This window comes from Mycobacterium sp. NGS49 (assembly GCF_059812565.1).
Genome location: NZ_JCALCX010000003.1, coordinates 115344 through 230686 on the forward strand (window position 1 = coordinate 115344; position 115343 = coordinate 230686).

The 115343-nt window shown below is 65.9% G+C and carries 95 protein-coding genes, 1 tRNA gene and 2 pseudogenes (2 of these 98 cut by a window edge); 33 read left to right on the forward strand and 65 right to left on the reverse strand.

The genetic code is table 11. The features are described 5' to 3' along the window. Positions 1-440 carry the 3' portion of a GAF and ANTAR domain-containing protein gene (locus tag AC5Y7D_RS04065; RefSeq protein WP_499921907.1) on the forward strand. Its footprint begins 364 nt before the window's first position, so the window shows 440 of its 804 coding nt (coding positions 365-804); the start codon falls outside the window, past its left edge; the stop codon is at positions 438-440. A 7-nt stretch (positions 441-447) separates the two neighbouring features. Here AC5Y7D_RS04065 and AC5Y7D_RS04070 read toward each other — a convergent pair whose 3' ends face one another. From AC5Y7D_RS04070 to AC5Y7D_RS04080, 3 genes and pseudogenes are all read right to left on the reverse strand, one after another. Further along, a complete protein-coding gene (locus AC5Y7D_RS04070) occupies positions 448-1203 on the reverse strand; it encodes a GAF and ANTAR domain-containing protein (RefSeq protein ID WP_499921909.1) in 756 nt (251 codons plus the stop codon). A gap of 42 nt (positions 1204-1245) precedes the next feature. Beyond that, the gene (locus tag AC5Y7D_RS04075; protein ID WP_499921912.1) at positions 1246-1953 is read right to left on the reverse strand and encodes a GAF and ANTAR domain-containing protein; all 708 of its coding nucleotides are present in this window, start codon (positions 1951-1953) and stop codon (positions 1246-1248) included. Positions 1954-2227: 274 nt separating this feature from the next. Beyond that, a pseudogene (locus AC5Y7D_RS04080) lies at positions 2228-2866 on the reverse strand (SDR family NAD(P)-dependent oxidoreductase); the annotation flags it as partial. A gap of 190 nt (positions 2867-3056) precedes the next feature. Here AC5Y7D_RS04080 and AC5Y7D_RS04085 point away from each other — a divergent pair. After that, positions 3057-4154 carry a ferredoxin reductase gene (locus tag AC5Y7D_RS04085; protein ID WP_499922171.1) on the forward strand — a complete coding sequence of 366 codons (1098 nt, stop codon included), beginning with the start codon at positions 3057-3059 and terminating at the stop codon, positions 4152-4154. A 15-nt stretch (positions 4155-4169) separates the two neighbouring features. Beyond that, positions 4170-5573, forward strand: coding sequence for a fatty acid desaturase family protein (locus AC5Y7D_RS04090; protein WP_499921914.1), 1404 nt, complete (start codon positions 4170-4172; stop codon positions 5571-5573). A 15-nt stretch (positions 5574-5588) separates the two neighbouring features. On the opposite strand, the gene AC5Y7D_RS04095 is transcribed toward AC5Y7D_RS04090, so the two are convergent. Continuing rightward, a complete protein-coding gene (locus AC5Y7D_RS04095) occupies positions 5589-7202 on the reverse strand; it encodes an arylsulfatase (RefSeq protein WP_499921916.1) in 1614 nt (537 codons plus the stop codon). Positions 7203-7239: 37 nt separating this feature from the next. On the opposite strand from AC5Y7D_RS04095, the gene AC5Y7D_RS04100 reads away from it, so the two are divergent. Continuing rightward, a complete protein-coding gene (locus AC5Y7D_RS04100; RefSeq protein WP_499921920.1) occupies positions 7240-8076 on the forward strand; it encodes an SDR family NAD(P)-dependent oxidoreductase in 837 nt (278 codons plus the stop codon). 1 nt (position 8077) lies between these two features. Here AC5Y7D_RS04100 and AC5Y7D_RS04105 read toward each other — a convergent pair whose 3' ends face one another. After that, on the reverse strand, positions 8078-9589 hold the full coding sequence (locus AC5Y7D_RS04105; RefSeq protein WP_499921922.1) for a glycoside hydrolase family 183 protein: 1512 nt from the start codon (positions 9587-9589) through the stop codon (positions 8078-8080). A 392-nt stretch (positions 9590-9981) separates the two neighbouring features. Between AC5Y7D_RS04105 and glgX the strand changes: the two genes are divergently transcribed. Then, complete coding sequence (gene glgX / locus AC5Y7D_RS04110) at positions 9982-12099, forward strand: glycogen debranching protein GlgX (protein ID WP_499922172.1); 2118 nt, start codon at positions 9982-9984, stop codon at positions 12097-12099. Between the two features lie 15 nt (positions 12100-12114). On the opposite strand, the gene AC5Y7D_RS04115 is transcribed toward glgX, so the two are convergent. After that, complete coding sequence (locus tag AC5Y7D_RS04115; RefSeq protein WP_499921924.1) at positions 12115-16110, reverse strand: PPE family protein; 3996 nt, start codon at positions 16108-16110, stop codon at positions 12115-12117. A 384-nt stretch (positions 16111-16494) separates the two neighbouring features. On the opposite strand from AC5Y7D_RS04115, the gene AC5Y7D_RS04120 reads away from it, so the two are divergent. From AC5Y7D_RS04120 to AC5Y7D_RS04135, 4 genes are all read left to right on the forward strand, one after another. Continuing rightward, on the forward strand, positions 16495-16770 hold the full coding sequence (locus AC5Y7D_RS04120; protein WP_499921926.1) for a DUF4235 domain-containing protein: 276 nt from the start codon (positions 16495-16497) through the stop codon (positions 16768-16770). 139 nt (positions 16771-16909) lie between these two features. After that, the gene (locus tag AC5Y7D_RS04125) at positions 16910-17803 is read left to right on the forward strand and encodes a DUF1295 domain-containing protein (RefSeq protein ID WP_499921927.1); all 894 of its coding nucleotides are present in this window, start codon (positions 16910-16912) and stop codon (positions 17801-17803) included. Continuing rightward, positions 17800-18924: an FAD-dependent oxidoreductase gene (locus AC5Y7D_RS04130; protein ID WP_499921929.1), complete on the forward strand. Its 1125-nt coding sequence runs from the start codon at positions 17800-17802 to the stop codon at positions 18922-18924. Before AC5Y7D_RS04125 ends, AC5Y7D_RS04130 begins: the two co-directional genes overlap by 4 nt. Before the next feature lie 11 nt (positions 18925-18935). Further along, positions 18936-19379, forward strand: coding sequence for a nuclear transport factor 2 family protein (locus tag AC5Y7D_RS04135; protein ID WP_499922173.1), 444 nt, complete (start codon positions 18936-18938; stop codon positions 19377-19379). Here the strand turns inward: AC5Y7D_RS04135 and AC5Y7D_RS04140 are convergent. The 4 genes from AC5Y7D_RS04140 to AC5Y7D_RS04155 form a co-directional block, all read right to left on the reverse strand. Then, positions 19318-20649: an acyltransferase family protein gene (locus tag AC5Y7D_RS04140; protein WP_499921931.1), complete on the reverse strand. Its 1332-nt coding sequence runs from the start codon at positions 20647-20649 to the stop codon at positions 19318-19320. The two genes, AC5Y7D_RS04135 and AC5Y7D_RS04140, sit on opposite strands and share 62 nt — an antisense overlap. A 57-nt stretch (positions 20650-20706) precedes the next feature. Further along, a complete protein-coding gene (locus tag AC5Y7D_RS04145; RefSeq protein WP_499921933.1) occupies positions 20707-23067 on the reverse strand; it encodes a Tex family protein in 2361 nt (786 codons plus the stop codon). A gap of 67 nt (positions 23068-23134) precedes the next feature. Then, positions 23135-23620, reverse strand: coding sequence for an SRPBCC family protein (locus AC5Y7D_RS04150; RefSeq protein WP_499921935.1), 486 nt, complete (start codon positions 23618-23620; stop codon positions 23135-23137). Between the two features lie 24 nt (positions 23621-23644). Further along, a complete protein-coding gene (locus AC5Y7D_RS04155; protein ID WP_499921937.1) occupies positions 23645-25456 on the reverse strand; it encodes a serine/threonine protein kinase PknE in 1812 nt (603 codons plus the stop codon). Positions 25457-25736: 280 nt separating this feature from the next. Between AC5Y7D_RS04155 and AC5Y7D_RS04160 the strand changes: the two genes are divergently transcribed. After that, a complete protein-coding gene (locus AC5Y7D_RS04160) occupies positions 25737-27149 on the forward strand; it encodes a PPE family protein (protein ID WP_499921940.1) in 1413 nt (470 codons plus the stop codon). Between the two features lie 70 nt (positions 27150-27219). Here the strand turns inward: AC5Y7D_RS04160 and AC5Y7D_RS04165 are convergent, their stop codons facing one another. Next, complete coding sequence (locus AC5Y7D_RS04165) at positions 27220-29397, reverse strand: glutamine synthetase III family protein (protein ID WP_499921942.1); 2178 nt, start codon at positions 29395-29397, stop codon at positions 27220-27222. 166 nt (positions 29398-29563) lie between these two features. Between AC5Y7D_RS04165 and AC5Y7D_RS04170 the strand changes: the two genes are divergently transcribed. From AC5Y7D_RS04170 to AC5Y7D_RS04185, 4 genes are all read left to right on the forward strand, one after another. Then, positions 29564-31000: a WS/DGAT/MGAT family O-acyltransferase gene (locus AC5Y7D_RS04170; protein ID WP_499921944.1), complete on the forward strand. Its 1437-nt coding sequence runs from the start codon at positions 29564-29566 to the stop codon at positions 30998-31000. Between the two features lie 90 nt (positions 31001-31090). Further along, positions 31091-32275, forward strand: coding sequence for an APC family permease (locus AC5Y7D_RS04175; protein ID WP_499922174.1), 1185 nt, complete (start codon positions 31091-31093; stop codon positions 32273-32275). A 114-nt stretch (positions 32276-32389) separates the two neighbouring features. Next, positions 32390-33049 carry a VIT1/CCC1 transporter family protein gene (locus AC5Y7D_RS04180; RefSeq protein WP_499921946.1) on the forward strand — a complete coding sequence of 220 codons (660 nt, stop codon included), beginning with the start codon at positions 32390-32392 and terminating at the stop codon, positions 33047-33049. A 76-nt stretch (positions 33050-33125) separates the two neighbouring features. Further along, positions 33126-33581 carry a pyridoxamine 5'-phosphate oxidase family protein gene (locus AC5Y7D_RS04185; protein WP_499921948.1) on the forward strand — a complete coding sequence of 152 codons (456 nt, stop codon included), beginning with the start codon at positions 33126-33128 and terminating at the stop codon, positions 33579-33581. Positions 33582-33584: 3 nt separating this feature from the next. Here the strand turns inward: AC5Y7D_RS04185 and AC5Y7D_RS04190 are convergent, their stop codons facing one another. From AC5Y7D_RS04190 to AC5Y7D_RS04210, 5 genes and pseudogenes are all read right to left on the reverse strand, one after another. After that, positions 33585-35498, reverse strand: coding sequence for a serine/threonine-protein kinase (locus AC5Y7D_RS04190; protein ID WP_499921950.1), 1914 nt, complete (start codon positions 35496-35498; stop codon positions 33585-33587). Between the two features lie 131 nt (positions 35499-35629). Then, complete coding sequence (locus tag AC5Y7D_RS04195) at positions 35630-37846, reverse strand: MMPL family transporter (protein WP_499921952.1); 2217 nt, start codon at positions 37844-37846, stop codon at positions 35630-35632. 13 nt (positions 37847-37859) lie between these two features. Next, complete coding sequence (locus tag AC5Y7D_RS04200; protein ID WP_499921954.1) at positions 37860-39578, reverse strand: ABC transporter ATP-binding protein; 1719 nt, start codon at positions 39576-39578, stop codon at positions 37860-37862. Next, a pseudogene (locus AC5Y7D_RS04205) lies at positions 39572-57592 on the reverse strand (amino acid adenylation domain-containing protein); the annotation flags it as partial. The gene AC5Y7D_RS04200 and the pseudogene AC5Y7D_RS04205, both read right to left, overlap by 7 nt. Before the next feature lie 114 nt (positions 57593-57706). Continuing rightward, positions 57707-57931, reverse strand: a complete 225-nt coding sequence (locus AC5Y7D_RS04210; RefSeq protein WP_499921956.1) for an MbtH family protein — start codon at positions 57929-57931, stop codon at positions 57707-57709. Between the two features lie 450 nt (positions 57932-58381). Here AC5Y7D_RS04210 and AC5Y7D_RS04215 point away from each other — a divergent pair, with 450 nt between their 5' ends. The 5 genes from AC5Y7D_RS04215 to AC5Y7D_RS04235 all read left to right on the forward strand — a co-directional run bounded on the left by AC5Y7D_RS04215 (position 58382) and on the right by AC5Y7D_RS04235 (position 63273). Next, a complete protein-coding gene (locus AC5Y7D_RS04215) occupies positions 58382-58783 on the forward strand; it encodes a DUF6632 domain-containing protein (RefSeq protein ID WP_499921958.1) in 402 nt (133 codons plus the stop codon). A gap of 45 nt (positions 58784-58828) precedes the next feature. After that, entirely contained in the window at positions 58829-59851 is a 1023-nt protein-coding gene (locus AC5Y7D_RS04220; protein WP_499921960.1) for a TIGR03617 family F420-dependent LLM class oxidoreductase, read from the forward strand. 95 nt (positions 59852-59946) lie between these two features. Continuing rightward, positions 59947-61503, forward strand: a complete 1557-nt coding sequence (locus AC5Y7D_RS04225; RefSeq protein ID WP_499921962.1) for a succinic semialdehyde dehydrogenase — start codon at positions 59947-59949, stop codon at positions 61501-61503. A 69-nt stretch (positions 61504-61572) separates the two neighbouring features. After that, entirely contained in the window at positions 61573-62256 is a 684-nt protein-coding gene (locus tag AC5Y7D_RS04230) for a VldE C-terminal domain-containing protein (RefSeq protein WP_499921964.1), read from the forward strand. Positions 62257-62346: 90 nt separating this feature from the next. Continuing rightward, on the forward strand, positions 62347-63273 hold the full coding sequence (locus AC5Y7D_RS04235) for an SGNH/GDSL hydrolase family protein (RefSeq protein ID WP_499921966.1): 927 nt from the start codon (positions 62347-62349) through the stop codon (positions 63271-63273). Here the strand turns inward: AC5Y7D_RS04235 and AC5Y7D_RS04240 are convergent. From AC5Y7D_RS04240 to AC5Y7D_RS04250, 3 genes are all read right to left on the reverse strand, one after another. Then, positions 63236-63832 (reverse strand): dihydrofolate reductase family protein, encoded by a 597-nt coding sequence (locus AC5Y7D_RS04240; protein ID WP_499922175.1) that lies wholly within the window; start codon positions 63830-63832, stop codon positions 63236-63238. The two genes, AC5Y7D_RS04235 and AC5Y7D_RS04240, sit on opposite strands and share 38 nt — an antisense overlap. Positions 63833-63849: 17 nt before the next feature. Then, a complete protein-coding gene (locus AC5Y7D_RS04245) occupies positions 63850-64659 on the reverse strand; it encodes a ParA family protein (protein ID WP_499922176.1) in 810 nt (269 codons plus the stop codon). A gap of 177 nt (positions 64660-64836) precedes the next feature. Further along, the gene (locus AC5Y7D_RS04250; protein WP_499921968.1) at positions 64837-66342 is read right to left on the reverse strand and encodes a wax ester/triacylglycerol synthase domain-containing protein; all 1506 of its coding nucleotides are present in this window, start codon (positions 66340-66342) and stop codon (positions 64837-64839) included. 449 nt (positions 66343-66791) lie between these two features. Here AC5Y7D_RS04250 and AC5Y7D_RS04255 point away from each other — a divergent pair, with 449 nt between their 5' ends. Next, positions 66792-67244, forward strand: a complete 453-nt coding sequence (locus tag AC5Y7D_RS04255) for a DUF5994 family protein (protein ID WP_499921970.1) — start codon at positions 66792-66794, stop codon at positions 67242-67244. 6 nt (positions 67245-67250) lie between these two features. Here AC5Y7D_RS04255 and AC5Y7D_RS04260 read toward each other — a convergent pair whose 3' ends face one another. Further along, positions 67251-67751, reverse strand: coding sequence for a DUF5994 family protein (locus AC5Y7D_RS04260; RefSeq protein WP_499921972.1), 501 nt, complete (start codon positions 67749-67751; stop codon positions 67251-67253). A gap of 351 nt (positions 67752-68102) precedes the next feature. On the opposite strand from AC5Y7D_RS04260, the gene AC5Y7D_RS04265 reads away from it, so the two are divergent. From AC5Y7D_RS04265 to AC5Y7D_RS04275, 3 genes are read left to right on the forward strand one after another with little or no spacing between them, the layout of a single operon-like run. Continuing rightward, positions 68103-68237 (forward strand): hypothetical protein, encoded by a 135-nt coding sequence (locus tag AC5Y7D_RS04265; protein ID WP_499921976.1) that lies wholly within the window; start codon positions 68103-68105, stop codon positions 68235-68237. Positions 68238-68284: 47 nt separating this feature from the next. Then, positions 68285-68626 (forward strand): DUF3253 domain-containing protein, encoded by a 342-nt coding sequence (locus tag AC5Y7D_RS04270; protein ID WP_499921978.1) that lies wholly within the window; start codon positions 68285-68287, stop codon positions 68624-68626. Positions 68627-68667: 41 nt separating this feature from the next. Beyond that, positions 68668-69216, forward strand: coding sequence for a thioredoxin family protein (locus AC5Y7D_RS04275; RefSeq protein WP_499921980.1), 549 nt, complete (start codon positions 68668-68670; stop codon positions 69214-69216). Position 69217: 1 nt separating this feature from the next. On the opposite strand, the gene AC5Y7D_RS04280 is transcribed toward AC5Y7D_RS04275, so the two are convergent. Then, the gene (locus tag AC5Y7D_RS04280) at positions 69218-70096 is read right to left on the reverse strand and encodes a universal stress protein (protein WP_499921983.1); all 879 of its coding nucleotides are present in this window, start codon (positions 70094-70096) and stop codon (positions 69218-69220) included. 189 nt (positions 70097-70285) lie between these two features. On the opposite strand from AC5Y7D_RS04280, the gene AC5Y7D_RS04285 reads away from it, so the two are divergent. Next, positions 70286-71098 (forward strand): universal stress protein, encoded by an 813-nt coding sequence (locus AC5Y7D_RS04285; protein WP_499921985.1) that lies wholly within the window; start codon positions 70286-70288, stop codon positions 71096-71098. 6 nt (positions 71099-71104) lie between these two features. Here AC5Y7D_RS04285 and AC5Y7D_RS04290 read toward each other — a convergent pair whose 3' ends face one another. From AC5Y7D_RS04290 to AC5Y7D_RS04320, 7 genes are all read right to left on the reverse strand, one after another. Continuing rightward, positions 71105-72754, reverse strand: a complete 1650-nt coding sequence (locus AC5Y7D_RS04290; protein WP_499922177.1) for a sensor histidine kinase — start codon at positions 72752-72754, stop codon at positions 71105-71107. Positions 72755-72958: 204 nt separating this feature from the next. Then, positions 72959-73612 (reverse strand): hypoxia response regulator transcription factor DosR/DevR, encoded by a 654-nt coding sequence (gene dosR, locus AC5Y7D_RS04295; protein ID WP_499921987.1) that lies wholly within the window; start codon positions 73610-73612, stop codon positions 72959-72961. Between the two features lie 125 nt (positions 73613-73737). Beyond that, positions 73738-73974, reverse strand: a complete 237-nt coding sequence (locus AC5Y7D_RS04300; protein WP_499921989.1) for a hypothetical protein — start codon at positions 73972-73974, stop codon at positions 73738-73740. Positions 73975-74119: 145 nt separating this feature from the next. Continuing rightward, entirely contained in the window at positions 74120-74950 is an 831-nt protein-coding gene (locus AC5Y7D_RS04305) for a universal stress protein (RefSeq protein ID WP_499921991.1), read from the reverse strand. 4 nt (positions 74951-74954) lie between these two features. Further along, positions 74955-75737, reverse strand: a complete 783-nt coding sequence (locus AC5Y7D_RS04310; RefSeq protein ID WP_499921993.1) for a universal stress protein — start codon at positions 75735-75737, stop codon at positions 74955-74957. Next, entirely contained in the window at positions 75734-76903 is a 1170-nt protein-coding gene (locus AC5Y7D_RS04315; protein ID WP_499921995.1) for a site-2 protease family protein, read from the reverse strand. The genes AC5Y7D_RS04310 and AC5Y7D_RS04315 overlap by 4 nt, the downstream gene beginning before the upstream one ends. A gap of 22 nt (positions 76904-76925) precedes the next feature. Then, positions 76926-77552, reverse strand: coding sequence for an SRPBCC family protein (locus AC5Y7D_RS04320; protein WP_499921997.1), 627 nt, complete (start codon positions 77550-77552; stop codon positions 76926-76928). Between the two features lie 237 nt (positions 77553-77789). Here AC5Y7D_RS04320 and AC5Y7D_RS04325 point away from each other — a divergent pair, with 237 nt between their 5' ends. Next, positions 77790-79448 (forward strand): HAD hydrolase family protein, encoded by a 1659-nt coding sequence (locus tag AC5Y7D_RS04325; RefSeq protein WP_499921999.1) that lies wholly within the window; start codon positions 77790-77792, stop codon positions 79446-79448. A gap of 16 nt (positions 79449-79464) precedes the next feature. Here the strand turns inward: AC5Y7D_RS04325 and AC5Y7D_RS04330 are convergent, their stop codons facing one another. Then, positions 79465-80868: a wax ester/triacylglycerol synthase family O-acyltransferase gene (locus AC5Y7D_RS04330; protein WP_499922178.1), complete on the reverse strand. Its 1404-nt coding sequence runs from the start codon at positions 80866-80868 to the stop codon at positions 79465-79467. Positions 80869-80878: 10 nt separating this feature from the next. Then, positions 80879-82033, reverse strand: a complete 1155-nt coding sequence (locus AC5Y7D_RS04335; protein ID WP_499922179.1) for an alpha/beta hydrolase family protein — start codon at positions 82031-82033, stop codon at positions 80879-80881. Positions 82034-82344: 311 nt separating this feature from the next. Here AC5Y7D_RS04335 and AC5Y7D_RS04340 point away from each other — a divergent pair, with 311 nt between their 5' ends. Both AC5Y7D_RS04340 and AC5Y7D_RS04345 read left to right on the forward strand, forming a co-directional pair. Next, positions 82345-84210 carry an AMP-dependent synthetase/ligase gene (locus tag AC5Y7D_RS04340; RefSeq protein ID WP_499922001.1) on the forward strand — a complete coding sequence of 622 codons (1866 nt, stop codon included), beginning with the start codon at positions 82345-82347 and terminating at the stop codon, positions 84208-84210. A gap of 119 nt (positions 84211-84329) precedes the next feature. Beyond that, entirely contained in the window at positions 84330-85448 is a 1119-nt protein-coding gene (locus AC5Y7D_RS04345) for an Rv2629 family ribosome hibernation factor (RefSeq protein WP_499922006.1), read from the forward strand. Positions 85449-85517: 69 nt separating this feature from the next. On the opposite strand, the gene AC5Y7D_RS04350 is transcribed toward AC5Y7D_RS04345, so the two are convergent. The 8 genes from AC5Y7D_RS04350 to AC5Y7D_RS04385 all read right to left on the reverse strand — a co-directional run bounded on the left by AC5Y7D_RS04350 (position 85518) and on the right by AC5Y7D_RS04385 (position 92772). Continuing rightward, positions 85518-85994, reverse strand: a complete 477-nt coding sequence (locus AC5Y7D_RS04350) for a hydrogenase maturation protease (RefSeq protein ID WP_499922008.1) — start codon at positions 85992-85994, stop codon at positions 85518-85520. Further along, positions 85991-87283, reverse strand: coding sequence for a Ni/Fe hydrogenase subunit alpha (locus AC5Y7D_RS04355; protein ID WP_499922010.1), 1293 nt, complete (start codon positions 87281-87283; stop codon positions 85991-85993). Before AC5Y7D_RS04355 ends, AC5Y7D_RS04350 begins: the two co-directional genes overlap by 4 nt. Continuing rightward, on the reverse strand, positions 87280-88038 hold the full coding sequence (locus AC5Y7D_RS04360) for an NADH-quinone oxidoreductase subunit B family protein (RefSeq protein ID WP_499922012.1): 759 nt from the start codon (positions 88036-88038) through the stop codon (positions 87280-87282). The genes AC5Y7D_RS04355 and AC5Y7D_RS04360 overlap by 4 nt, the downstream gene beginning before the upstream one ends. Next, on the reverse strand, positions 88039-88890 hold the full coding sequence (locus AC5Y7D_RS04365) for an FAD/NAD(P)-binding protein (RefSeq protein WP_499922014.1): 852 nt from the start codon (positions 88888-88890) through the stop codon (positions 88039-88041). After that, on the reverse strand, positions 88883-90007 hold the full coding sequence (locus tag AC5Y7D_RS04370; RefSeq protein ID WP_499922016.1) for a 4Fe-4S dicluster domain-containing protein: 1125 nt from the start codon (positions 90005-90007) through the stop codon (positions 88883-88885). The genes AC5Y7D_RS04365 and AC5Y7D_RS04370 overlap by 8 nt, the downstream gene beginning before the upstream one ends. A 64-nt stretch (positions 90008-90071) precedes the next feature. Then, complete coding sequence (locus AC5Y7D_RS04375) at positions 90072-91073, reverse strand: Acg family FMN-binding oxidoreductase (protein ID WP_499922018.1); 1002 nt, start codon at positions 91071-91073, stop codon at positions 90072-90074. A 76-nt stretch (positions 91074-91149) separates the two neighbouring features. After that, complete coding sequence (locus AC5Y7D_RS04380; protein ID WP_499922020.1) at positions 91150-91473, reverse strand: Rv2628 protein family; 324 nt, start codon at positions 91471-91473, stop codon at positions 91150-91152. A 120-nt stretch (positions 91474-91593) separates the two neighbouring features. After that, entirely contained in the window at positions 91594-92772 is a 1179-nt protein-coding gene (locus AC5Y7D_RS04385; protein ID WP_499922022.1) for a cation:proton antiporter, read from the reverse strand. A 249-nt stretch (positions 92773-93021) separates the two neighbouring features. Here AC5Y7D_RS04385 and AC5Y7D_RS04390 point away from each other — a divergent pair, with 249 nt between their 5' ends. Then, positions 93022-94173, forward strand: coding sequence for a GGDEF domain-containing protein (locus AC5Y7D_RS04390; protein WP_499922025.1), 1152 nt, complete (start codon positions 93022-93024; stop codon positions 94171-94173). Between the two features lie 342 nt (positions 94174-94515). Next, the gene (locus AC5Y7D_RS04395; protein WP_499922027.1) at positions 94516-94794 is read left to right on the forward strand and encodes an MlaD family protein; all 279 of its coding nucleotides are present in this window, start codon (positions 94516-94518) and stop codon (positions 94792-94794) included. Positions 94795-94861: 67 nt separating this feature from the next. On the opposite strand, the gene AC5Y7D_RS04400 is transcribed toward AC5Y7D_RS04395, so the two are convergent. Both AC5Y7D_RS04400 and AC5Y7D_RS04405 read right to left on the reverse strand, forming a co-directional pair. Further along, a complete protein-coding gene (locus tag AC5Y7D_RS04400; protein ID WP_499922029.1) occupies positions 94862-95551 on the reverse strand; it encodes a type 1 glutamine amidotransferase domain-containing protein in 690 nt (229 codons plus the stop codon). 291 nt (positions 95552-95842) lie between these two features. Continuing rightward, entirely contained in the window at positions 95843-96535 is a 693-nt protein-coding gene (locus AC5Y7D_RS04405; protein ID WP_499922031.1) for an LmeA family phospholipid-binding protein, read from the reverse strand. Positions 96536-96594: 59 nt separating this feature from the next. Here AC5Y7D_RS04405 and AC5Y7D_RS04410 point away from each other — a divergent pair, with 59 nt between their 5' ends. Both AC5Y7D_RS04410 and AC5Y7D_RS04415 read left to right on the forward strand, forming a co-directional pair. After that, positions 96595-96942, forward strand: coding sequence for a hypothetical protein (locus tag AC5Y7D_RS04410; RefSeq protein ID WP_499922033.1), 348 nt, complete (start codon positions 96595-96597; stop codon positions 96940-96942). 535 nt (positions 96943-97477) lie between these two features. Beyond that, entirely contained in the window at positions 97478-97732 is a 255-nt protein-coding gene (locus AC5Y7D_RS04415; protein WP_499922035.1) for a hypothetical protein, read from the forward strand. Positions 97733-97754: 22 nt separating this feature from the next. Here AC5Y7D_RS04415 and AC5Y7D_RS04420 read toward each other — a convergent pair whose 3' ends face one another. Beyond that, positions 97755-98045, reverse strand: coding sequence for a GIY-YIG nuclease family protein (locus tag AC5Y7D_RS04420; RefSeq protein WP_499922036.1), 291 nt, complete (start codon positions 98043-98045; stop codon positions 97755-97757). Between the two features lie 94 nt (positions 98046-98139). On the opposite strand from AC5Y7D_RS04420, the gene AC5Y7D_RS04425 reads away from it, so the two are divergent. Then, positions 98140-99048 carry a restriction endonuclease gene (locus AC5Y7D_RS04425; protein WP_499922038.1) on the forward strand — a complete coding sequence of 303 codons (909 nt, stop codon included), beginning with the start codon at positions 98140-98142 and terminating at the stop codon, positions 99046-99048. A gap of 112 nt (positions 99049-99160) precedes the next feature. Here the strand turns inward: AC5Y7D_RS04425 and AC5Y7D_RS04430 are convergent, their stop codons facing one another. From AC5Y7D_RS04430 to AC5Y7D_RS04495, 14 genes are all read right to left on the reverse strand, one after another. Beyond that, positions 99161-99949, reverse strand: coding sequence for a hypothetical protein (locus tag AC5Y7D_RS04430; RefSeq protein ID WP_499922040.1), 789 nt, complete (start codon positions 99947-99949; stop codon positions 99161-99163). Beyond that, a complete protein-coding gene (locus tag AC5Y7D_RS04435) occupies positions 99946-100167 on the reverse strand; it encodes a ribosome modulation factor (RefSeq protein ID WP_499922042.1) in 222 nt (73 codons plus the stop codon). The genes AC5Y7D_RS04430 and AC5Y7D_RS04435 overlap by 4 nt, the downstream gene beginning before the upstream one ends. A gap of 59 nt (positions 100168-100226) precedes the next feature. Then, positions 100227-101648 (reverse strand): terminase large subunit domain-containing protein, encoded by a 1422-nt coding sequence (locus tag AC5Y7D_RS04440; protein WP_499922044.1) that lies wholly within the window; start codon positions 101646-101648, stop codon positions 100227-100229. Continuing rightward, complete coding sequence (locus tag AC5Y7D_RS04445; RefSeq protein ID WP_499922046.1) at positions 101645-101797, reverse strand: hypothetical protein; 153 nt, start codon at positions 101795-101797, stop codon at positions 101645-101647. Before AC5Y7D_RS04445 ends, AC5Y7D_RS04440 begins: the two co-directional genes overlap by 4 nt. 175 nt (positions 101798-101972) lie before the next feature. Further along, the gene (locus AC5Y7D_RS04450; protein ID WP_499922048.1) at positions 101973-102248 is read right to left on the reverse strand and encodes an HNH endonuclease; all 276 of its coding nucleotides are present in this window, start codon (positions 102246-102248) and stop codon (positions 101973-101975) included. Positions 102249-102251: 3 nt separating this feature from the next. Beyond that, positions 102252-102401, reverse strand: coding sequence for a hypothetical protein (locus AC5Y7D_RS04455; RefSeq protein ID WP_499922050.1), 150 nt, complete (start codon positions 102399-102401; stop codon positions 102252-102254). Positions 102402-102506: 105 nt separating this feature from the next. Beyond that, complete coding sequence (locus tag AC5Y7D_RS04460) at positions 102507-103289, reverse strand: aldehyde dehydrogenase (RefSeq protein WP_499922052.1); 783 nt, start codon at positions 103287-103289, stop codon at positions 102507-102509. Between the two features lie 33 nt (positions 103290-103322). Continuing rightward, complete coding sequence (locus AC5Y7D_RS04465) at positions 103323-103679, reverse strand: RNA polymerase subunit sigma (protein WP_499922054.1); 357 nt, start codon at positions 103677-103679, stop codon at positions 103323-103325. Beyond that, on the reverse strand, positions 103640-104053 hold the full coding sequence (locus tag AC5Y7D_RS04470; protein WP_499922055.1) for a helix-turn-helix domain-containing protein: 414 nt from the start codon (positions 104051-104053) through the stop codon (positions 103640-103642). The genes AC5Y7D_RS04465 and AC5Y7D_RS04470 overlap by 40 nt, the downstream gene beginning before the upstream one ends. Continuing rightward, a complete protein-coding gene (locus AC5Y7D_RS04475) occupies positions 104050-104304 on the reverse strand; it encodes a hypothetical protein (protein ID WP_499922057.1) in 255 nt (84 codons plus the stop codon). Before AC5Y7D_RS04475 ends, AC5Y7D_RS04470 begins: the two co-directional genes overlap by 4 nt. Then, complete coding sequence (locus AC5Y7D_RS04480) at positions 104301-104528, reverse strand: hypothetical protein (RefSeq protein WP_499922059.1); 228 nt, start codon at positions 104526-104528, stop codon at positions 104301-104303. The genes AC5Y7D_RS04475 and AC5Y7D_RS04480 overlap by 4 nt, the downstream gene beginning before the upstream one ends. Before the next feature lie 292 nt (positions 104529-104820). Next, positions 104821-105216 (reverse strand): hypothetical protein, encoded by a 396-nt coding sequence (locus AC5Y7D_RS04485; RefSeq protein WP_499922061.1) that lies wholly within the window; start codon positions 105214-105216, stop codon positions 104821-104823. An 87-nt stretch (positions 105217-105303) separates the two neighbouring features. Further along, positions 105304-105429, reverse strand: a complete 126-nt coding sequence (locus tag AC5Y7D_RS04490; protein WP_499922064.1) for a hypothetical protein — start codon at positions 105427-105429, stop codon at positions 105304-105306. Positions 105430-105488: 59 nt separating this feature from the next. Then, a complete protein-coding gene (locus tag AC5Y7D_RS04495; protein ID WP_499922066.1) occupies positions 105489-105698 on the reverse strand; it encodes a helix-turn-helix domain-containing protein in 210 nt (69 codons plus the stop codon). 492 nt (positions 105699-106190) lie between these two features. Between AC5Y7D_RS04495 and AC5Y7D_RS04500 the strand changes: the two genes are divergently transcribed. Further along, positions 106191-107225 carry a tyrosine-type recombinase/integrase gene (locus tag AC5Y7D_RS04500; RefSeq protein WP_499922068.1) on the forward strand — a complete coding sequence of 345 codons (1035 nt, stop codon included), beginning with the start codon at positions 106191-106193 and terminating at the stop codon, positions 107223-107225. A 74-nt stretch (positions 107226-107299) separates the two neighbouring features. Here AC5Y7D_RS04500 and AC5Y7D_RS04505 read toward each other — a convergent pair. The 10 genes from AC5Y7D_RS04505 to der all read right to left on the reverse strand — a co-directional run. Further along, positions 107300-107373, reverse strand: a tRNA-Pro gene (locus tag AC5Y7D_RS04505). Between the two features lie 62 nt (positions 107374-107435). Next, the gene (locus tag AC5Y7D_RS04510) at positions 107436-107903 is read right to left on the reverse strand and encodes a lipocalin-like domain-containing protein (protein ID WP_499922069.1); all 468 of its coding nucleotides are present in this window, start codon (positions 107901-107903) and stop codon (positions 107436-107438) included. Between the two features lie 16 nt (positions 107904-107919). Then, a complete protein-coding gene (locus AC5Y7D_RS04515) occupies positions 107920-108687 on the reverse strand; it encodes an IclR family transcriptional regulator (protein WP_499922180.1) in 768 nt (255 codons plus the stop codon). A 5-nt stretch (positions 108688-108692) separates the two neighbouring features. Beyond that, a complete protein-coding gene (locus AC5Y7D_RS04520) occupies positions 108693-109523 on the reverse strand; it encodes a beta-keto acid cleavage family enzyme (protein ID WP_499922070.1) in 831 nt (276 codons plus the stop codon). Then, positions 109520-109867 (reverse strand): beta-D-galactosidase, encoded by a 348-nt coding sequence (locus AC5Y7D_RS04525; RefSeq protein ID WP_499922072.1) that lies wholly within the window; start codon positions 109865-109867, stop codon positions 109520-109522. Before AC5Y7D_RS04525 ends, AC5Y7D_RS04520 begins: the two co-directional genes overlap by 4 nt. A 2-nt stretch (positions 109868-109869) precedes the next feature. Continuing rightward, positions 109870-110700 carry a cyclase family protein gene (locus AC5Y7D_RS04530; protein WP_499922073.1) on the reverse strand — a complete coding sequence of 277 codons (831 nt, stop codon included), beginning with the start codon at positions 110698-110700 and terminating at the stop codon, positions 109870-109872. A 2-nt stretch (positions 110701-110702) separates the two neighbouring features. Further along, positions 110703-111608 carry a 3-hydroxyacyl-CoA dehydrogenase family protein gene (locus AC5Y7D_RS04535; protein WP_499922076.1) on the reverse strand — a complete coding sequence of 302 codons (906 nt, stop codon included), beginning with the start codon at positions 111606-111608 and terminating at the stop codon, positions 110703-110705. After that, positions 111602-112402 carry an SDR family NAD(P)-dependent oxidoreductase gene (locus tag AC5Y7D_RS04540; RefSeq protein ID WP_499922078.1) on the reverse strand — a complete coding sequence of 267 codons (801 nt, stop codon included), beginning with the start codon at positions 112400-112402 and terminating at the stop codon, positions 111602-111604. The genes AC5Y7D_RS04535 and AC5Y7D_RS04540 overlap by 7 nt, the downstream gene beginning before the upstream one ends. 157 nt (positions 112403-112559) lie before the next feature. Next, a complete protein-coding gene (locus AC5Y7D_RS04545; RefSeq protein ID WP_499922181.1) occupies positions 112560-114167 on the reverse strand; it encodes a PE family protein in 1608 nt (535 codons plus the stop codon). 64 nt (positions 114168-114231) lie between these two features. After that, positions 114232-115343, reverse strand: the 3' portion of a protein-coding gene (gene der / locus AC5Y7D_RS04550; RefSeq protein WP_499922081.1) for a ribosome biogenesis GTPase Der. It continues 289 nt past the right edge of the window; 1112 of the gene's 1401 nt are visible here — the last part of the coding sequence; the start codon falls outside the window, past its right edge — the gene reads right to left on this strand; it ends in the stop codon at positions 114232-114234.

Sequence of the window (115343 nt, forward strand, 5' to 3'; positions counted from 1 at the left end):
CACTGGGTAGCGATGATCGTTGGCCGCGTTTCGGTGGCCGGGTAGCCCGGCTGGGAGTGCATTCCGCGCTGGCGCTGCCGTTGATCGTCGGCGACGAGGTGATCGGCTCGATCAATGCCTACGCCAAGCGCCGCGATGCCTTCGGCGAGCACGCGGTGCGGTTGGGGGCGCAGTTCGCCATACCCGCCGCCGTGTCGGTGCACAACGCCCAATTGTTGGCCAGAGCGCACGAACGGACGATGCGACTGCAACGGGCGTTGGACACTCGATCGGTGATCGATCAGGCGATCGGGATCATCCGCAGCCGGTCGGGCGGGAGCACGGAAGAGGCGTTCGACCGACTCACCCAATTGAGCCAATCCCAGAACGTCAAGCTGCACACCGTCGCCGAACGACTGGTCGAAGAGGCCGCTCGGCGCGCCCGAGCACGACGGCCTTGAACCCGTATTAGTCTGATGCGGAAAGAATTTCGGTAAATTCCGCGACGAGTTGCATCCGGGCATCCCGATCGTTCATCAACCTGCGTGCGAGGCCAGTCAGGTGTTCGCCGCCGGCCCGCGCGTAGGTCCGCATCAGCGCAAACGCCTCCTCCACGGACACATCCAGCATCTCGCGGAGTAAGCCTTTGGCCTGCTCGACGACGACACGATTGGTCAGCGCGGAGCGTAGCTGCGGTAGCACGGTCACGGGGGTGGGTGGGTGTTCTTGGAGGATGGCGACACACGCGATGTGTGTCAGGGTCTGGCCGACGAGCAGGTCGGCCTCGGTGAGCTCGCCTGGGTGGGTACCGAACAAGTTCAGTGCGCCCAGAACGGTTCCAGCGGCGCGCATCGGGACCGCGTGCACCGAGGCGAAGCCGACCCCGATCGCGGCGGGAACGAATAGCGGCCACCGGTCGCCTTCGTTCCGGAGGTCGGCCACCGATACCGGTTGACCGGTCGCGTAGCAATCCAGGCATGGGCCATCGTCGGCCAGTAGCTGGAAGAGTTCGAGTTCACGGGCTTGCTCTGAGGTGGCGGCCAGCAGGTGGAGCTTATGCAGCGGATCCGCGAGCAGGATGCCCGCCGCTTCGATGTCGAGCAACTCGGCACAGTGTTCTGTGAGGTCGGTCAACAAATCGACGACGTCGAAGTCATCGAGCAAACTGTCGACGAGCGAAACGACGGCGTCCAGCACGCCTGTTTCCCGGGGGGTGTCAGTCATGTTTGCCTTCTTCTTGGAGCCTTCCCAGCCGCACTCTCCGCATCAGTCGGCGTCGAGCTTCAGTCGGCGGTCGAGGATGTCGCGAGCGACGTCGGTAGCGCTGCGGCCGGTGGCGTAAGCATGGGCGCGCAACCGGACCAGAGCCTCGGCGGGCTCGATCTCCAGCTGGGCGACGAGCATGCCGGTGGCCTGGCTGACCTCGGCCCGACTCAGGCTGTTCAATTCGGCCCACGCATCGCTGGTCGGGTCGGCCACGCCAGCTTGCATATCGCCGTCCAGAAGGTCCAGAACGGGGACGCCGGCGAGCTCGGCAGCGGCGGTTGCGCCGGTCAAGTCATCGCTCATCAGTTGACCCGGCCGCACCCGGAAAAGGTCTAGAGCGCCGACATATTCGCCTGCCACGACGACGGGTAGCGCATATACACCCCTGATCTGGTGAGCCAACAGGGCAGGGCCGTACGCAGGCCAGCGAGACTCCTCGGGGTCGGCGAGATCGAAAACCAGAACGGGCGAACGTCGCGCCACCGACTCCAGGCAAGGCCCCTCGCCGAGGGTGAACTGCAGTTCGTCGTAGATGCGAGCGCGCGTTCCACTGGACCCCAGCGTTGCGCTGCTCGCACCGTCGAAGACAAGTGATATCGCCGCTGCATCCACGTCGAGCAGATCCACGCATGCTTCACACAGTCGATCGGCGGCGTCTACGCCGTGGCGACCGTCGACGGCCGCGAGGAGTTCCTCGTAGATCGCCACATCTAGCCGAATGCAGGTCGCGGCGGCAGCGTCATACCCCCACCCTTGCACTAGTCGCGCGGTTTGACGAGCACAACGCGATCGCGGCGGGCCGCAGGACCAGCGTCACCTGACCGCGGCCGCACCGCGTCGCCTCGCAAGTCAGTCGTTACATCGGCGCACCGCAGTTCGTAGCCGGACGCGCGCCGGTGTCGAGTGTCGGCAGGACACGCGTGCGGGCGAGGCGGCCACCCACGGCAGCGACCAGCCGGTCTGGCACGGTCGCGGCCGCAGCCTAGTAGATGCGCATCCAGCCGGGCACCGCGACTACAGCACGCCGGCGCGCGCACGACCTAACCACCGCGTTCGCAATGTCTATAGGGTCGACCGTCGGTAGCACGCCGCCGAGCTTGACCCCGGCGGTCAGTTCGGTACGCACGGCGCAAGGCAGCACGACCGAGACGGTGACACCGGTACCGGCGAGCTCGTCACGCAGCGCTCCGCTGAACCCGACGACCGCGTACTTGCTTGCGCAGTAGGTCGCCAGTCCCGCTGCGGGCACCTTGCCCAGATACGAACTGACGTTGACGATGTGGCCGGTGCCCCGGGCAAGCATGCCGGGCAATGCGAGCTTTGTGCCGATCAGCACGCCCCTGGCATTGATGTCGAGGATCGCCATCGGTGATCGCGTCGTCCTCGTCGATAAATCGGCCGACCGGCATGATGCCTGCGTTGTTGACCCAACACCGTCAGCGGCGCACCGGCCGACGGCATCCAGAAACGCCGCGAAGGATTGCCTGGAGCGGACGTCCAGAGCCATCCCGTGCCCCCCGATCCCGGTGGCGGCCGCGGCGGCCAAGTCGGCGTCAAGATCGCCGATGAAGACGCGAGATCCGTGGGCTGCGAAGGCTTTTGCGGTGGCTAAACCGATCCCGCGGTTTAGACCGCGGCGGTCGGGTAATCCTCATCACGGTAGCCGGGGTGATGACAACCGGCTGGTCTATTTCGGTGAACGTATGTGCGCTTCGCAAGCGGTTTAGCTCTGACAAGCAAAGATGCTGCAGAGAGCTTTAATTTGCTGCTGCCGGGTTTATTTCAGTGTACAAGTGTGTACTGTTATGGACATGGCCGAACGCGGTGCTCAGCCCCAAGTCCCCCGTGGCCGCAGATGGTTTCTCCGCGCGGTGCGGCAGTTGTTCAAGCCATTGCAGCCCGACGACTACCTCGAGATGATCAACCCGCTCTGGACGACGAAAGAACTCCGGGGGAAGGTCGAGCGCGTCGAGCCGCAGGGTTCGGAAGCGGCGAGTGTGCTGATCCGGCCGGGGTACGAATGGCCCGGTCACAAACCTGGGCAATACGTACGGCTGGGACTGGTGATCGACGGCGTGTACCACTGGCGCGCGTACTCCTTGACCTCCGATCCGGAACCCGCCGACGGGCTGATCAGCGTGACACCCAAGAAGGTGGACAGCGGCGTCGTCTCACCGTATCTGGTGGAGAAGATTCAGCCCGGGGAATTGGTACGCCTCGGCGAGATCGAAGGTGTGTTCACCCTGCCCGAGCCGCTGCCGGCCAAGATGTTGTTCATCAGCGCAGGTAGTGGCATCACGCCGATCATGAGTATGCTGCGCAGCCTCGATCATCGCGACGCGATGGGCGACGTGCTCGTCATCCATTCCGCCCGCACCCGCGAGCAGGTCATGTTTCTTTCCGCATTGGAAGACCTCGCCGGCCGCCACGAGGGCATGCGCCTGGACCTGCGCCTCACCTCCGACCGCGGCAGGCTCAAGCCGGGCGATCTGGACGAGATGTGCCCGGACTGGCGTGAGCGCGAAGCTTTCTGTTCCGGACCGGAGGAAATGCTCGACGCGCTGATCGAGCACTGGGAGAACAACGGCGATCCGGACCGCCTGCATTACGAACGGTTTCAGCCCAAGATCGGTGGCGACGCCGAAGCCGGCGAGGGTGGCGAGGTGTGCTTTCTCAAGAGCGATAAGAAAGCCCAATGTGACGGTGGCACATCAATTTTGGAGGCCGGCGAGAACGCCGGACTGGAGCTGAACTTCGGGTGCCGGATCGGCATCTGTCACACCTGTGTAGGCACGCTCAAATCGGGCAAGTTGCGTGATCTGCGCTCGGGCGACGTCACAGAACCGACTGGACAGGACGTCCGGATCTGCATACACAGCGCCGAAGGCGACATCGAACTCGAACTTTGATCGAAAGGAGCCGCAGTGACCTCTACTCTGCAACGCCCGGAAAACCCGTTCGCCCACCTGGGAGAACAAGAACGGGAGAAACTCGGAAAAGAGTTGGACGCCATTCACGACGAGGTGTTCGCCGACCTCGGTGACCGGGACCGTCGCTATATCAAGACGGTTATTTCGGTACAGCGCCAGATCGTGGTGGCCGGGCGGGTCCTGCTGCTCGGCTCTCGATCGAAAACGGCGTGGGTGCTGGGGACCGCATGCCTTGGGATGGCCAAAATCCTGGAGAACATGGAGATCGGCCACAACGTGATGCACGGCCAGTGGGACTGGATGAATGATCCGGACATCCATTCCTCGGTGTGGGATTGGGATACCGCCTCGACCGCGGAGTCCTGGAAGCATTCGCACAACTTCATCCACCACACCTATACGAACATCCGGGGAAAGGATAAGGATCTCGGCTACGAGATCATGCGGATCGATCCGCACCAGAAGTGGCATCCCAGGTATCTGGGTCAACCGATCTACAACCTGCTTCTGACCGCGCTGTTCGAATGGGGCGTGGCCGTGCATGACATGGACATCGACGCCATTCGGGCCGGCGAGAAGCCGTGGTCCGAGGTGCGCAAGGATTTGAAAGGGATCGGTGTCAAAGCACGCTCGCAGATCATCAAGGACTACATCGGCTGGCCGGTGATCAGCGCCGGGGCGTTTGCGCTGGTGCAACTCGCCCTGCGGGGACGGCTCGATCAACCGGCGGAGTCCCGCCTGGGCCGACGACTCCGCAAGATCTCCGGCAACGGCCGGATGGGAGCCACGGCTACCTTTTTCGACCGAGCGCTGCCCGGCGTGGAAAGCACCTATCTGCGCACTCTGGCCGCCGACGCGCTGGCCAACGTCATCCGCAACGTATGGGCACATGCCATCATCTTCTGCGGCCATTTTCCCGACCAGACCTACACCTTCAGCCAGGAAGAAGTCGAGGACGAAACGCGGGGGGAATGGTACCTGCGTCAGTTGGTCGGCGCCGCCAATATCGAGGGCAGCCCGCTGTTCCATGTGATCAGCGGCAACCTCGGCTATCAGGTGGAACATCACCTCTATCCGGACATGCCCAGCAGCCGGTACTCGGAGATCGCCCCGAAGATCAAGGAGATCTGCGAGCGCTACGAGCTGCCGTACAATTCCGGGCGTTTTTCCAAGCAGTGGTTCATGGTGCACCGCACCATCTTTCGGTTGGCATTCCCGGGCGGGAAGCCGCGGCCGAAGCCGGGCCCCTACCGCAGTGCCGAACGGTCGTCGGTAGACCACGAGGCCAGCGAGTCGAATCGGTTCCGCGAGCGGGTTCCGGCCGAGCACCCGGACGCCGGGCCAGAGCACGAGTCCGGCGGCGTAGAGGTGCAGCCGCCACCCCGCGGCAAGGACTGAGCGTCCGCGCCGGCCTCAGCCGAACAGCGCCGGGTCAGCGTCGAACACCGATATGGGCTCGACGAGCACCCCGTTGTCCTCAACATAGCGATCCCACAGCGCGACAAGCTCGGCAAGTTTGTCAGGATGCGCGGCAGCCAGATCGTGGATCTCGCCGGGATCGGCGGACAGGTCGTACAACTGCCAGGCGCCCGGGCCGTACGGCGCGGGCAGATAGAGGGCCTTCCAGTCGCCCTGTCGAATGGCACGCCGACCGAACAGCTCCCAGCCGGTACCCGTTTCCGCGTCGTGCACGCTGTCGACGCAGCCTGACAGATAGCCCACCAGTGACCGGCCCCGCATCGGCTCCACCTCGCGGCCTCGCCAGTCGGTGCCGGGGTGCTCGACGCCGGCCAGTTCCAGCACGGTAGGTGCGATATCCATGACCGTGGCGAAGGCGGTGCCGATCTCTCGCTGACGCTCGAAGCCGGGCCAGGTCGCGAAACCGACCACACGGATCCCGCCTTCCGTGGTGAAGGCCTTGTGCAGGCGCGACGGCGCGGTGGCGGCCTGCGCCCAGCGGGGGCCGTACCAGATATAGGAACTGGGCCGGCCGAGGTTGTCGAGGCTGTTATCGCAGTACTTTTCGATCTGCGCTGCGATCTGCGGGCCGCGTAGCGGCATCGCCTCGACGATCGCACCCTCGGCGCCGTTGTCCGACAGGAAGATCACCACCGTGTTGTCCAGTTCGCCGGTCCCCGCCAGGTAGTCGATCACCCGACCGATGTTCCAATCCATCCGGTCCACCATCCCGGCGTAGACCTCCATGCTGCGCGCTGACCGCGCCCGCTCGTCGTCACTCATGTCAGCCCACTCCGGGGAACCGTCGGCGACCACTGGATGCGGCTCGACGTCAGACGGGCACAGGCCCAATCGCTTCAGCGCGGTCAATCGCGCCTCGCGCAACGCATCCGGTCCCTCGTCATAGCGGCCTCGATAGGTCGCGACGGATTCGTCAGGTGCCTGCAGCGGCCAGTGCGGCGCCTGGAACGGCAGATAGGCGAAGAACGGTCGCTCGTCCTGCGGCGACCGTTCGGACAGGTAGCGCAACAAGGTGTCGGTGTAGTAATCCGAGGAGTAGAAGTCGTCGCCGACGGTGACGAAGTGGTCGTCTTCGGTGTAAATGGTTGGGACAGAGAGGAATCCTGTACCACCACCACTGCCGTAGTGGCTGGCGCCGGCCGGCAACAGCGCAAAGGAGCGGTCGAAACCGCGGGCCCACGGCGAGGTCTCGATGGTGGCCCCCAGATGCCACTTGCCCGACATCAACGTCAGATAGCCGGCGTCGCGCAGCAACTCCGGCAATGCCACCACCCGGTCGTTGAGATAGCCCTCATAGCCGGGCGCACCGGCAAATCCCGGAACAGCGACCTCCAGCATGGTGCCGATGCCCGCGACATGGTGATCGGTTCCGGTCAGCAACATGGCGCGGGTGGGCGAGCACGCCGGCGCCGAGTGAAAGTCGGTGAACCGGATCCCCTGATAGGCCAGCCGGTCCAGGTTGGGGGTCTTGATCTCGCCGCCGAACGCGCCGATGTCGGAGAAGCCGAGATCGTCGGCCACAATCACCAGGAAGTTGGGTCGGGTCACCTGGAGCATCTTGTCAGCTTCGGCCCAAGATATGAGGATGGCGCACGCAACTGGGTTGCTGACCGATCGCATCGCGGTGATCACCGGCGGAGCCGGCGGCATCGGCGCGGCGACCTCCCGGCTGTTCGCCGAGCATGGCGCACGGGTGGTGATCGCCGACACCGACGTCGAGCGCGCGCAGCGGACCGCTGACGACATCGTGGCCGCAGGCGGCGCGGCGCAAGCGGTGGTCACCGACGTGCGGGACGCCGACCAGGTCACCGCCCTGGCAGACACCGTGCGGGACGGCTACGGGCGGCTCGACGTGCTGGTGAACAACGTCGGGCACTGGGTGCGGCACCCCGGGAACTTCGCCGGTACCTCCCCCGACCTGTGGGACGAGCTCTATCAGGTGAACCTGCACCACGTCTTCCTGGTCACCCGGGCCTTTCTGCCGATGATGATCGATCGGCATTCCGGCGCGATCGTCAACGTCTCGTCGGTGGAGGGACTGCGCGGCTATCCGGAGGATCCGGTGTACGCCGCGTTCAAAGCGGCTGTCATCCAGTTCACCCGCAGCCTGGCGGTGCAGGTCGGTCGCGACGGCGTGCGCGTGAACGCGATCGGCCCCGATGTCACCGAATCGCTGCAGGTGCCCTATTCCCAGTGGCTGTCCCCCGACGAGCAGGCCCGGTGGCCACAGTGGGTTCCCATCGGACGCATGGGAGTACCAGAGGATCAGGCTCGGGTCATCCTTTTCCTGGCATCGGACCTGTCGGCGTTCGTCACCGGCCATACGATTCCGACCGATGGCGGTACCGGCGCCGCGGGCGGGTGGTTCCGCTCGTCACGCCGGGCCGGCCGGGATTGGACCAATCGCCCGATCGCTCCCTAACTCAGCCGAGCGTGGTGTGCATCAGCATCACGTCGTATGCCGACCACAACGAGAGGTTGAAGTACACGTCCTTGCCCGTGGTCCAGGGATGCATCATCGGTGCGTAGACACCGCCCGGCATCTGGAAGTTCGATACCAGGAGGTGTTCCGGACCGTACGGACCCTGCGGCGCCGGCGCGGTCCGGGCCACGACATCGTTGGCGCCATTGGTGTACATCACCAGGTACTGCTTGAGGTACGTGTTGTATTGGGCCGACATCTCGGCCACCGGGCCCGGGATGACCGGAGTGGCCGCCGACGGCTTGTTCGGCACCCAGGAGTTCGAATCACCATTCCAGTACTCGTATTTGGTGAGGTCCGGAATGAAGCGCGGCTGCACCCGGGACAGGTGCGCCGCGCCACCGCGACCATTCGGTGTGCCGAAGGAGTACAGGTAGCCGTCGCCGCCCTTGACGTAGGCCCCCATCTGGAAGTTCTCGTTGCCCTCGACGTAGGGGACCCGCGCGGCGTCGGGTCCGTTGGCGCGGATGGTGCCGGGATACACCGCCCACGTCTGGCCGTTGTCGTTGGACATCGCGATGCCCGAATAGTTCGTCCACCACTCCCCGTCGCGGCCCCAGTCCCTGATCGACATGAAGTTGATGTACTGAGTCTTGCCGACCGAGATGGCAGCGGTCGGAATGATGCCGGTCTCTTCCTTCGCATACTTGATGCTGTTGATGACCTGCCTGGAGAAGCCCGGTTGCTGGGTCGGTGAGCCGGCGTACCGGTTGGAGGGATCGCCGGTCGCCACGTGCAGTCCGTGCGACAGATCGTGATCGTTGCTGCGGAACAGTACGTTGTACCGCCACTGGTCGCCCTTGACGGCGCAGTAGCCGAAGGTGTCGCCGAAGGCCATCAGCACCTGATGGTTGCCGGGATCGCCGTTGTCCCAAAGGATCCCGAGGTCCGTCCCGGAGATGCCGAAGCGTTCAAGCGTCTTGTTCGGCCCTTCCGGTCCGGTCACCCACTCGACCAGCGAGGTGTTGGAGCCCCCCAGAGCCCCTTCGGAGTCCGGCGCCCCGGCCGGCGGCGCCGCCTCGGGCGCCGGGTTCGGCGGCGGGACCGCGGCTGCCTCCGGAACCGGAGCCAGTTGACCGGCCGGGGGCTGCTGGCCCGCGGCCGGCGGCGTCGGAGCGGGCGGAGCGGGGTTGGCACCGGGTACCAGGGCCTGCTGCTGAAGAGGCGCAGAGTAGCGCTGGCCCGGCTGGAGCACGCGCTGCAACGGCCCCAGTCTGGGTAACGGTGCACGGTCGTTGGCGCCCCGCGGCCGCTTGTTCATCGGACCCAGCACCTTGCCGCCCGGATTGGTCACCACGGCGTTCGCCGGGGGCGGAACGTTCGCTTCGGGCGCGCTGCAGGGCAGCGCATGCGCCTCCGGAACGACGCCGGTCACGATGCCGATCGGGAGAATGAGTCCGACAACAGCAGCCGCTGCCAGCGATACCGAAACGAAGCGAGGAATCGCCGACATGTCACACCTTTCCAAAAGCCGGACGCCAAATTGACGTCCGCATGGGTTGATGTGACGATAGTGAGCAATGTGGTGGATGTGACCTGTGAGCAGCGAATAGGTATGTGTCCGTGACCGTGTCGCAACCCCTCGGCCGTTGGCCCGGCCCGGCCTGACCCGGCCCGGCAGGCCGAGAAGAAGTGTCCACGCGGTCCGCGCACCCGGCCAAGACTGAGAGCGATCTCATGCTTAACCCGGCCGGTCAGCGGATATACAGTGCGCGACCGCCGGTGTTCCCAGTTCGGTCAATTCGTCGACATCCAGGAGGCACGGTGGTTACCAACGTCAGCGCAGGGCAGACCGCGACGCCGGAGGCCACCGCCCGTTCGGGCCAACCAGAACATCAGGCCGAGGTGTGGCCGGGAAAGGCCTATCCGCTGGGCGCCAACTACGACGGGTTCGGCACGAACTTCGCCGTGTTCAGTGAGGTGGCCGAGCGGGTCGAGCTATGCCTGTTCGACGATGACGGGGCCGAGACCAGGATTGCACTCCCGGAAGTAGACGGGTTCGTCTGGCATGCGTTCCTGCCCAGCGTCCAGCCGGGCCAGCGCTACGGGTTCCGGGTACACGGCCCCTACGATCCCGCCAACGGCCACCGGTGCAACCCGAACAAGCTGCTGGTCGATCCCTACTCCAAAGCGATAGACGGGTCTTTCCAGTGGGACCAGTCGCTGTTCAGCTACAACTTCGGCGACCCCGACAGCCGCAACGACGACGACTCGGCGGCCAACATGCCCAAGTCGGTGGTGATCAATCCGTACTTCGACTGGGGTGTCGACCGCCCCCCGGGCCACGAGTACGCCGACAGCATCATCTACGAGGCACATGTCAAGGGCCTCACCCAGACTCACCCCGCGATCCCCGAGCGGATCCGCGGCACCTACTCGGCGATCGCGCACCCGGCCATCATCGAGCACCTGACCAGCCTGGGTGTGACGGCAATCGAGTTGATGCCGGTGCACCACTTCGCCAACGACTCGACGCTCATCGACAAGGGGCTGTCAAACTACTGGGGCTACAACACAATCGGCTTTTTCGCCCCCGACTTCAAGTACACCGCCAGCAACACCCCCGGCGGCCAGGTCCAGGAGTTCAAGGCCATGGTGCGCACCCTGCACGAGGCCGACATCGAGGTGATCCTGGACGTCGTCTACAACCACACCGCCGAAGGCAACCACCTGGGTCCCACCCTTTCGATGCGCGGCATCGACAATGCCGCCTACTACCGGCTGGTCGATGACGACAAGCAGTACTACATGGACTACACCGGGACCGGCAACAGCCTGAACGTCGGCAATCCGCATACCTTGCAGCTGATCATGGATTCGCTGCGGTACTGGGTCACCGAGATGCATGTCGACGGGTTCCGCTTCGACCTGGCCTCCACCCTGGCGCGGGAATTCTACGACGTCGACCGGTTGTCGGCGTTCTTCGAACTCGTGCAACAGGATCCGATCGTCAGCCAGGTGAAGCTGATCGCCGAACCATGGGATGTCGGACCCGGTGGCTACCAGGTCGGTAACTTCCCGCCGCAATGGACCGAGTGGAATGGCAAGTTCCGCGACACCATCCGCGACTTCTGGCGGGGAGAGGACGCCATCCTGAGCGAATTCGCCTCCCGCATCAGCGGATCCGCCGATCTCTACGAGCGTACCGCGCGCCGGCCGATCGCCTCGATCAACTTCGTCACCGCGCATGACGGATTCACGCTGCGAGACTTGGTGTCCTACAACGAGAAGCACAACGAAGCCAACGGCGAAGACAACAATGACGGCGAGTCGCACAACCGTTCCTGGAACTGCGGCGCCGAAGGTCCTACGGACGACCCGGAAATCAATGCGCTACGCGCCCGCCAGCAACGGAACTTCCTGGTGACAACCATTCTGTCCCAGGGTATTCCGATGATCTGTCACGGCGACGAACTCGGTCGTACGCAGAACGGCAACAACAACGGGTTCTGCCAGGACTCCGAGCTCACGTGGATCAACTGGGACAACGCCGACAACGACCTCATCGAGTTCACTCGCGCGGTCGCGGCAGTCCGCGCTGCGCACCCGGTGTTTCGCCGGCGCCGTTTCTTCACCGGGGCTCCGGTGCGGCTACGGGGTTCCGAAGGCCTGCCGGACATCTCGTGGTTCCGGCCCGACGGTTCGGAGATGAGCGACGAGGACTGGGACTCGGGTTTCGGCAAGTCGGTAGCGGTGTACCTGAACGGGCTGGGCATTCCGGGTACCGATTCGCGCGGACAACGCATCACCGACGATTCCTTCGTGTTGTGCTTCAACGCCCACCACGAGCCGATCGAGTTCGTGCTTCCGCCTGACGAATTCGCGCCGGGCTGGCTTCCCGTGCTCAACACCGCCACCGCAACGGGACAGGTTGACGGTGCGGAGGCGCTGCCGCCGAAGGGGAAGATCGTGGTCGAAGGCCGCGCGGTGCTGCTGCTCAAACAGACTCAGCGTGAGGACTGACGAGACGCAGCTACTCTATGCGGTGAAGGGCCGGATACTCACGTTGAAGCTACCTGGGCCGGCTATCGGCAATAAGCCGTCTCCGGCGGCGACCGCCAGGTTGAGGAAGCCGTTGAATGCCTTCGCGCCGGCACCGTTGGCGGTGACGATGGCGAAGTTGCCGGCCACCAGTGCCCCGGCCTGGTCGCCGGCCAGCGCGAAATTGTCGTTCCCAACGGTCACCGCGATGTTCAAGACGCCCGCGCCGCCGGCCCAGACGTCGTGGTTGCCGTCGCCGACCACCGTGGCGACGTTAGCAAAGTTGAGCGGACCGTAGCCGTGGGCCGCGATGAGGTTGTTGCCCGAGCCGACGACGGTTGACACGATCCCGAAGTTGGCCGGTTGATGCCCATGGACGGTGACTCCGGTGTTGCCGTCGCCGACCGCGGTGGCGACGCCCCCGACGCTCAGACCTGCAACGGTGGCCGCGACCGAGTTGTTGTCGCCGACCGCGGTCGCTGCGATGGCGATGTTGCCTCCCACACCACCCGCGGTGGCAGCGACCTGAGTGTTTCCGTCGCCGATCGCCGTGCCGAGGGTAGCGATGTTGGCGCCGACGCCCGATGCGGTGGCGGACACGCCATTGTCCGCACCCGCGGCGGTGGCCAGGGTCGCGTAGTTCTGCAGCCCGGTTGCCGACGCGGTGGCGGTGTTGCCACCGCCGATGAAGGCGGTGGCGGCTGTGGCGATGTTGCCGGCCCCGTTGGCAGTCGCCGAGACCGCGTTGCCGTCGGTGATGGCGGTGCCGAGAGTGGCGATGTTGCCGCCGATGCCGACGGCCCTTGCCACGGCCGCGGTGTTGTTGTCGCCGAACACCGTGGCCAGGGTGGCGATGTTGCCCCCCACGCCGCCGGCTTCGACCACCCCACCGGTGTTTCCGTCGCCGTACACCGTGCCCAGAGTGGCGATGTTCTCCAAGCCGAAGGCGCTGACCTTCATCGAGTTTCCGTCACCGATCACCGTCGAGGCGACCGGCACGTTCCCTACGCCTGTCACGTCGACAGTAGCCGTGTTCCGGTCGCCGATGGCGGTGGCGATCGAGGCGATGTTGCCCGACCCGGTAGCACTCGCCGACACCGCCTCGTTGCCGTCACCGATCACCGTGCCCAGCGTGACGATGTTGCCACCGACACCGATCGCGCGCGCACCCGTCGTGGTGTTGCCACTGCCGAAAACCGTTGCCAGTGTGGCGATGTTGCCGCCGGCGCCGCCGGCCTCGGCCGCCACCGTGGTGTTGCCGTCACCGTAGGAAGTCGCCACCGTGGCGATGTTTTCCAGGCCGAAAGCGCTGGCCGACAGGCCACTGTTGTCGCCGATTCCGGTGGCGATGGTGGCGATGTTGCCCAGGCCCGTGGCGCTGACCGTGGCGGTGTTGTTGTTACCGAACACGCTGGCCAGGGTGGCGATGTTGCTGCCTCCGCCACCGGCCGCGGCGGAGACCTGGGTGTTGCCGTCGCCGATCGCGGTGGCAAAGGTTGCGATGTTGGCGCCCACGCCCGGCGCGCTGGCGGCGACGCCGTTGTTGTCACCGATGGCGGTGGCGACGGTGGCGATGTTCTCGACGCCGAACGCGTCGACCTTCGCGGTGTTGTTGTTGCCTATCAGGGTGCCGATGTTGGCCGTGTTGCCCAGCCCGGTCGAGACGACGGACGCTGAGTTGCCGTCTCCGATGACAGTGGCCAGGGTGGCGGTGTTACCGCCACCGCCGCCGGCCTCGGCGTGGACTTGCGTATTGCCCTCACCGATTGCGGTGGCAAAGGTTGCCACGTTCAGGCCCACACCCGGGGCACTGGCCGACACGTTGTTGTTGTTGCCGTACGAAGTGGCCACGGTGGCAATGTTTTCCACTCCGAGAGCACTGGCCGAGGAGGTGTTGTTGTTGCTGAACAGCACGGTGGACAACGTGGCGGTGTTGCCCGCACCCAGCGCACTGGCCTGTGCCGTGTTGTTGTCGCCGAAGACGGTGGCCAGCGTGGCGATGTTGCCACCGGCGATACCTGCGTCGGCGTCCACCTTGGAGTTGCCCTGGCCGATGGCCGTGGCAATGGTGGCGGTGTTACCGCCGACTCCCTTGGCCTCGGCGGAGACGTTGTTGTCGTTCCCGTAGGAAGTGGCCAGGGTGGCGACGTTCCCGACTCCGATAGTTTCGGCCGCCGAGTTGTTGTTGTTGCTGAACAACACGGTCGACACGCTGGCGATGTTGCCGGCGCCGAATGCACTGGCTTTTGCGGTGTTGTTGTCGCCGAGCGAGGTGGCGACGGTCGCGATGTTGCCACCCGCACCACCGGCATCCGCGCTGACCTGGGTGTTGCCGTTGCCGAATGCGGTGGCGATCTGAGCGGTGTTGGCGCCGACACCGACGGCGCTGGCTGCGACCCCGTTGTTGTTACCGCCGGAGGTCGCCACGGTGGCGATATTGCCGGCCCCTATCACGTTGGCGGAGACGGTGCTGCCGTTGCCCAACGCCGTGGCGACGTTGGCGATATTGCCCGCGCCCAGGGCGCTGGCCGCGACGCTGGGGTTGTTGGCACCGAACGCGGTAGCCACTGTCCCGATGTTTCCCGACCCGCTGGCGTCGGCCGACACTGCGGTGTTGCCGCTGCCACCGACGGTGGCGACGGTGGCGACATTCTCCAGGCCGATCGAGGTCGCGCTGACGCCGTTGTTGTCACCGAACAAGGCGCTGGCCACGGTGCCGAGCTGACCCCCGCCGGTCGCGGTCGCGTTGATCACGTTGTTGTTGCCGATCACGGACGCGGCCACGGTGCCGAGATTTCCGCCGACTCCGGTCGCGGTGGCCGCGACCGCATTATTGTTTCCCAGCGCGGCCGCGACCACTCCCTCGTTACCGCCCACACCACCGGCGGCTGCCAGCACATTGACGTTGCCGCTGCCCGCGACTCCGGCCACCACAGCGTTGTTCTCGACGCCGAACGCGCTGGCCGAAACATTGGTGTTGTTGCTGCCGAACACCGCCGAGACGATGCCGGTGTTCTCCACACCGGTCACCTTGGCCGCCACACCGGAGTTGTTGTTGCCGAACGCGGCCGCAACGGTGGCGTTGTTCTGCACACCCTCGGCGGTCGCCGACACGGTGTTGTCGTTGCCGAAGGCGGCCGCGACCGTACCAATGTTTCCGACGCCGACGGCACTGGCCACGACGTTGTTGTTGTTGCCGAACGCCAGAGCGCCGGTGCCGATGTTCACGGCGCCCGTGGCGCTTGCGGCCGAATTGCTGCCGATGACTCCCGCTATATTGAGCACGCCGCCGGTTGCCGCTGCGCTGCTGCCACTACCGAATGCGAACGCGACATCGGCCAGGTCGGCGCTGGCCGAACTATTGGCTCCGGAGGCAATGGCCAACCCGCCGAAGGTGGTGTTGGCCTGGGCGGTGCCCGTCTGCAGCAGTTGGAGACCGAAGATCGAGATGCTGAAGTCGACGCCCTCGAGACCGGGCAGGGTGGCCGCCCAAGGAGCCAGCGCCTCGGCCACCGCGGAGGCCCCGGCGTGGTAGCCCGCCATCACCGCAACATCCTGGGCCCACAACTGCTCGTAGAAAGCTTCGGTGGCCGCGATGGCCGGTGCGTTCTGCCCGAATAAATTCGAAATGACCAGTGCCACAAGGTCGTTACGATTGGCCGCGACCAAGGCCGGCGGCACGATCGCGGCCTGTGCGGCTTCGAAAAGCGCCGCCGCGGCGACGGCCTGGCCGGCCGTGCCCGCGGCCTGGGCCGCCGCCGCCCTCAGGTAGTTCGCGTAAGGAGCGGCTGCTGCGGCCATGGCCGCCGACGCCGGGCCCTGCCACGATCCGTCGATGAGTCCAGAGGTGACCGCGCTGAACGACGATGCCGCGGACTGCAACTCACCGGCCAAACCATCCCAGGCCGTCGCGGCCTCCAATATCGGCGCCGACCCGGCACCGGAATACATGAGCAGTGAATTGATCTCGGGTGGCAGCACCGAAAAATTCATGACACGGTCCGTTCTCAATTGGTGGGCTCAACCGGTCGACCGCCCCTCCGCGCAGGCGCCCGGCAAATGCAACCCCCCAGCAGCCGCCCACCGTGGACCCATTCCGTGCACCGCGTGTTGCGTACCATCACGCGCCTCCCGCAAAACGAGATCGAGTCAGAACTGAGCAGCTTGGCAGCAAGAACATAGCTGGCCATGGTGGAATTTGTTTCTACTTTCGCGAAATGTCTTCCATCGAATATGACGGCGTTGTGGCAGGGCAGCCGAGAATTCCGGTGGCCGGCGCAGCCCATCGCCCGTGCCGAGATCCCTGCGTTGCAGAACGGACAGATCCGGGAACACCGATAGCAGCAACCGCATGAACACCGCAAACGAAGGACTGTCATGAGCGCAAAGTCGAAAGCCGTCTACTTGCCGTTATCGATTGCCACCAGTGTTGCCGGCGGATTGCTGGCAGGCGCCTTGTTCAGTCAGGTCTGGAAGCGTTTCAGCGACGACGACCAGGCGCCGCCTGACCCGAAGGATCTGAACAACTCCACCCGCTCCGCTCTGATAGGCGCCGGCCTGCAAGGGTTGATATTCGGGGTCGTCAAAGCCGCGGTCGACCGGGCGGGCGCCCGCGGCTACCAAGCCGTCACCCACGAGTCGCCCGCATCCTGACGCAGACCGTCGGCCGCGCCGGTAGAACGTGTTACAGTTCTGCCGACCGTGGCCGATGGCCCGGGCCAACCGGGCAGTGCGCTTAAGGAGACCCGGACGACGTGTGCTCGCCAAAAAGCGCTGTGGCAGAGATGAATTCATGAAGACCGCGGCCGGAAAGGCGCGATCGCTGGCACTGGTAGCGGTCGCATATGTGATCGCGATCGGGGTGGCGGCCGGCTGGCTGGTCTGGGGGCCCGCCACCGGACACCTTTGGCTGGATACCCTGATCGCCGACGTCCTGGCCACGGCGGTGGTGTTCGTCTTCAGCCGCTTCTACCGCAACTCGAGCTTTTACGACGCGTACTGGAGCGTCATTCCACCACTGCTGGCGTTCTACTGGTGGAGTCAGGCCGGGTCGGGCGTCGACCAACTCCGTTGTTGGCTGGCGGCGGTGCTGATCACGGTATGGGCGGTGCGGCTGACCGCGAACTGGGTCTACGGATTTCCGGGCCTGCATCACGAGGACTGGCGCTACCCGATGTTCAAGGAGCGCGCCGGGCGATGGGCATTCATCGTCGACCTGGCGGCTATCCACCTGATCCCCACCCTGCAGGTGTTCGCCGGCATGCTGCCGGTGTACGTCTGCATGACCAAGCCCGGCCCCGGTATCCGCTGGCTGGCACTGGTCGCCTTCGTACTCGGGATGGCAGCGGTCGTGCTCGAATTGACGGCCGACGTGCAGATGCACCGGTTCGTCCGGGACGCCCCCCACGGCGCCGCAATGGACCGCGGGTTGTGGAGTTGGTCGCGGCATCCAAACTACTTCGGCGAGTTCGGTTTCTGGTTCTCCCTCGCCTTGTTCGGGGTGGCCGCCTCACCGTCGGATGCATGGTGGATGTTCGCCGGCGCGGCGGCGATGCTCGGCATGTTTCTGGGTGCCAGCATTCCGATGATGGAGACGCGCAGCCTGCAGCGCCGCCCGGACTATCAGCGGGTGGTCGACCGGGTGTCGCGTTTCGTCCCCAGACCACCACGAAATCACGCGGCATGAGCCGCAAGCGAGTCGTCATCGCAGGGCTTGGCGACGTCGGCGTGCTGACCGCCATCCACTTGGCCCCGCACTTCGACGTGGTCGGCATCTCGGCGAAACCCGGTTTGGTCAGTGGCCAGGAACTCGGTATGCGTCTGGCCCGGCCTGACGATTGGGCGCGGGATTATTGGATTCCCTTTGACAGATTCCGCAAGCTGGACCGCATTCGGACGGTGCAGGCCGCACTGACGGGACTTGACCTCAGCGGGCGCGCCGTCTTTGGTCGCCGTGCGGACGGGACGCCGATCACCGAGGCGTACGACGTGCTGGTCATCTCCACCGGTGTCAGCAACGGCTTCTGGCGCCAGCCGTCCCTACAGTCCGCCGCCGAGATCGGCGTCTGCCTCTATGCCGCCCACGAACAGCTCGCAACGGCCAAGTCGGTGATCATCGTCGGCGGCGGCGCGGCCGCGGTCAGCAGTGCCGTCAACCTGGCCACCACCTGGCCCGGAAAGCACATCGACCTCTACTTCCCCGGGGAACGCCCGTTGACCGACTATCACCCGCGGATCTGGACGCGGGTCGCGCGCCGGCTGGCACAGCTGGGGGTGGGGCTCCACCCGGGGCATCGGGCGGTGATCACCGACGACTTCACCGGCGAGCAGATCACCAGCGAACCGGTGCGCTGGAGTACCGGACAGACGCCGGCGGTGGCCGATGCGGTGCTGTGGGCGGTCGGGCGGGTGCGTCCCAACACCGATTGGCTGCCAACGGAATTGCTCGATGAGCGTGGGTTTGTTCGCGTGACTCAGGAACTGCAGGTACCCGGACATCCTGAGATTTTCGCGGTCGGGGATGTGGCGGCAACCGATCCGCTGCGCAGTTCCGCGCGAAACCGTGGTGATGTGCTGGTAGCGCGGAACATTCGCGCCGCCTTCGCCGATCGACCGTTGCGGACCTTCCGGGCACCGGGGCGCCGGTGGGGTTCGTTGGTGGGTGTGCAGCGCGATGGCCTGGAAGTGTTTTTCCCCACCGGTCACGCGCTGCGCTTTCCACTGTGGTCGGTTCAGCACGTGGTGATGCCGTTGATCGTGCGTTGGGGCATCTACCGTGGCGTTCGTGACAACCGCCCGTTCGGGTGAGCCTGCCAGCCATGGAGATGTGGGAACTCGTTGCGCGCGAGCAGATTCGCGACACGCTGGCACGGTACAACTGGTCGGGTGATGCCGGCCGGATCGACGATCTCGCCGCAACGTTCTGTTCGGACGGTGTGCTGGAAATCCGCGGCCGCCAACCGCTGCACGGCAGATCCGAGATCACGGCTTTTCTGGGCGGTGTCACCGCTGACCTCGCAACCACCGCCGGCGCGGCCGGAAAGGCAGTCGTCCGGCACATCGTGACTAACGTACTGTTCACCGATCTGGCCGTGGACCGCGCGCACGTCTCTTCCTACTTCACTGTGGTCACCCATGCCGGGCTCGACCACTTCGGTCGCTATCGCGACATCCTGGTGCCCGCGCAGGGCACATGGCTGCTCAAGCGGCGGACGGTGTCGACCGACTGGGCAGCCCCGAGCGCACAGCTGGCACGCCGATAACCACCCGCGCGGCGGCCGCCGCGACCAAGAAGCCGCCGAGCGCCGCCCAACCGTCGGCACCGGCCAACCCGTTCTTGGCCAACACAACCAGCGCCACCCCGGCCATGCAGATCAGCGCACCGGCGGCAGCCGACCGGATGCCGAAGGAGCGGAGCGGCGCGTCCCACCAAGGCAACCGGCGATGCTCGAGCGGTGAGAGCAGCCGGAACAGCACAGCCATGACGGCGGCGAACACCACGGCCCGCAGTGCGAGCCGTGCCCAGAACCCGGGCGCGTGCACGTCGTAGGCGTCCAGGCCGCCGGCGTTCAGAGCGAACGCGGCCACGGCGATCGCCGGAATGTGCCACAGGTAGAGGGTCATCGCTCCCCCGTTGCCCACCGCGACCGCGTGCCAGACACGAGGACGCTGCGCCCAGCGGCGGATCGGTCCGGCGGCAGCCACGAAAGCACACGACATCCAGGTGCAGTGCAGCGCCAGCAGTAGCGTGGGCGGCGACACGTTGGACATTCGCTCCGCGCCGGTCACCACCAGCGAAACCTCGTAGGTACCGCCGAGCGCTAAAGCCACCTGTGCGCTGAATGCGAACACGGCGGAGACCACAGCCGCGCGCACACCGATCAGTCCGTGCGCGTAGGCAACGCCGATCGTCACCGGAATGAGCCACACGATGAGGAAGTTCGCGACACCGGATTCGGGTGTGCCTACCGCGAAGCGGACCACGTCGACCAGCGCCGCGACAGCGAGCAGACCGAGAACGCTCAGCGCCGCCGCACCCCCGGTGCGCAGCCGGGTCACCACAGGTACGAAGGCCAGGGCAACCAGATAGACCCCGAGAAACCACAGCAGCGCCACACATTCGCGCCCGAGCCCGTCGGCTGATTCCGCGCCCAGCGTCGCCCGCACCACCAGCAGGGCCGCCGTCCACGCCGCCAGGTACCAGAACACCGGGCGGCACAGGCGCTGTGCCCGGGTGAACAGCCACGCGCCCCAAGCGATGTCGGAGTGCCAGCCGTAGGCACCCGCGGCGCCCCCGGCGAGGAAGAACAGCGGCATCACCTGGACCACCCAGGTCACCGGGGTCAGCGCGGGCATCTCGCCGAGAATGTTCCCGATCCACACGCCGCTGGTGTCGATGGTGGCCAGCAGCAGCGCGCAGTGTCCGAACATCACCACGACCAGGGCAGTCAGTCGCGCGACATCGACGGCGCGGTCGCGCCGGCGGTCATCGGACAGCGCGGCAGGGTTGGGCATGAAGGTCGTCAGAGGCATTCGTCCAGCATGCCCACCCGGGTGAAATCCGGGATGAGTAGTACTACGCGTCCGGGTTCACCGTCCGAAGCCGGCGTCGCGCAGAGCCTGAGCCATCGAGTTACCGGCCGGGCCCGGCGCCCGTGCGCCGGAACTCCTCGACTGCTGCGGATTACGTTGCCGGGCAGCGCCTTTGCCATCCCGGTCGGGACGCTTGGCGCGCTGTGGCTGGTCGTCCAGGCGCAGGCTGAGTCCAATGCGCTGGCGCTCGACGTCGACCTCCACGACCTTCACCCGCACCACCTGGCCGGAGCGGACCACCTCGTGGGGATCGGAGACGTAGCGCTCGGCCATTGCGGAGATGTGCACCAGGCCGTCCTGATGCACCCCGACATCCACGAAGGCCCCGAACGCGGCAACGTTGGTGACCACGCCTTCCAGCACCATGCCGGGCTTGAGGTCGGCAACCTTTTCGACGCCGGCAGCGAACGTTGCCGAGTTGAAGGCCGGACGCGGGTCGCGCCCCGGCTTTTCCAGCTCGGCGAGGATATCCGTCACGGTCGGGATGCCGAACCTGTCGTCGGCGAAGTCGGCGGGGCGAAGGCTGCGCAACGCACGTTCGTCACCGATGATCTCGGCCAGCGTGACACCGGAGCGGTCCAGGATACGGCGCACCACCGGGTAGGCCTCCGGGTGAACGCCCGACGCATCCAGCGGGTCGTCTCCGTCCCGGATGCGCAGGAATCCCGCGCACTGTTCGAATGCTTTGGGTCCCAACCGCGGAACCTTCAACAACGCGCGGCGGTTGGCGAACGGACCGGTGTTGTCGCGGTAGGCCACGATGGCCTCGGCCAGGGACTCCGAAATTCCGGATACTCGTGCCAGCAGCGGGACCGATGCGGTGTTCAGGTCCACACCCACGGCATTGACCGCGTCCTCGACCACCGCGTTCAGACTGCGGGCAAGGATGCCGGGGGTCACGTCATGCTGGTATTGCCCGACGCCGATGGATTTCGGTTCGATCTTCACCAATTCGGCGAGCGGATCCTGCAGCCGCCGGGCGATCGACACCGCACCACGCAGGGTCACGTCCAGATCCGGCAGTTCATGCGCTGCGTAGGCCGACGCGGAATACACCGACGCGCCGGCTTCGCTCACCATCGCTTTCACCGGGACGCTTCCGGAGCCACCAGCGGCTGCCCGGATATCGGCGATCAGTTCGCTTGCGAGGGCGTCCGTTTCGCGCGACGCGGTGCCGTTGCCGATTGCGATCAACTCGACACCGTGGCGGGCGACCAACGCAGCCAGGGTCGCCTTGGCGGCGTTCCACTGTCGCTGCGGTTGGTGCGGGTAGATGGCGCACGTGTCGAGCACCTTGCCGGTACCGTCGACCACGGCAACCTTCACGCCCGTGCGGAAACCGGGATCGAGGCCCAGGGTGGTACGGGCTCCGGCGGGGGCGGCCAGCAGCAGGTCCTTGAGGTTTCGGGCGAACACTGCCACCGCTTCCTGCTCCGCCCGCTGCCGCAATCGCATCCGGGCATCGACCGTCGCGGAGAACATCAATCTGGCCCGCCAAGCCAGATTCACGGTGGTGGCCAACCACCGGTGGGCGGGCTGCACAGCGGTCTTCGGTGACAGGTCGACCTCCAAAGCGCGCGCGATCATGGCTTCGTAGACGTCGTCGGGTCCGCCGTCGAAGGTGAAGGCCAGGGCCTTTTCCTTCTCCCCGCGCAGCACGGCGAGCACCCGGTGCGACGGCATGGTCTCCAGCGATTCGGAGAAATCGAAGTAGTCGCGAAACTTCTGCGCTTCAGCAGTTTTCGCCGCCTCTTCCGACCAGGGCGCGGTGCGCAGCGCGGCCCGCCCCCAGAACGTCTCACGAATCGCGCCGACCAGTTCTGCGTCCTCGGCCGCCCGTTCGATGAGAATGTGCCGCGCACCCTCCAACGCCGACGCGGCACCGGCGACATCAGGGAAATCGTCACCGACGAACTCCGCCGCGGAAGCTTCGGGGATCAGTGTCGGGTCAGCGATCAGCCGGTCGGCCAGGGGCTCCAGCCCCGCTTCACGGGCGAGCTGTGCCTTGGTCCGCCGCTTCGGCTTGTACGGCAGATAGATGTCCTCGACGCGGGCCTTGGTGCCCGCGGACAGTAGTGCCGCCCTCAGCTCGCCGGTGAGCTTGCCCTGTTCTTCGATTGACGCGAGGACCGCAGCGCGGCGTTCGTCGAGTTCCCGGATGTACTGTAACCGCTCTTCGAGGGTGCGTAGCTGCCCGTCGTCGAGGCTGCCCGTGACCTCCTTGCGGTAACGGGCGATGAACGGCACGGTAGCGCCGTCGTCCAGCAGCTTGACCGCGGCGATCACCTGGGTCAGGTCGATCGCCAGTTCCTCAGCGAGGCGGGCATTTACGGATTTGAGGGTGGCTGTCGAAGTCACCCGCAGGACCCTACCGAATGCCTGCGACAGCGCTCGTCAAGCCGGCACGGCGCGCCTGCCGAACCGGCTACGGGCGCGGATACCCGCGCCGCACGGTCCGGTCCAGGATGCCCAGCGTCGCCCGCAGCGCCCCTTCGGAGATGACCGGGAAGATGCCCGCATCCCGCCACTGCTGGTCGATGTCCGACCAGTCGTAGAAAGACGTCACGACGGTGGCCGCACCGTCGTCGGTGGGTTGCAGGCGGTACCCGTAGACGTGGCCGATCTGCGGCCGGATCTGGCCGAGGATGGTCCAGGCGATCAGCCGATCCGGCTCGAACTCGCTGATCTCGACCGTCACGTCGTACTTCCCCAACTGCGGGAAGTCGTTCAAGGACTCGCGATCCATGTGCACGACGAAACTATCACCCACAGCCTGTACCGGATCGCCGTCTGCGTCCTGCAGCATCCCCGACGAATCGATGGCGACGTGTCCCTGCGGGTCGCAGAGCAGCGCGAAGATGTCTGCGGCAGGAGCCGGGATGGTGCGTTCGGATTCGATGCGTTCGGTCACCCCGCTCACACTACGACTCCGCAATCAACCGATCAGCTTGGTCAGCCAGTTCGGATTCTGCAGGTCCACGCCCCCACTACCGTCCCAGACGAAGGGTGTGCCGTTGGCATTGAACCCGGCCAGTGACGCGCTGGCATTGGTGGCTTTGGTTTGGGCGGTGCCGAGATCGGCGCCCGACTTGATGCAGTTGGTCGCCGTGTTGTTGGCCCCGATGGTTTGCGCCAGATGCGCGAGCTCGGCGTCCGTCCGATCGGCGGGTGCGTTCTCCTGCGGCTGGAAGTCGCTGCCGAACAGGGCAGCGTAAAAACTGCTGTAGACCTTCGGATCATTCTGCGCCGCAACGCAATATGACGCCGCTACGGCGCGAGTCGAGTAGTTCTTGGTGTGCGACTGCTCGTCGAGGAAATTCAACAGGTGATATCGAACCGCGAGCTTCTTATTGTTCACCGCGGTGTCGATGTCGCTGGCGTAGGACCTGATGAAAGCACCGCAGGGCGGGCAGATCGGTTCGTTGAAGACGTCGATCGTTGCGACGGCCTCGGAGCTGCCGACGAAGACACCGTCATTGAGCACGTTCAGTTGTACCGCATCCGGGGCCGGCGGCGGCGTCGACGATTTGGGCGGTGAGCCTGGGTGCTTGGACTGGGAAAAGCCGACGATCAGCCCGCCCGCGACCGCGACGATCAGGGTTACCGCGAATCCGGCCCAGAACCACGGCTTACGCAGCAGGCCGGCCGGACGCGGCGGTGGTTGACCCCACGGCGGCGCGCCGGTGGCCGCGGCAGGCGTGGTTCCCCAGCCGTGCGTGCCGGCCCACCCCGGGCCTCCCTGGCCGGCTGCAGCCGGCTGCGTTCCGGGAGCGGCGGGTGGCCAGGTTGACCCTTGCGGTACCACAGGCGGTGGCGTAGCCGGGAAGCTTGCGGGCGTCTGACCGGCATATTGCGGCGGCACTTTGCCGACCTGACTGCGCTCGAGAATGTCGGCGGCACGGTCCTGGTCTGGTGTGGCCAGCGCCGCGTAGGCCGCTGCCGAGAGGTCACCGCAGGTGGGATAGCGATCGGCGGGATCCTTGGCCATACCGCGGGCGATCACCTCGTCGAAAGCCGCCGGAACACCCGGGCGCGCGACGCTGGGCCGCGGAACGGCCTGATTCAGGTGGGCGCCCATCACGCTGAGCTGGTCGCCCCGGTACGGCGGGGATCCGGCCAGGCACTCGTACAGCACACAGGCCAATGCGTAGATATCGGCCCGGTAGGTCACTTCGGCCTCGCCGAAACGCTCCGGCGCCATGTAGTACAGAGTTCCGACCGTGCTGCCGATCTGGGTGAGCTTCTCGTCGGTGCCGGCACTGGCGATGCCGAAATCGACCAGGTACGCGAAGTCGTCGGCGCTGACCAGTATGTTCTCCGGTTTGACGTCACGATGCGTCACACCTGCTGCGTGTGCGGCGTCCAGCGCTGCCCCGATCTGCCGAATGATCGCCACGGCGCGCGGCGGGGTGAGCGGGCCATAGCGCTTCAGGATGGCGGCCAGGTCTTTGCCGTCGATCAACCGCATGTCCACATACAACTGACCGTCGATCTCGCCGTAGTCGTGAATCGGCACCACATGCGGTTCCTGCAACCGTCCCGCGGTACGCGCCTCGCGTTGCATCCGGGTGCGGAAGACCGGGTCTTGCGACAGCGACTGTGACATCAGTTTGAGCGCGACGACCCGTTCCCGCACCGTGTCCTCGGCCTCGTATACGTCACCCATTCCGCCGCGCCCGACCAGGCGCCGCAACCGGTACGGACCGAATTGCGTCCCCACCCGCGAACCCTCGGACGTGTCTCCCATCGCCGACTCCTCACCCGCCTTTCGCGCAGCTAACCGATCCGAAGGCGCCTTCGCGCCCCCGACCATTACCTGCGTCGGACACGAGTACGCGGTGGCGTGCCAGGCATAAGGCTAATGGCTCCAGTAGGCGCTGGGCGCGCTTACCAGGGAGCCCACCCTTACCGAACACATAGCTGATTGCGCCTCTAGCAAGGGCAGCCTAAATTAAATTAGGTTATCCAAAGCTTAGTTTGGCCGTCGTCGACCCTGGCCCGCCAACCCGACCCACGAAAGGGCACCGATGACCGTGTGGATGGCGCTTCCGCCCGAGGTGCACTCCAGCCTGTTGAGCAGCGGACCGGGACCGCGCTCGCTGTTGGCCGCCGCATCGGGATGGGCCACCCTCAGTGCCGAGCTGACACAGGTCGCGACCGAGCTGTCGGCGATACTTGCCACCGTTCAGGGTGGAGCCTGGGATGGCCCCACGGCGGCGCGCTACACCGCGGGCCATGAGCCATACCTTGGTTGGCTGGTCCAGGCCAGTGCCAAGTGTGCCGGCGCGGCGGCGCAGCACGAGGCGGCCGCGACCGCCTATACCGCTGCGCTGGCGGCCATGCCGACCCTTGCCGAACTGACGGCCAATCACGCCCTGCACGGGATGCTGATCGCGACCAACTTCTTCGGCATCAATACGATCCCGATTGCACTGAACGAAGCCGACTATGCCCGCCTGTGGATGCAGGCCGCCACGACTATGGCCGCCTATCAAGCACTTTCGGCGTCCGCTGTGACCGCGGTGACGCCTACCGACACGGCGCCGCCGATCGGTACGGCCGAACCGGCCAAGTACCCGCCCACCGATCCCATCGAGGAGTTGCTGGCCTGGTCGGAGCACTTTTCCGGCATGTACCGGGCACTCAAGGGTCTGCTCACCAATCCCTTCGGCACGGTGGTGCAGATCATCACCGACTTCGCCATCAATCCGGCGACCGCGATGACCACCTGGCTTCCGCTGATCTACGTGTTCGCCTACGCCGCGACGTTCGCGCTGCTGGGATCGCCCATCTACAACGTCATCATGGCACCCGGCCTCGGTGCGCTGCCGCTCGCGATCGGCCTGTCCGCCCTGTGCGCACCTCCGGAGATCCCGGTGGGACTGGCCGACCATGCGCCGGTGCCTGCGGGTGCGCAACGCGTCATACCCGTAGCCGGCATCGCCCCGACGGCGTCTTTGACGGCGGGTGCCGCACCGGCAGTCAACCCTGCCCCGCCAGCGCCGGCGCCTGCCGCCTCCGCCACCGGCCCGCCCGGGCCATCCGGCGGGCCCACCTACCTCGTCGGCGGCGCGGGCCCCGGCCCGGTGGTCGGTCCCGCCGTGCGCGACCAGGCAACCGTGCGCGCCCCGGCGTCGCGGATCGCCGCCTCGTCCGTGGCCACGACCAGCTGCACAGGCCAGTCCCCCAGACGCCGCCGCGGCGACCTCGACAGTCGCGGCTACCGCGAGGAATACCTGACCATGGATGTCACGGCGGCTCTGGCCGGCCACTCGGATGCGGGTGCAGGACCGATCGGATTCACTGGCACGGCAACGAAATCCGGCATCGCAGCTGCCAGTGGGCTGATTACCGCCGACGGCAACTCGTTCACCGGCGCACCGACGGTGCCGATGACGCCGAGCACCTGGGACCCCGATGACACGAGCCGGCGGGCGTGAGAGCCGGGAATCACCGGGTCCGCTGTTGCGGCCGGCCCTCACGCCCGACGACGGTCTTTGCGAACGTCGTTCAGAGGATGTAGAGCATCTCCTGGTAGGTGGGCAGTGGCCAAAGGTCGTCGGCCACCACACCTTCCAACGCGTCGGCCGCTGCCCGCACCGCCTCCATCGCCGGCAGCAGCTGCTGCTGGGCGTGCTGAGCCTCCTCGAGCGCTGAGGTCGCTGATTGATCGCTCAGCGCGGTCTTCAACGTGACAAGTGCGGCGGTCAGGTCCGCGAGTGGAGCGGAAACCGCATGCAGCGCAACGGTGTCCGGTTCGACGCCGGCAGCCTTCAGCGTCGCGACATTCTGTGCAAGCTCGGTCTGGTAGCGAACGGCTGCCGGCAAGATGACCGTCGTCCCCATTTCCAGCGCCAGCTTGGCCTCCACCGCAATGGTCAGCGCGTACTGCTCCAACCGCACCTCATAACGGCTGTGCAACTCGCGCTCGCTGAAAACGCCGTATTTCTCGAAAACCTCGACCGCCTCCGGCTTGATCAGCTCCGGGATGGCGTCCAGCGTCGTTCTGAGGTTCGGCAGTCCACGCTCGGCCGCCTCGATCTGCCAGTTCTCCGAGTAGCCGTCGCCGTTGAACACCACCGCACCGTGCTCGGTGATGACGTCGGTGAGCAATTTCTGCACCGCGGCATCGAAATCCTCGCCGTTCTCGACGGCCCCTTCCAGAATTGTCGCCAGGTAGTCGAAAGAGTCGGCCATGATCGTGTTCAGGACGATCATGGGCACCGCGACCGTCTGCCCGGAGCCCGGGGCCCGGAACTCGAATCGGTTGCCGGTGAACGCGAATGGGCTGGTGCGGTTGCGGTCACCGGCGTCGGTGGGCAACGGGGGCAGCGTGTCCACACCAATGATCATCGTGCCCTTGCCTTTTGACGACGTGGCCGCGCCCTTGGCGATCTGCTCGAACACATCGGCGAGCTGCTCGCCGAGGAAGATCGAAATGATCGCGGGCGGCGCCTCGTTGGCCCCCAGCCGATGGTCGTTGGTGGCCGAGGCGACCGACACCCGCAGCAGCCCCGCGAACTTGTGCACGGCCCGGATCACCGCCGCGCAGAACACCAGGAATTGGGCGTTCTCGTGCGGCGTGTCACCCGGCACCAGCAGCGATCCCAACTCGGAGTTGCCCAGCGAGAAGTTCACGTGCTTGCCGGAGCCGTTCACCCCGGCGAACGGCTTCTCGTGAAACAGGCACTCCATCCCGTGCTTCTTGGCGATCGTCTTGAAAATCGTCATCAGCAGCTGCTGATGGTCAGAGGCGATGTTGGCCCGCTCGAACATCGGCGCCACCTCGAATTGGCCCGGAGCCACCTCGTTATGCCGCGTCTTGGCCGGAATGCCGAGTTTGAACAGCTCGCGCTCGGTGTCCATCATGAAGCCCAGGACACGCTCGGGCACGGCACCGAAGTAGTGGTCGTCGAATTCCTGACCCTTGGGCGGTTTCGCGCCGAACAGCGTGCGCCCGGCATTGATCAAGTCCGGTCGCGCCAGGAAGAAGTGCCGGTCGATCAGGAAGTACTCCTGCTCCGGCCCGCAGAAAGACACCACCTTGTTCAGGTCCTGATGACCGAACAGCGCCAGAATGCGCTCTGCATGAATGCCCATCGCCTGCTGGCTACGCAGCAGCGGAGTCTTGTAGTCCAGCGCCTCGCCGGTCATCGACACGAAAACCGTTGGGATGCATAGCGTGTTGCCGTTCGGGTTCTCCAGAATGTAGGCCGGGCTGGTGACGTCCCAGCCGGTATAGCCGCGTGCTTCGAAAGTGCTGCGCAGGCCGCCCGACGGGAAACTGGACGCATCTGGCTCACCCTGAATGAGCGTCTTGCCGGCAAACTCGGCAAGCGTCTGCCCGTCCGAGACAGGCTCGAGGAAACTGTCGTGCTTCTCGGCCGTCAGCCCGGTCATCGGGTAGAACACGTGCGCGTAGTGGGTGGCACCTCGTTCCAGCGCCCAGTCCTTCATCGCCACCGCCACCGTGTCGGCGACTGCGGGGTCCAGCTTGGCGCCCTTCTCGATGGTCGCCACGATCGACTTGTACACCGATTTGGGCAGCCGCGCCTGCATCTCGGCCTTGGTGAACACGTTGGAGCCGAAGACCTCGCCGGGGGCCTCGCCCGGTACAAAACTGATCGCCGGGGGTATGTATGCCTCGACATTGTTGATCGCCTGCAGGCGGACCGCGTTTCCGCTCAATTCAGTTCCTATCGCCATCTTGCTTTGAGGGGGTCCGTCGCTCATCGCTTGACGGACCCTAGACCGCCTCACCGTAGGGAGGTTCGATGGCGATCTTGTTACGCAGGCGTCAACGGTGGCGCAGCATTGGTTGCGAACGTGAGACGCGATGAATCGGGGATGTGACGTGCAGCAACTGAGCTGGAGCGACGACATGATGCTGCGGGCCGAAGGCCCGGCCACGCCGTTACAGATTCAGATGCTCCTGATCTACGACCCGTCGACCGCCCCGGGCGGCAAGGTGACTTTCAAAGGCATCTTGGCGGAACTCGACGCCAGGCTGCACCTCGCCGATGTTTTCCGGCGACGCCTGACCGAGCTGCCCGGCGGCCTGCACATGCCCTACTGGGTCGAGGATCCGAACTTCGACCTCGAGTACCACGTCCGCCACATCGGGCTGCCGCAACCCGGTGACTGGCGGCAGCTGTGCATCCAGGTCGCACGGCTGCACGCCCGGCAGATCGATCTGCGCCGTCCGCCGTGGGAGATCACCGTGATCGAGGGGTTGAACGCGGTGCCAGGGGTGCCAGCGGGCTGTTTTGCGATGGCGTTGAAGCTGCACCACTGCGCGGTCGACGGGATGGCGAGCGTTCAGATGATCGCGGCGCTGCACGACCTGGCTGCCGACAACCCCCGCCCGGCGGGACCGGATCGGCCGTGGCGCCCGGCGGCGCTGCCGTCGACCTCCGATCTGCTGTCGCGAACGGCGGTCAATGCGGCGCTGTACCCGGTACGGGCCGGCAAGGTCGTATTGTCGAGTGCACCGCAGCTGCTGCGAGGTCTGGCGGGTTTGCCGGGCAAGCTGGTGGGCGGCGTGATAAGCAGTGTCGCCGAAGGCAATCGGCCCACGTTCGCACCCAGGACCCGATTCAACCAGACGGCGTCACCGCACCGCGTGTTCGAGGCCCGGTTCCACGATCTCGCCGATTTCAAGAGGATCAAGGCGCGGGTGCCCGGCGCAACCGTCAACGACGTTGCGCTCGCCTACGTCGGCGGCGCCCTGCGCGAGTACCTCACCGGTCACGGCGAGCTGCCTGATGAGTCGCTCGTCGCAGCCTGCCCGATCTCGCTACGCGAAGCCGGCGATACGAGCAGCAGAGGAAACCTGCTGGCCGGCCGGCTGCAGCCACTTGCGACCGACGTCGCCGACCCGCTCGAGCGACTGGCCGCCATTGCCGAATCGACCGCGCAGAGCCGTTCCGAAGCCGAGCAGTCGAACAGGACGCAGATGCTGGAACTGGTGGCCACCTTGCCGACAGCGCTGCTCGGGGTGACCGCCAAGGCCGCCAGCGTGCTCCCCTTCTCCGGCCCGACCGTCGCCAACACGACCGTCACCAACGTTCCGGGACCGACCGTCCCGATCTACTTCCGCGGGGCGCGCCTGGTGCGCGCCGCCGGTCTGGGTCCGCTGATCGGCGGATTGAACCTCTGCCACGTGGTAGCCAGCTACGACGGGACTCTGTCGATCAGCGCCACCGCGGATCGCGACGCTCTGCCCGACCCTGCTTGGTATGCGCAGTGCATGGACAGCGCCTTCCGGGAACTGCTGGCCGCGGCGCGATAGCGTGCTCTGGTGACGACCGACGATCGGCCATCAAACCAATTGCGGCGCAGCCTCGGTGTGGGCGACGCGGTGGTGATCGGCCTCAGCTCGATGATCGGTGCGGGGATCTTCGCGGCGCTGACGCCGGCGGCGCGGGCGGCCGGGGCCGGTCTGTTGATCGGCTTGGCAACCGCGGGTGCACTGGCGTACTGCAACGCAACCTCGTCGGCACGGTTGGCCGCGCTCTATCCCGCCTCCGGGGGCACCTATGTCTACGGGCGGGAGCGCCTGGGCGAGTTCTGGGGGTTTCTCGCCGGCTGGGGATTCGTTATCGGCAAGACCGCCTCCTGTGCCGCGATGGCCCTGACAGTCGGGACATACGCATGGCCGGCCCACGCCCACGCCGTCGCGGTGGTCTCGGTGCTGGGCCTGACGGTCGTGAACTACCTGGGTGTGCAGAAGTCGACCTGGCTTGCCCGCAGCATCGTGGCCACCGTGCTGCTCGTCTTGGCAGCGGTCGTCGTGGCCTCGTTCGGCTTCGGCGGCGGTGACCTGGTCGCGCATCTGACGAGCTTTCCGGGCATCACGGTCGGCGGGGTTTTGCAGTCCGCGGGGCTGCTGTTCTTCGCGTTCGCCGGTTATGCCCGCATTGCCACGCTGGGCGAGGAAGTTCGCGACCCGGCCCGCTCCATTCCGCGGGCGATATCGATCGCGCTGGCGATCACTCTGGCCGTCTACACCACCGTCGCGGTGGCCGTACTGACGGTGCTCGGGCCGCAACGGCTCGCTTCGGCGGCCCGGCCCCTGGTGGAGGCGGTGCGCGCCACAGGTGCCGACTGGCTGGTGCCGGTGGTGGCGGTCGGCGCGGTACTGGCTGCGCTGGGGTCGTTGCTGTCGCTGCTGCTGGGGGTCTCCCGAACCACGCTGGCGATGGCGCGCGACCGCCACCTTCCGCGCCGGCTTGATGCCGTGCATCCGCGGTTCGCGGTGCCGCATCGCGCGGAGGTTGCGGTCGGGCTAGTGGCCGCGGCGTTGGCGGCGGCGGTTGATCTGCGCGGTGCAATCGGCTTCTCGTCGTTCGCGGTGCTGGTCTACTACGCGATCGCAAACGCGTCCGCCTTCACCCTGCGGCCCGACGAAGCTGCGCCGCCCAAGGTCATTCCGGTGGTCGGCGCACTGGGCTGCGTCGTCGTGGCATTCGCCCTGCCGTTGACATCGGTGATCGCGGGTACCGTGTTCCTCGCTCTGGGCGCGGTGGTGTTCTGGGTTCGACGCTTGGTGAGGCGAGATCGGTGAGCCTTCGCTTGCTGGCGTGACTCGCGCGGCTGCGGTTGGCTTGACCCCGTGATCGACGATCAGAGCGGCCGGCCTCACCCCTCCGAACCCCACCGAGAAGGTGAATCCGGCAGATTGAACTGGCTGCGAGCTGCGGTGCTCGGCGCCAACGACGGTGTGGTCTCGGTAGCCGGCCTCGTGGTCGGGGTTGCCGGATCCACCGCCGCCCGCGGGCCCATCTTCACCGCCGGACTGGCCGGCCTGGTCGCCGGCGCCGTATCGATGGCACTGGGCGAGTACGTCTCGGTGTCCAGTCAACGCGACAGTGAACGGGCGATGCTCGCCAAAGAGCGTCGCGAGCTGCGTGAAACGCCCGACACCGAGCTGGCCGAACTCACCGCCATCTATGAAGCCAAGGGCCTGACGCCTGGAACCGCGGAGCAGGTCGCGAGAGAACTGACCGCCCACAATGCGTTCGCTGCCCACGCGGAAGCCGAACTGAACCTCGATCCCGAGGAACTGACCAATCCGTGGCATGCCGCGGCGGCATCGGCCGGCTCCTTCGTCGCCGGCGCGCTCCTCCCCCTCGTCGCGATTCTCCTTCCTCCCGCCGCCTGGCGGGTACCGCTGACGTTCGTTGCGGTGCTGGTCGCCCTGGGTCTGGCCGGTGCGCTCAGCGCCGGGATCGGCGGCAGCAGTGTGCGCCGCGCAGTGCTGCGTGTCACGGTCGGCGGCGCCGCTGGACTTGCCCTCACCTACGGAATCGGTCACCTGTTCGGCACTGCGGTGACCTGACCTGCACGCTTAGGTCCCCACAGGAGAGGACCTTTGGCACGCGCGATTGCCCGGCTTGTTGAATAGCCTGGTCATCATGACGTATGAAAGCCAAGACCACGTCGGCGGCACCATTCTGTCCGCCCACGAATGCTGGGAGCTGCTGGCCGGCATTACGTTGGGCCGGTTGGTGACGGCCGTCGACGGTCGCCCCGAGATCTTTCCGGTCAACTACGTTGTGCAACGAAAGACGATTTTGTTCCGGACCGCCGGCGGCACCAAGTTGGTCAGCACGGCGATCAACAACAACGTGGTGTTCGAAGTGGACGACCACAACGTCGCCGAAGGCTGGAGCGTCATCATCAAGGGCACCGCACGTTCGGTGCGCAGCGACGAGGACATCGCTGAGGCCGAACGTGCGCACCTGCTGCCGTGGACGGACTCGGACAAAACGCATTATGTGCGGGTGATTCCCGAGTCGGTGACGGGCCGCCGGTTTCAGTTCAGCCCGCGGGCAACCCCGCACATCGCGGCGAGCACCGAAACCCGGTAGGACTCAGTCGCCGGTACGCGCGAAGGTCACCTCGACGTCGGTACTCGGGCAGGCGCTGCCGGTGATTTCCTCGTGACCATGACCGGCGAGTAGCGTGACCGGGTCTTGCAGCGGCTGCGGAAGGGTAAAGGGCACAACGATTCTCACGTGCGCCATGCCGCCCTTGTAGCACCTGCCGTCGAACTCCCGGTCGTAGGTCCACGTTCCGTCTGCGTAGAGCAGCACCATCGCGGTGGCCGGCGCGGTGTGGAAAAGGCTCAGGCACCGGGTGCCGGTGCGCAGGCAATCGGTCCGCACCGAGTAGTCGAGTTGCTCTTTGAAACCGTTGGGCTGGACCGATGTCTGATGGTAGTGCCCATGCAGGGCCGCCGCGGGGGAGGTCACCCGCGGCGGGAGTGCGGCGGGGTCGGGCAGGCTGTTGACGTCGGTGTCGCCGGTGCGGGTGAACGTCACGGTGCGTTTGTTGGCACACCCCTTGGCCATCGTCTGGGTGGCCTCACCGGCGAGTGAGCCGTCTGGCCGGGGCTGTAGCGAAATCGTCTCCCACACTTCACCTTCCACGTCGCCACAGGTGCTCGTGCCGACACCGGCCGCAACCCAGTTGCCGTCGACCTGGTCCCACTCCATGGTCGGCACCTGCATGGTGTCGCCGCCCTGTCGAGACGACGTCGCCACGCATCCGGCAGCTCCACACACCGAACGCACCGACCATGTTTCGGTACTCGGCGTCACTGCAACCGGGGCGGGCTGGCCATCGACACCGGTCACCACGCCGAATTCGACTTGATAGGAACCGGTGAACGGACCCGTGTTGGGTGCTGGTGCGGTGGTTGACGCAGCGGGAGCCTTTGCCGCCACACTCTCCTGATAGCGCGAGCTGAGCTTTTCCCCCGCATAGACACCGCCGCCGATCAGCAGTGCGATGCAGGCCACGGCGCCGATCACGATCCGTGTTCGACGGCCGCGCCGGTTGATGGGCAAGGCCGGCAGTGTGACGCTGGTAGAGGTGGGTGGGTACTCGAGGGCGGCTCCCGGAATCTGGCCGGCATAGGCATAGCTGGGAGCCGACTGCCGGGTCAGATGATCGGCGAATTCCTGGCAGCTGGCGAACCGGCGGGCCGGATCCTTGGCCATCGCGGTGGCGAACACCCAATCCAGCCCGACCAGGTCGGGGCGGGACTCCCCCAGTGAGGGCGGCGGGGCGCTGACATGCTGGCTGATCACCACTGCCGAATTGGGGTCGTCGAACGGCGGGGCTCCGGTCAGTAGATGAAAAGCAGTGCACGCCAACGCGTACTGATCTGCCCGGCCATCGACGTGCTCGCCGCGCAGCTGCTCGGGCGCGGAGTAGTTCACCGTGCCTACCGTCATGTTGGTCGCGGTGAGGCCGACCGCGTCATCGATGCGCCGTGCGATACCGAAATCGGCCAGGTAGATTCCCGGCGGGTGGTGGCCGTCCTCTTCGAGCAGAATGTTCGCCGGCTTCACGTCGCGATGCAGCAGGCCGCGACCATGGGCGTAGTCCAACGCCGACGCGACCGCAGCGATGATTCGCACTACATCGTTCAATGGCATTCCGCCAGAAAATCTTTCGCGTAGCATCCGGGACGCATCGGTGCCCGGTACATAGTCCATGGACAGCCAGAACTGGCCACCCTGCTCACCACGATCGTGGATCCGCACGATGTGCGGATGTGAAAGACTCGCCGCCAATTCGGCCTCGCGCTCGAACCGGGCGCGAGACACCGCGTCGGACCCGAACTGCGCCGGCAGTATCTTCAGCGCATTCTCCCGCGGTAACCGCGGGTGCGCGGCGAGATACACCGTGCCCATCCCACCGGCACCCAATACCCGAATGATTCTGAATCCGGCAAACATCTGGCCGGTCGTCAACGTCAGCGGGTGAGTGGTGTCCACGATGTCTGTCCTTCTGCGTTGCGGTGAACCCTGTCGGGGCCGCCGGATGTGGCCGGCACCCATACCGTGCCGCGCGACGCTTGCCACATCTTGTCGCAACTCTTGCCAAATTCTTGCCTCAGAGGCAGCGGCTACCGGCTCGGCGCCTCGCGCAGTCCGAACCGCTCATGGAGGCGCGCCAATGGTTTCGGTGCCCACCAGTTGATCCGGCCGAGCACGTGCATGAACGCCGGCACCAGCACCATGCGGACCAGCGTCGCGTCGGCCACCACGGCCACCGTCAAGCCGAAACCGAACAACCGCATGAAGGAAACCTGAGCGGCCATCAGCGCCGAAAACGAGATCGTCATGATCAGCGCCGCAGCGGTGATCACCCGCGCCGTGTGGGCCACCCCGAGTGCGACGCTCTCGTCATTGGCGCCCGGCCCCTGCTCGGATGCCAACCAGTACTCCCGGATTCGCGAGATCAGAAATACCTCGTAATCCATGGACAAGCCGAATGCGATGCAGAACAACAGAACCGGCAACTGAACACCCAGGCTGCCGGTGGCCGCCGTGCCGAGTCCGCCCAAGTGCCCTTCCTGGAAGATCCACACCAGCGCGCCGAACGCGGCCGTCAGCGACAGCGTGTTCATCAACACGGCTTTGACGGGCAACACCACGCTGCCAGTCAGGAGGAACACCAGCACCAGCGTGATAGCAGCAATGAGCGTGAGCACCAGCGGCAGGCGAGACGCGATGGCGTGCACGCTGTCCCGGTTGCTCTGGGCCAGACCGGTCAGCCACGCTGACTTGCCCTGCGGCGGGGGCACCGCGTGCAGCCGGTCCAGCTGAGTTGTTGAAGCGGTGGTGTACAGCGCAGCGGTGGTCCCGACGGTCAGAAACGCACTACCATCCCTGAGTCCGTAAGGCGCCGAGGGTGGACCGAACCGCTCGCCGTCGACGAAGGTGCCGCCCATCCAGGCCACCCACTTCACCTCCGGCACCCGCGACAGCCGAGCGGCATACGAATCCCATTCCACCGCACTGACAGCGGCCGCATCCGGCAACACGACGGTGATGTCCCCGCGGGCGGAGAATTGAGTGCGCAGCAGATCCCCCACCTGGCGTGCCGAAGCTGAGGTGGGCAGAATCCGATCATCCGCGAAGCCCCACCGGGCCCGGTGAAACGGTGAGCCCAACAGCAGCAGGATCGCAATGACCGCGAGACCGATGGGCACCGAGTGCCGCATCACCGTTTTCGTCCAGTCGTACCAAGACCACCCCTGCGACGACCTCTTACTGCCGGCAGTGCCCCAGAAGATCCGGCGCATCATCGGACGCACATCCCAGGCGTCCAGACGCTGATCCAGCAGCGTGATCGCCGCCGGCGTGACGGTGATCGCTGCCGCTGCGGCGAACACCACCACCGCGGTTCCCGCATACGCGAACGACTTCAGGAAATAGGGCGGGAAGAGCACCATCGTCGCCATGGACAGCGCGACCGTCATCGCTGAGAACAACACGGTGCGGCCCGCGGTGGCCATGGTGTGAACCAGCGCCGCCTCCCGAGAATGGCCGTCTGCCAGCTCGTCGCGGAATCGGCTGAGTATCAGCAACGTGTAGTCCACTGCCAGCGCCATGCCCATTGCGACCGACAGGTTCAAGGCGAAGATCGACACGTCAGTGAACAGGGTGATGGTGCGCAGCGCCGCCAGTGAACCCAGGATCGCGAACACGCCGACGGCCACCGGCAAGGCCGCCGCAACCAGGCCACCGAATACCCACACCAGCACCAGAAAGCTCAGTGGCAGTGCCACCGACTCCATGACCAACAGGTCCTGCTGAGTCTGCGCGTTCACCTGCCAATAGACGGTGGCGTCGCCGCCGGCCCGCACGGTGATCCCGTCGCGGTCGTGCACGAGTTCGTCGGCCAGTCGCCTGGCGTTGAGCGGCGCCTTGCTCTCGCCACCGGAGATGGCGGCCACGATGAGCCCGGTTTTCCCGTCGCTACTGAACAGCGCCGGAGCCGCTTCGGGCGGCGCCGTCCACGCCGACTGCACGTCGCTGACGTCGGGCGAATTCTTCAGCTGCCGAAAGAGATCGACACCGACAGCCTTGGCTCGGGGTTCGTTCGCGCCGGCCGGGGAGGTTACTGCGATCACCATGGTCATATCGCCCCGGCCGAATTTCTGCGACAGCAGCGCGGAGGCTCTGGACGACTCGGACCCGGGGTCGAGTCCCCCACCCCCGGAGAGATGTTCGACGACGGGGACGCCGAAGACTGCGGCACCGATCATGACCAGCGCCGCCACGGCGATGACCCGGCGCGGAAAGGCGATGGCCAGGCGACTGATCCGGTACAGCACGGCTTTTCCTCTCCTAATGCCGCACGAGTTCGTGTTCGATCAATTCGCGGTAGATGGGTGTGCGCATCAGCTCCGAATGTGTTCCGGTGGCTTGGATGCGACCCTGCTGCAGCACGAGGATCTGGTCGGCGTGGGTGACGGTGGAAAGCCGGTGGGCCACCACGAGCAGGCTGCGCCGACCTCGGGCGTGCAGGAGATTGGTCATCACGTCGTATTCGTTGGCGCGGTCGAGATGCGAGGTCGGTTCGTCCATCGCGATGAGCTGCGACCGGGACAGGAATGCCCTGGCCAGGGCCAGCCGCTGCCGCTGCCCACCGGACAGGCTGCGCCCGCGCTCCAGCACGGGGCTGTCGAGTTGTTCTGGCAGACGAGCGATTTCGTCGGCGATGTTCGCTTGCTCGAGGACGCGCCACAACTGCGGGTCGGTGGCAGCCGGGTCGGCAATGAGCAGGTTGTCACGGATGGTGCCGTGCAACACCGGAGCGTCCTGCTCCAGTAGCCCGAGCCGCCCGCGCAGGTCCCGCAGGGCCATGGTGCGAATATCCTGACCCTCCCATCGGATAGTTCCGGCGTCGGGGTCATGGAAGCGGCACAGCAGCGCGATGACGGTGGACTTCCCAGCGCCGGACGGACCGATCAGGGCGGTGATCTGATCGCGGCACAGCGTGAAGGAAACGTCCTCTAGCACAGCGCCTTCGGAACCGTAAGAGAAAGACACGTGATCGAACTCGACCAGCGGCGCGGCGTTGTCCGCTAGTCGCGCGGCGGACGGCAGCTTGGCGGTGCCCGGGCACAATGGTGGATCGCCTTCGGGTAGCTCGCGCATGGTCGCGACCAGATGTTGATGGGCTCCCGCGGCGGTGCGGAACGTGGCGAGCGCGGCAAAGCCGGCCGTGATGGGAAAAACCGCGTACATCGCGAATGCGAACAAACTGACGAATTGGCCTGCCGACAAGCCGCCGTCGGCGACGCGTCGACCGTCGATGACCATGATGGTCAGAAACGAGGCGGTGACACCGAGCCGAATCGCCATGACGTTTATCGCCGTCGACGCCGCAATCCGAACGCCCGATCGGTAGGCGGCCCGTGCGGCCACACCGATGAACTTCACTTCGCGGTCCTCGGCGCCGAACAGCTTCACCGTGCGGGCCGCGCCCAGCACCCGGTCCAGACCGGCCGTGTAGTCACTCAGCGCCACCTGGCGATTCAGTGAGTCACGCTGAATCCGGCCCAGCAGCGGGCTACCGGCCCCGAATGCGACTGCCATAACCGCCACCACCACGAACAGGGTGACCGCGTCGATCGACAGCATGAACACGGCGGCCCCGGTCAGCGTCAGCATTCCGAACGCGATATCACCGACCGCGCGCGGCATGTCGCGCAACTGACTCGCGTCGCTGGTTCCGCGGGCCAAGAGATCACCGTTCCGGCCACGGTCCAGGAGGCCGATCGGCAGCCGCACCACATGTTCGGTGAAGTCGGCGCGCAGCCGCAGCACGATCCTTTCACCGGTCCGGTCCAGGGCGAAGTGCCCAAGAGCCTCCAGCGAAAGCTGGCACACCAGGACGGCGAGCAGCAGGAGTGCCGACTGCAGGGGCATCGCGCCCGTGGTGGCACGGTCCACGAGGCGGCCGACCAGTAGCGGCTGCAAGAGGATGAGCGCGGTCGCGGCGCACAGCAGCGACATGCTCATCGTCATCGAGACCCGATACGGGCGAAGCAGACTCAGCATGGCGGCAAGTCTGAGTCGAGCAGTCCGAGCAGCTGCAGGTCGGTCACGTACTTGACGACGACCGCCGGCGAGATGTGGGGAATGTCCGGATCGTTCTTGTCGGGACCGATCTTGGCCTCGTGCACTGCGGCGCGGAATCGATCCGTCGGCGCGTACGAACCCTGTGTCGGTTCAAGCGGCTTGACATTCAACGGATTACGCGTCAGCAGCATTGGCAGCACGGAATGGCGGCGTAGCTTCTCCGGCAGCACCCGCAGGCCCGCCTCGAGCTGCCGCACCCACTCCCCGAAGTCGGCGATCCGCCGTAGCGGATAGCCGGCCTCGATCAGCCAGTCGACGTACTCGTCGAGTCCGATGCCGTCGTCGTGCGGATTCATCACGTGGTAGGTCTGAAACCCGCCCACACCGGAACCGACGATTTGGGCGCTGAGAGCTGCGATCGCCTCGGCGACGAATTTCACTGGCAAACCGTCGAAGTGGGCGCGTTGCCGGTTGCCCTCTCGGTCCGTCCGGTAGAACGATGCCGGCGCGATGCCGGCCGCGACCATGCTCAGCACCATCCGGCTGAACGTGTCGGAGAGGTTGAGTTGGCCCGCATAAGTGGTGTCCGCCAGGATCATGCCGCAGCGGAACACCGCGACCGGAAGCCCGCAGAGGTCGTTGACCTCACGCAACAGCACCTCGCCGGCCCACTTGCTGTTGCCATACCCGTTGGCCAGTTCCGAGCCAATGGTACGGCTGGGGCAGACAGCGCGGATATCGGCGTCTTCGGTGAAATGTGACGGTTCGACTTGTCTACCTACGTCTGCGGTGGACACGAAAGCGTAGGTCTTGAGCTTCGTCGTGACCGCCAGCCGGATGAGTTCGGCGGTACCCACCACATTGGGCCCGAACAGCTCGTGATAGGGCAGGGCAGCATTCACCACCGCCGCCGAATCCACGATCAGGTCAACGGTATCGGCCAGGCGTTGCCAGGCGTGCCGGTCCAGCCCGAAGTCGGTCTGGGCCTTGTCACCGGCAATGACCTCCAGATGATCGGCCGCCAACTCCTGGTAGAGCCGCAGCAGATGCGGATCACCGCTGTCGAAGAGCTCGTCCAGCCGACGTCGCGCGTCCAGGTCGGACTGACCTCGCACTAAGCAGATCAGTTTGCCGTCTTTGAGCTCCAGCTGCTGTAGCCACTCCAGCACCAGGTACCGCCCGACGAAACCGGTCGCACCGGTCAACAGGACAGTCCGCACGTCGGCGCTCGGACCGGGCAGGCCCGGCGACGTTCTCAGCGTGGCGGCGTCGATGAACTTGTCCAGGGTCAGATCTCGGGCGTATACCTCGGTGGCGGCCAGCCCGTGCACGGCCGCGTAGCGCGGATCGCCGCCGGCGCCGTCGCCCACCAGTCGGCTCAACCCTGCGACCGTCGGCGTATCGAACAAATTGCGCACCGCGAGCTGCCCGTTGAGGGCGTTGTTGATCACCGCAATCACCCGCATCGCCGAGATGCTGTCGCCGCCCAGGTCAAAGAATGATTCGTCGACACCGACCCGTTGCAGCCCGAGCACTTCGGCGAAGCTGTCCGCCAGAACTTCTTCCACGCGGGTGGCCGGGGCGCGGTACCGTGCCGCGTCGTGGTAGTCCGGCGCCGGAAGCGCACCGGTGTCGAGCTTCCCGTGCACCGTCAACGGGATTTCGTCGATTGCCACCACCGCGGCCGGCACCAGGTACGACGGCAGGCGGGCGGTCAACTCCGCGCGTGCGCGCGCCGGATCGGCGGTTCCGGTCAGGTAACCCACCAGGCGCCTGTCCCCGGGTCGGTCTTCGCGGACGGTCACCGCAGCGTGATCGACTCCGTCGAGGGCCGCCAGCGCCGCTTGTACTTCCCCGAGTTCGATGCGGTAACCGCGCATCTTGACCTGTTCGTCGGCACGCCCGGCGTAATGCAGCTGCCCCTCGGCGCTCCAGTAGGCGAGATCTCCGGTGCGGTACATCCGAGTTCCGGTTCCGCCGAACGGACATGCCACGAACCGCGACGCGGTCAGTTCCGGCCGGCGCCAATACCCCACGCCGACACCGTGTCCGGCGATGTAGAGTTCGCCCACCACACCGGCCGGCACCAGACGCATCCGTTCGTCCAGCACGAACAACGCCGCTCCCGACACGGGCGAACCTATCGGCGGCACGCCCGCTCTCAGCGGTGCACTCCTGGCCGCGTCAACCGTGGTCTCGGTCGGGCCGTAGGCGTTGATCATCAACCGGCCGTCCGCGGCCCAGCGATCCACCACTGCGGCCGGGCAGGCTTCGCCCCCGACCACCAGCGCCATGTTCTCCAGACCCGCCGGCGAAAGCATCTGCGCCGCAGACGGACTCAGGTCGAGAACGCTGACCCGTTCGGAAACCAGCACATCATGGAAGTCGGCCGGGGAGGCCATCACATGCTCGGGTACCACCACCAACCGGGCACCGCGCAACAAGGCACCCCAGATCTCCCACACCGAAACGTCGAAGGCGTAGGAGTGACACTGTGCCCATACCCCGGCCCTTGGCAACGCGTCATCCAGCGACGCCACCAATTGCACGACATTGTGATGGGTGACGGCAACGCCTTTGGGGACACCGGTGGTACCGGAGGTGTAGATGACGTAGGCGACATCCTGGGCCGACGGCGGCGGCAGGGCGGTGACAGGACTGCCCGCGATGTCGGGGGCGTCGACATCCACGATCGTCAGGTCGTGGCCGCCGAGTCTGCCGGCCAGTGCCTTTGTCGTGATGGCGACGATCGGTTGGGCGTCCTGGATCATGAACCGGACTCGCGGTTCCGGCAGCGCCGGGTCGATCGGCAGATACGCGGCACCGGTCTTGAGCACCGCCAGAATCGCCGCTATCGCCTGCGCGGATCTGGAAAATAGCAGCGCCACAACTGTTCCCGGGCCAGCACCGTGCCCGGCCAACAAATGCGACAGCTGATTCGCGATCTCATCCAGCTCGCGGTAGGTCATCGAGTCGCCGGCTGCGCTGACCGCTACCGCCTCGGGGGTGCGCGCGACCTCAGCCGCCCACAAGACCGGAATCGACACCGCGGCGGGCTCCGGTTGTCCCAGCACCGCCCGGTTACCCCACGCGGCGAGCCGGGCACGCTCAGGTCCATCGAGCACATCTATCGAGAACAACCGGCGCGTCGGGTCGGCGGTGATCGCCGCCAACAGACGTTGGAACCGCGCGATCATTGTGTCGATGTCCCCGGGGCCGAAGACGTCGGCGTCGAACTGCACCCGTAGGTCCAACTCGGAACCCGGCACGACCTGAATCGTCAACGGGTAGTGGGTGACATCGCGGCTGAAGCTCTGCGTGATGCGCAATTCATGGGCATCGAGCACCGCCGCGGTGTCGAGCGGATAGTTCTGGTACACGAAAAGCGTTTCGAACAGCAGGTTCTGACCGGCGATGCGATGAGTTTCACTGAGCGCCAGGTGCTGATGCTCCAGGGTGTTGTTGTGGGCGCATTGCAGTTGATCAATGAGTTCTACGGCGTTGGTGGCCGGTGTGATGGTGGCACGCACCGGCACGGTGTTGATGAACAGTCCCACCATCGTCTCCGCGCCGACCACCTCGGACGGCCGACCGGAAACCGTGGTGCCGAATACCACATCCTGGCGGCCGGTCTGCCGCATCAGCAGCAGGGCCCACGCGGCCTGCAGCACGATATTGAGCGTGGTGCGGCAGGAGCGCGCCAATTCGATGACCGCCGATGTGATTTCGGTAGTCAGCGTCAAGGACGCAGCACCTCGCCGCCCTGACTGCAACCGATGATGTGCGGCGACCAGGGTCGGTGTCTGGAAGCCGGTCAGCAACTCCTGCCAGGCCGCGCGGGCGGCGGGGATGTCTCGATCGGCCAGCCAGGTCACCAAACGGCGATAGGGCACGGGCGAGGCCAGCGGCTGCCCATAATAGGAGGCGAAGATCTCTCGCAGCAGGATCGGGAGCGACCAGCCGTCCAGCACGATGTGGTGATTGGTCAAGATGAAGCGGTGCTGCCGTTTGCCGGTGCGGATCAGGACCGCCCGGAAGGGCGGCGAGCTCGTCACGTCGCATACGGCGGCGCGTTCGGCGGTACAGCAGGGCTCGATCTGGTCGGTCTCGAGTTCCAGGTACTGCCACGGCACTTGTGGGTCGGCAGGGATGATCTGCACCGGTTCGTCGAACTTTTCGCTGAATCGGGCGCAGAGGTGGGGGTGCCGCGCAACCACCGTCTGGACCGCAGCGCGGAGGCGCTCCGGATCCAGGGTGCCACTCACCGTGAAGCCCAGTTGCACGGCGTAGACGTCGTCCCGTGCCGTCTCGGCGTGGAACAGCAGACCCCGCTGCAGGGGGGTCAGCGGCAACACGTCGGCGACGCGGTATTCCCGTTCCAACTGGTCGATCTGGTGCTGGCTCAACCGGGCGGGGGCGATGTCCGACGGCGTCAGCCCGCCCCCACCGGCGTCCACGTGTGCGCAGATGCCGGCCAGGGCTTCGAACCACAACCGGCTAAGCCGGGTGATCTGCGCCGTCTCGAGGGCAGACGTCGCCCATGTCCAGTCGGCCTGTAGGCGCGGCCCGTCCTGGGTGTCGCGGGTGCCGGCGTTGACCGCCACCGTGTGGGTCATCGGCATCGACACGCCGGTGGACGGCAACTCGCGCTGCACCGGCCGCCATCCGCCGACCTGATCAGGCGCGGAATTGCCAAGCCGACCAAGGTAATTGAATCCGATAGCCGGATCGGCGCCGGACAGTTCGACGTCCGCGTTGAGGTAGCGCAGGACGCCGAAGGTCAGCGGATGCGGCAGGGCGCGCAACTGTTCCTTGGCATCCTTGATGATCGCGCCCAGCGCCGTCGCGCCGGCCACCACCTGCGCCCAGTCCAACCCGGGCAACGCCAGTGCGACCGGGTACTTGGTGGTGAACCACCCGACCGTGCGTGACAGGTCGATGTCCGCAGCGAGTTCCTCGTGCCGTCCGTGCCCCTCGACGTCGATCCCGACCTGCGCATCGGTAACGCCGGAGAACTCAGCCCACGCCAGCCCGAAGGCGATCAACAGGATGTCTTGGACGCCGGCGTGAAACGCCGCCGGCACCCCACCGAGCAACATGCGGGTGTGCTCGGCATCCAGCGATGCCGACAGGTGACCGGCGGTGGCAAGAGTGTCCACCTCGGGGCGTACCGGCGGCACCACGGTTGGAACGGCGAGCACCCGCCGCCAGGCGGCCGCCTGGGCGACCACCTCGGGCCGGCTCGCGTACTGGCTTAGCAGGGTTGCCCACCGCCGGAACGACGTTCCCCCCGCCGGCAACGCCAACGGCTGCCCGTGACTGTGCTGCGCCCATGCGGTGATCAAGTCGCTCAGCAGGATTCGCCACGACACCCCGTCCACGGCCAGATGGTGGATGATCAACACCAGCTGCCGGGCGCCGGCGACCCACACCGCGCTCATCATCACACCTGCGGCCGGCCGCAGCCGCGACCGTGCTGCCACCACCGCGTCATCGGACCACTCGTCAACGCTCCGCAGGACACTCGTCGCGTTCACCGCACCCGGCTCCGAAACCGTCAGCGACCACTGGCCGGCGTCGTCAGCGACGAGCCGCGACCGCAGCATAGGATGCCGGTCCAGCAGGGCCTGCAGCGCCACCGCCACGTCAGCCTCGGCGACACCGGCAGGACCCTGCACCACCACCGCCTGACTGAACTGGTCGACGCTGCCGTCAAGACACTGCAACCAGCTCATGATCGGGGTGGCTGGAACAGGCCCGATGCCGTCGTCGACTACGCCCGCGCCGCCGTCGGCGACCGTGGTCACCCGGGCCACCCCGGCAACGGTTTGTTCGGCGAAGATGTCTCGGGGCTTACAGACCAGCCCGGCGGCGCGCGCCCTCGCCACCACCTGCATCGACAGGATGCTGTCGCCGCCCAGTTCGAAGAACGATTCGTCAACACCGACCCGCTGCAGCCCCAGCACCTCCGCGTAGATAACGGCCAGGATTTCTTCGACGGCGCCCGTGGGGGCACGGTAGGAGTTCCCGTCCTGATAATCGGGCATTGGCAAGGACTTTCGGTCCAGCTTGCCCGACGACGTCAGCGGAAACTCATCCAGCACCACGATGTGGGCCGGCACCATGTAGGCGGGCAGTCGCGCGCTCAACTCTCGGCGCACCGCGTTGATCGTGCTGTTGGTGTGCGGCTCGTTGGCGTGGGCGGTGCGCCGGTGAGTCTCGCCGGTCGGCCGGTAAACATCGGTCAGGCGTGACCGGCCGGGCAGGAATACGGCGTCGACGGTGCCGGGTTGGGCACCCCAGGTGACGGCGACGCGGTATCCGGCCGCCGCGCCGAGGCGGTGCAGGTGTTCGGGGTTGACGGTTTCGACCGCGGGTCCGGTCACCGCTTCGCGCAACGGGATTCCAGAGGCGAGAGCACGCTCGGTGTGGACGTCGGCGAACAGGCCGGCGCGCGGAATGCCGGTAACGCGAACCGCGGCAGGACGGTCGGACATCAATTGGGTGCTCAATTGGGCGGCATCGCTCCACGCCCAGGTGGGCGTGGTGGCCAGCGACCGCACCGGTGCCGGGGTCTTGTGGATGAGAACGTCATAGCGGTACCGGTTGAGCTCGTTGTCGGCCGATCCGCGTTTGACTTGGATGTCGAGCCCGGCGACCGAGTGGTGGCCGGCCGCCCAGCTGGTGAAAAATTCTGGGGCCAAAAGCAATTCGGACTCGCTGACGATGGCGCGGCGAACACGGCGGCGGATCTCGCCGGCATCGGCCGCGACATCGGTGAGTGCGACCGAGGTCTGGAACGCGGCCTGCAGAGTGTGGTTGCGGACGTCGCCGACGAACACGGCGCCGCCCGGTGCCAGCAGGTCCAGGGCGCTGTCGATGACGTCGGTCAGGTATCCCACGTTCGGGAAGTACTGGATGATCGAGTTGAGAATGATCGTGTCGAAATACGCATGCGGCAGGCCCGATGTCACGTGTGCGGGTTGAGCCAGCAGCCGGATGCGGTCACGCCACGGAACTTGCGCCTGCTCCAACGCGCGGGCGAGGTTGTCGATGGCGACCTGCGACATGTCTGTGGCGACGTATTCCTCGCAGTGCGGCGCGATGTGGGACAGCAGCAGACCCGAACCGGCGCCGATCTCCAGGACCCGTCGCGGCTGCAGAGCCAGGACCCGCTCCACGGTGACCGAACGCCACTCCCGCATCTGCTCGAGGGGAAGGGGTTCACCGGTGTAGCTGCTGTTCCAGCCGCGGAAATCCGCGCCGAAATCCGGCGCGGCCACCTCGCCGCCGTACAAGTCGTCGTAGAGATGTTGCCACTGTTCGACGATGTCGGCGTCCTGCCCGGCGTCTCGATCGGCTGCCGTGGTGGGCGAAAGGGTGACGTAGGCGAGCAGATGAGCGCCTCCGGAGGCGTTGCGCTGTGTGGTGACAACCGCCTGGTCGACCTGCGGGCAGGTCAACAACGCGTTCTGAATCTCACCGAGTTCGATGCGATACCCGCGTAGCTTGACCTGCTCATCGACCCGCCCGGCATAACGAAGCTGACCGTCGGGGCCCCACGAGGCCAGATCCCCGGTCCGGTACATCCGGGTCCCCGCCGGCCCGAACGGGCACGCCACAAACCGCGCCGCCGTCAATGGCGCCCGGCGCCAATACCCCACTCCCACAGCGCTGCCCGCCACATACAACTCCCCCACCACCCCCGGCGGGACCGGACGCAACCAGCCGTCCAGGACGAAAAAGGCCAAATGGCTCAGCGGGACGCCGATGGGGCTGACGGTGCGCTCGACATCGTCGGCGACGATCTGACGCAGCGACGCGTGCACCGTCGTCTCGGTGGTGCCGTACAGGTTCAGCAGGCGCGGTGACTCGGGGTGACTCTTCAGCCAGGCCCGAAGTCGTTGCGGTTCCAGCGCTTCCCCGGCGAACAGCACGGTCTCCAGTCGCAGTGACTGTCCCTGACCGTCGACCGCCTGCAGCGCGTAGAACGCCGACGGCGTCTGACTCAGCACGGCGACCTGTTCCGCGCAAAGCAGCGTGTGAAATTCTTCGGGTGCGCGAGTCACCGGCTCGGGCACCACCACCAAGCGGCCGCCGGACAACAGTGCACCGAAGATCTCACACACCGAGACGTCGAACGCCAGCGAATGCCAGTGCGACCACACCCGGCCCGCCGAGCCGAGGCTGTCGCCGAGCGAATCGAGCAGCTGCGTAACGTTGCGATGGCTGACGGCAACGCCTTTCGGAATCCCGGTGGTGCCCGATGTGTAGATGAGGTAGGCGACGTCCTCGGGGGCAGGCACGGTCAACGCGATCTCCGGTGCAGTGCCGGGACCGCCGACTGCACCGATGTCGATGATCGGCAGGTCATGGCCATCGAGCCGACTGGCCAGCGCAGCGGTGGTCACCGCGGCGACCGGGGCGGTGTCGTCGAGCATGAACGCGATGCGGGCCGCCGGCAGTGCCGGATCGATCGGCAGATAGGCCGCACCGGTCTTCAGGACAGCAAGAATCGCTGCGACTGCCTGCGCGGAGCGCGGAAACAGCAGCGCCACAAACGTTCCGGGGCACGCCCCGTTGCCGGCCAACAGGGACGCGAGTCGGTTCGCAGTGTCGTCGAGTTCGCGATAGGTCATCGAATCACCCTGGAAGCGCACCGCCACCGCCTCGGGTGTGCGTGCGACCTGAGCGGACCACAACACCGGAATCGACGCCGAGGCGGTAACCGGCCGACTCAGCGCCGACCGGTTGTCCCACTGCGTGAGCCGTTCCCGCTCACCGTCATCGAGTACATCCAGCGACGACAGCCGCCGTGCCGGGTCGGCGGTCATCGCTGTCAAGATCCGTTCGAAGCGACCGATCATCGCGTGGATGTCGGCGGTGTCGAACAGGTCAGTGTCGAATTCGACGCGCAGGCCCAGTTCGGGACCCGGAAGAGCCTGGAGCGTGAACGGGTAGTGGTTGTAGTCGTGCCTGGACATCTCGGTGATGTCCAAACCGTCAGCGCCCGCCAGCGCCGAGATATCCGTCGGAAAGTTCTGGTACACGAACAGCGTGTCGAAGAGTATGTCGTGGCCGGTGATGCGGTGTATCTCGCTCAGTGCCAGATGCTGATGGTCGAGGGTGTCGTGGTGGTCCGCGTGCAGCCGGCCGAGCAGGTCTGCGGCGGTGGTGCTCGGCGTGCAGATCGCACGCACCGGGACCGTGTTGATGAACAGGCCCACCAGCGAGTCGGCCCCGGCCACTTCGGCCGGACGCCCCGAGACGGTGGTGCCGAAGGCGACGTCATGCTGACCGGTCAGACAACTCAGCAGTTGTGAAAACGCCGCTTGCAGAACGGTGTTGACGGTGGTGTGGCACGAGCGCGCCAACTCGTTGACGGCTTGCGTGGTGGTGGCGGGCATCCGGAACAGCGTCGCGCGCCGCGGGCCGGGCCCCAAGCGGCCCGGCGTGCCGATCAGGGTGGGGGTGTCGAAGCCGCTCAGTGCCTGCCGCCAGGCTTCCTGGGCGGCCAAGCCGTCTCGATCAGCCAGCCAGGTCACAAAGCGCCGATAGGATCCGGGCGCTGCTAACCGCTGCCCCTGATAGGCGGCGAAGATCTCCCGCAACATGATCGGCATCGACCAGCCGTCGACGACGATGTGGTGATTGGTCAGCACAAGCCGGTGCCGTTGGTGGCCGGTGCGAATCAGCACCGCCCGGAAGGCCGGCGGATTGGCCAGGTCGCACACCGCGTCGCGTTCGGCGGCACACACCTGCCGGATCTGCTCATCGGTGTCGCGTTCCAGGTATTGCCACGGCAGCACCGGATCAGCCGGGATCAGCTGCACCGGTTCGTGGTCACAAAAGCGCGCCGCCAGATTCGGGTGCCGGGCGAGAACGGTCTGCACGGCATCGCGAAGCCGATCGGGGTCCAGCGCACCGGCGATCGCGAAATCCAGCTGCACCGCGTATACGTCGCCTCCGGTGGCGGCGGCGTGAAAGAGCAGCCCCTGCTGAACAGGGGTCAGCGGCAGCACATCGGCGATGCTGTACTGCGACTCCAGCTCGTCGATCTGCTGCTGACTCAACCGGGCCGGCACGATGTCCGACGGCGTCAACCCTCCCCCGCCACCGCGCACCTGCGCGCAGATGCCGGCCAGGGCCTCAAACCACAACTGGCTCAACCGTTGTACCTGCACATGGTCCAGCGCAGACGGCGCCCACATCCAGTCCGCATGCAGCGCAGGGCCGGCCTCGGTCTCTACGGTGAAGGCGTTGACCTCGACGGTGTGCGTCAGCGCCATCGACAGTCCCGCGTTGCTGTTTGCGGCACGGGTCCCGATGGACCAGGCTTCGTCGCCCGCCTTCGCGGCAGCGCCCAGGCGGCCAAGGTAGTTGAAGCCGATCGCCGGATCGGCGCCGGAAAGGTCGACATCACTGTTGAGATAGCGCAACAGACCGAAGGTGAGGGGATGCGGCACACAGCGCAGTTGTTCTTTGAGGTCCTTGATCGCCGACCCGAGCACCCGGTCGCCCGCCACCACCTGGGCCCAGGTCAGTCCCCCGACGGTCAGGGCGACCGGGTATCTGGTGGTGAACCAGCCCACCGTACGGGAGAGGTCCACCCCGGGCGCGATGTCGTCGTGACGTCCGTGCCCTTCGACGTCGACCGAGATCGGCGCCGCGCCGGCGCCCAGAAATTCGGCCCACGCCAAGCCGAATCCGATCAACAGAATGTCTTGCACGCCGGCGCGAAACGCCGTCGGCACCGCACCAAGCAGCATCCGGGTGGTGTCGGTGTCCAGGGCGACCGTGACGTGTCCGGCGGTGCCTAATGTGTCCACGTCGGGCCGCACCGGCGGCAGCGGCGTGGACGCGGCCAGGATCTGCCGCCACGAGGGGGCCGTGTCGATCACCGCCGGCGCCTGGGCGTGCTCGTTCAGCAAGGACGCCCACCGCTGAAACGAGGTGCCCGCCGGAGGCAGCGCCACCTCACACCCATCGCGCAGCTGACCCCAGGCGGTGTTGAGGTCGTGCAGCAGGATCCGCCACGACACCCCGTCGACGGCCAGGTGGTGAACGACCAACGCCAGCTGACCGGCATCGGCGCACCACTGTGCGCTCAGCATCCGGCCGGCCATCGGGTCCAATCGGGACCGGGCCTGCGCCAACGTCTTTGGCGTCACGTCGGCGACCCGTTGCAGGCAGCCACCGGCATCCGCCCCCGGTTCGGGCACCCACCAGCCGTCATCGTCGCCCCGCAACCGCAATATGGCGTGCCGGTCGATCAGGGCCTGCAGGATCGCCAGCACGTCGGTTTCGGTGACCCCGGACGGTGCCTGCAGCACCATCGTCTGATTGAACTGGTCGATCGCGCCGTGCTGACTCTGCAGCCAGCGCATGATCGGCGTGGGCACCAGTTCTCCGGTGCCTTCGTCGACCAGGTCGGCGTCACCGGCGGCCAGGACGGCGACGCGGGCGACCCCGGCGACTGTCTGCTCGACAAAGATGTCGCGTGGCCGGCACACCACGCCTGCGGCCCGGGCCCGGGAGACCACCTGCATCGCCAGGATGCTGTCGCCCCCGAGATCGAAAAACGGTTCGTCGACGCCGACGCGGTCGAGCCCGAGAACCTCGGCATAGATGACGGCCAGAATCTCCTCGGCGGCGCCGTCCGGCGCCCGGTAGTGGTCGGCGTCCTGGTATTCCGGTGCGGGCAGCGCGCGGGTGTCGAGTTTACCGTTGACCGTGAGCGGCAACGCTTTCAGCCCCACCACGGCGGCCGGCAACATGTAGGACGGCAACCGCTGCGCCAGCCGGTCACGTACCGAAGCCAGGTCGGGCGCCCCAGTGACGTATCCCACCAGACGCTTGTCGCCGGGACGGTCCTCACGCGCGACCACCACCGCCTGTTCGACGCCGCCGATCGCGGCCAGCTCCGCCTGCACCTCACCCAGTTCGATGCGGTAGCCCCGGATTTTGACCTGATCATCGGCGCGGCCGAGGTAATCCAGCTGTCCGTCGGCGCGCCATCGGACCAGATCACCAGTCCGATACATGCGTGAGCCGCATCCGCCGAACGGACAGGCCACGAAACGGGCCGCCGTCAAGCCCGGGCGCAGCCAGTACCCGACCCCCACTCCCCGGCCGGCTACGTAGAGTTCGCCGACCACCCCGGCGGGCACCGGGCGCAACCACTGGTCCAGCACGAACAGCGCCGCGCCCGATACCGGGAACCCGATCGGGGGCGGTCCGGAATCCGGCTGCAGCGGTGAACTCATCGCCGCATAGACAGTGGTCTCGGTAGGACCGTAGGCGTTGATGACCACCCGTCCCGGTGCCCATCGATTCACCAGCTCAGCCGGACAGGCCTCACCGCCCACCACCAACGCTGTCGACTCGAGTCCCTCGACCTCCAACATGCCTGCAGCAGATGGTGTTTGAGTGAGCACCTGGATGTGTTCGGCGGTCAGGAGGCAGTGGAAATCGTCTGGCGAGGCCGCCACGTCCTCGGGCACGATGACCAACCGGCCGCCGCGCAACAACGCACTCCAGATCTCCCACACCGAGACGTCGAACGAGTACGAGTGCCATTGGGTGGCCGCGAAGTTGACTGCCGGACTGCCCTTCTCGTCACGGCGATCGAAGAAGCCGGTGACCCGCAACAGCTGAGTGACGTTGTGATGGGTTATGGCAACGCCTTTCGGTACACCGGTGGTGCCCGAGGTGTAGATGAGATAGGCGAGTTGGTCGGGCGCCGGCATCGGCCGCGCGGTGCCGGGGTAGCTTTGAATATCGGGCGCGGCAACGTCGATCACCGGCACGCCGTGCGGTTCGAGCCGGTCGACCAGACCCGCGGTGGTGACCACGGCCACCGGAGCCGCGTCGGCGAGAATGAAACCGATTCGCTCCTGCGGCAGTGCCGGGTCGACGGGTAGGTAAGCGGCACCGGACTTCAGCACCGCCAGCATCGCAATGATCGCGTCGGCTGAACGCGACAACACCAGCGCCACCAGCGCTCCGCCGTGAGCACCGCGTACGGACAAGTAGTGCGCCAGCCGATTCGATGCCTGGTCGAGTTCGCGGTATGTCCACGATCGGCGCCCGCATGTCAACGCCACGGCCGACGGCGTGCGCCGCAGCTGCACCGCCCACGCCTCCGGAATCGACATGGCAGGAGGTGCGGGCTGGGTCAGCACGGCGCGGTTTCCCCACCGGTTCAGCCGGGCCTGCTCACCGACCGTAACCAGGTCTACCGATGACAATGGCCGGTTGGGGAAGGTGGTGACGGCAGTCAGCACCGTCTGCAGCCATCCCACGAGGGCGCCGACGGTGGCTGCATCGAAAACGTCGGCGCGGAAGACCACCGTCCCGCCGATCCCGGCGAGCTCACCGCCCTCGGTGCAGCGCTCGGCCAGCGAGAACGCCAAGTCCATTCGGGCGCTGCGGGTGTCGACTGGGATCGCAGTGACCTCGACGTCGCTCAGCCCGAGCTTGGGCGCAACGTTGTTCTGCCAGGCCAGCATTACCTGGATCAGCGGGTGATGGGTCAGTGAGCGGGCCGGGTTCAGGCGCTCGACCAGCACCTCGAATGGCACGTCCTGGTGCTCGTAAGCGGCGAGGGCACGCTCCCGCACCTGCGCGAGCAGGTCTGCGAAGCTTGGATTCCCGCAGAGGTCGACTCGCAGCACCAAGGTGTTGACGAAGAACCCGACCACCCCGTCCAGAGCCGGATCCCCGCGGCCCGCGATGGGAAAGCCCACCGCGACATCACGACTGCCGCTCAGCCTCGAGAGCAGCACTGCCAGCGCGGCCTGGACCACCATGAAGCTGGTCGCGCCGCATGCCCTGGCGATGTCGCGGACCCGCTGCGCCACAACGGCCGGCCAGTCGACGACAACGATGTCGCCGCGGTGCTCGGCCACCAGCGGGTAGGGGCGGTCGGTCGGCAGCTCCAGATGTGGCGGCAGCCCGGCCAGCGCCTGTTCCCAGTAGCGGAGCTGACCCGCCATCGGACTGCCGTCATCAGCCAGATCCCCGAGGCTGTCGCGCTGCCAGAGCGTGTAATCGACGTATTGCAATGGTAATTCAGCCCAGCCGGGCGGCTGTCCGGCGCACCGCGCAGCGTATGCCAGGCCCAGGTCAGCGGCCAGCACGCCGACCGACCAACCGTCACCGGCGATGTGATGCACCACCACCACCAGAATGTGTTCCTGGACCGATACCTGGAAAAGCTGAGCGCGCAAGGGCAGTTCGACCGTCAAGTCGAAAGGGTGGCACGCCGCGGCATCGATGGCCGCGCTCAGCCGGTCGGCCGAGAAGCTGGTCGCATCCACCGTGTGCCAGCCGAAGTCGGCCGACTCCAACGGGATAACTCTCTGCCGGGGCACGCCGTCAATCGAGCAGAATTTCGTACGCAGGCTCTCGTGCCGGCCGACTACGTCGGTCAGCGCCGAAGTCACCGCCTCGACGTTCAGCCGCCCGCGCAACCGCAGAGCCACCGGGATGTTGTAAACCGCGGAGGGGCCTTGGAATTGATCGATGATCCACAGCCGGTTCTGCGCGAACGACAGCGGGATGTCGGTCGGCCGCGGGAGCGCGGCCGGCGGCATCGACGGGCCGCCGCCGGCACAGATGAGCGGCGCCAGCTGGGTGATCGCCGGCGCATCGAAGAGGGTGCGCACCACCAGGCCGGCATCGAGGGCCGCGTTGATCGCGGCGACCAACCGCATGGCCAACAGTGAGTCGCCACCAATGTCGAAAAACGAGTCGCCGACACCGACCCGCTCGACCCCGAGCACATGGGCGTAAATCCCGGACAGGATCTCTTCGATCGGCGTCGCGGGAGCCCGGTAGCGATCGTCGTCGAAATAGGGCGGTGCGGGTAAGGCTTCGACGTCGAGCTTCCCGTTGATCGTCAGCGGCAGGGCGTCGAGAGCGATCACCGCGGCCGGCACCATGTAAGACGGCAGCCGCTCCGCCAATGTCGCGCGCAGGCCGGACGGGCCCACACCCCCGCCGACCGACTCGGTGACGTAAGCCACCAGACGTCTGTCTCCCGGCCGGTCCTCGCGGACCGCTACCGCTGCCTGCTTCACCCCATCGAGCCCGGCCAGCACCGCTTGAACTTCAGCCGGCTCGATGCGATACCCGCGCACCTTGACCTGCTCGTCCGCCCGCCCGACATACTGCAGCTGTCCGTCGTTGCGCCACAACACCAGATCGCCGGTGCCGTACATGCGCGACCCCGGGCGCCCGAAAGGGCAGGCCACGAACCGCGAGGCGGTCAACGCCGGGCGCCGCGGATACCCGTATGCCACCGCGGCACCGGCCACGTACAGCTCACCGGTCATCCCGGGCGCTACCGGACGCAGCCATTCGTCGAGCACGAACAAGGCCGCGCCGGGCACTGGCGACCCGATCGGCGGCGCTCCCGAACCTGGCTTCAGTGGCGCGCTCAGGGTGACATAGATCGTGGTTTCGGTGGGGCCGTAGGCGTTGATCATCAGCCGCCCCGCCGCCCACTGATCCACCACCTCGGCCTGGCAGGGCTCTCCACCCACCAGCAACGCTGCCGATTCCAATCCCTGCGCGGGAAACATCCCGATCGCCGAGGGTGTTTGAGTGAGCACGTTGACCTGCTCGGCCACCAGCAGATCGTGAAACTCGGCCGGTGAGCCGGCCAGCTCTTCGGGCACCACGACAAGTCGTCCGCCGCGCAGCAGCGCGCCCCAGATCTCCCACACCGAGAAATCGAACGCATACGAATGCCATTGCGACCAAACCTGTTCCGCCGAAGCCGGCAAGCCGCCGTCCAGCGACAGGATCAACTGGGTCAGGTTATGGTGGCTGACGGCAACACCTTTGGGCACACCCGTGGTACCCGAGGTGTAGATGACGTAGGCGATGTCGGATGGCGCCGGTTCCGCCGGGGCGCTGCCCGGATGCGATTGCAGCTGAACGGAATCGAGGTCGCTGATGTCGATGACCGGCAATCCGCGCCCGCTGAGCCTGGCGGCGAGGCCCGAGGTGGCGACGGCTGCGACGGGCGCGGCGTCATCGACGATGAAGTCCAGTCGCGGGCCGGGAAGGCCCGGGTCCAAGGGTAGGTACGCCGCGCCGGTCTTGAGCACCGCCAGGATGGCGATCACAGCCTGTGCCGAACGTTCGGCCAGCAGCGCGACGACCGATCCCGGTCCCACGCCGTAGTCATCGGACAACAGGTGCGCCAGCCGGTTCGATACGTCGTCGAGTGCGCGGTAGGTCCAGGCCCGTTCCCGGCAGTTGAGCGCGACGGCCGCAGGGGAACGCATCACCTGCGCCGACCACGCCCCCGGGATCGACATCGCGGGTGGCGCCGGCCGGGTCAGCGTCGCATGGTTGCCCCAGTGGGCCAGTCGTGCCGGCTCATCGGCGATCAGCAGATCCAGTGCCGACGTGCGTCGTCCCGGACGGGTGCCGACCTGCTCGAGCACCGTCGCCAGTCGCGCGATCAGCGCCTCGATCCTGGCGGTGTCGAATACGTCGGTGCGGAACTCGACCCGCCCGCCGATGCCGGCGAGCTCGCCGCTCTGGGTGAACCGCTCGATCAAGGAGAACGCGAGATCCACGCGGGCGGTGTGGGTATCGACGGGTAGGGGGGTGATCTGCAACTCGCCCGCGACCAGTCCCACCGTCGGGTCGTTGTTCTGCCAGTTCAACATCACCTGGATCAGTGGGTGATGGGTCCGCGATCGGGGCGGATTCAGTCGATCGACCAGTACCTCGAACGGCACGTCCTGGTGTTCGTAGGCGGCCAGGCTGCGCTCGCGCACTTGGGCGATCAGCTCACTGAAGCTGGGGTCGCCCTCCAGGTTGACCCGCAGCACCAAGGTGTTGACGAAGAAACCCACCAGGCCGTCGAGTGCCGGGTCACCGCGGCCGGCAATTGGGAATCCCACCGCCACATCGGGAGTCGAGGCGAGTCGCGACAGCAGCACTGCCAGGGCGGCCTGAACAACCATGAAGCTGGTCGCGTTGTGCTCGCGGGCCAGATCGCGAATTCGCTGCTGGAGCGAGGCCGGCCAGTCCACGGCGAGCTGGTCGCCGCGGTGGTCGGCGACCGGCGGATATGGGCGATCGGTCGGTATCTCCAGCCGCTGCGGCATACCGGCCAGTGCTTCTTCCCAGAAAGCCACCTGAGCCGCCAGGGGACTTTCCTGGTCGGACAGATCCCCGAGATTCTCCCGCTGCCACAGGGTGTAATCGATGTACTGCACCGGCAATTCGCCCCAAGTGGGAGCCTGTCCGTTGCACCGGCTGAGGTAGGCCGCGATCACATCGCCGGCGAGCACTCTGATCGACCAACCGTCTCCGGCGATATGGTGCACCACGACCACCAGCACATGGTCGTGTGCGCCGACGCGGAAAAGCCTTGTCCATAGAGGGATCCGGCTGGCGAGATCGAACCCGTGGCGCGCCGTTTCCTCGATGGCGCGATCCAGCTGCCCGGCCGGCCAACCCGTCGCATCCACCACCTGCCATCCGAAATCGGCACTCGCGCCGGGTAGGACGACCTGCCTGGGCATCCCGTCGACCGCCGGGAACACCGTGCGCAGGGCTTCGTGGCGGCGCACCACGTCGGTCATTGCGGTGCCCAGCGCCCGCTCATCAAGGTGGCCGCACAGCCGCAACGCGACGGCACTGTTGTATACCGGCGAGGAACCCTGCAGCTGGTCGATGAACCACAACCGGTTCTGCGCGTACGACAACGGCACGACCGCAGGTCGCGGCCTGGCCTGCAGTGGCCGGAGCCGCCCCGACTCCCCGGCGATGCGCGATGCCAGCTCCCTTGCCGTCGGCGCGTCGAACAGGGTACCTACCCGCAGATCGGCGTTCAGGGCCGCGTTGACGGCCACGATCACGCGCATCGCCGACAGCGAATCCCCGCCGAGGTCGAAGAACGACTCGTCGGCGCGCACGCCCGCCACGCCCAATACAGCGGCGTAGATGCCGGTCAGAACCTGTTCGACCGAGTTTTCGCCGGAGTCGCCGTGCCGGCTTTCCGGTGCCTGCTGGGCACCGGTATTGAGTTCGCCCTCAAGTGTTGTCATGGTGCCGCCGGCTTCCAGACGGCTTGTCCATCAGCGGCCGGCGTCCTGCGCCAACCTGTCGCGCAGACTCTTGGGCCGGATGTCGGTCCAGTTCTGCTCCACGTACTCCAGGCAGGCGCCCCGGTCCGCCACGCCGTACACCACGCGCCAACCGGCGGGCACATCGGCGAATTCCGGCCAAAGGCTGTGCTGCTCCTCGTCGTTGACGAGTACATAGAAGCGGCCATTGTCATCATCGAATGGATTAGTACTCACTCGTACTCCTAACACCGAAAGGAGATGGGTCAATGGCCGAAACAGCGAGCGCCGGACCGTTGCGCACGCCACGGACCGGCGTCGTCAACATAGCACCAGCAACGTGGGATTCGCGGCCAGATGCGCAGCCCGATGCCGGTTCTGTTTCCGGCCGGCAAAACGGCAGTGACGAGGCGCCGGTGGTGCCCATGTGCCTCTCCTCCGATCCCTGCGCTCGAGTCCGATTCCGTCAATTGCGCTGTCCCGTGACGCTCCCGATCAAGGCCGACCGACCCACACCACATACAGTGCGCCACAACGCTTGCCACAATTTCGCGAAGTTCTTGCGGATTTCTTGCGGGTCCTGCCGTCAACCCGGTCCCGGCCGGCTGGACCGGGACCAAGCAGAAATAGGCTGTCAAGAGCCCTGTTCGGACCTGCCGCGGCAGACTCGCACTTGAGGAGCGAACCATGTCAACGCCCTACAAGTACCTGCAAGCAGCACTCCTGCTCTTCGGCTCGGTCATGATTCTGCTCTATCCACTGGCCGTCGTCTGGCCGTCGGGGTGGGCCTGGCATCCCGGGCCGCCGTATCAATCGGACTACTTCATGATGATCGTCGGCCTGTACGCCACGCTTGGTGTGTTCCTGATCGCCGCCGCCCGCCGCCCCGAGCGCCATCTGAGCTTGATCTGGTTCGCCGTGTCGTCCAGCGTCGTCCACGCGGCGATCATGGCGGTGCAGGCGTTTCACGAAGCCCACCAGATCGGACACCTGTGGGGAGATGTGGCGGCACTGCTCCTGGCCGCCGTGGTATTGGCAGTGTTGGTTCGGGCATCGGGCATCAACCGGTCGGCCGCTGCGTCGCGCTAGCGGCCCCCGACACGGCCCGGAGGGGCCGGAGGTAGCGTTCGACCCGTGCAGGTCGACGTGATGACAGTCCCGCTGCCGCTGGCCCAGATCGGCGCCATCGCCGGACGCACTCAAGCAGCCGGCTTCTCCGGCCTTCTCTTCACCGAGACCGGTCGCACGGCTTATCTGAATGCCGCGGTGGCGTCGCAGGCCGCCCCCGGTTTGGAGTTGTCGACCGGCGTCGCCGTCGCCTTCCCACGCAGTCCATTCGTCACGGCCGCAACAGCCTGGGAACTGCAAGAAGCGACGAACGGCAACTTCCGGCTTGGTCTGGGCACCCAGGTTCGCACCCATGTGGTGCGGCGCTACGGGATGCCCTTCGAACATCCCGGACCACGCCTGCGCGACTACGTGCGCGCCGTCAAGGCGTGTTTCGCGGCATTCCGAACGGGCAGACTCGATCACCACGGCGAGTTCTACGACCTAGATTTCATCACCCCGCAGTGGAGCGCCGGTCCCATCGACGCGCCCGATCCGAAAGTCGACGTGGCCGCGGTCAACCCGTGGATGTTGCGCATGGCGGGAGAGGTTGCCGACGGAGTTCACATCCATCCGCTGGGCGAACCCGGTTATCTGTCGCGCCATGTTGGACCGAACATCGCCGCCGGGTCGGTGAAGGCGGGCCGTAGCGCGTCCGATATCGCGGTGATCGTTCCGGTCATGACAATCGTCGGTGAAACCGACGAAGAGCGCCATAACGACCGTGAACTTGTGCGGGCCAGTCTCAGCTTTTACGCCAGCACCCCCAACTACGCCTTCATCCTGGACGAAGCCGGATTCGAGGGCACCACCGCGCGCATCCGGGAGAAACAGAAAGCCGGTGACGTCAAAGGAATGGCGGCGCAGATCACCGACGAGCACATTGCGGTATTTGCCACCGAGTCGACCTGGGACGGCTTGGCGGATGCGCTGCTCGACAAGTACGACGGCGCCGCCACCCGCATCGTGTTGTACAACGCCCTGAGCGATCCGGCCCGGTTCGAGCGATACGGAGAAGTCGCTCAACGCCTTTCGGGTGGCAAACGCTAACGCCGCGCGCCGGGACCCGCCGCCCGGGAGGGGTTCGTCGCACCGGCCGATAGGCTGAGGTCATAGACACCCTGTGTTCTCCGAGAGGTGGCGATATGCCTGCACCGTCAGCCGAGGTCTTCGACCGCTTGCGTCAGCTCGCAGCGATCAAAGACGTCACCGAACGTCCCACCAAGACGATCGACGAAGTCTTCACCGGCAAACCCCTGACCACCATCCCGGTCGGCACGGCCGACGATGTCGCCGCCGCGTTCGCCCAGGCGCGCGCGGCGCAGGTCGAGTGGGCCCAGCGTCCGGTCGCCGAGCGCATCGAGATCATCCGCCGCTACCGCGACCTGGTGATTCACCATCGCGAATTCTTGATGGACCTGCTGCAGGCCGAAGCCGGCAAGGCCCGGTGGGCGGCGCAGGAGGAGATCGTCGACCTGATGGCGAATGCGAACTACTACGTGCGCGTCACCGCCAAACTGCTCAAACCAAAAAAGGTGCAGGCGCTGCTACCTGCCATCGGCAAGACGACGGTGGGCTTCCAGCCCAAGGGTGTGGTCGGGGTGATCTCGCCCTGGAATTACCCGATGACGCTGACTGCATCGGATTCCGTGCCGGCGCTGCTGGCCGGCAACGCGGTGGTACTCAAGCCGGACAGCCAGACTCCCTACTGCGCCCTGGCCTGCGCCGAACTGTTGTACGAAGCCGGCCTGCCCCGGGCGCTGTACGCGATCGTGCCCGGTCCCGGCTCGGTGGTCGGAACGGCGATCATCGAGAACTGCGACTACCTGATGTTCACCGGGTCCTCCGAGACCGGCAGCCATCTCGCCGAGCAGGCGGGCCGGCGGCTGATCGGTTTCTCCGCCGAACTCGGCGGCAAGAACGCCATGATCATCACGCGGGGAGCGAACCTGGACAAGGCGGCCAAGGCGGCCATCCGCGCATGTTTCTCCAACGCGGGCCAGTTGTGCATCTCCATCGAGAGGATCTACGTCGAGAAGGACATCGCCGACGAATTCACCCGCAAGTTCGGCGAAGCCGTGCGCAACATGAAGCTGGGGACCGCTTACGACTTCTCCGTCGACATGGGCAGCCTGATCTCCGAAGACCAGCTCAAGGCGGTTTCCAGTCACGTGGAGGACGCAACGTCGAAAGGCGCCAAGGTGATTGCGGGCGGCAAGCCCCGACCCGACGTCGGTCCGCTGTTCTACGAGCCGACCGTGCTCACCGACGTCACGCCGGAGATGGAGTGCGCGGCCAACGAGACGTTCGGTCCGCTGGTCTCCATCTATCCGGTGGCTGACGTCGACGAAGCCGTGGAGAAGGCGAACGACACCGAGTACGGCCTCAACGCCAGCGTCTGGGCCCGCACACCCGCCGAGGGTCAGCAGATTGCCGCCCGGCTGCGTTCGGGAACAGTGAATGTCGACGAGGGTTACGCATTCGCCTGGGGCAGCCTCAGCGCACCGATGGGCGGGATGGGCCGGTCCGGTGTCGGCCGCCGGCACGGGCCCGAAGGGCTGTTGAAGTACACCGAATCGCAGACGATCGCGACCGCGCGGGTATTCAATCTCGACCCACCGTTCGGATTACCATCGACCCTCTGGCAGAAGTCGCTGCTGCCCATCGTGCGCACCGTGATGAAGCTTCCAGGCCGGAACTGACCAAGGATTTCGGCCGACAACGAAGCGAAGAGTGCCACATACGTCCCACCCGACACTAGAGTGCTGAGGGTGGGCAAAGACGCCGAAGCGAAAGGCTGGGGCCGCTGGTTGGCAATCGCGGCTTCGCTGGTGCTCGCCGGCGGAATGATTTATGCCCAGGACACCAAGCCGATCACTCCGTGCTGCGCTGACAGCCCCTCGGCGGCAGCACCCCCGGCAACCCAGTCGGCGACACCGTCGGTGGCCGCGCCGCAAACCGCCAGCGCGGCAGAGGTGGCAATGCTGGCGGGCAACGCACCGGTGATGGCCCAGGACTTCCAGATCGCGTTGCCTGCCGGCATCGCTCCGGAGCAGGGGCTGCAGATCAAGACCATTTGGGCCGCCCGCGTCATCGAACTGCTGTTTCCCGAGATCAAGACCATCGGCGGGTTCCGGCAGGACGCCTTGCGTTGGCACCCCAGCGGTCTGGCGATCGACGTGATGATTCCGAACCACGAGAGCCCCGAGGGAATTGCGCTGGGCAACCAGATCGCCGGGTTGGCGCTGGCCAACGCCAAACGCTGGGGAATCGACCATGTGATCTGGCGGCAGAAGATCTATCTGGGCCCCGCGTCAGGCGCCTGGACCGCCGACCTGGGCAACGAAACGGCCAACCACTACGACCATGTGCACATCGCCACCAACGGCGGCGGGTATCCGACCGGGCGCGAAACATATTTCATTGCGTCGATGAATCCGGCGCCGCCGAACTGACCAAATCACCCCCGCATTCGCCCAGAGCCCTGTTGGAGCCGATGGGCGAACCGGTCGGCCCGGCGCGCCGCTTCGCTACCCTGGCCTGAAATGGGAGAAGTCAGCGGATGGCTGCGGAAGCTATGGATGTGCATGGCCGTCTCGCCGGTTGCGGCGACCGCCGTCTGTTTCTCAGCCCCACCGCCGCCGACCGGCATCGAACCCGCGCGGACCCGGCCCGTGACGTATGTGGCGCTCGGCGATTCGGCGGCAGCCGCCCCACTGGTGCCCGACGCCGCTGACCCGCCAGGGTGCTTCAGATCGACGAACGATTATCCCGCGGTGCTGGCGCGCCGCATCGGCGCGGCCAATTTCGTCGACGTGAGCTGTAGCGGTGCCACGGTTGCCGATATCACCGATCGCGCACAACGCACCAGCGGTGGGGATGTCCCCCGACAGATCGAAGCCATTACCGGCGATACGGAGTTGATCACCATCACGATCGGCGGCAACGACGTCGGGCTGGCGAGTAGCGCGGCCCAGTGCCGCAGGAATTCCCTTGCCCAGCCGCCCTGCTTTGCGGCGTTCACCTCAGCCGGCAGTGATCGATTCAGCGCCGCCATCCGCCGACAGCTACCGCAGTGGGAAACCATGATCGGTGCCGTGCGGGCCAGGGCCCCGCACGCACGTGTCGTCCTCGTCGGCTACGCAACCTATATAAGGCCGGGTGGGTGCTTCGGACGGCAGCCGATCAACCCGGCGGACGCCGACTACTTTCAGGCCAAAGTCGACGAAATCGACGACCAGCAGCGGGCATTGGCCGCTCGGCTGGCGATTGACTTCTTCGACACGCGCCCGGTTTCGGCAGGGCACGATATGTGTGCTCCACCCGATGACCGGTACATCGAAGGATTCGAACTCTCGCACCTTGCAGCCCCGTTGCACCCCAACGCTTCGGGAGCCGAGGCGGTAGGCACCGCGCTCGCCGGCCAACTGGACATCAGCGCTGGTGCCCAGGAGTCGGGGCGGTCCAACTGACCATTGTGACGCCACCCGGGAACGTCACCGGTGCCGCCGCCGGCGCGAATCCGGAAAGGACCGTGCCGGCCGGGAAAAGGCGACGACCGCCGCCCTGGACGCAGGGGTAGACGAAAAGCCGGTACTCATCGACCAATTCCGCGGCGATCAGGGTGTGGCACAGCGTGATGCTGCCGGTCGCCACGATGTCGCCGCCCGGTGCCGCCTTGAGCATCTTGACCTGTTCCGTCGGGTCGCCGCACAACACGGTCGAGTTGCGCCACTGCGGTTCGCCGATCGTGGAGGAGACGACGTACTTGGCGACGCCGTTGATGTAGTCCGCGACGCCGGTGCGGTCGTTGGTCTGGTGCGGCCAGTATGCCCGGAAGTCCTCGAACGTCCGCCTGCCCAGCAGGAGAGCGTCGGCGGTCTCGTCCTGGTGACGCAACTCCGCCGCCAGTTCGTCGTCGTGTGCCTGCGGGTCGAACCAGTCCCCCAGCATTTCGATAGAGCCGTCAAGGGTGATGTTCTGAGTGATGATCAGGGACGCATATCGATGTCGACTCGGCGAACGCGTAATGCTAACCGCGGATGCTTTCACCAGCTGGTCGGCGGACCGCCGTCGACGGTGCGACCCAGCAGGTCTTGTTCGAGGAACCGCCGGAAGACGGGCGCCAGCTGCCGGGCGACGAACTCATGGCGGTCACCGAGCCGGTCTCCCACCTGAAAAACCTCGTTGATGATGGCACGCCGTGGCACTTCCGCACGTACCTCGTCGCCGAACTCCCGGTACACCGTTTCCCGGATCGACTGTTCGATGCCGTTGCGGCTGTCGAAGCCGGACAGGACGACCCCACACCACTTGAGCGGATGAGTACGTTGGATGCGCTCGACCCTGTTGCGCGCCTCGACGGCCTTACGTACCGCGTCGCCGGTCGGAGCGATCGGCGCGTACGCCACATCGGCCAGATGCATGGCCAGCGCTTCCAGCGAACCCGTGCGGCCTCCGGTGTCGATCAGTATCAGCTCATATCGGTCGAACACCCCGGCGGCGGTGAAGATGCCGCGCAACAAACCGGTGTCCGAAACACCGACCCCGGCGACCCGGGTCAACGACGCGCCGGCCGGCAACAACTCGACGTGGGGCCACTTGGTCTCGATGATCTCTTCATCGACACGTTTCGCTGCGGCGCCGGGATCTCCCCAGAAGTTGATGCCCGCGTCCTCCAGGACCGAGCCCAGACCCGTGGAATGCTGGGACACCCCGAAGTGATTGGACAGGTTGCGCTCGGGATCCGCATCGACCAGCAACGTCGAGATGTCCAGCCGCGACGCCTCCCCCGCCAGCAACTTCTGCCACAAAGTCTTGGCTGTTCCGCCTTTACCCGAGAGCACCACGGCCGACACGGCTGCCAACTACCTCGCCTCACCTTCCGGTATCTCTGGCCGGCAACTTACCGCCCAGCCAGGGTGGTTGCGGCGGGCCCGCGGCTGCGAGCCACGGCAGGCCAACTCGCCGCGCGCTGCGTGGCCGGCGTTCAGCAAGCATAGTCACGGCCGGATGCCGGAAGGACAACGCTGGAACTAGTACAGGTGGCCGCGTACCCGATTCGCCGGGTGTGACGCCATCTCTGTGACGACAGAGCGGCCGTGCCCGCGAGGGGACTCCTGCGCTGCAGCCAGTAGCGCCTGAACCGAGTCAGCGATACCGGTGGCAATACCGTCGACGCCGGGCACATTGTCAGGGCATGCGCAAACGCTCACGTCCAGCTCCGCACCCCGAGCCGTGAACGCGATATTGAGCCCGCTGGAGTCGACCAGTGGCGCCAAGGTGTACATGCCGGCGACCTTCGCTCCGGCACAATAGGCCGGGGCGGGCCCCACGGCGCTGTAGGAGACACTGCCGTGACTGATCGGCCTGAACTGACGCCGCAAGCCCGACCGACTGTAGAGCTGCATCGCGGCCTGACTCACGGTTGGCGGAACCAGCGCGGCGATCGCTGCGAGATTCGTTGCAGCGTAGACAGTTTCGTCTGTGCTGCGTCGGATGGCGTTGAGCCTTTCGGTGGCGGTGTGAAGGTTGGCCAGAATCTGAACCGGATCGTCCAGATGCACCGGAATCCGGAGTCGCCCGGCAGTCAGGGCCCGGCTTACTCGTGGGGGGTTGCTGTCCGGCGACTCGAACGGTATTCGCATCGACAGAGGAGCGTCGGGCACCCGGTCGTGCCGCTGCAGCCAGGCGCGCAGCGACATTGTGCATGCGGCGAGCACCACATTGGTGACGCTGCCACCGAACGCGTTGCTCACCGCCCGCGCGTCTTCCACCGAGAGCGACGCGAAAGCGACGGCGCGTCGTTTGGTCAGCGGCGCGTTGAACAGGGTCTGCGGTGGAGGTCGACTGCTCGATGACGCTGCCGGAGTTGTCTGACGTCGCGGGCCGCCGGACAACCGACCGCGGATGGAGCGCAACGCACCCGACACCGTCTCGGCGAGCAGCCACATGCCGGTGACCTGGTTCTCGACGGCCTCGATGATCGCATCAAGAACCAATTCGCCGACCGGCGGCGCCGGACCGAGGCTGGGCTCGATCGGCAGATTGTCGGCGGCGCCGACGTGTGGCCTGGGACTGAGCAGCCTCGCGAAAACCGACGACGCCCCTGCGGAACCGGCATTCAAGGCAGCTGACATCTTGACCGCCAGAGCCCAACGGCCTCCCGCGAGACCGTCGACCGTCCACGCTTCCCACAACCGCTCGCGGCTGTCGTGTCGCGCAGCGGTCAAATCGACTATCAGCTCGGCGAGTTCGGACTGGCCGCCCGGAGCCCGCACCGTCGCGCGATGAATTTGCGGCGAAGGGTCATAGTCGGCGATTTCCGCCCAGACGGGGTGTCCGATACCCAACGGCTTTGTGATCAGACGCCCACGGAAGTGCGCCAGTTGCGACAACGACGCGCCGACCAGGCGGTGCAACCGCTCGTGGCTGAGCTGATCGGCGGCGTCGAGAAGGATCAGCGCAACGGTGTGCGCCGGGGTACTCGAACTCTGTGTATGCAGCGACAGCGCATCGGGCCCCGACAACCGCGTAACCAAGTCACCCTCCCTCTCGATCGAAAACGTCTGAATCCGAAAACTTCTGAGCTAGGACGACGCACGTTGCAGCGGCCCTGTGCTGAGTACCCACTTCGCCCGCAGCACATGTTGTGTCGATTGAGGAAGGCGCCACGCTCCCGTTCAAATCATTCGGTCCCGAAACGCCACGACCCAGAACGGGCGCGGGCGGCATGCCGACGACGTGCACTAACGGTACTGCAGATCGAGGGTGCACACACTGGCCCCGGCACGCAATGCGCCGGTCGTCGACCTGTGTCGCGGCGGACGGCAAGCACCCATCTGCTGCGGCGACGTCGTGCGTCGGGTTGCAGCGACTCGGGAGTACCCTTGGGAACTATCGGCGATAACTCGTGCATGACTAGTCAAAGTCATGTCATCGCCGATTCGAGGAATCTGGCCGGTCTCGCGGTCAAGACGGGAGCGTCGCGATGACGCTTAAGAGCACTCAGACAGAAGCCGGCAACCGGCACACCCCGCCCGAGCACACACCGCGTTTGCGGCTCAAGCCCAAGGCGCCGACAAGCGGATATGTCGATGGCGCATGGCAACCGCACAGTGACAGCTTGACAGCGGAGTTACCAGATCTCCTGTCGGTTCTGTCGGTCAGGCTCGGACCAGTCGCGCGGGTCATCTACAACGTTAACGAATGGGCAGCGGCCCCCGCCAAATTCGAAACCGGCGGGCGGACAGTACGACTCGACGGTTATCGCAGCCAGCCCGCCAACACCGTCGAAGTCCTCGGACTCGACCGCAACAAAATTGTGCTCCTGGTGGTTTCCCCGGATGCCGGACCGGACCAGGCACACGCCATCCTGATGACGGCAGCCGGGGCAGGCAATGTGTCGTCCATCGACAACCTGCTGCAGAGCACTGCGAACTGAGCGGCTCTAGCCGAACATCGCGTCGCCCCGGGCTGCCCGGACGATGCATTCTGCTGTCTCGAACACCCGCGAGTCACGATGAGCCGCATCGATGGGTAGGCCGGCCGCTCGGCGCAGCAGCAGGACCGCAAGGGATGCCGCCGTTCTATGGGGAACGATCAGAATCCTGGTGCGCGCGGCACGGCCGTCGACTCTCATCACATGCGGTTGTACGCCCTGAAACCAATGCCAATTCAGATCCGGCTGACTTTGTAGTGAGGACCAGTTCAGATCGATATCGGTGACCCCGCCCAGCGGTACGTCCAAGACCGCCACCAATCCCGGCAATTCTCGCGAGATCACCCCGGTGCGGGGCCACCACGCCCCATCGATCTTCTGTCCGAGCCGGGTCGCCAGCGTCAGTCGCACCGGGCTCGGGTCCCGTCGACCCCTGGCGGTGTCCACCAGGACTCTGGACGCCGAAACCCGCTGCGCAACAACAGTTTCAGTTGAAGAAGCACGCTTCATGGACAAACCTTCCCGCCAGGAGCGATCGATCCGCACGTCGGATCGACGGAGGAATTACATCACCCGCGCCCCCCCGAGAAGGAACGGTCGAGGCCGCCGGAGAAACGAAACAGCTCACTTACGACGTTACGCCACAATCGGGTTGAAAGGTTGCGGCGGTGCCCGTGGGTGTCGCCGGTTCGCGAGGTCCTGCTGGAGGCTGCAGTAACATGTTGCGCGACAACGAGTTCGGTGGACTCCGCGGAGACGGTTGAGTCAGGTTGACTCGAGTGCGCCGTAGCGCGGGGACCCGCAACGGGCGTACACTCGGAAAACCGGGACCGACACGGCCCCCCAATACAAAGGGTCGCGATGTCTGACAAGTCTCCCCGGCAAACGATGACCAAAAAGTCCGGCAAATCCCTTAAAGAGAAACGCGCCGACAAGCGCTCGAAGGCCGGCCAGGTCTCAACGGTCGAGTCGATTTCAGTCACCAAAAAGCGCTAGGCCGGCCACCACGCTCCGGCACGCCGCGTGTGAGCTTAGCTGGGAGCGTGATTGAGCGATTGCGCGCCGAACTGCGCCGAGCCGCCGAGGGCGATGGGCCGAGCGCACGCCACGCCGAAGTCGCGCTGGCTGCCGGACCGCTCAGACGACGCCTCGAGTGCGCGATCCTTGCCCTGGCCGAGCTTCGCGGCCCGCACCGCAGCATCTGCCCGTCGGATGCGGCACGGGCCGTCGGCGGTGCGGATTGGCGCGATCTGATGGCGGAGGCGCGCGGGCTGGCGCGCGAGCTGGCGAAGTCCGGCCGGGTTCAGATCACGCAGGGTGACAGCGTCGTGGATCCTGACAGCGCATGGCGCGGGCCCATCCGCATCAGAATCGCCGGGTGCTGAACGCTCCGGGTGTCTGCTGCGGCGGACGTAGGCTGGCGGTTATGGCCATCGAATCGACAATGCTCGCTCTTGGCACGGCCGCACCGCGGTTCGCCCTACCCGAACCCGCGACCGGAGCCACCGTCAGCCTCGACGACCTGACCGGTCCGGCATTGGTCGTCACCTTTATCTGCAACCACTGCCCCTACGTCCAGCACGTCGCTACCGGGCTCGCCGAACTGGGCCGGGACCTGACCGAACGAGGGGTGCCGATGGTCGCGATTTCCAGCAACGACGTGATTACCTACCCGCAAGACGGGCCTGATCAGATGGTTGCCGAGGCGCAACGCCATGGCTGGGCGTTTCCGTACCTCTACGACGAAACCCAGGACGTCGCGCGCGCCTTTTCCGCGGCCTGCACGCCGGACACCTTCGTGTTCGATGGAGAGCGGCGACTGGTCTATCGCGGGCAACTAGACGATTCCCGGCCGAAGAACGGCCTACCGGTGACGGCCGCCGACGTCCGCGCCGCGGTCGATGCGGTGCTTGCCGGGCGACCGGTCGACCCGAATCAGCGGCCCTCGATCGGATGCGGCATCAAGTGGCGCTGAACTAGCACTGGTGCGCCACGATCACCGGCGCCCGCACCGCGTGCACCACGCCGTTGCTGACCGACCCCAACAGCATGCCGCTCAGGCCGCCACGGCCGTGGCTGCCCACGACAACAAGCTGTGCCGCTTTGGACTCTTCGATCAGGGCGCGGCCGGGATGGTCGAGGACTATCACCCGGTTGACTTTGACATCGGGGTATCGCTCTGTCCAGCCCGCCAGGTACTCGGCCAGGCTTCGCTCGGCTTCCGACCGCCATTCCAGCCACGGAAGTTGGTATACCGCCATGTCGCTCCACGCATGCAGGGCGGTGAGTTCAACACCACGACGCGAGGCCTCGTCGAAGGCGATGGCCAACGCGAGCTCGGACGTCGACGAGCAGTCGATGCCGACCAGCACCGGGGCACTCTTGGAGTGCGGCATCCACGACGATTCCTCGCGGATGACTGCGACCGGGCACCTCGCGCTGCGCAACAGACCCGAACTCACCGACCCGAGCAGCACGCGCTCGAGCGCACTGCGCCCGGTGGAGCCCACGACAACCAGGTCCGCCTCAGCCGACATGTCGACAAGTGTCGGCACCGGAGCTGATTCCCTCACTTCACTGGTAATGGTGATGGTCCGGTCTGCCGACAAGGCATCCTCGGCGATCTTGACCGCGTTCTCGAGGACCTGACCGCCATCTTCCTTCTGCCACAGCGAGACTCCGGAGGGCAGCGGCAACTGTGGATAGGTGGGCACGACCGCGTTGAACATGTGCACCAATGTCAAGGGGACGTTTCGCATCGCCGCGTCATGCGCTGCCCAGAAGACGGCGGCATTCGATGCGGTCGAGCCGTCGACTCCGACGACGACGCCATAACGGGTCACGGTGGTAGACATGGTGTCCTCCTTCGCTCCTAACTCGACGCTATTGCCCCACGGGTGTTTGGTCACGGGCCTTTGGTCCTCAGCCGCACAGTCCTGAGACCTTCGTCGTGATGCGCAAAGCGGGCCACGGGACCAATGCCGCCATACCGGAGGACAAACGGCCCTGCCCGCAAGACCGCCGGGACCGATAGCGTTTCGATCATGGACCGCGCAGAGCCCCCGAATCCCATTGTGGTGGGCATCGACGGCTCAGACGCAGCGATCCATGCCGCACAGTGGGCCGTGCCAGAGGCCATGGAGCGCGACGTCCCGGTTCGGCTCGTCTACGCCGTTCCCCCACCGCACCCGGGTGCACCGCCAAGCGATGCCGACCTCGACGTCGAATACGGTGAGACGGCGCTGCGGGCTGCTTGCGCGGCCGTCCATGCGACGGGACAACCGGTGAAGATAGAAACCGATCTGGTGACCGGGTTGGCAAGCACCGTCCTGATCGACGAATCACGCAGGGCGGCAATGGTTTGCGTGGGCTCAGTGGGCATCGGTCGTCTTGCCCGCAGAATGCTCGGCTCGGCCGCCGAAGATGTCGTTCAACGGGCGCTTTGCCCGGCGGCAGTCATCAGAACCAATCGCGGGGCCAAGGCAGCCGATTCCGGATCGATCGCCGTCGTGGTCGACGACTCCGCCGGTAACGACCTGGTGCTCGACCACGGCTTCCGTGAGGCCGAACTGCGTGCCGCGCCAATCCTGGCACTGGGTGTGTGGCGCTGGGGGTTCGGCGAGATCCCGTACGCACAACTGAATCACCGGCTCGGCCGGTGGGTCAACCGGCACCCCGGCGTGCACGTCCGCCCAGCCGCCGCCAGAGACGGCGCCGCTGATTTCCTCAGCGGCACAACTGAACTCGTGCAACTTGCGGTAATCGGTCATGCTGCCGCAGGCAAAGTGGCCAAGATAATCGGTCCGGTCGATCCCCATTTCGGACACGCTGGATGCTCGGTGTTGGTGGTGCGTTGAGCCGGGTCAAGCAACTGGCAGGGGCACAGTCCAGCACAGCCGCGTACCATCCTGCTGCGAGCTGGTGACTTCACACGTGCCACCGAGCTGCTGGGCGCGATACTCCATGTTGGCCAGGCCACTGCGGCGGCGATTGTCGGCCGGCACGCCCTGGCCGTTGTCGCTGACGGTGAGGGTGAACATGTCGGCAGCGCTCACCTCGACAGTCAGTCGCGAAGCGCCGGAATGCCGAATCACATTGCTGATGGCCTCGGTGGCGACCGCTTCGGCGTGTTCGGCGAGCTCGCCGTCGACGGTGCTCATCGGACCGTCCATGTGCACGGTGGTGTAGATGCTCCGGTGGTCCGTCAGGTCGGCGACGATTTCCTGGAGGCGGTGGCGGAAACCGCCGTCGGCACCCACGGGCAACTTCAACTGGAAAATCGTCGTCCGGATCTCTTCGATGATGGTCTGCAGATCATCGAGCGTGCGGTTGAGCCGGTCGGCGACCTCGGGAGAGCGAGCTCTGGCCAGGGTGCCCTGCAGATCCATTCCGGCGGCGAAAAGTCGTTGAATGACATGGTCATGCAGGTCGTGGGCGATCCGTTCGCGCTCGGCGAGGATAGTCAGCTGCCGCGCATGCTCCCGACCTGTCGCCAGCATCAGCGCTATTGCCGCGTGGGTAGCGAACTGGCCGACAAGGTCCAGGTCACCACTTTCGAACGGCTGCTGATAGGCATCGCGGGCCAGGGCGAGCACTCCCGACGTCTGATCATGGGCACGCAATGGCATGACGATCGCAGAGCGCTGTCCGACGTCCGTGAACGCCTGGATCGGATAGCTCAACGATTCCGTGATCAGCGGTTTGCCGGTGCGGAAGACACTGCCGCTGGTAGAGCCGTCCACCGGCACGCGCTGGCCGATGACCTCGTCGGCGTTCTTACCCACGGCCGCCGAGACCACGAGCGTCTCGGCTTCCTCCGGCGGCATGTCGGACTCGACTGGAACGAGCACGATCCCCTGTTCGGAGTCGGTGAGGGTGCATGCGCGTTCGGCGATCAGCTCGAGGGGACGGCGATGCGACTTGGCGCCGGCCAGCAACGCGGTGGTGATTTCGCGGCTCGCCTCCATCCACTTCACCGAAGTCCGTTCGCGCTCGAAGACCTGCGCGTTGTCGATCGCGACCGCGGCGGCGAATGCCAGCGCGCGAGCCGCGAACTCGTCAGATTCGGAGAACGTCCGCCCCGGCTCGTCGTGGGTCAGGTAGAGGCTGCCGAACACAGTCCCGCGGATCAGAATCGGCACTCCGAGGAAGGCCCGCATCGGCGGGTGGTGCTCGGGGAACCCCACCGCAGCCGGATGGGCGGTCAGGTCTTCCAGCCGAAGCGCCGGGGTCTCGCCAAGAGAAACGCCCAGCACTCCCTTGCCGACCGGCAGATGCCCAATCCTGCCGGCCGATTCGTCGTCAATTCCCACGGGGATGAAGGAGAGCAACGTTCCTTCGGGGTCGCGGACGGCCAGCGCGCCGTAGGGCGCTGAGGTCAATTCCCGGGCAGCGAGGACAATCCGGCGCAACGTAGCGTCCAGGTCAAGATCGGAACCGATCTCGACGATGACGTGAAGCAGCTGCTCCATTTGATCGCGCGCCGCCAGCAACTCATCGAGCTGCTGATGCATCGTCGTCACCAGACCAGGCTGGCCGAGTCTAGCAAAAGCTGAACCGTGCTCGTCTTTGCCCACCCGAGCTCTACCTCCAAGACGACTATGGGCCTCCGGCGCCGTACGGCTTACCGGGTGCCCTGCTTCAGCTTAGTCACAGCGGGGTCCACACAGCCACTTCCGAAACCGCCAGGCAGCGGCCGGCGTCTGCGTGGCGACCGGCTATCCCTGTCGAGTGCCCGGGCCCGGACTTCCACCATGCCGGGAAGCGAACACGGCTGCTTGCGTGCGCCGCTCCATGCCCAGTTTGGCCAGCAATCGCGAGACGTAGTTCTTGACCGTCTTCTCGGCGAGAAACATGCGGTCGGCGATCTGTCTGTTGGTCAGCCCCTCACCAAGCAGGCTGAGTAGCGTTCGCTCCTGGTCGGTGAGCCCGGCGAGGGGATCCTTGTCGGCGCCCCCACGCAGCTTGGCCATCAGTGCTGCGGCTGCCCTGTTGTCGAGCAGCGACTTGCCGGCACCGACTTGTTTGATCGCCTGGGCCAGTTCCAAGCCCTTGATGTCCTTGATGACATACCCGCTGGCACCGGCCAGAATCGCCTCGAGCATCGCTTCATCGGAGGTGAACGAGGTCAACATCAGACAGCGCAGCTCTGGCACAGCTGACAGCAGGTCACGGCACAGTTCGATGCCGTTGCCGTCCGGGAGCCGCACGTCCAGGACCGCGACGTCGGGCTGCAGCGCCGGGATCCTGGCCATCGCTTCCGACACCGACCCCGCTTCCCCGATCACCTCGAGTTCGGGGTCACTGGCAAGCAGATCGACCAGTCCGCGCCGAACGACTTCATGGTCATCGACCAAGAAAACCTTCACCATTGCGAATCCTCCCTGGCTGACCATTTGAATCGCCTCCCACCAGGGCCAGTCTAAATCCAACGCCCTGCCCGCGGGCCCCGGCGTGATCGGTGCAAACCGGCGTCCCGACAGAACCTTCTCGTCGCCTAGTTGGAGAACGTTGTCGGAGGCGAATCCTTGTCAAAGCCCGGGCGGCCGATGTGGACCATCACGCGGTCCATCAACAGGTCATAAGCATCACCGTCATAAACCAGGCGGTCAAGGCCACGGCGACGCAAGAACCCTTCCACGCGCCGGTCCAGGGTCCAATCCAGGTACGTGCTGTCGGCATAAGTCGATCTGAGAAACTGGCACGCCAGCTCGTCGACGGTGGACTCAGACAAGTGCGGCCGATCCCCTGCTCTGGCAGGCATTCCACTCCCTTAAGGGTCCCCGGTGTCCCCTGGACTGCAACTGGCAACGCCGATTATGTCGACTTACCCGGCACCCGGATAGGGTCGGAAGTCACCTCGCGAAACCCAGCCCCAATTACAGATTCGGACGGTCGGCGATCAGCAAGGAGCAATCCGCACCGTGCATCACCGCGTTACCGGCGGGACCGAGCAGCTGCGTCACCGCATCGCGATTGCGGTACCCGACGACCACCATCCGCACCTTGCGTCCATGGATGGCGAGGTAGTCGATGAGACTCCCGGTGGATATCGCTGCTGCCAGGTCGACGTCCGGGTATTGCCGACGCCACCGCTCCAGTCGGCGGTCGACACCGGGGAGGCTTTGATCGCATCCACCACGTGGCCGATAGCTGACCGCGCGAAGTGGCAGATCGCGCAGCCGGGCCTCATCAATGGCGGTCTTCATTACCGCGTCCGAATCGTTGGATGCCTGCGAGTCGACGGCGATCCAGTGCTCGTCTCGTCTGGCCTTGTCACCATGGCGGCGGATCACCGCCACCGGGCAGTGTGCCGCCAACGCCACCGCGGCCGCGGTGGAACCGGCCCGCTCGGGGCGAAAATGCTGCAGACCCACCGCCCCAACGCACAGCATGGCAGCCGATGCCGAAGCCCGGGTCAGCGCTACGGTTGGCTTCTCCTGGGCAATCTCGATTTCGATGCGCACCGGCTTTTCCGCCGCCTCGGCGGTCACGCTCGCATAGCGAACGGCGTTTTCCGCAATCGCCAGTTTGCGCGCCGCGCGATCGGGTGGAACCTGCGTATTGTCGTCCGGTTCTATCGCGTACAGCAGCCGCAACGGGATGTCGCGAGCGACAGCTTCATCGACCGCCCATAACGCGGCATCTAACGCCGCCCTGGAGCCATCGATGCCGACGACGATGGATGAGTGGCCCGCTGACGCGTCCATGGCGCTATCCGCGGACGACGAGCACCGAGCACTGGGGATGCGCCAATAGCGCATGCCCGGCGGGCCCCAAGAGTTGGGTGAGCTGATCGGCTTCGTCGCCGCCGATGACGGCAAGCTGGGCCCGTTCGCCGTTGGCGCTCAGAAACTTTGCAATCGCGGACTTCGTCGTGATCGGGTAGACGCGCACCTCCGGGTGCGCCTGTCGCCAAGCTTCCACCCGTCGTTCGAACTCGCCATCGCTGTGCTCGCTCAAATCCTGTGGACGGCCACCGAGCGCGAGCAGGGGGGCGTTGCGCAGCTTCGCCTCCCAAGCCGCATGCTCGACGACAGCATCATTGTCTTCGGTCATTCTCACGACGATCCAATTCATCTGTGGCTGTTGGACGTTGGTTCGCAGGACCGCGACCGGACAGTACGCCTTTTCCGCGAGATCCGCTGCCGTCGAACCCAGCAGTGCCCGGGCGTAGCGCCCGATTCCCACCGAACCGACACAGATCATCTCCGCATCGCGTGATGCCTCAACCAACACGGTTGCCGCCGGACCACGTTGAATGTCGGTGTCGATCCGGACGGGCTTCGCACTGGTCTCGATCGCCAATTGTGCTTCCTTGAGTGATGTCTCGGCGTGCGCGAGGTCTCGGGCATAGTCATCCGGCGAGGAATGGGTCTGGTTGATCACTGCGACGAGATGCAGCGGCACGTCTCGGGCGACAGCCTCGTCGACGCTCCACAGAGCGGCGGCGATCGCTGCCGGCGAGCCGTCGGTACCTACGATGATCGGTTTCATTTCATATCTCCCTGAACTGGGCCGGTGTCGGCAAAGGTCTGGGGACCGGCGAGCCGGTGCACGTCGATCAACCTGGTCACGTCTCCGGAAGTGACGATGCCGACGACTTCGTCACCCTCGAGCACGAGCGCACGGCTGCGGGGCCCGACGGGTGTCATCCGCTGCAGCAACGCATTCAGTGGCTCGCCCGGGGCCGCGGTCGGCACGTCGGGCAGTGGCAGGGCAACGTCGCGCACAGTCGTCGTCGCACGCCGCTGCGGCGCGACATCGCGCAGCTGCCGTAGCGTTACCAGACCTACCGTCGATCCATTGCGATCGGTGATCGGGTAAGCCGAGTGACGATCCCCCAGCACGTAGTTCTGAATGAACTCCTCGACGGTGATCCCGTCGGGAGCCGTGCGCGGCTTGGGTGTCATCGCGTCGGCGACGGACATCCCGCTGAACAACTGCCGGGTGGTCGCCTGGACCTCTTCCTCGCGTGCGGCGGCGAGGATGAACCATCCAATGAACGCCAACCAGACCCCACTGACCAGGCCGCCTGCCACAAACTCGGCGAGACCCAAAGTGATCAGGACAATGGCCACGATTCGTCCGGCATGCGCTGCTCCGACGGCCGCGCGCACTCTGTCGCCGTGACGCTGCCACAGGAAGGCGCGTAACAGGCGACCGCCGTCCAACGGGGTGCCGGGCAGCAGGTTGAACAGGCCCAGCAGCAAGTTGCTCGCAGACAGCCACCATGCAACGCTGACCACAATCGTCGCGATGTGTGCCGATTCCAGCGCAACCGCCAGCCCTGCGAAGACCGCCGACAGGGCCAGGCTCGTGGCGGGACCGGCGAGCGCGATGCGAAATGCCGCTTTGGGAGTCGCCGCCTCGCCTTCCAGCGTTGTCACACCGCCGAACAGCCACAGCGTCACGTCGCGGGTCGACACCCCCACCTGGCGGGCGACGACCGCATGCGCGAGTTCATGGGCGAGTAGCGAACCCAGCAACGCCAGGGCGCCGCAGACGCCGGCCAGCCAGTACGCGCCGTGCGGATACCCGGTTACGTCGTTCGGCAACGTGGTCGCCAGGCTCCAGGTGAACAGCCACAGAATCACGATCACGCTCCAGTGAGCGGATACCCGCAGCCCCGCGAGCCGGCCCAGTGGAATGGTGTCGCGCACCGTAGCACCTCCAAAAGGTGACTTAATCAATAACTTTCGGAAGCCGACCGGGCTCCGTTATGGGCACGGAGGTGACGCGCTCGGCGCGGCGCTTGGTTCCGAGCAACCAACCCCGGGTGCCCAGGGAAATGAGAGGCCTGGCCAGTTCCATCGCGAAAACTTCACCCGGGTGACGCAGGGCGATCCTGGCACGGGCAAGCAGTCGGACCCGGTCGTCCCAGTGCGGCTGCAAGTGGAACGACAGCACCGCGTGCCAGCTCGGGTGCAGCTGCTTTGCCTGCAGCACAATGTATTCCCCGGGCATGATCTCTTCGACTGTCAGGGTCACGCCGCGGGTAAGGCCCATCCATCCGGCGGGTGCCAGGCGAAGTTCGTCACCCACAGCGAGCTGCCGACCCGGGTGCGAAGCACCGGCGTCACCGGCGGAGCCGAGTGGATGCTGCTGCAGATGGGGCCACACCGCGGACACGGGCGCATCGATGTATACCGCCTCGGTCACCTGAATTACCGGGTCGCCCACCAATGCATCACCGGGCAAGCGCATCTGGGATTCCGCTTTGGTGGAGCCCCAGTTGCGGTAATAGCGGCGCACGCAGTAGAGCGCCCCGAGCAACGCGGCCACCTCCGTCATCCGCCTCACCTTGCTCATGGTGTCAGTGTGCGCCGCACCGGGGTCGCCGACGAGGGTCATAGGTCCTCGTCGGCGGCGCCGAAATGCTCCCGACTCGGTGGCCGTCGATGAGCATTCTGGGAGCCGCCACGTCGCCGTTGGGGACCAACGGCACTAACCATCGTTCCTTGGACCACGGATAGTGGCATGGGTGTCCACCGTGGAAGCGATCCATGACATCCGCCGGGCGGCTATGCGTATATCGGGCGTACTGCCGTGACCTTCTTCAAGGTGGTGGCGCTGGATTTGGACGGCACCCTGACTGCAGCGGGACACTTGGTGCCCGAGGCGCTGGCGGCAATCGACGAGGCGAGACACAACGGGCTCGCCATCGTGCTCGTGTCCGGTCGCATCCAAGTCGAACTGCTTGACGAGTACCCGCAGATTGCCGACTACGTGGACGCAATGGTGCTCGAGAATGGCGCCGTCACCGTCGTCGACGGACACAGCCAATCCCTGAGTCCCGCGGTGAACGGCGGTCTGCTGCAAGCGCTTGGCGATCGAGACGTGCCCTACCGCCATGGCGACGTGATCCTCGCGATCGACGGTGAACACACCGCGACTGTCGTCGACCTGATCGGCGAACTCGGGCTGGACTACCAGATCATTCGCAACCGGTCGGCGCTCATGGTGCTGCCGGCGGGCGTCACCAAGGGCACCGGACTTGCGGCCATGCTCGCAACGATGAACCTGTCCCCGCACAACACCGTCGCGGTCGGGGACGCCGAAAACGACCTGGCCCTTTTCGCCGTCGCGGAGATCGGCGTGGCCGTCAGCAATGCCGTGTCCTCCGTGCGGCGATCCGCCGACCTGGCACTCGACAAACCGAGCGGAACCGGTGTCGCCGAGTTGCTGTCCGGGCCCTATCTCACCGGGGCACAACGCTGGTGCCCGCCACGGCGGTGGGTGGAGATCGGCACCTTCGACGACGCAACGCCGACACGGATCCCGGGCAGCCAGGGCCGGGTGGTGATCACCGGGCCCGCCGCATCGGGAAAGAGCCACTTGGTGGGACTGCTGGCCGAGCGGTGGATCTTGGCCAATTACTGCGTGCTACTGCTCGATCCCGAAGGCGACCACATACACCTGCAGCAACTCAGTCAGGTCCAGGTCGCCGACGCCGGTCAGCACCTCCCCGAACCGGCTGAGCTGGTGGGCTCGCTGCGGCCCCAATCCAGCATCGTGGTCGACATGTCCGGACTGACCGAGGCGAGCAAGGGTGATTACATGCAACGGTTGCGGCTCACCGCCGAGGCCCATCGCGAGCAGCACGGCTTCCCGCACTGGGTGATCTACGACGAGGCCCATCTGCTCGGCGCAGCCGAGCACGCGCACTGGACACGCCGCGGTGGGTATGTGTTGTCCTCCTTTGCCCCAGCGGCCCTGCCCGCCAAAGAAATAGACGACAGCGATGTGGTGCTGACTCTGATGCCTTCCGCAAGTCCGGCAGACGTCGACTCTGGGCGGCGGGCATCCATAACTTTCGGCTCGGGCCCGGCGCGTCCGTTCACCATCGCGGATCGCCTGACCACTCACGTGCGGCATGGCCACAAATACGCTGATGTCCGCCTGCCGCGGGACCGGCAGTTCTATTTCCACAACTCCGCGGGTATCCCGGTCCCTCCGGCGGCGACGTTGCACGACTTCTGCACTGCTATAGCACATCTCGACCACCGAACGCTCGAATATCACCTCGAACGGGGTGACTTCTCCAGCTGGCTCCACGGCACCATCAACGACAAGGAGTTTGCCGCGAGAGTGGCGGCATGGGAGGACGAGCTGGCAGCCCGCCGCGCCGCCGACCTGGAACGCATCCGCGGCAAGCTGGTCCAGGCCGTCGAGGAGCGTTATCTGCCAACGCCCGACTCACGCTGAGCCGCGCTGCGTGCGGTCACCGCGGGCTGACACCCAAAGCGATCTCGAGTTCGGCCAAACACCTTTCGGTCAGCGGTATGAACGTCTCGATGTCAGGCACCACGTCGGCGCCCGCTACGAAGCCGAAGCCGACTCGGTCGGCGTACGAACAGGTCGTCACGTTCAGCGCCTGCCCGTCATAGACCGTTGATACGGGATAGATCTCGTCGACGTGTGCACCGTTGAAGTACATCTCGGTTCGCGGGCCCGGCACGTGAGAGATAGGCAGGTTGTACCCGGTGCGAATCTTCGGCGTCACCGGCAGTAGCGGCGGGATCACGGTCGCAGCAACACTTCCCGCGTTGGTCAGCAGCGAGGCCAACGATCCGCGCGCGGCCACCCACCGTTTTCCCGCCGCCATGCAACGGTGAATCAGCTCGAGTCGGGCCACCGGATCATCCAGATCGGTTCCCAGTGGGCAGAGCCACAAGCCGAACATATTGCCCGACAGTTCGTCTGTGGACCGCCCTTCGCGATTGCGCACGGTGATCGGGCACACGGCGATCAAAGCGCGATCGGGCAATTGCCCGCGATCGCAGAGCCATTGCCGTGCGGCGCCCGCCAGCATCGCGGTGATCACATCGTTGGCGCTGACCCCCGCAGCCCGCTGGACGGCTTGAACGCGACTACGTGACCAACTGCCGGCGCACACGGCGCGCGCGGGACCCGGGCGGCCGTTGAAGCAGGTGTAGGGCGCACCGAACGGCTGTGCGGGGACACGTCCGGCAAGACTGTCGAGCACATTCGCCAACTCGCCGGTCACCACATGCTTGGCCAGACGCACACCGGATGCACAGGTGCGGGCCACCGAACGTACCGGGGCCGTCAGCCGGGACGCGTCCGGTGCGACCGGCGCGGTCGGTTCCGCGGGGTGGCCGGCGTAGAACGGAGGCATCGAGCGTTTCGCGCAGTCGGTGCTCAGCGCGTCGGCGATCATCCGCAATCCGGCGACGCCGTCGACGATGGTGTGATGCACCTTGACATAGAAGGCGAAGCGACCGTCGTCGAGCCCGTCGACCAGATACGACATCCACATTGGACGTGACCGGTCCAGGCGTTCCGCCTGCAGTTCGCCGATCAGCCCCCACAATCCACCGCTGTCCGGAGACAGCGTCCGGCGCCGGCAATGTTGGCTCAAGTCCACGGAATCCACCTCCCGCCAGACCCACATGCCGCCGGTCTCCACACCGCGGTGCGGACACCTGCGAAGCCGCCAATCAATCCGGTCACCCTCCGTGAGCGCCGCTGCATGCAGGCGATCCACGTGGTCCGGCCCGGCGTCGGCCGGCGGTGACAGGATCAGCACCACACCGACGTGCATCGGGCTGCCCAGCAGTTCCGCGGTCATCATCGCGGCATCCACCACGCTGAGCAGCTTCATCTCGGCGAAGTCAGGCGGGGCGGGCACGCGGTGTCGACGGCTCCTCCAGAAGGCCCGACTGTTGCAGTGCCTGCCACACGAACCGCTGCACCGGCTGGGAGCGGAAAAACCCGGTATGACCACCGGGGTACCAGACGATTTCGGGTTTACCCCAATGCTTCCACAGCCGATTCACCTGCTCGCGCGGATGGACGAGGCGGTCGGCGACGCCGGCATAGATGAAACGGCCGCAAAGCGGCACCCGGGGTGTCAACGCCAACGGCGACACCATGCGCCCGAGGGGCTCCGCCAGCTTCATCGTGTGACGGCGCGGGTCATCGTGACTCAGGCCCGAATGCCGTCCCAGAACATCCACCAGATCCGCCACCGGGACACCGAGGATCGCGCATGTCAGGCCGTCTTCGAGGCTGGCGACCAGCGATGCGATGTATCCGCCCAGGGAAAGGCTGTTCAATCCGATCCGCGAATCGGGCTCCTGCAGGCGGATCCAGGACAACAGCCGGCGGATATCCCAGACCGCCTGCGCCGTCGCATGAACATCGTCCAACACATCCTCGCCCGGGAACACGGCGCCCTTCGGTAGGCCCCGTGCCCGTGGCCCGTGCATGGGAAGCACGGGCAGCACGACGTTGAGGCCCAGCTCGTCGTGCAGTTTCCAGGCTCGGAACAACGCTAAATCCATTGCGGCACGACCCATTTCAGTCCCGTGCACGCACACCAGCCACGGCCTCGGTTCGGAATGGCGCAGCAGCAGTGCGTACTCGCTTTTGTTCGCGGTATAGCTCTGCCACCGTCGCAACCCAGGTTCGCCCGGGTGCGGCGCGTATCCGCTGCTGAACAACATGCGGTAGAACGAACTCCTGCGGCCCTTCACTTTTCGGACGGTGACATCCGCCGGCGGGGGCGGCTTGACGAAGAAACCCTCGGGCTGGTCCAACCATCCCCGGTCGCCATAGAACTCGAGTCCGGCCAATACCTCGTGGGTGATGCGCTCGAAAACGTCGGGACGACTCACCGGCCGACGCGCTTTGAGTCCCATCAAGACGACTTCGTCGCGGAAGGCCTGCGCTGCCAGCGCCATGGTGGGGCGGGCGATCGGAAGTTCGTCCTGCGCCTGACCCAGGTATTCGCGCCAGGACTGCGCCATGTACTGCCCCGTGTGCATGAACGGCACGACGGCCCCGGCCAGGCCGCCGACACCGGGCGCACTCCAAATCGAGGCGCCCGGGCGCTCTCGTTCGCTATCGGTGGGCATCGTCATGGCGGCACGCTAACACCGGGCGGCCGGTGTGCGTAGGGACCTAGGGCCCACCGGGTCCAGCGAAAGTCCTTGACTCGCAGTGCAGCTTCGGACGCACCTGCCGCAGTAGGGACAGATGACCAGACGGGAAGGGACTTAAGTCACTCGCGGCGCAGTCGGCCGAGTCGTACCGTCGGGAGACCGATATTCGGCTCGGAAGGCACGGGTTAGGCACTATGAACGCACCGCTTGCCGCACTGGAGAGGCCAGACCTCCACAAGATCGACGATCGTGCGCCCTCGGTGGCACACCTGTTCCGCAACCGCGTCGCCGCCACCCCGCACGCGGAGGCTTTTCGCTTCCCCCGTGGCCCCGACTGGGACAGCGTGACCTGGCAGCAGGTCGGCGACCGCGTGCAGAAGATCGCCGGCGGGCTGATGGCCCTCGGACTCGACCCGGAAGACCGCGTCGCACTCGCGTCTTCCACGCGCTACGAGTGGGTGCTGGTGGACTTCGCCGTGATGTGCGCGGGAGCCGCCACCACCACCGTGTACGCGACGACGAACGCCGCCGATGTGGCGTACATCGTCGCGAACTCGGGAAGCCGGGTAGTCGTTGCCGAAGACCAGTCTCAGGTGGACAAACTCATCCAACATCGCAGCGCACTACCCGCCGTCGACAACGTCGTGATCATCGACGGCGAAGGCGACGGTGACTGGGTGATCACCCTGGCCGAACTCGAGCATCGGGGCAGTCAACTGCTCGCCGAGACTCCGCACGCCGTCGACGAGCGGATTGCAGCGGTGGGTCCGAGCCGGCTGGCCAGCCTCATCTACACCTCCGGCACCACCGGGCGGCCCAAGGGCGTCCGGCTGACCCACGAAGCCTGGACGTACACCGCCGCGGCCATTGATGCGCTGAATGTGCTTGGCCCCGAGGATCTCAACTTCTTATGGCTGCCGCTGGCGCACGCGTTCGGCAAGGTCATGCTGGCGTTGCCGCTGCAGATCGGCTTCCCAACCGCCATCGACGGCCGAGTCGAGCGGATCGTCGACAACCTCGCGGCCGTACGTCCCACCGTCATGGGTGCGGCACCGCGCATCTTCGAGAAAGCCCATGCCCGCATTGTGGGCATGGTCGCCGAGCAGGGCGGACTCAAGAGGAAGGTCTTCGATTGGGCGATCGCGGTGGGACTTTCGGTGTCCGAAGCCCGCCAAGAAGGGCGCCGGCCCTCGTTGGCGTCATCGCTGGCCTACCGGCTGGCAGATCGGCTGGTGTTCGCCACCATCCGCGAGCGGTTCGGTGGGCGGGTGCGCTTCTTCGTCTCCGCTGCGGCGAAATTGGATCGTAACGTCGCCCAGTGGTTCGACGCGGTCGGTATCGTCGTGCTCGAGGGCTACGGGCTGACCGAGACGGCGGCCGCGTCATTCATCAACCGCCCCAACGCTTACCGATTCGGCACGGTTGGGTGGCCCTTCCCGGGCACCGAGGTGATGATCGCCGGCGACGGTGAAATCCTGCTCCGCGGCCCCGGAGTGATGACCTGCTACCACGATCTGCCCGAAGCCACCGCCGAGGCACTCGACGAAAATGGCTGGTTCCGTACCGGCGACATCGGTGAGATCGACGCCGACGGGTACCTGCGGATCACCGACCGCAAGAAAGACATGTTCAAAACCTCGCAGGGCAAGTACGTCGCGCCGTCCGCGATCGAGGTCAGATTCAAGGGTCTTTGCCCGTATGCGGGTGAGCTCATCGTCGTCGGGGAGGCCAAGCCGTACTGCGTGGCACTGGTCACCCTGGACGGCGAGGCGATCACCGACTGGGCCACCAAACATGGCCTTTCGGGCAAGGCCTTCGCCGAGATCGCCCGTGATGAGCAGACTCGCGACCTGATTGCGGGCTACATCGACGAGCTGAACGCGGAGTTGAATCGCTGGGAGCAGATCAAGAAGTTCGCCATCCTCGACCGCGAACTGTCGATCGAAGCCGGCGACCTGACGCCGAGCATGAAACTTCGCCGCAAGGTGGTCATCGATAAGTCCGCAGAGCGCCTTTCGGAGCTTTACGAACCTGTGGTGGCAACCTCAAGCGGCTCATGATCGCGCGGCAGGGACTTAAGACCCCAAGCCAAGGGCTTATGCCTCTGCACCGGCCGGCTCAACTTTCCTACCGTTGGCAGGCAGGCAGCGGCTCGGCCGTACTAGTAGAAGAGGATCTCATGCGATCAGAACACCTCAGGTGGCTGGCGAAGGCGGCAGGACCGTTTGCGTCGGTGTATTTCGACGACTCCCACGATGGCGCCGACGCTGCCGATCAACTCGACGTCAAGTGGCGGGACATTCGGGCGCAGCTAGAGCAGCTGGGCGCGAGCGCAGAGATCATCGACACGGTCGGGGGCGCGGTCTTGAACCATCGGCCGGCCGTCGGGCGACGCGGCCGAGCTGTGATCGCCACCGGCGATCGGGTGCTGATCGACGAGCAACTCAACAGCCCGCCACCTGCGCCGGTCATCCGCTTGTCGGACTACCCTTACGTGCTGCCGTTGCTCGGACACGAAATGCACCGACCGACGTACGTGTTTGCCGCGATCGACCACACCGGCGCCGATGTGACCGTTTATGAGGGACACACCAGCAATTCGACCAACGTCGAAGGCTCCGGGTACCCGGTGCACAAACCGGCCTCCGCCGGCTGGAAAGGCTACGGCGATCTGCAGCACACCACCGAGGAAGCCATCAAGGTGAATTGCCGGGTGATCGCCGACCACCTGACCCGACTGGTGGACCAGGCGAACCCCGCGGTGGTGTTCTTGTGCGGCGAGGTCCGTGCCCGCACCGACGTACTCGCCGAACTCCCCAAGCGCGTCACCCAGCGCGTGTCCCAGCTGCATGCCGAAGGGCACAGGGGCGAGATCAATTACGCCGAAATCTATCGGCTGACCACCCCCGAGTTCGCCCGGCGCGACGAAGCGACCCTGGCCGACGTCATCGATCGGCTTCAAGCCGAGATCGGCCGCGGCTCAGGTTTGGCGGCCGACGGGCTCACCGCGGTATGTGCCGCGCTGCGTGATGGTGACGTGGAAACGCTGATCGTCGGTGAGATGGGTGACGCCACAGTGGTCACCGGGGCAGCGCTGACCGCCGTGGCTCCCAACGCAGACGTGCTCTCCGGCTTCGGCGAACCGGTAGCACGGGTCGCGCGTGCGGACGAGGCGCTGCCTTTCTGTGCGATCGCGTCGGGCGCGAATCTGATTCGAGTCGACGACCGAATCACACCCGGCGACGGGGTGGCGGCGTTGCTGCGCTATCCCGCCATCGACCGGCTCGCCAGTCGATAACCGGCGTCCTGACACTCCCGCTCCCTGGCGGGCATGCCCGAAGCAACGTCGCTGATCAGGGCCGGCGGCTCATTCGCAGGCCGATACGCTTGGCATGCGGCCAATTTCGGCGGCTACCAGTTCGACGACCCGGTCCGCGGCCCGCTGGGTGTGCGGAGTAAGACCGATGCCATGGCCGGTGTCGGCGACGGCCACGGCGTAGATCCGCAGGGCCTCGGGTACTCGTCCAAGGGCTTCACCGAGCGCGTGGGTACGCCCGATGTCGATGCTGTGCGAGCTCAGCCCTTCCGCGGCGACAGCCAACTCGTCGACGCCGCAACACCGGATGCTGCCGACAGTGGCGGCAGGCGCAATGGCGGCGTCGATGAGGATGGCCAGCCTTGCGCCCGACCAGGTTTCGAGCAGTGCCAGTGGATCCACGACGTCGTAAGCCACCTCGACACCGGGCAGCGCCAGATCCTCGAGTGCCGCTGCGGTAACGACGCCCACTGCGTCGTCACGCCGGAAGCGATTGCCGAGGCCTATTACGACGACTCTCCCGGTCACGTATGCCGCACCGTCAGGGTCAGAAAGTGGGTCGAGCACGAGATGCACGGATCGTAATTGCGAATCACCTTCTCACACAACGCGGTTAGCGCGGCGTCTGCGAGGTCCAGGTTGTCCGAGACCACCCTGCTGAGATCCGCTTCGATGGCGGCCTGGTTCTGCGAAGTGGGGGGGATGATGGTCGCAGCCGCAATTCGCCCGTCCGCGCCGATTTCGTAGCGGTGATAAAGCAGGCCGCGGGGCGCTTCGCTGACCCCGTGCCCGACCGCGGGCCGGGCCGGCACCTCGACGAAGGGCCGGGCCGGGCGCTGGTACTCGTCGATGATGCGCAGCGCCTCGTCGATGGCATACACGACTTCCACAGCACGGACAACGATGCCGCGGAACGGATTTCGGCATTCACGCGACAGGCCGGCCCGTTCGGCGGCCTGCGCAGCGGTGGGCGAGAGCGCCGAGGAGTTCAGCGAGTAACGTGCGAGCGGCCCGGTCAGATGCCGGCCGCCATCCAGGCTCGCGTGCAGCGCCGTGGAGTGCGGGACCTGCGACTCGACCACATGTTGCATGAAATCGGCTACCGCAAAAGGCTGTCCGGCGCTGCGGGCGATCGTGCCGTTCTCGATCGCGTACTGACCCGGAGTGGTGAGCGCCAACATCTCGTGCTCGAGTTCAAGTTCGGGAAACTCGAAGCCCGATACCCATTCGACGGTCGCCAGGGCGTGATCGAGTGCTCTGCGCAATTCCTCGGCAATGGGTGCGAGTGCGGCACGGGTCGGCACCGAATAGAACCCGCCCAAGCGCATGTTGATCGGATGTATCGCCCTGCCGCCGATGACCTCCATCAGCCGGTTGCCCGCCTTTTTCAGCTCCAGCCCGCGTTCGACGATGTGGCGGTGGTCTCGGGCCATGGCGACGATGTCTGGATAGCCCAGGAAGTCCGGTGCGTGCAACATGTAGATGTGCAGGACGTGGCTGTGGATCCATTCACCGCAGTACAGCAGGCGGCGCAGCGCGACAAGCTCGTCGTCCACCCGGACGCCGCAAGCATCTTCGATCGCGTTGCATGCGCTGAGCTGGTAGGCCACTGGACAGATGCCGCAGATCCGCGCGGTCAAGTCCGGTGGCTCGGTGTGCGCCCGGCCCCGCAGAAAGGCCTCGAAAAACCTTGGCGGTTCGTAAATGTTGAGCTCGACGCTGTCCAGCACGCCGTCCTTGAGCGTAACGTTCAGCGCCCCTTCGCCTTCCACGCGCGTCAGGGTTGCTACGCGCAGGGTGCGGTCAGCCGGCGTCATTGCTCGCTCCGTTCCGCAGCGAATCTCGCCACGTTGAATGTCGAGAACACACGGTCTACGCCGGTGTCGGACATTCCGTCGCGGCGCAACAACGGAATCAGGGTCTTGGTTCTGGGCGCGGCGGAGGGACCGAAGCAGCCGTAGCAGCCGCGGTGGTGCCGGGGACAGAGCGCTCCGCAGCCCGCGTGGGTGACGGGGCCAAGGCAGGGGATGCCGTCGGCCACGACCACGCAGGTGACCCCGCGCAGTTTGCATTCCGTGCAGACCGTCTTCGCCGGCAACCGCGGCTTGCGCCCGATCAGCAGGGCGGCCAGGGTGTCCAGGAGCTGGCCACGGTCGATGGGGCACCCCTGAAGCTGGTAGTCCACCTTCACATGCGCTGACGCGGGCGTGGAGGTCGCCAATGTGTCGATGTATTCCGGCTTGGCGTAGACGACCGACGTGAACTCCTTCACGTTGGCGAAGTTGCGGAGCGCCTGCACTCCCCCGGACGTCGCGCACGCACCGATGGTGACCAGCAACTTGGACTGTTCCCTGATCTCGCGGATGCGATGTTCGTCGTGCGGGGTGGTGATCGAGCCCTCCACCAGGGAGACGTCGTAAGGCCCTTCCGTTGTCGCACTGGAAGCCTCGGCGAAGTTTGCGATCTCGACCTGCTCGGCGAGTGTCAGCAGCTCGTCCTCGCAGTCCAACAACGTGAGCTGGCAGCCATCGCACGACGCGAATTTCCACACCGCCAGTTTGATTGGGCTCATCTAAAGCTCCTTCACCTGCATCAGCGGGCCCGCCACGTCGTAGCTGACGACCGGCCCGTCTCTGCACAGCAGTAACGGACCGAGCTGACAGTGACCGCACCAGCCGACCCCGCATTGCATGTTGCGCTCAAGCGACACCCGAATGTTCTGCGGCGCTACGCCTTTGGCCAAGAGCTCAACCGCCCCGAAGTGCATCATCGGTTCCGGTCCGCAGAGGAAGGCGCTGGTGCGATCGGCATCCAGCGTGAGCTTTCGCAGAGGTTCGGTGACCAGTCCGACCGCCCCTTCCCACCCCTGGGTCGGCGCGTCGACGATCAGGTGCAATTCGATACGCGGGTCATCCGCCCACGTCCTGAGTTGGTCGACGAACACGAAATCGGCCCGGGAGCGGGCGCCGACGATCAGCATCACCTTGCCGTATCGGTCGCGGTGCGCCAACGCGCCGAGGATCGCCGGACGCAGCGGGCACAACCCCACCCCGCCGGCAACCATGACCAGGTCGCGGCCTTCAGCCTCGGACAGTCCCCAGCTGGTACCGAACGGACCCCGAACCCCGACGATGGTGCCCGGTTCCGCGTCGTGCAGCGCGCGACTGACCGCACCCACGGCGCGGACCGTGTGGGTGATCGATCCGTCCCGGACCGTCGGGTCGCCGCTGATCGAGATCGCCGCTTCGCCGACACCGAAGGCGTAGAGCATCATGAACTCTCCGGCCTCCGGCGAGCGGACCGCTTGGTCGACCGGCACCAGGCACAGGGTCGCCGAATCGGGGCTCTCGGCAATGCGACTGCGGACGCGGTAGGGCAACGGATCCATGGCAGAGGCGACCGGCGTGGTCGTCCACTCAGTCATCGCCGGCCATCTTGTTCATCTCCTCGGTGATGTCGATTCCGGTGGGACACCAGGCGATGCACCGTCCGCAGCCCACGCATCCCGACATGTCGAACTGGTCGTGCCAGGTACCGAGCTTGTGCGTGATCCAGTGCCGGTAGCGCGAGGCACCGGATTGGCGGACGCTGCCCTCGCCATGGATGAAGGTGAAATCGAACTCGAAGCATGAGGCCCACTGCCGCCACCGTTCGGCATGGTCACCGGTCAAGTCGCTGACGTCTTCGGTGCTGGTACAGAAGCAGGTCGGGCATACCATCGTGCAGTTGCCGCAAGTCAGGCAACGGCTGGCGACCTCGTCCCACTGCGGCGACTCGCGAGCGTCGAGCAGCATCTTGCGCAGGTCGCCTTCCGGCATCTGTCGGCCCATGTGATTCGCGGCATTCGCGACTTCGGCGCGGGCGCAACTGTCCTCGTCGTGAGTTGCCGCTCGGTGCGGCACCGCGGCCAGCACCTCGGCGCCCTCTGAAGTAGCCACGTCGACGACATACGACGGTTCGCCGTCACCGTCGACACGCTCGGTGAGCGCCAAGTCGTATCCGGGGCCCACCGCCGGGCCGGTACCCATCGAGGAGCAGAAGCACAGGCCGCCGGGCTCGGTGCAATTCACCGCGACCACGAATGTCTGCCGCCGCCGGTTGACGAACGCGTTGTCGGGATACGAGCCGCGGCCCAGCACCCGGTCGAGGGTCGCGATGGCGGCGAGGTCGCAACCACGCACCCCCAAGAACGCGTAGCGCGGCGCCTCCTCGGATTCGCCGACCGCGCTGCCGTCACGGGCACCCGCCCATATCCGCTGCCGGGGCGGGTGCAGGAATTGTTTCCAGGACTGTGGACCCGCCGAATGCCCGAATGCCGCGTCGTCGTCGCGTCGGCGCAGTCGGTAGTGTCCCGGGCTCACGTCAACGCCCCAGCCGCGGGGCAGGTCGCTGGCCGACTGCAGTTCGGCCAGCACGATCGCGTTGTCGTGCAACGTCGGGCCGACGACACGGTAACCCTGCTCGATCAGCACCTCGACAAGGCGGTGTAGTCCGGTCCTGTCCAGAAGCCCAGCGCCGACGCCTCCCCCATCTCCCGTCATCGACCCATCATCCGTCCACTTCGGTGGGACTTGTCAACCAGCGGCAACCGCGACTCGCCGACACCTACTGGACCTCGCTGCCTGCCGCCTCGACCAGCCAGTCCACCGTGTCGTCGAGCGCGCGCCGTGGCGTTGCCGGCAAGGGGTCCGCGTTGATCGGGGCCCAGCCGACCCGCAGCAGCATCTGGGGATAGCTGCTGTTGCCGAACACATCGGCACGCACGGCCGCGCGGGTGTCGGCGATCTCCAGTGGTTCGGTCACGGGGCAACTCGCCAGACCCATCGCCGTCGCGGTGAGCAGCACCACGCTGGTGGCCTCGCCGGCCCGCAGCTGCGCCAGGCGGTCGTCGGTACGGGTGCCCAGGGCGAGTACCACGCCGTTGTCGTCTTCGGCGCAGACGTCGGGGGGCATGGCCAGTGCGGCACCTGCGAATCGACGGCTGGGTATCGCCGCGGCCGGGTCCGGTGCCGGCGCGTTGCGCGCCGGCACACCGGCCGCAGACGCATGCCTACCGCTCCAGGCGGTGAGTTCGGCGATGTAGTCGGGGTCGGCCTCGTGCTGTGAAACAGACTGCAGGACAGTCGCATTCAGCATATCCATCGATTCGACCCGATGCAGCGCAACGCCGGCGCGAGCCGCCCGCGCGGCCATCAACGCAACGTCACCGACCGGCACCGGCCAGAAGCTGTAGTGGCGCCGGTCGGTTCGCCGCCGCGGCATCGCGGCGGCAAGCATGATGTCGAGTTGATCGGGCACCTGCGGGATCAGCTCGATGGCGGCCAGGTGACGGGGGTCGGCCGGGTTGGGCAGTCTCGACACCTTGGCCTGCCAGCCGACGGCCGCCAACGCGATGACGCAATGATTGAGTGCGGCACCGCAACTGAGGATCAGGTCACGTCCGTCGGGATCGGTGTGGGGCAGTCGCCGGCTGGTATCGGAGTACAGATGAAGACTCGACGAGCTCACCCGCCACCGCCACGGTTGGGTGTTGTGTACCGACGGCGCCCGAGACGCCAGCGTGAGAACTGTCCGGATTGTTCCTTCGTCCGGGAAGCGTGCGCTCATCCCTTGCGTTCCTTTCCACTGACGTCCTGGTCCAACCAAAGCGTGCTCAACCCGCCGAGACGAGGGCATGGCGTCCTTATTCGACGGGACTTTGTGCCTCAGGTTCTAAAGCAGCGGCGGCGGGCGTGACCTCGATGGAGAGGTGCTCGCCGACCGCGTAGACCGCCGGCCAGTCGCCCGCCTGCGCCGCCCGCGCCAGATCATCTACCAGCGGGCTTTCCACGCCCAATTCCGCCAGCCACGCTGAGACCGTCGGCGCGATCTGGTGGCCCGGCACGTCGACAGTGCGTCCGTCATGGAGCCGGTCGGTGACGTGGTACATGCTCAGGCAAGTTATCGCCGACCGATTCGACCAGCCCAACGTCAAGTGGTCGCCGGCCGTCGCCCAGAACCTCGTCATCGTGGCCTCCTCGATCGGCCTTGTGGTCAATCTGACCAGAGCCGGACCGCGGCCAGTAGGGCAGAACGAAACGGCGCGGAGTGCCGTTGGTCATCGTTACCCGAGGGCCTAAAGGCTCTGCTAGCCGGCGTTGTCGGGTACCTCAGGGATCGCCAAGGGACCCACAGCGCCCTTGCGGGCAGCCAACCGGGCTGCGATCGACGTGCCGGCAACCGTGAGCAGGGCGCCGAGAATCAATGCAGCGGCCTCGCTTGTCGCGAACAGGTTTCGCTCGGTACCGATAGTCACCGCGGCGACCGGCACGCCGAGTTGCGCAGCCGAGAGCACCGCAAGTGTCAGCGGCTGGCCCAATAGCTTTGCGGCACAATGAGCCAGCACCGCCCCCACACCGAGGCCGATGCCGAGCCCGACGAGTTTCGGGTTGGCCGCCAGGTCGCGCACCTGCAGCGAAGCACCCAGCCATACGAAGAACAGCGGGCTGAAGAATCCTTCGGTGACGCCGAACAGTTGTCGCGCCAACCGCCGCGGTTCACCAACGGCCGCCACCGCCAGGCCCAAGGCGAACCCCGCCAGCATGGTCGAGACCCGGGTGGCTACGGCCACTGCCGCCAGAGCGAAGAGCAACAACAGACTGGTCCGCAGTTCCAGGGCGAGCCGGTCTTTCTTGGAATGGATGTGCGCGCGTCGCAGCAGACCTCTGCGATCGAATTCGCGGAGCAACAAATAGATCACGAGCGCGCACGCAGCGATCGAGAGCACACTCAGCGCCGCCGTCAAGGCCCGGTCCGGTTCGATCGCCAGCGGCAACAGGAGTATGCACGCGCAGTCGGCGATGGCGATCTGCGCCGTCACCTGAAGCACAGCAGATCCCTGCAAGCGCAGCGACTGGAGTACGGGCAATGTCAGCGCTGCCGACGACGAGGCCATGAGCAGCGCATAGAGCGCCGCGTGGCCATTGTGGAACTCCGCGGCGAGAACGGCGCCCGCAGCCGCGGCGAGGGCACCCACCAATCCCGCCCGCGTCCCGGCCAGTATCAGCGTCGACCGCAACCGCGGACCACGGATCGGAATCTGGGTCCCGACCACGAACATCACCAGCGCAAAACCGATGTTGGCCAGCGACTTGAGGGTGGTGTTGTCGACGTCGATGACGCCGAAACCTGAATTTCCGGCGATGAGCCCCGCAAGCAACTCGCCGATCACCACCGGGATGCGTAGCCGTGGGAGGGAAGCCAGCAACGGACCGGCAAAGCCTACCGCCGTCACCACCGTCAATGTCGCGAAGCCGAAACCATGCACGTCATCTGCCCCTCTGCAGGCCCGGGATCACGCTGATATTTTGCATCCGTCCTACAGTCGGCACGTCGTTCGGTCGATCACATGGGTAAAACGCGCCGCCGTCAAGCCGCATGCAACCGGCGGGGCACTGCACGCCCCGAGAGTAGCCAGCGAACGAAAAACGAGGCCAATTCCGGCGTGATCGGTGTAACGTACGCCGTGACTTGACGGCTGTCGATCGTCTTGGGGCGGGGTCGTAGGGAGGTGCCGATGAACGCCAGGTCGGCTGCTCCCGCGTCCTCCCCCGTCCCGTCCCGGTCGGAGTTTTCCGACTACATCGCCGGCATGGAGCGCCTGTTGCGGGCCGTTCAGGAACTGTCGTTGGCGCGGAGCCTGGGTGAGATCCAGCGCATCGTGCGGCATTCGGCCCGTGAACTTACCGGCTGTGACGGTGCCACGTTCGTGTTGCGCGAGAACGACAAGTGCTACTACGCCGACGAGGAGGCAATTGCACCGTTGTGGAAGGGCAACCGCTTCCCCCTCGATGCATGCATCAGTGGGTGGGCCATGCTCCATCGGGACGCCGCCGTGATCCCCGACATCTACGCCGATGCGCGCATCCCTCACGGCATTTACCGGCCGACCTTCGTCAAGAGCCTGGTGATGGTGCCGATCCGCAGGCTCGACCCGATCGGGGCGATCGGCAACTACTGGGCTCACCACCACCACCCTTCCGATCAAGAGGTGCGCTTGCTGCAAGCCCTGGCTGATTCGACCTCGATCGCGATGGAGAACGTTCAGGTTTCCGCCGAACTCGAGCAGCGGGTGCGAGACCGGACTGCCGAGTTGGAAAAGGCCAACGAGGAGATTCGGCGGCTCTCGGTCACCGACGAACTGACCGGGCTGAACAATCGCCGCGGCTTTTATCTGCTCGCCGAGCAGGCGCTGCGCGGAGCCCGCCGCCACCACCGCCAGTGCCTCCTGGCCTTCCTCGACCTCGATGGACTCAAGCGCGTCAACGACGAACACGGCCACGACGTCGGCGACCTATTGATTGCGGATGTGGCTCGGGTGCTGCGCGCTACGCTGCGCGAATCGGACATCATCGCGCGTATCGGCGGTGACGAGTTCTTGGTCCTGACGACAGAAAACGGGGGTGACCCTGGGCGGCTGAAAGAGCGGCTTGCCGAGGCGTTCCAGCACTTCAACGAGACGAGCAATCGCCCTTACCGGATTTCGGCCAGCATCGGCCTGGTGCAGGCCGCCGCTGCGGACGCGGCTTCCGTGGACGAACTGCTCACGCGGGCAGACGAATTGATGTACGCAGAAAAGAAGGCCAACATCAATGCGCGACTTGCGGGATTGATCGGAACCGATGCCACGTCAGCATTGTTGCCGGCGCTCACCCGGCGTGGAACATAGCCGAACAAGAGGTCGACTTTCTCAGTTGCGTTGCCTCAGCAGGCAGCGCCGCGACGATGCCCAATAACCTCCACCTCCCGGAAAGACCGCCCGAAGCCGCCGAAGCCAACGCGTATGTATTCCGACTCTCCTGAAGCCGCATACTCAGTTATGCATCAACCGATCTCACAAATTCACTGGTCGGCACTGGATAAGGCTCCAGGACAGTCGACCGTCGGGAGTTCCACCATGAATCGCTGATATCGTTACCAATGCGCAGCCATCGCCCCGGTAATCGCGCTGATCGTGGCTGGGTCATCCGGTTGCGGAGGCAACTCAGAAAAGGACGCCCAATCCCCTACGGTGACAGCGGTTTTCCCCGATGCTTCAAACCTGAAGGAGAATTCGCCGGTGCGCCTGGGCGATGTCACCATCGGCAAAGTCACTGAGATCCGCTGGGCGCCGCAGCCGTCGAAGTGGCTGGTCACTCTGCAGCTCAAGGACGAGATCGTCGTGCCCGCGAACGTCACCGCCACATTGAGTCCGGGCGACTCACCGGGATCGGTTGTTGTCGAGTTGATCCCGCATGGCCCCCCGCGGGGCAAGTTGACCAACGGGCAGACGATCGACGGTTCGCGATAGCAAAATTTGTGCGCGAGCGGGCTGACGGTCGGGCGCAAGCCGCACATTCGCCATGCGATCGGGGCGGTCAGCCTGCGAGCACCGAGACGACCTTCTTCGCCGTCGCCTTGGCCGACGCCGGATTTTGGCCCGTCACCAGGCGTCCGTCGACGACGACGTACGGGGCAAAGGGCATCAAACCCTTTTCGTAGCGGGCACCGCGCTTCTTCATCTCTTCCTCGACGTTGTAGGGCACCAGTTTGTGGACCCGGGCAAGCACCTCCTCCGTCCAGGCGAAGCCGGTGAGCTTGCGCCCGGCGACCAGTAGCGATCCGTCCGCCAGCGTGGTGTTGAGCAGGCCGCAATATCCGTGGCAGACCGACGCGACCACTCCACCGGCCTCGCAGATTCCACGGGTAATGCGTTGCAGGCCTTCGCTATCGGGGAAGTCGAACATCACCGCGTGGCCACCGGTGAAGTAGATTGCGTCGAAGTCCGCGGGATCGATCTCATCCGGCGAAGCGGTGTTGTCCAGCAGCGCCATCTTCGCGTCGTCGGCCTTCCATGCCTTGGCGCTCTTGTTGTAGCTGGGAAACTTCAGCGACCGCGGCTCCAGCGGTGAGGGACCACCTTTCGGGCTGACGAGCTTTTGTTCGAAGCCGGCTGCTGCGAAGACGTCGTAGGCGTGTGTCAGTTCCGAGAGCCACAGTCCGGTCGGCTCGGATGGATCCTCGTAGTGGGAGACGTTGGAGACGACGTTCAAAATGCGCTTGGTCATATGTCCAGAATTGCGTTGATGACGAGGTCTCGCCAGCTTGTAATGAGGCGGCGGGCATTCGCCGCTGGGCGGCTGCGCGCGCTGTCACCGAAACGGGGAGAATGACCTCATGCCCGCCGAGCCCCCGCGTCCAGCACCCGACCCCCCTAAACCGTCACGCCTCACTGCCGAGGAGTTGGCACGATTCGGCGACGAAGAGCAGATGCGCGAGGCCGGGGACGAAGGCCGGCTCTGGGACGAGCGGCCGCCGCATCACGGGTAGTTCAACCGGAGTTGGAACGCTGAGCTGAATCAGACTCCGCTGAAGCAGTCCCGGCCTTCCGACGATGCCGGGATGGTCGCGTTGGTGGTCGAGAAAGTCGCTTCCAAGCCGGTGTCGGTGACCTTGACGGTGTCGGCGTGGATGCCCAGCGGATAATTCTGCGTCGCCTTGGATGTGAGACTGTCCAGATTCTTCTGCACGGTATCGGTCGACATCTTCGAACCCAACGCGGTCAAGTTGACCACCTGCAACGACAGCCCGTTGTCGGCGATCTGTGGCTTGAGCGTGACGCTGTCGAGCATCCCCTTCAGTTCGATGGTTCCATCGCCCGGATTGGTGGTGACCTTGCTGGTCACAAAACTGCCCAGCACCGGGATGGCATCCTGGATCGATTGCTTGATGCCGTCGGAAGACCAGGTGATGGTGCCGTTCACCGCGCCGATGGTGCCCTTGGAGCTGCCGCCGTCGCTCAACCGGAGGTCCTTGATATCGATGCTGACCTTCATGCCCTTGGCGCTGCGCACCTGGTTACCGGCGGTCTGCACGGAGATGTCCGGGTAGTTGCTGCTGAGGTACTGCCACAGCATCGGCGGCATGGCGGCGAACGACACCGTGGCGCTGTCCTCCACCTCGCACGCCACCGCGCTTGCCACCTTGTTCCCCGCCACGTGACGAACGATCAGCTCAGCCCCGATCAGCAAAGCCAGCACGACGGCCGGCACGATGGCCAGGATCAAACGCTTCGGCCGCCGGCGGCGTGGTTGCGTCGACGTTTCCTTCAGTGGCGGCTCAGTGGCCAGGCGAGTCGTGGGCTGCTCTGGCGGCCCGGACTGACCCGGTCCCGCGGCGGGTGGGCTGGCCGGCGGATACGGGCGAGCAGCCGGCGGGCGGCCCGGCCGATGTGGCTGCGGCATCGGCGGTCGGCCAGGGGGCGGCGGTCGATTCGGCTGAGGCGGCGGTGGATATGGCCGACCGCCCGGTGGAATCCGCTGAGTCGGTGATCCCGACGGAGGCGGCTGCGGTGGCGGGGGGCCGGGCCTCCTGGCGGGGTTGGGGCCAGGCTGGGTGGGGCGATTCCATTCCGGTGGGTTCCCCCGAGACGGCCCCTGCGGAGTTGTCACCACAATAATGGTGCCCTAACAAGCTGAACATGTCTGCGGCCGGACGTCGCGACCCCGTCGGAAGCGGACGCCCTCGTGTTGCTGTCGACAGGCCAGATGGCGCGACGGATGCCGGGCACGGTCACTGTCGGCTGGGGCAACCTGTTGAGCGACTCGCATCTCAGCGATGCCCCGAAACAGGGAAGACGTCGGGCTGACAGGATTTGAACCTGCGACCACTTGACCCCCAGTCTAGAAGGAGGTATGCGTAGGCGTCCGTAATTGTCCGGTATTACCGTTGTGCTGCAAAGGATTAAGCTGCGAACGGGCGGCCGCGGACGACTGCGGGAAATTGCGGTCAAAACGACCGAATGGCGGTACGAATGGCGGTACGGATCGCTGCTGGCCCCCCTCGGCCAGAAGCGGGACTCGGCATGTTTCTGGGGCGACGTATGCAAGCTCCGCGACATATGCCCGACTCCGGCATTTGCGCTGGTAGCGACATATGTACGACTTATGTTGCAGTCCTTGGCAATTCGTCATTCATGCGGTTAACTGCCGTGCATGACACACGCTGATGCAGTCCTCGCGAACCTTCATGCCGAACTCGACGCTGCCGGCGTTTTCGCCGACCTGCCGATCGACGACGGCGACCTTCTGGTCGCTGCCCTAAGCTTCGACGTCTTCCTGCGCAGCGATCCCGCCCGTTCGATGCGGTCGCGTGCCTCGGCGGTGCGTGGCGGCCAGTGGCCGTGCGCCGACCGCGCCGGCCTCGCCCAGGCGCTCGACGATGCCGCGACTGTGCTGGACCTCATGTAACCGGGGGCTGCTGCATTCCTGACTAACGACGCCATCGTGGACTGAGGTTGTAGCCAATTTCGGGGTTGTTTGCGCCGAGTTCGACGATCAGCCGCCGTTCCATCGCTAGTACCTCGACTTTTGAGGCAACGGTGCTTTCCCAAAGGATGGTTTTGCGTGCAGAGAAGTCGTTGACGTGTTCACCCAGATCGGCTGCAATCTGGTCCTTGGCGGTGGGACTGCCGAAGTACGTCACGCTGCCTGTCAGGTCGGAGCCGACGTAGATCTTTCCGTTCGGATAGGTGATCTTGTAAACCTGCTTCCGAGTCGGCATTGGGCTGAATCTAGTGGCAGGCGGCCGGCGAAGCGAGACTCCCGGACTCCTGTTTCCTACCTCGCGAGTGAAACCAAGTCGCTAATGTCATGCCGTGGCAGTTCCTGATTTTCAAACCCTTATGCGGCCGGTGCTGGTGGCCGTTGACGGAGACGAGCCGATGTCGCACGCGCAGATCCGCGACAAAGTGGCGCCCGCCCTAGGCGTCACCGACGAGGACCGGCAGCTGATGCTGCCGAGCGGCACGCAGGCACTCTTCACCAACAGGGTTGCCTGGGCGGTGACTCACCTATCGCAGGCAGGTTTACTTCGTCGGCCTGAAAGGGGGCGTTACCTGCTAACGGAGCGCGCCAAGCAGGTGTTAGCAAACCATCCGGAGCGCGTCGACATGGCGGTCCTTGCCGAATTCCCGGAATATCGAGAATTCAGGGCCCGTAAGAAAGAAAAGCAGCCCGAAACCTCCGCCAGCGTCGTGTCCGATGAGGTTTCGCCAAGCGAGTCAATCGGTGCGATCGTCAAGGAATCGTGGGACGCGCTAGCCGAGGAATTGCTCGACATGGTTCTCGCGCAGCCACCGATTTTTCTGGAAACTTTGTCACTGAAACTACTGCGCGCGATGGGGTACGGCGGGCGCGAGGCGCTACTCGACCACACCGGCAAGCCAGGAGACAGCGGTTTGGATGGTGTGGTCCGACAAGACGCGCTGGGGCTGGATCTTGTTGGTGTCCAAGCAAAGCGGTTCGACAAAGACAATGCAGTGCAGCGGCCAGACATTCAAGCATTCGTCGGTGCGCTTCAAGGGGCACAGACGAGTCGCGGCGTCTTCGTGACGACGGGACGATTCTCGTCGGGCGCCCTGCACTTCGCCGATAGCGTAGCTATGCGCCTTCGACTCATAGACGGCAAAGAGCTGACTAGCCTGATGGTTCGATACAACGTCGGTGTTCAAGTCCGCGAGACGTTTGAGTTGAAGCAGATGGATGAAAATTTTTTCGATGAATAGCGCCGTAACGGCTGTTCAGTCTTTTAGGGCTCGCGACCACCGAGCGGTACACGGCGGTCGACAACACGACATACGGGCCGCGATGATGGCCGCGCGCGCTGACACTGGCTGCTCACTGTGACTGTGCGAGCGGGTTGGTCGCTCTACGCTCAAACAGCTGGACCAGATCGTTCATCAACCACTGAGCGTGCAGACTCGGGTACAGCAGCTTGCCCGGATCACTTGTCAAATGTGCCTTGAGAACACCCGGTTCGTCCGTCTCTTGGAACATGTCATCGTCGGCCATTCCGAGGTAGATCCACGGCCGACCGTGGGCATAACCAGAGCACATCTGCCACGACAGCAGGGGCTTGGCTATCGGCGCATTCGTGTCCGCATAGCTGACCGCATCAAAGCTTCGGTATCCGCTCTTGAGGTCAGCGACAATGCCACGACGACGAGCGATTTCAGCTAGCCGCGCATACTTGGCTTTTTTCATGGCCGCGTCGGATATGCCGAGCGATTCGAGCGCGGGGTGTTGGTCGTGAAAGTTCTTGGCGTGCCAACGCAACACGCGTTCGACGCGCAAGTCCCGCTTAGCCGGATGCAAGATCCAGAATGCCGACGACAGGATTTCGAGGGCACCACGGACAAGGGTGAATGGCGCCGCGCTGTGGAGGACGTTGAGGTCGATGAGAAGTGATTTCATCGCGTGTAGGTGGTCGACGCCAGCGACGATGCACATTTGCACCGCGTGCGAAACCTGGTAGGGATCACTCGCCCGGTCATCGCCAGCCAGCGACGACCCCGGCGCCACCGCGAAGTCCGTCGGATCGTCAACCCGACCTATCATTCGATCGACGTCCGATGCAAATGTTGCCCACAAGGCGTCGATCTTGTCCTGGTCCAGTGCGTCACTCATGCGCCGCGATCACCGGAACGCAGTTCGGGTTCCGCCCCCGCTGCCAGATACTGCGCCATCGCTGGCCCGCTGTCGATCCGCACGCGCATCATTCGCACATACCCACGCATCCACAGCTTCGCGAGGACCAACGACCGGCCGGCATACGGGTTGCGGTCGCCTAGCTCGGCCACCGACCCCGACAACAGGGCGTAGGTGTACTCGGCGCGCTTCGACACCGGCAGATCATGCAACACGACTGACCAGACAACGGTGACGGCTCGCCGTTGTGGGCTGCCTACAACAGGACCACTTCGCGGTTGCTGCTGCTGCGCCGGCCCGGTCGTGCCGGCCGGACACACGTCACACCCCACAGCGCCAGCGACGCCGCGACGAGTACCGACGAGCCGGGTGCTTTGCGGTCCCAGCCGAACGCCTGCCCGCCCAGCATCGGCCTCTGCTTGGCCGACAGCACCCCGCGGGATAGTTCGACCTGGCCGCGGTGCGTCAACGTGGCGTCGGCAACGGCATCGACGAACTGGCCCGCGGCGATCGCGACGTCACGGTGCCCGATCGCCGTCGGCCGCACCCGCGCGCCGGCCCAGTCGAGTTCGGCCAGGGCGCCGCGCTCGTCGACGACGACGGCACGCACCCGCGGCCCGAGATGCGTTGCGACCCAACCGGGCAGCCACGTCACACCCGGCCCGGTCAAGTACCACTCAACATGCAGCCGACCATCAGCGCGCCGGCCAGCCAAACAGACCGTCGCAGTATCCCGCGCCGGACCCGCGTCCACACCGATCGCGAGGTCGGCCACCGGCACCGAGTCGGGATCCGTCAGCGCCTCCCACGCTGCCGGATCAAACATCCGATCGCCGGCAGCGTGCGGCACAAACATAGACAGCCGTTCGGCCCGGAACGTATCCGGCGGCAAAACAGCGCGGTCGTCAATGATGGCCTGCAACGGAACACGCCCCGTCGCCACAGCCGGATTGGTGCGAATCCACACGTCCTGGTCGTCGATGTCGTCGCCCCACTCCGCGCACCACTCGGCCCACCCCAGCCGCGGATTCAGCCCGTCGTGGGCCGACTTACGCATCGTCGAGAACGCTTCGGAGTCGTGCATCGGCCCCGGAGCGGTTCCGAAGAACAGCGATTGAGCACGCGGCCGGCTGTAGACCGTGGGTTGCAGCGCGCCGACCTCCGCGGCCGGCAAGTCTTCGGCTTCATCGACGATCAGGCGGTCAATCGACAGGCCGCGGCCGGCGGACGCCGAGCGGGTGGTGAACGCGATCCGTGCGCCGGTGTCCAGTTCGACGTACTCGGCGCCGATCATCTGCGAATGCCGAACCACCCGGCCCGCGAGGTCGGCGTCGGACTGAATCACGTCCCACAGCCGGCGGAACGCATCACTCGAGGTTTTCACCGCGTGCGCCGTGTGCAAAATCTGCTCGCCAAGCTCGAACAGCCCGAACAATTCCAGCGCCAACAGGATCTGGCCCTTACCGGACTGGCGGGCCACCACAACGCCGGCCTGCGAGCACGACCAAGTGCCGCCCGACTCCCGCAGGATCCCCCGCACAATGCGGGCCTGCCAAGCATCCAGCGGCACCCCGTACGCGGCGGCAAGCTCTACGCAGTCCTTGCCGGTCAACTCGCCACCCGCAGGCCATGTCTCGAACGTCGGCGCCGTCAGCGCCGCCCTGGTCCTGGTGCTCATCGAGCAGCCCGCCGGCGCCGGCGCGCCGCAATCTCGTCGAGCTTCGACCCAGCAGCCGCCGGCGCACTCTGACCGAGCGCCGCGACCGTGATCCGGTACTCACGCGACGCCGCGATCACGTCCCGCGGCGACGTCTCCGGGTCGCTCACGATCGCCTCCAACCGGTCGCGCAACGCCTCCAAACGGCCGCGATCGGTCGTTGGCTTCGGCTTCCTCTTTGCTGGGGTCATTCGGGGCTCCAGATGTTTACCTATGCCAGGGGCGGTCGGGCGGATCGGGTTCGACGGGCACCCTGGGGTGGGTCTTGTGTCTGTTCAGGGGCGGTCATCCGAGGGCGCCTGAGTTGCGGCCGATGGTGCCGTCGGGTTGGTTGCTGCGGCGTTCGTTGCAGTGCTTGTGGGCTGGGCGTAGCTGGTCGTGGTCGTCGGTGCCGCCGCGGCTGGTGGGTGTGGCGTGGTCGACGACGAAGCACCAAGGGTCGGGCCAAGCGATGTCGAGGTCGATGAGTTGGTGGCAGAAGCAGCACGGTTCGCCTGCTCGGACGCGTTGCGCTATGCGTCGGCGTGCTCGGTCGCGGATTGCTTTGGTTGCGAACGGCATCGGTCAGTCCTGCTTGTCGTCGGCCTGGTCCTCGTTGTCGGCTGGTCCCCACGTCCGGCTGGTGACGAATGCAGTTCCGGGCACGGGGTTGTGGGTGCCGTTGCAGCGGGTGCAGTGCTGCCCGTCGGGCGCGCAGTCTGGGTTGGTGGTCACGTCCTGGTCCTCGTCGTTGTAGTGGGTTCGTGGCCGGCCCGCCCTGAGAAGGGCCTTGTGAGGCGCTCCGCAGGCCGGCCACGAACGTCTATCGGTCGAGCACGGCTACCAGCTGCGGGCGAGGCGCTCTAGTCGCGCCTCTTCTGCGGCACGTTCGTCGGGTGCGGCGTCGGCGTTGAATGTCGCGGCGCGAGATGAGAACTCGGCAATCGTCGCGAGACGCAACGGGACGCCGGCGCGGGCAAGATCCCAGGCGTCGGGTTCGGTTCTTGCGTCGCGGTCCCTCTCAATCGCGGGTAGGTCGGCTTTACGCGCCGGTGTCAACGCCAGCGGCACCGGATACCCGGCGACACGGACACCTGAGACGGCGGCACATGCATTGAACCCGCGCAGCGCCTCGGTCCACACCACGGCGGCGTTCTGCGCGTCGTGCAACAGCTGCATGACGCTGCCGCCCTTGGTGATCGCGGCGGCGTCGTCGTCGAGGTCCAGGCCGGATTCGGCTGCGGCGACGAGCGCGGCCGAATGTGGCTCTAGCGCGGTCGACCAGCTTTCGAGGATGCTGTCGGCGTGGTCGGCGATCGCAACTCCGAGCAGTTTTACTTCTCGGCTGCGGGCGCGCTCGCGGAGGTTGCTTGCTACGAGTTGGCGGTCCAATGCGAGTCTCAGCACGATTTTGTCGTCGTGGTAGTCCTTCCCGTTTTCAATCGCGTCGAATACAGCGGCTTCGAGTTGGTCGGTCGTGGCACCGATTTGGGATACGGCGTCGACGAACGCGTCGACCTGGGCGACCTGCTCAAGGTAGGTGCTGGGCAGCGGGACGCCGAGCCGGTCGGCAGCTTTCGTGACGGTCTGCGCGTAGGTGCGGGCCGTGACTAGGTGGAGCATGGGGTGTCCTCTCGTTGGGTGGTTGCGCTGGGGTCAGTTGTCGACGACCGGCCGGCGGTCGAACCATGGCCCCTTGTCGTCGGGTTCGGGCTCGGGGCGTTGCCAGCGGGCCGCGGTCCTGCCGTGGGTAAGGCCGGCGAGGATCGGGTTGTCGCCGCGGCCGGCGAACAATTCTCTTGCCCATCGCCGCTGTTCCTCGCTGTACTCGTTGACGTCCTGTTCGGGCTCGTCGCCGGCGTCCGGGCCGTCGTCGGATCCGCTGAAAAGGTTGCGGGCAAATCGGCGATCGGCGTCGCTGGGTGCGTCGTTGTTCGCTGCGCGTTCTCGGAGTTGCTGTAGCTCGTCGTCGGTCAGGCTCGCGATGATGCGGGCTTGTTCTTGTCGGTCCATTGCTTTCCTTCGATGTGTTGGCGAAGTGCGGTTTCGTCGACGAACCAGCGGCCGGCGATCTTGCGGCCTCCAAGCTGCGGGGCGAGTCGGCGGGCCTGCCTGAGCGAGATGTCCAGTAGCTCGGCTACCTGGTCCAGCGGCACGGTCGGTTGCATGGGCACAGCATTCCGAACAGTCGGCGAACGGACGTCCGAATGACCGGCAGCGGCCATCGCAGCCCGAAGTTCGCAGGCCAGAGCCTCGTAGGTCTGGCACGGAAGGCCGGACAGCTTGCGGTGTTTGACCGCAATTAGGGCGCAGTCGCGGGCCGCTTTCAGCGCCGGCCCGGACAAAACCACGATGCCGCCGGCGCGCATAAGCCCGGACTCGCTCATGTGTCCGCTTCGTCTGCTGCGACTACGGCGGCAGTGCTGGTCGTCCTGGTCCTCGACGACGACCAGCGCCGCGGGTCCGGTTCGAGGTCGAGCCGCGCGATGGTGTGAACCTCGATGCATAGCGGCCCGCAGGGGTGGGCGAGTTCGGCTTCGGCTTGGCGCGCTTCCTCGACGTCGGCCCAGAATGTGAACTCGGCACAGAGGGCGACGTTCGGGTGCGGGTGGCAGACCAGCGCGGCGCGCGCGCTCACAACTCAGCCTCGCGTTCGTGGATCGGGGTCGTGATGTCCCGGCCCGCCGGCGGGCTGCTGTGGGTGCAGCGGACGGCCGGGTCGATCGGGGTGTCGTCCGGGCCGAGCTGCCAGCCGCAGGGGTCGCACCGGCGGCACCGGCGGATGGCTGCGAGCCGTTCCCGACGCGCGATCTGCTCGACGGTGCCACGGCGGCTCACGCCGGCAACTTCTTCCACGCGCACGCGGTCAGTGGGTTACTAGGAAGTCCCCGACCTGAGCAACCGCGTACGCAGATTCGGTAGGGGGTTTTGCGACCTTCTTGCACGCCAGTGCATGAAGGGATCTGTAGTTCCCTAGAAAGGTTGTCCTGTGTTGCACTAATAGCGTGCAAGGTGAGTTGCACTGCGGCAGTGCAAGTTAGGTGCTCGCGATGTTGCACAAAAACCGGTGCAAGGTGGTCGCGCTCGTCATGCACCGAAGCCGTGCATGTTCGTTCCGATGATCTTGCACCGTTTCCGTGCGTCACGTCGCCGCTCATGGTGCACCGTCCGGGGCCGGTTTCGACGGAAGCTTGATAGGTCGCGACCACAGCAGAAGTTCTTCGTCGGTGAACCGCCGGCCACCTGAGCACACGACGTAGGCGCGCCTGCGTGGCACTAGCTGCCCGTCGCGCAGGTACTCGCGGATCAGCAGCCGCTTATCCTTGACTGCCCGATCCAGGGCGTGCCGCGCGCGTTGGCGGTTTCCGCCCCAACCGAATTCGTCAGATATTTGAGCGGCTGACGTCTCCCAGGCACGCCGGGTCGACCCGATCGGCGTCGCCCAGGACAGCAGGAACGCCATCACGACGAAGCCGTCCGAACCCAGTGCATCGTCGTGAGCGCCAGACCGGATGAGTTCGTCCGACAACCAGGTGACGCCCTTGCGCATCGGTTCCCCGACCGCGTGGATGGGGTTTCGCCTACCTCGCCTGTCCATGTCACACCGGCCGACCGGCGCTTGGGTTCTCGGCGCACATCAGCGGCCCGTCGTGGCGTCGCGGGCCGCTGCGGCGGCGTCGAGCAGCCGATGAGCAAGAGCTATCGCGTACTCGGGTGTGACGCTGAACGGCTCATGGATACCGCTGCCGACCGTAACTGTCACCAGACCCGGCCGCGCTGCGTTCGCCGCGACATGGAAAGCCGGTTGATCGGGTGGCCGATTCACGCGACACTGCCGTCGAGCAGGCCGGCGACGAACGCGTCGACGTCAGCTTGCGGAATAAGCGTGCGCGCACCGATTTTGACGCGGCGCAGCGTGCCGTCGTTGATCAGCTGGTAAACGGTGGTGCGGCCGACGTCGAGTTGTTCGCAGACATTGGGGATGGTGCATAGCTTGCGCAGCGTGGGAGTGAGTTTCGGGTTCTTCGGCACGGTGGGGATTTCCCTTCTGAAACGGGAACGCCGAGCAACAGATAGGCCGTCTGGGCCTTTTCTGTGCTCGGCTGCCGGTTCAGCGAGTCCCTGTGCGGGACTCAGCGGGTGGACCCCGGTTCGGGGCGTGCGCCGTTCGTCTCGACTCCTACGTTCTCGGCCGGTCCGGGTTTCCCGTTTGGTGGTGCGCCGGTCGAATCTGCCTGTGTAGCAGCGTGTCGCCTGTAAGTCTCGATTAGCGTCGGTGTTCTTTTGTAGCACCGGTGTTCTGGTGTGGCACCGACCGTACCAGACCGCTTCGACGTGCCCCGGTAATCAAGCAAGCGCGCGTGTTCGTGACTATCCTTCGGCGTGCGACCACTTGACCTTGGAGAGGCGGTTATGGGTACACGACGAGCCGACGGTGAAGGCTCTTACCGGCAGCGGCCAAACGGACTATGGGAAGCGTCCACCAGGTACACCACATCCGACGGGGAGCGGAAACGGCTCAGTGTGTACGGAAAGACCCGCGCTGAAGCGCGCGGCAAGCTAAACGACGCGCGGAAGCGGATCGACGAGGGTGCTCCCCCGCGCGACGCCAAGCAGACGGTCGGATCGTGGTTGGAGTCCTGGCGCACAACGGCGCTGCCGGCGTCACCACGCAAAGCGACCACCCAGGAGCTATACGCCATCCTGTGCCGCAAGCATTTGGAAGGTGATGCCGCGCTCGCCGGACTGCGGCTCGATCAGATCCGGCCGACACATGTCGAATCACTCATTCTGCGCCTGCGCGGTAAAGGCCTAAAAGACAGCTCGGTTAGACAGATCTACACGGTGCTGCGGGCCGCCCTGGACATCGCCGTCCGCGACGGCCTGCTCGCCAGCAATCCGGTGGCCAAAGTCAAGCGACCGACTGTCCGCACAAAGGAGGCGCGCTATCTGTCAATTGACGATGTGCGAGTGCTCTTTAGCCACTTAGACGGGCTGCGGTATCGACTGGCGGTGCAAATGATGGCATCGACCGGGATGCGCCGCGGTGAAGTGGCCGGCCTGCGCTGGTCCGACGTCGACTTGGCGAAGGGGGAACTGAATGTGGTCGGCGAGGTCGTGCGCGTCAACGGCGGGTTGAAGTGGATGGACTGGCCGAAGACCGCTCGGGCGCGTCGTCGTATCCCTCTGACGGCCGGCATTGTGGCTGGGTTGAAAGCGCACCGCAAGGCGCTGGTCGCCGAGCGGTTGCGCGCCGGCGATCAATGGGTCGATACGGGCGCGGTGTTCGCCACTGAGTTCGGCGGGTGGGTTGATCCGAGCAACCTGCTGCGAACCGTAAAGATTGCGGCGAAGAAGGCCGGCATTGAGAAGGTAGGCGCCCACACCATGCGCCACTCGGCAGCTGTCGGCTGGCTCGAATCGGGCGTACATATTAAGGCCGCGGCAGACCTGCTCGGACATTCGTCGATCAGCATCACCGGCGACCTATACGGGCACACCAGCGACGATGCTGCGCGGGCCGCAGTCGACGGGCTCGGCGACATGCTCGGTTTGTGATGGCGGTATATAAAGGCGGTACGGCATGGAAAGAGGCACCTTCCGGAACGTCGGAAAATGCCTCTGACCTGCGGTCGGGCTGACAGGATTTGAACCTGCGACCACTTGACCCCCAGTCAAGTGCGCTACCAAACTGCGCCACAGCCCGGTGCTGCCGATCCGTGAACCAGCAGCAGGTCGACAGCCTACCGCAGCCGCCAGGCGATCCCGTCAGGCCACCTGCGCGTCGGCCGTCGACGCCCGCTCCCACAGCAGCGACGAGTACACCGTCCGCCCGTCGGGCAGCGTCAACTCCGAGGACAGGGTCAGCCGGTTGCCGTCCAGGTCGCTGTGCCGCAGATGGAATTGGCCCAGGTAGTTGGGCACCAGGGAAAGCGTCGCCTGGTGACGAATATCGCCGCTGTCTTCATCCACGAAGTACCGCCCGCTGTAGGCCAGATATCCCAGCGCCGCGGCGGCCGCCTGTTCGGTGGTGCCCCCGCTGGCGACGGGCCGGTCATAGTCCGGCCGGCCGGATGACTGGATCTGCGCCGACATGTACCCATCCGGGGTGTACATGATCAGCCCCTGGGCATCCTCCCCGTGCGGGTACCTGGCTGGCCCGTCAGGCCTGTCCCGTTCAACGTAGGAAACGAGCCGCCATGCTCCAATAAGACTGTCTTGCAACGCTTTTGGCATTTCTGGCAACTCCTCACTAGCTGGCGCGGGACCGGGTGTCGACCTTGGCGACCCAGGCGCGCAGCACCTGGGCGAGTTCGGCTTCGCGTCCGTAGAAACGCTGGGACGGAACCGGCACGCTGACCGCCACCAGCAGGTCGCTCACGCCATGCAGCACCGCCCCGACCGCGCAGATCCCTTCCGTCTGCTCCTCCCGGTCATAGGCGACACCGTCGGCCCTGATTCGATCGAGCTCCGCTCGCAATGCCGCCTGATCGGTGATGGTGTTCGGGGTCAGCTGAACCAGCCGCCTGGGCATGGCCTGAGCCTGCTCGTCGGCGGGCAGGGCCGCCAGCAGGGCCTTGCCGTTGGCACTGCAGTACAGCGGGAACGACTCCCCCACCGCGCTGACGGCCTGCAGCCGGTGCGGCGCGATCACCTGGTCGATGAAGTTTGCGCGATCACCGTCGAGGATCGACAGGTCCACCGTCTCGTTCAGGCTGCGGGACAGCTCGGTCAGGAATGGATGCATGTCGGTGACGACACCGAGTCGTACTGTACTGGCCATCCGCGCGATCTCCGGGCCCAATCGGTAGGGGCCCCTGCCACCCCGGCGCGACGCGACCAGCCCTTCGTCTTCCAGCGCGTTCAAGATCCGGCTCACCGTCGACCGGGCCATGCCCACCCGCTCGCCGATCTCGGCCTGACTCAGGCCGCCGGGATGCGACTGCAATACCCGCAGGATTTCGGCGGCGCGCGCGATCACCTGTATGCCGCCGCTGCGGGTCTCTGCGGTGTCCATCATGGCCGTCACGGAAGAACTCCTCTCACCTCGGGCAGTTGCAGCAGCGCCGCGGCTTCATCGACGGAAGCGATCGGCAGGTCCAGCGCCTCAGCGAGTCGCCTGGTGCGCGCCACCAGCGCCAGATTGCTCGGCGCCAGCTCACCTTTGCGCAGGTACAGAGTGTCCTCCAGCCCCACCCGGGCATTTCCGCCCAACGCCAGTCCCATGGCGGTCAGTTCCAAATTGGCCCGGCCGATCGCGATGACCTGCCAGACCGCTCCTGGCGGCAGCCGGCGCACCATGGTCAGCAGATTATCGGCGGTGGCGGCCATCCCGCCCCGCACCCCGAGCACGATGCTGAACTGCAGCGGTTCGGCCAACAGCCCCTCGGCCCACAGCCGCAGGCAGGCCTCCAGATGGCCGGTGTCGTAGATCTCCAGCTCCGGCTTGATGTCCAGCTCGGCCATGCGCCCCGCCAACCGGCGCACCGCATCCGGTGGGTTGCGAAACTCCCCGGCGCCGAAGCTCATTGAGCACGGGTTGAGGGTTGCCATCCGCGGACGCAGCTCGACCAGCTTCTCTCGCTCTTCGAACGGCACGCTGAGGCCGACTCCGGTCGACATCTGGATCAGGATCGGGCAGCGTTCGCCGATCAGATCCATGGTGCGCCGCGCGATGTCCAGATCTGCCGTCGGCTTCTCGTTTTCGTCACGCAGATGAATGTGGGCGACCGAAGCGCCGGCGTGGTAGGCCTGCTCGACAGCGGTGGCGATCTCCTCGGGAGCGGTGGGCAGGGCCGGGTTGTCGGCTTTGGTCGCGATGGGCCCGGTCGGCGCGACGGTCAGGATGACAGTCATGACTGCGACTCCGGATAGGCGATGACCACCAGCAGTGTCGCTTCCTGATCGGAGCGATTGAGAATGGACCTGGTCTCACCCTCGGCGAGGTGCACGCTGTCAAGTCGGCCCAGCACCGTTTCACCCTCATCGGTGCGGATCACCAGCTCGCCGTCAAGCAGCACGTACACCGTCTCCGCTGGGGCAGCAGCGGATTCGGCCATTCCGCCCTGACGATACAACGACAGCCCGACCCAAAACCGTTCAGTGGGACCCGCTTCCAGACCCTGCAACCGCGTGGTGCATACCTGTTGGTGAGTCGGGGCCACATACGTCGGGGCATCCGCCCAGCGAGTTACGTTCATTGTCAGGCCGCCTCACCGGTCTCGATGCGGTAGCTCCCGCTGGGATCGACGATTGCGACCAACCGCACAATGCAGCCGTCACCACCTACCCACCGCCACGGGAATGCGGCGAAGGTGACCCGCTTACCGGTGACCTTGTCCAGGTCACCCCCGACATTCTCGAAGCCGTAGATGCCCTTGGACAGAATTGCGCGATGGCAGGGCTCCCATTCCGGAAAGTCGTCGAGCACTTTGCGGCCGGTCTCACGCTCGTATTCCGCTACCGCCCAGGGCAATAGGCCACCCTGCGCTTCGGCGGGACCGTGCGGGGCGATCGCGGTGGCCAACGGGTGGTCCAGCGCCTGGGTGTCGGTGCCGACGGCCTTGACGCCCCTGGCGGCGAACCATTCGCCGGCTTCCTTGTAGAAACCCGGTGAATAGGCGTAGTACTCGGCGCTGTCGGCATATTTATGGTGCCAGCCGGTGTTGACGATGACGATGTCGCCGGGCCGGATCTTTGGGGTCACGTTCTCCAGGTCTTCGGCGGTCACGACGCCCCACTTGCCCTTGGGTATCGAGACGACGACACCGGTCCCGAAGAAGGCGCTGAGCGGGATCTCCTCGAGGAACGGGGTGCCCTCGACCACGTGCGCCGGCGCGTCGATGTGGGTCCCCGAATGCATGACCGTGGTGATCTGCTGAGTCAGCACCCGGCTTTTCGCCATCCCGTGCAACCGTTCGATCTTCACGTCTTCGAAGTACGGCCACGCCGGCACGCCGTGCCCCCAGGGATGCGACAGGTCGTAGAACTCCAGTGTTGACTCGGCCTCACCGAGGGGCCAGGTGAATTCCATGGCTATGACGTCCTTTCTGTGTTGAGTTGCCGAGCGATGTGCCCGGCCAGCCGCGCGGCCGTTTCTTCCCGGGCACCTTCCGGCCAGTCGAGGAATCCCCGGCCCGTACGCGCGCCGAGTCGGCCTGAATCGACCAGTTCGCGCAACAGTGGACTGGGATGCGGATCGCTGTTGATATTGGGGATCACTGCCTCATGGATGGCCAGCGTCAGGTCCAGACCGATATAGTCGGCATTCTCCAGCGGACCCAGCACACCCAGCCGCAGTCCAATCGTGTTGCGTACCACCAAGTCCACCGTGGACGCGTCGCAAATGCCTTCAGCGACAAGCGCCATGGCCTCGCGCCACAGCGCGTGCTGTAACCGGTTCCCGATGAAGCCCGCGACGTCGCGGCCCACCCGCACCGGCAACTTACCGGCCTCGGTCAGCAATCTCATCACGCGATCCACGGTGTCGGAACCGGTTCTCTCGCTGGGGATCACCTCCACCAAGGGGATGAGGTCCGGCGGATTCCAGAAATGAGCCCCTATGACGCGACTGCCATCCTCGACCCGCTCGGTGACGGCGCCGATGGGTAGCACCGAGGTATTGGTGGCAAGTACCGCATCGGGCGCCAGACCGGCCAGTCGCTCGAACAGGTCCTGCTTGATGGGCAGATTCTCGATGATGGCCTCGACCACTAAGTCCGTATCCGCAACCGCCGCCGCAAGATCGGCGGCGGCCGATACCGAACCGCGCGCCGCGCCGGTTACCTCGCGCGCCTCAGCGGCTGCGGCGTCGAGGATCTCGCAGTTCGTGTCGGTGATCACCACGTCGAGTCCCGCCGATGCCAGCACCCCAGCGATGCGGCGGCCCATCAGGCCGGCACCGACGACCGCCGCGCGGGCGAAGCCATGAGAGGTCAGCACGCGGTGTACCCCCCATCCAGATACATCACCTGTCCGGTGTAGAAGCTGGAGGCGTCGCTGAGCAGATAGATCAGGGCGCCGACGAAATCTTCGGGTTCGGCGAAGCGGCCCAACGGGATTCGGGCGAACATCGTTTCGCGGGTCTTGCGTCCCTTTTCGTCGTCGGCGTAGATCCACTCGGTCAACTCAGATCGGAATACAGTCGGCGCCAGAGCATTCACCCGAATGCCGTCAGCGCCCCACTCGGCGGCCAGCGACCTGGCGAGCAGATCGGTGCCCGCCTTGGAGGGACAGTAGGCGCTGTAACCCGCGCTGTGGCCCAACGCGCCGCGCACCGAGGAGACCAGCACGATGCTGCCCCCCAGACCCTGCTTGAGCATGACCCGCCCGGCCGCCTGACAGACCAACCACGCTCCGCGCACGTTGGCCGCCATCACCTTGTCGAAGTCCTCGACGGCCATCTCGGTGATGGGCTTTACGTGGTTCATGCCCGAGGCGACCAGCACTCCGTCCAACCGCCCGTGACGCGCGACGGCCGCCTCGACCATGGCGTGTGCGTCGGCCGGTGTTTCGGGACGGCACGGAACCACGACCGCGCCGTCGATCCCCGTGTCGTCGACGAGTTCGGCCAGGCCGGCCGAGTTGCCGCCGGCGAGGGTCAACCGGGCGCCCGCGTCGGCGAGAGCACCTGCCGCGACGCGGCCGAGTGACCCCGTGGCACCGGTGATCAGTATCGATTTGTCACGCACGCTGAACCGGGTACGGCTTTTCGACGGTGCCTGCTCCATCGTCATCGAATTTTCCTCACTAATCCCATGATACGGTTTGTTTAACCCGTATTACGAGAAATAATAGGAAAGGCGATCAGCGCATGTCAACGAGGTATTCCTGTGATGTAGCTGTCTTTGACCGCATCGCGGGAATTAATTGCGCCGGTTGCCGGCCGGTGACTCAGAGGCTGTTCAGGTCAGCGATGATCGTCTGCGCCGCGGACAACAGCACCAAGGCTTCGAAGCCGCCGGCGATGGAGAACAAGGCGATGTCGGCAGCGATTGGGTTACCGATGGCGTTGATCAGCCCCACCGGGTCACCCGACAGCGCTTGCATGATTCCGCCGGCGAACAGCTCGAGGTTGTACGCCGGGAGCGAGGTAAGCGCGGCGGTCGCGAAGTCTGCGGTCGGAAGCAGCACCGAGTATCCGGTTGACACGGCACTCGCGATGGTGTTGACCGAGGTGGTGGGATCCGCCAACAGGCGCCCGATCCAGTCCGGTGACGGCAGGGGAACCGCCAACGCCGCGTCCACCAGTCCGGACAGCGATGCATCGGAGGCCATGATGGCGATGTCGTTGCCGAAAGCGGTCAGCCCCTGTTGAGTTCCGACGGCCAGGCGGCCGGCCAGGTCGACGGGATCGACCGGCGGCAGCAGCCCGAAAGATGTCGGCACATTGGGCGGTCCGGTCGACCAGCCCTGGTCCGGGCTCCCGTAGCCCAGGTTCACCAGTATCCGCAGATTCGGATCGACCAGGTCCGCCAGCGGCGTGCCGATCAACGGCAGGGCGCGCAGGCCCTGAGTGAGCGGCAGGTTGGGATTCGGAATCATGTAGTAGTTCGTGGTGGTCGGACCGACGGTGTTCGTCAACGGAATGGCCGAATCAATCTGTGCCGGAGTGAGATCCGCATAGGTGCCGTGCACGTAGTAGATTCCGGCCAGGGCATTGAGGTCGGCCAGGATATTGATCGGATACTGGGGAAAGTCGGCGAAGCCGTCGTATTCGATCGTGTAGATGTTCGTCGGGAAACTGTTGGCCGGCGTCGCCCCATAGAACGTGAAACCCAAGCTGCCCATCACCAGACCGGGGAAGCGTGCGAGCAGGCCCCCGTTGGGATTCATGGGATTTCCCAGCAACGTGAATGTCAGTGGGAGCGCACTCGGGGTGTCACTGGGATTCAGCGCGCGCATCTCCAGCGAGGAGATGATGGAACTCTGCGAGAAGCCCAGAACGGCGACGTTGTTTCCGGCGGCAAGTTGCTGCTTGATTGCCGCATCCAGGATCTGCACCCCTTCGGCCACTGAGACATCCGGGACCAGGTCTTTGATGCCGGTGAGCGGATAGAACGCCTCCGGGGTGAACAGCGCCCGGGCGTTGGCCACCGTGAATCCCGGGAAATTGGGCGTGATGTATTTCGTGACAACGTCATTCACATAGCTCAGCGGCGGTGTCGGATTGCCGCTTCCGCCCATGACCAGGGTGACGTCGGTTGCCGCCGCGGCGGCATTGCCGACTTCGGCCTGCGTGTATGCGCTTGCCGCCGCACGCATGGCCTGAATGAACTCGCCCTGGAAGGCCGCCACTTGCGTGATGGCCACCTGACCATCCTCCGCGAACGCGTTGAACAGCGTCGCGGTCGCCGCAGACACCTCGTCGAGTGCCGCGGCGACTATGCCGGTGGTCCGCCCGGCCGCGGCGACGGCGGCCGCCTGCACTGCTGAGCCGATCCCGGTCAGATCCGCGGCAGCTGCCGCCAGAATCTGCGGTTGAGTGGTCAAGTAGCTGATTGGCCGATCCTCACACACGTCGGTAGTACGCAGCGTAGATCGAAACCGTTAGCCTGTCTGACGTTTAGGGGCGTTTGCCTCCCCGCTTCTCGCGCATCCGCACATTTATCCGGATCGGGCTGCCTTCGAATCCGAACGTCTCGCGCAACCGCCGCTCCAGGAAACGCCGGTAGCCGGCTTCGAGGAATCCCGTGGTGAACAGCACGAAGGTCGGTGGCCGGGCGGTGGCCTGCGTGGCGAACAAAATGCGGGGTTGCTTGCCGCCGCGCACCGGCGGCGGCGTAGCGGCCACCACCTCCTTGAGCCAGCTGTTCAGCGGCCCGGTGGCGACCCGGGTGTCCCAGGAAGCCAACGCGGTTTCCATCGCCGGCACCAACTTCTGCACCGCCCGGCCCGTTTTCGCCGAGATGTTCACCCGCTGCGCCCAGCGCACCTGAACCAGCTCGCGGTCGATCTCGCGGTCCAGCAGGTCGCGCCGGTCCTCATCGACGAGGTCCCACTTGTTGTAGGCGAGCACCAGCGCGCGCCCGGCCTCGATCACCATCGAGAGCACCCGCAGGTCCTGTTCGGTGAGTGGCTGGGAGGCGTCGATCAGCACGACGACCACTTCGGCGGCGTCGATCGCGCCGCGCGTCCGCACCGAGGCGTAGAACTCGTGTCCACTGGCCTGCCCGACCTTCCGGCGCAGGCCGGCGGTGTCGACGAACCGCCAGACCTTGCCACCCAGATCGATCAGCGAATCCACCGGATCGACCGTCGTTCCGGCGACGTCGTGGACCACTGATCGCTGATCACCGGCCAGTTTGTTCAGGAGCGAGCTCTTACCCACGTTCGGTTTGCCGACCAGGGCGACCCGGCGTGGCCCGCCGCCGCTCGACATCACTTCGGAGACCTCGGGCACCGCCGCGAGCACCGCGTCGAGCAGCTCAGCCACGCCTCGGCCGTGCATGGCACTGATCGCGTAGGGCTCGCCGAGGCCCAGCGACCACAGCTCGGCCGCGTCCGACTCGGCCCGCTCGCTGTCGACCTTGTTGGCGGCCAGAAAAACCGGCTTGCCGGACCGGAGCAGGATTCGGGCGGCGGCTTCGTCGGCCGCGGTGGCGCCTACGGTGGCGTCGACCACCAGGACCACCGCATCGGCGGTGCGCATCGCCACTGAGGCCTGCTCGGCCACCA

What these genes read in the sequence shown, in the direction of transcription:
- AC5Y7D_RS04345 (WP_499922006.1), top strand. Translation starts at nt 84,330, where the DNA reads ATGCGATCAGAACACCTCAGGTGGCTGGCGAAGGCGGCAGGACCGTTT.
- AC5Y7D_RS04470 (WP_499922055.1), bottom strand. Translation starts at nt 104,053, where the DNA reads ATGAGCGAGTCCGGGCTTATGCGCGCCGGCGGCATCGTGGTTTTGTCC.
- AC5Y7D_RS04415 (WP_499922035.1), top strand. Translation starts at nt 97,478, where the DNA reads ATGACACACGCTGATGCAGTCCTCGCGAACCTTCATGCCGAACTCGAC.
- AC5Y7D_RS04360 (WP_499922012.1), bottom strand. Translation starts at nt 88,038, where the DNA reads ATGAGCCCAATCAAACTGGCGGTGTGGAAATTCGCGTCGTGCGATGGC.
- AC5Y7D_RS04310 (WP_499921993.1), bottom strand. Translation starts at nt 75,737, where the DNA reads ATGAAACCGATCATCGTAGGTACCGACGGCTCGCCGGCAGCGATCGCC.
- AC5Y7D_RS04440 (WP_499922044.1), bottom strand. Translation starts at nt 101,648, where the DNA reads ATGAGCACCAGGACCAGGGCGGCGCTGACGGCGCCGACGTTCGAGACA.
- AC5Y7D_RS04355 (WP_499922010.1), bottom strand. Translation starts at nt 87,283, where the DNA reads ATGACGCCGGCTGACCGCACCCTGCGCGTAGCAACCCTGACGCGCGTG.
- AC5Y7D_RS04375 (WP_499922018.1), bottom strand. Translation starts at nt 91,073, where the DNA reads ATGAGCGCACGCTTCCCGGACGAAGGAACAATCCGGACAGTTCTCACG.
- AC5Y7D_RS04540 (WP_499922078.1), bottom strand. Translation starts at nt 112,402, where the DNA reads ATGACGATGGAGCAGGCACCGTCGAAAAGCCGTACCCGGTTCAGCGTG.
- AC5Y7D_RS04085 (WP_499922171.1), top strand. Translation starts at nt 3,057, where the DNA reads ATGGCCGAACGCGGTGCTCAGCCCCAAGTCCCCCGTGGCCGCAGATGG.
- AC5Y7D_RS04485 (WP_499922061.1), bottom strand. Translation starts at nt 105,216, where the DNA reads ATGCGCAAGGGCGTCACCTGGTTGTCGGACGAACTCATCCGGTCTGGC.
- AC5Y7D_RS04380 (WP_499922020.1), bottom strand. Translation starts at nt 91,473, where the DNA reads ATGACGAGGTTCTGGGCGACGGCCGGCGACCACTTGACGTTGGGCTGG.
- AC5Y7D_RS04520 (WP_499922070.1), bottom strand. Translation starts at nt 109,523, where the DNA reads ATGACTGTCATCCTGACCGTCGCGCCGACCGGGCCCATCGCGACCAAA.
- AC5Y7D_RS04450 (WP_499922048.1), bottom strand. Translation starts at nt 102,248, where the DNA reads ATGCCGTTCGCAACCAAAGCAATCCGCGACCGAGCACGCCGACGCATA.
- AC5Y7D_RS04530 (WP_499922073.1), bottom strand. Translation starts at nt 110,700, where the DNA reads ATGGAATTCACCTGGCCCCTCGGTGAGGCCGAGTCAACACTGGAGTTC.
- AC5Y7D_RS04515 (WP_499922180.1), bottom strand. Translation starts at nt 108,687, where the DNA reads ATGATGGACACCGCAGAGACCCGCAGCGGCGGCATACAGGTGATCGCG.
- AC5Y7D_RS04200 (WP_499921954.1), bottom strand. Translation starts at nt 39,578, where the DNA reads ATGCTGAGTCTGCTTCGCCCGTATCGGGTCTCGATGACGATGAGCATG.
- AC5Y7D_RS04285 (WP_499921985.1), top strand. Translation starts at nt 70,286, where the DNA reads ATGGACCGCGCAGAGCCCCCGAATCCCATTGTGGTGGGCATCGACGGC.
- AC5Y7D_RS04335 (WP_499922179.1), bottom strand. Translation starts at nt 82,033, where the DNA reads ATGCACACGGGGCAGTACATGGCGCAGTCCTGGCGCGAATACCTGGGT.
- dosR (WP_499921987.1), bottom strand. Translation starts at nt 73,612, where the DNA reads ATGGTGAAGGTTTTCTTGGTCGATGACCATGAAGTCGTTCGGCGCGGA.
- AC5Y7D_RS04120 (WP_499921926.1), top strand. Translation starts at nt 16,495, where the DNA reads ATGAGCGCAAAGTCGAAAGCCGTCTACTTGCCGTTATCGATTGCCACC.
- AC5Y7D_RS04290 (WP_499922177.1), bottom strand. Translation starts at nt 72,754, where the DNA reads ATGCATCAGCAGCTCGATGAGTTGCTGGCGGCGCGCGATCAAATGGAG.
- AC5Y7D_RS04160 (WP_499921940.1), top strand. Translation starts at nt 25,737, where the DNA reads ATGACCGTGTGGATGGCGCTTCCGCCCGAGGTGCACTCCAGCCTGTTG.
- AC5Y7D_RS04235 (WP_499921966.1), top strand. Translation starts at nt 62,347, where the DNA reads ATGGGAGAAGTCAGCGGATGGCTGCGGAAGCTATGGATGTGCATGGCC.
- AC5Y7D_RS04340 (WP_499922001.1), top strand. Translation starts at nt 82,345, where the DNA reads ATGAACGCACCGCTTGCCGCACTGGAGAGGCCAGACCTCCACAAGATC.
- AC5Y7D_RS04100 (WP_499921920.1), top strand. Translation starts at nt 7,240, where the DNA reads ATGGCGCACGCAACTGGGTTGCTGACCGATCGCATCGCGGTGATCACC.
- AC5Y7D_RS04320 (WP_499921997.1), bottom strand. Translation starts at nt 77,552, where the DNA reads ATGAGCAAGGTGAGGCGGATGACGGAGGTGGCCGCGTTGCTCGGGGCG.
- AC5Y7D_RS04400 (WP_499922029.1), bottom strand. Translation starts at nt 95,551, where the DNA reads ATGACCAAGCGCATTTTGAACGTCGTCTCCAACGTCTCCCACTACGAG.
- AC5Y7D_RS04430 (WP_499922040.1), bottom strand. Translation starts at nt 99,949, where the DNA reads ATGAGTGACGCACTGGACCAGGACAAGATCGACGCCTTGTGGGCAACA.
- AC5Y7D_RS04370 (WP_499922016.1), bottom strand. Translation starts at nt 90,007, where the DNA reads ATGACGGGAGATGGGGGAGGCGTCGGCGCTGGGCTTCTGGACAGGACC.
- AC5Y7D_RS04265 (WP_499921976.1), top strand. Translation starts at nt 68,103, where the DNA reads ATGTCTGACAAGTCTCCCCGGCAAACGATGACCAAAAAGTCCGGCAAA.
- AC5Y7D_RS04105 (WP_499921922.1), bottom strand. Translation starts at nt 9,589, where the DNA reads ATGTCGGCGATTCCTCGCTTCGTTTCGGTATCGCTGGCAGCGGCTGCT.
- AC5Y7D_RS04185 (WP_499921948.1), top strand. Translation starts at nt 33,126, where the DNA reads ATGACGTATGAAAGCCAAGACCACGTCGGCGGCACCATTCTGTCCGCC.
- AC5Y7D_RS04280 (WP_499921983.1), bottom strand. Translation starts at nt 70,096, where the DNA reads ATGTCTACCACCGTGACCCGTTATGGCGTCGTCGTCGGAGTCGACGGC.
- AC5Y7D_RS04070 (WP_499921909.1), bottom strand. Translation starts at nt 1,203, where the DNA reads ATGACTGACACCCCCCGGGAAACAGGCGTGCTGGACGCCGTCGTTTCG.
- AC5Y7D_RS04465 (WP_499922054.1), bottom strand. Translation starts at nt 103,679, where the DNA reads ATGGACCGACAAGAACAAGCCCGCATCATCGCGAGCCTGACCGACGAC.
- AC5Y7D_RS04420 (WP_499922036.1), bottom strand. Translation starts at nt 98,045, where the DNA reads ATGCCGACTCGGAAGCAGGTTTACAAGATCACCTATCCGAACGGAAAG.
- AC5Y7D_RS04130 (WP_499921929.1), top strand. Translation starts at nt 17,800, where the DNA reads ATGAGCCGCAAGCGAGTCGTCATCGCAGGGCTTGGCGACGTCGGCGTG.
- AC5Y7D_RS04125 (WP_499921927.1), top strand. Translation starts at nt 16,910, where the DNA reads ATGAAGACCGCGGCCGGAAAGGCGCGATCGCTGGCACTGGTAGCGGTC.
- AC5Y7D_RS04390 (WP_499922025.1), top strand. Translation starts at nt 93,022, where the DNA reads ATGAACGCCAGGTCGGCTGCTCCCGCGTCCTCCCCCGTCCCGTCCCGG.
- AC5Y7D_RS04135 (WP_499922173.1), top strand. Translation starts at nt 18,936, where the DNA reads ATGGAGATGTGGGAACTCGTTGCGCGCGAGCAGATTCGCGACACGCTG.
- AC5Y7D_RS04115 (WP_499921924.1), bottom strand. Translation starts at nt 16,110, where the DNA reads ATGAATTTTTCGGTGCTGCCACCCGAGATCAATTCACTGCTCATGTAT.
- AC5Y7D_RS04155 (WP_499921937.1), bottom strand. Translation starts at nt 25,456, where the DNA reads ATGGGAGACACGTCCGAGGGTTCGCGGGTGGGGACGCAATTCGGTCCG.
- AC5Y7D_RS04215 (WP_499921958.1), top strand. Translation starts at nt 58,382, where the DNA reads ATGTCAACGCCCTACAAGTACCTGCAAGCAGCACTCCTGCTCTTCGGC.
- AC5Y7D_RS04365 (WP_499922014.1), bottom strand. Translation starts at nt 88,890, where the DNA reads ATGACTGAGTGGACGACCACGCCGGTCGCCTCTGCCATGGATCCGTTG.
- AC5Y7D_RS04255 (WP_499921970.1), top strand. Translation starts at nt 66,792, where the DNA reads ATGACGCTTAAGAGCACTCAGACAGAAGCCGGCAACCGGCACACCCCG.
- AC5Y7D_RS04140 (WP_499921931.1), bottom strand. Translation starts at nt 20,649, where the DNA reads ATGCCTCTGACGACCTTCATGCCCAACCCTGCCGCGCTGTCCGATGAC.
- AC5Y7D_RS04305 (WP_499921991.1), bottom strand. Translation starts at nt 74,950, where the DNA reads ATGGACGCGTCAGCGGGCCACTCATCCATCGTCGTCGGCATCGATGGC.
- AC5Y7D_RS04330 (WP_499922178.1), bottom strand. Translation starts at nt 80,868, where the DNA reads ATGAAGCTGCTCAGCGTGGTGGATGCCGCGATGATGACCGCGGAACTG.
- AC5Y7D_RS04460 (WP_499922052.1), bottom strand. Translation starts at nt 103,289, where the DNA reads ATGCTCCACCTAGTCACGGCCCGCACCTACGCGCAGACCGTCACGAAA.
- AC5Y7D_RS04225 (WP_499921962.1), top strand. Translation starts at nt 59,947, where the DNA reads ATGCCTGCACCGTCAGCCGAGGTCTTCGACCGCTTGCGTCAGCTCGCA.
- AC5Y7D_RS04175 (WP_499922174.1), top strand. Translation starts at nt 31,091, where the DNA reads ATGATCGGTGCGGGGATCTTCGCGGCGCTGACGCCGGCGGCGCGGGCG.
- AC5Y7D_RS04260 (WP_499921972.1), bottom strand. Translation starts at nt 67,751, where the DNA reads ATGAAGCGTGCTTCTTCAACTGAAACTGTTGTTGCGCAGCGGGTTTCG.
- AC5Y7D_RS04275 (WP_499921980.1), top strand. Translation starts at nt 68,668, where the DNA reads ATGGCCATCGAATCGACAATGCTCGCTCTTGGCACGGCCGCACCGCGG.
- AC5Y7D_RS04525 (WP_499922072.1), bottom strand. Translation starts at nt 109,867, where the DNA reads ATGAACGTAACTCGCTGGGCGGATGCCCCGACGTATGTGGCCCCGACT.
- AC5Y7D_RS04510 (WP_499922069.1), bottom strand. Translation starts at nt 107,903, where the DNA reads ATGCCAAAAGCGTTGCAAGACAGTCTTATTGGAGCATGGCGGCTCGTT.